Genomic DNA, 115,343 nt, shown 5'->3' with positions numbered 1-115,343 from the left:
GGGTTCCGGATGTTGTCGAGCGTGTTGTAGGTGAAGGTCGCACCCACCAGCGAGGTGATGGTCTTGCCGGCAGCTTCCTTGATCGCGACCGACGCCTCACCGTTGTAGATACAATCCGGATAGGGGCCGGTGAAACCGTAGATTGGATACCAGCAGTCGTTGAACGGATCGTCGTAGGTGTTCGGCACCTTGAGGTTCGACTGATAGAGCGAATAGCGCAGCGTAACAGTCGTGTCCTCGGTGATGGGCAGGCCCAAGCGGAGCTGACCGCCCGTCACGCGGTTGGTGTAGCGCGAGTAGTTGGTGTTGTCCGTGTATTTCGAGAACAGATCGAAGCCGGCCGCCATGCGCTGGCCGAGGAAATAGGGCTCGGTGAAGGAGAAGTCGACGCCCTGCGAACGCTGCCCCCACGACCCCGCGAGGCGGACGTACTGGCCCCGGCCGAGGAAGTTCGACTCCGACACCGCGACCTCACCGATGAGGCCGTCCGATGTCGAGTAACCGCCCGACACGGAGAACTGACCGGTGGCCTGATCCTCGACATCGACGTTCACGATGACACGATCGGGGCTGGAGCCCGGCTCGTTGGTGATACGAACCGACTTGAAGTAGCCGAGATTGTTGAGGCGACGGAGCGCGCGGTCGATCAACACCTTGTTGAACGCGTCACCCTCGCCGATGTCGAACTCGCGGCGCACCACATAGTCGCGCGTGCGCGTGTTACCGCGGATGTTGATGCGCTCGATATAGACGCGCGGGCCTTCCTCGACGACGTAGTCGATGCCGATCGTATGCGTATCGGCATCACGCACGCCGGCGGGGCGCACCTGCGTGAAGGCATAGCCGCGGCGGCCGAGCTCGGTCGTCAGCCTGTCGAGGGACTTCTCCACCGCTTCGGCGTTGTAGGTATCACCGGCCGAGGTGGTCACGATGCCCTGCAACTGCTCGGACGACACGTCCGGTATCTGGGATTCAACGCGAACGCCGCTGACCTTGTAGGGCTGCCCCTCGTCCACCGTGATGGTGACGATATAGCCGCCCCTGGCCTCGTCGAACTGGACGTCCGTCGAGACGATGCGGAAGTCGGCGTAGCCGTTCTTCAGATAGTAGCGGCGGATAAGCTCCTCGTCGGAGGCGATCCGGTCGGGGTCATAGACGTCCGACGTCTTGAGAAACGACAGGAAATTCATCTCCGTCGTCGTCATCAAGTTACGCAGCTTCGAGCCCGAATAGGCCTTGTTGCCGACGAAATTGATTTCCTTGACGCCCGTCTTGTCACCCTCATCGATGGTGAAAACCACGTCGATGCGACCATTGGGCAGATCGACCGTGCGCGCCGTCACCGAGGCAAGGCCTCGCCCGGACTGGCGATAGATTTCACGAATACGGGCAATGTCGGCGTCAACGGTCGCCTGACTGTAAGGCTGGCGCGCCTTCGTCTGCACCTCGGAACCGAGGATGTCCTTGTTGAGCTTCTTGTTGCCCTCGAAGGCGACCCGATTGATGAGGTCGTTTTCGGAGACGGTCACGACGAGGTCACTTCCGCGCCGCGCAACGCTTACGTTGGTGAACATGCCGGTCGCCATCAACTCGCGACGGATTTCAGCCGGCGAGTTGGATGGGCTCGTGATGTAAGACCGGACCGTGTCGGCCTCGACCCGCCGATTGCCCTGAACGACAATCGATTGAGCCAAGGCGCCTCCGGCGACCACCACCGTCAGCGGGAGCGCCACCAGTCCAGAACGAAGCCCTTTTACCAAGTGCCGGCCTCTTTTGGTCGTCAGCGTCATCAGATGCCGCCTCATTGTTCTTTTCTCTGCCGGAAAACCGGCCATATCAATCCCATAGGCGAATAACGCTTCTACAGAGTTTACTCGTCCATGCAAACGTACAAACACCGTTAACAAATTTTTCCCCGGGGACCGTGACCTCCGGGTCACGTGCCCCGCTGGCTCAGCGCCAGGCCGAGATGGGTCAGGTCATTCCATGTCACGAACAACATCAGCATCACCACGATGGCAAGGCCGATCCTGAAGCCGATCTCCTGGGCAGCCTCGCTCAATGGCCGGCCGCGCAGGGCTTCAATGGCGTAGAAAAGTAAATGCCCACCATCCAGCAATGGGATCGGCACAAGATTGATGAGACCGATCGAAACCGAGAGAATCGCCGCCAGATTGATGAGCGAGAAGATGCCCCCCATCGACGCGACCTTGCCCGAGACCTCCGCGATGCGGATGGGTCCCGACAACTGGTCCGTGGACTCCCGCCCGGTGACAAGCTTGCCGACATAGTCATAGGTGCGGGTGACGATGAACCATGTTTCGCTCAGCCCAACCCCTACGGCTTCGATCACGCCGAAACGCTGGACATGCCAATTGGCCGGATCGTTCGACGCCGCCTGGAGGCCGAGCACGCCGAGGCGCTGCTTGCCGAAAGGCGTGGTGATGTCCCTCAGCTCGGGCGTCGCCGTCAAGCTGGTCTCGCGGCCGGCCCGATCAACGCGGAAGGTCAGTTGCTCCTCGGCGCGGCCGCTGACGATACGCTGCATGTCGCCGAACGACGTGATCGGCTGGCCGTCGATGGCGAGCACCACGTCGCCAGCCTGGAAGCCTGCGCGCGCGGCCGCGCTGTTCTCCTGAACCGCGGCCACCTTCGGCACGAGGACCTGGCGGCCGTTGAAATAGGCGGCGCCGCCAAAAATGGCGATGGCGAGGAGGAAATTGGCGATCGGCCCAGCAGCGACGATCGCCGCCCGCCGTCCGACAGACTTGTGGAAAAAGCTGAATCGACGTTCCTCGGGCGTCAGGCTGTCGAGCGCTTCCCGATCCGGCATGCTGGCGGCGTTCGCATCACCGGCGAATTTCACATAGCCGCCGAGAGGAATGGCAGACAGCCTCCAGCGCGTCCCATGCCGGTCGGTCCAGCCGATGAGCTCCTTGCCAAAGCCGATCGAGAAAGCCTTTACCCCGACACCGCACCAGCGTCCGACGAGGAAATGCCCGAGCTCGTGGATGAACACCACAATGGTGAGCACGAAGAGGAACGGCACGATGTAGCCGACCAAGGAGGTCGCCGTCGCGCCCATGGCGTTTATGAATTCCATGAAGCTGAGTCTCGGGTCATCGGGATATCCGCCGCTGCGGCATGGTCGCCATCCATAGTCACGTTAGACGGACCGTCAAGCGTTGTCTATGCTTCACGAATCCGCAAAATGCAGCAATATCAAAATGTTCTCTGATATCTCTCATGCGCCGCATTGAATATTGGGCCTTCCTGCGTCCCCGGATGGCTCACACATCCACTGAAGGACATACAGGGGCAATCATGGCAAGATAGAGACCACATCTCAACGACAGCTGCCACCGTACCGCCCAAACCTGCTGCCAGCCGCCATCATTGCGGCCGACGAACGGCGGTTGAGACACTCAAAGCGGCCAAAACAATCAAGTTCATGCACGCCATGATTGCAGACCGTCGAAACACGCGCTCAGCGCGCGCATCACGTTAGCTCCACAGAGCGCGAAACACCAGCGCACACCCCACGAAAACTGAAACGGCCCAGAAGGAATCAAGGCGATCCATCAAGCCGCCGTGGCCTGGAATGATATGTCCGGAATCCTTGACGCCAAGATAGCGCTTCAAAATCGATTCTCCGAGATCGCCCGCCTGGGAGATCATGGCAGCGACGCATGACAGGGCGATCATTCCCGCGACAGGGAGGGGCGCAGGCCCTCCGGTCAGCGTTGCGGCGAGCACGATCCAGCCGATGATCGTGCCGGCGATGACACCGCCTATGAATCCCGACCATGTCTTCTTGGGGCTTACCCTGGGCCATAGCTTTGGGCCACCCAGGAGCCGGCCGCAGGCATAGGCGAGGACGTCCGTGCCCCAGACCACCCCGAACATCCACAGCACGGTCATGAGCCCGAACGGCGTTTCGCGGGCGGCGACCGGCACCACGGCGATCACCGCCGCGTAGACGAGTCCCCCTGCCCGCAGGCTGAGCCGCGCTCCCCTGCGATCCACAAGCACGAGAACGACGAGCGCGGTGACCACAAGGAGGACGGCAAGCCCGACACCTCCCCAATGCAGCGCGAAGGCCGAGGCGGCGATCAGCGCGCTGAGGATGACGCGTCGCGTCCGCCGTTCCGCCGGATCTTCCTCGGTAAGCGCGAGCCATTCGTAAGCCACCCCGCCGCCGGCAATAGCCCAGATCACGGTGAAGGGCAGCCCGCCCCAGAGCGTGGCCGCGAGCACCACCGAAGCCAGGACGAATCCGGACGCGATCCTGAGCGTCAGTTCGGATGTCGCCCGTGCCGGGTGCCCGCGCTCGAAGGGGGCAGTTCCGTTGTTTCTGCTCATCCGATCGCGCTGCTCAGTCCGCCGAAGCGGCGCTCGCGGCGTTGATACTCCGACAGCGCCTCCTCAAAGGCGCCTCGGTCGAAGTCCGGCCAGAGCACTGGCGTAAAGACGAGCTCCGCATAGGCGGCCTGCCACAGCAGGAAATTCGACATCCGTTGCTCGCCGGACGTGCGAATGACGAGATCGGGGTCGGGAATATCAGCCGTATCCAGCGCCTTGGCGAAACGCTCGACGGAAATGTCGTCCACCGCCAAACGCCCTGCCGCCACATCCGCCGCCAGGCGGCGCGCCGCCCGCGCCATCTCCTGGCGTGCCCCGTAATTGAAAGCCACCACCAGCGTCAAGGCGGTATTGTCGCGCGTCAGATTCTCCGCCTCGGCCAGAAGCCCGACGAGATCGGGCGCCAGCCCCTCATCCGTCCCGATAATGCGGACGCGCACGTTGTTGCGGTGAAGATCGGCGAGGTCGCGGCGCACGAAATGGCGCAGCAACCCCATCAGGTCGGCGATTTCCGCGGCCGGCCGGCTCCAGTTCTCGGACGAAAAGCCATAGACCGTGAGATAGTCAATGCCGAGGTCGCCGGCGATCCGCACGACATTGCGCAGCGCTTCCATGCCGCGGCGATGCCCCTCGAAGCGCGGCAGGCCCCGGCGCGCCGCCCAACGGCCATTGCCATCCATGATGATGGCCACATGCCGCGGCACGGGAGGCGCCGCCTCTGCCGGATTATGGGCCGGCTTCTCTGGCGATGCGCTCATGCCATCCTCCGCCGCGGCACGGACACGATGCCGGATGGGCTCGCCTGAAATCGCTCATCCCTGCTAACGCCCACAGGCTGGCACTCCTGCTATCGCCGCAGCACGCCACGCGCGTGCCTGCGAAATTCGTATCATTCCGGGGCGCGCTTCCAAACCCATTTTGCCATGCCCGCCGAGCGCAGGCCTATAGCTTTCCCGCATGCGGCGCGAGCATGGAGCCGATGATAGAAACTTCAGAGGCCCCGCGCCAGCCGGCGGCACGGCCCGATCCGCAGTCGACAGCATAGAAGCGGCCTCCCCCAAGCGCAGCTTCGAAACGCACCATCAGGGCGCCCCTCCAAGGTGCGCCTCAGCGGGTTCCACGTCAGACCTGCATGATTTCCTTTTCCTTGGCGACGAGAAGCTGGTCGATCTCGGTGATCGTCTGGTCGGTCGCCTTCTGCACCTGATCGGCCTGGCGGGTCTGTTCATCCTCACTCAGGTTGCCGTCCTTGACGAGCTTCTTCAGCACATCAAGACCGTCACGCCGCACATGACGCGCCGCGACGCGTGCCTCCTCCGCATATTTATGCGCGACCTTGACCATTTCCTTGCGACGCTGCTCATTCATCTCAGGGATGCGCAGCCGGATCACCTGACCCTCGGTCTGCGGGTTGAGGCCGAGATCGGAGTCGCGAATGGCCTTCTCGACCGCGGACACCATGCCGCGATCCCAGACCTGCACGCTGATGAGGCGCGGTTCCGGTATGCTGACCGTGGCGACCTGGTTGATCGGCATGAGCGCGCCATAAGCGTCGATCTGCAACGGGTCGAGCAGCGTCGCTGATGCGCGTCCGGTCCTGAGGCTGCCCAGATCGTGGCGAAAGGCTTGTACGGCACCCTGCATGCGCCGCTTGACGTCTGAAATGTCGAAAGACGTGGCAGTCATCTCGGATTTGCCCTCTTGTTCAATGTTTGCGCGACCTTGAGCGCCTGTGGCCCTCAAGGTCAAGCGCAACACAGGCTCCCGCCGAACAGCGGCGGATAGCCGACCGATAGGCCCCAGAGGATTGTCCTGAGGATGTCCTGCCGGGGAAACAAGCTTGGGGGCTTAGAGCATGACGGCCGGGAGTGGAAGACCGTTTTGCGGCGGAACGCATCGATTCAACGGGAATGAAGCGCCTGGCGGCCCCTCGACACGACCCGCCGCGCCGGTCGCCGCCGCGTGAGGCTCCGGGGCATCACGCCTGGCTTGCGAAAAATCTCCGCGACAGCACGAATCAAAGCGCCGTATTCAAAGGCGTCGCGTGCTGCCGCTAACGCCTCATCAGGGCGCGACGATCGTCGCACGGCCATTGCCTTCGAGCACCTGGCCGATGGCGCCGGCGTCGAGAATGGAAAACACGACGATCGGCAGGCCGGCCTCGCGCGCCAAGGCGAAAGCAGCCGTGTCCATGACCTTGAGGTTGCGGGCGATCGCCTCGTCATGGGTCAGGCTGTCGAAGCGCGTCGCGGCCGGATCCTTCTTCGGGTCCGCCGTATAGACGCCGTCCACATTGGTCGCCTTGAGGAGCGCCTCGCAATCGAGTTCCGCTGCCCGCAACACGGCCGGCGTGTCCGTGGTGAAATAGGGATTGCCCAATCCGCCGCCCAGCACGACGACCTTGCCATGGGCGAGATGATCGAGCGCGCGACGGCGCGCATAGCTCTCGCACAGCGACGGCATCGGCACGGCCGACATGGCGCGGGCGGGAACACCGGCTGCCTCGATCGCATGTTCCAGCGCCAGCGCGTTCATCACCGTGCCGAGCATGCCGATGGAATCCGCCGTCGGCCGGTCCAGCCCCTTGTTCAACCCCTGGACGCCGCGGAAGAAATTGCCGCCGCCAACCACGATCGCGATCTCATGGCCCTTCTTGGCCGCTGTCGCGATATCGGCGGCGATCTGGGTCAATGTCTCGCCGTTCAGTCCGGCACCGGCAGTCCCGGCCAAAACCTCGCCCGACAGTTTGATGAGCGCCCGTTTGATCCGCATGCTGGTGCCTCCGCCGCTGTTTCTGCCAATCCATCCCCATAGCGGGGCGTGGGGATCGCTGTCACCGTGCGGGCGCATGCCTTGCACAGATCTTCGCACAGGTCTTCACATGAAAACGGCGCCTTTCGGCGCCGTTGTCGTTAGCTGTCAGCCTTGGCTTCCCGCCGCCGCCGCCACTTCGGCGGCGAAATCGGCTTCATCCTTCTCGATCCCCTCGCCCAGACCGTAGCGGACGAAGCCCTCGAGCTTCACGGGAGCGCCGAGACGCCCCTCGGCTTCCTTGAGGACCTGCGCGATCGTCTTGGACTGGTCGTGGATGAAGGGCTGATCAAGGAGCGTGACTTCCTTGAAATAGGTCTTCATGCCGCTGTCGACGATCTTCTCGATGACATTGGCGGGCTTGCCCGCATGCTTGTCGGCAAGGATCGCCTTCTCGCGCGCGACCGTCTCGGCCGGCACGCCGCTGGCGTCCAGCGCCACCGGATTGGTCGCCGCGACATGCATGGCGATCTGGCGGCCGAGGGTCGCGAGCTCATCCTTGTTGCCGGTCGAGGCGAGTGCGACGAGCACGCCGATGCGGCCGAGGCCTTCGCCCGAGGTATTGTGCAGATAGGCCGAGACCACGCCATCAGCCACTTCAAGGCTCGCCGCACGGCGAGGGGTCATGTTTTCGCCGATGGTGGCGATGGCGCTCGACAGGGCATCCTGAATCGTGCCGCCGCCGGGATAAGCCGCGGCCTTCAGGGCCTCGATATCGGTGCCGGTGTCGAGAGCCGTCTTCGCGATGGTGCGTGCCAGCTGCTGGAACTGCTCGTTGCGCGCCACGAAATCGGTCTCGGAATTGATCTCGACGACGACGCCCTTGTTGCCGGCGAGCGCCACCGCGACGAGACCTTCCGCCGCCACGCGGCCGGACTTCTTGGCGGCCTTCGAAAGCCCCTTCTTGCGCAGCCAATCCACGGCCGCCTCGACGTCGCCGCCCGTCTCGGTGAGCGCCGTCTTGCAATCCATCATGCCCGCGCCGGTCTTGTCGCGGAGCTCTTTCACCATCGCCGCGCTAATGCTGGCCATCGTCTTCCTCTCGATCGTAAAGAGCCGCGACCTCACAAAGTCATTGCGAGGCGCGGCCAGACGTCAATCGTCAATCAACACATCGGACGAGCCGCCAGGTCCGGCCGGCGGCGATCCTGCTACCGAAACGGGATCTTCATATGGCACGTCCATGACGCTTCCATATAAACATCCCGGGGCCGATGATAACGCCGGTCCCAGCGACCGGCGTCCCTTCGATCAGCTCGCGGCGTCGGTCAGGGTGCGCGCCTGGGCGACCCAGCCATCACGGTCGATACGGCCATGGAGCTTGAGCTCGGCGTCAAGGGCTGCGATGTCGGCCGGAGCAAGGGCTGCAATCTGCCAGTAGTGGAAGATGCCAGCCTCGTTGAGGTTCTTCTCGAGCTCGGGGCCGACGCCGTTCAGGTTGGTGAGGTCGTCGGGCGCGCCGCGCGGCGCGCCGAGACGCTCGAACACCTCGTCCGCAGCGACTTCGGCTGCCGGCAGATCCTCGATGATCGGGGCTTCCTGCTCGCCCATATCGATGCCGATGTCGCCGTGGCCGCGAGAGATGCCGTCGATCGCCGCGCGGGCGACGAGGTCGCAATAGAGCGCAATGGCGCGGCCGGCATCGTCATTGGCCGGCACCGGGTACGTGATTCCGTCGGGATCGCAGTTGGTGTCGATGATCGCCGCGACCGGAATACCGAGGCGTTGCGCTTCCTTGATCGCCAGCTGTTCCTTGTTCGTGTCGATGACGAACAGGAGATCGGGAAGGCCGCCCATGTCCTTGATGCCGCCGAGGGCGCGCTCAAGCTTCTCGCGCTCGCGCGACAGCATCAGGCGCTCCTTCTTGGTGAGGCCGGTAGCGCCACCGTTCAGCGTCTCGTCGACCTTGCGCAGGCGCTGGATCGAACCGGAAATGGTCTTCCAGTTGGTCAGCATGCCGCCGAGCCAGCGGGAATTCACATAGTACTGCGCCGAACGCCTGGCTGCATCAGCGACCGCATCGGACGCCTGACGCTTCGTGCCGACGAAGAGCACGCGGCCGCCCGCCGCCACCGTGTCGGAAATCGCCTGCAGCGCGCGATAGAACGCGGGCACGGTCTGGGCGAGATCGATGATGTGAATGTTGTTGCGGGTGCCGAAGATGTACTGGTCCATCTTCGGGTTCCAGCGATGAGACTGGTGGCCGAAATGGGCGCCGGCTTCGAGCAGCTGCCGCATGGAGAAATCAGGAAGCGCCATAGTCAATTAACTCCGGTTATGATGCCGCCGCGGGGCCTTGGGCCGGACGATCCGGCCACCGGATGGCTCGTGAGAAACCTCATGAAGGCCCTTGTGATAGGACCTTCGCGAGCGAAACCCCGCGTGTGGAATGCGCGCGCTTATAAGGGCGCCAGCGTTGAGATGCAAGAGATGGCGTGCGGAAAGAAGGCATTCCGTCCGTCAGGATCCCGTTTAGCGGGCGATCGCTCGATCAAAGGCATCCCAGCTCCACGCTTCGCTGCACGGCAAGGCGGTCAAGAAACCTCTTGTCGTGGCTTACGACGAGGAGCGCGCCGTCAAAGGCGCACAGCGCCAATTCCAGCGCCTCCATTCCATCGAGATCAAGATGATTGGTCGGCTCATCCAGAATGAGAAGCGCGGGCGGGACGGGCCGCCCCAGGGTGCAGGCAAGCCCGGCGCGCAATCGTTCACCACCACTGAGAGCGCCCACACGCTGATGCGCATCCTCAGCACGGAAACGAAAACGCGCCAGGGCCGCGCGACAGTGGTTCTCATCCGTATGCGGGTTCAAATGCAGGAAGTTCTCGCGCAACGAGAGATCAGGAACGAGCAAGCTCAAATCCTGGTCAAGAAAAGCCAGGGGCACCAACCGATCAATAGTTCCGCTCTGCGGCTCGAGCTTGCCGGCGATGAGCGCCAGCAACGTGGACTTGCCGCTGCCGTTTGGGCCGGTGATAGCGACCCGCTCGGGACCGGTCAGGGTCAGAGACAGATCGCGAATGACGGGCCGCTCGCTCGCATATCCCCCCGTCACGTCTGTAAGACGAAGGGCGGTCTTGCCAGGCGGCATGTCCGTGGTGAGCATCTCCATGCGCAAGGGCTGCAGCACTTCGATTCTCTCGCGCGCGCTGGAGAGGGCGTCCTCCGCCATCTCGATCCGCGCGTCGCGAAGGCGGGCATTTGCGCCGCCGGATGTCTCGGCGCGGCCTCGCGCCGCATCCATCAGGATTTTCGGCTGATCGCCTTTGGCGCGTCGCTTCCGTCCATTGCTATCGCTTCTCGCTTTGCGTTCGAGCGCCTGCTGTGCGCGACGCCTGGTCTCCGCGCGGTTCCTTTCGGCGGTTGCGAGATCGTGGCGAGCAGCCTCGAGTTCCGTGGATTTTCGCGCACGAAAGGCACCATAGCTCCCGCCGTAGCGTGTAGCGCCAAGCGCTGTCAGTTCCACGATGGCATCCATCGTATCAAGCAGCTCCCGATCATGACTGACGATGATGGAGCTACCGCGCCATCCGCCGATGAAGTCCAGCACTGCCCGACGTCCTTCACGGTCCATATTGTTGGTCGGTTCATCAAGCAGGAGGACGTCGGGCTCAGCGAAAATTAACGCCGCGAGGGCTGCGCGGCTGCGCTGCCCGCCGGAGAGCGCAGCCAGAGGCACATCAGGCTCCAGGGACAGACCGCACCGCGCAAGGGCAGCGTCGATCCTGGCCGGTAGGGTCCAGTCAGCTCCGGCCAGTTCATCAGGCTCGGCAAGGCCCCTTTCAGCGCGGTCGAGCACTGCCAAGGCCGATCCCGCGTCAAAAAGGTCCGCGAGCGTGCCGGCATTCGCGTGTCCATCCTGCCGCATGATGCCAAGGGCGCCGGAGGCTTGGATGGAACCAGACGTCGGGCGTAGCTCGCCGGCGATCAGCCGCAACAGCGTGGTCTTGCCGGTGCCGTTTCGCCCGACGATGCCAGTACGCTCGGGACCGAAGCTCAGATTGAGATCGGAGAAGAGCGGCGTTCCCTCAGGAGTATGCCACGATAGATCGAACAGGGTGATGGAAGGAGGCAAGGAAGCAGGCATGGGACAGGATTTCTCGCGGCATGATCGACTGAACGACGGCGGCGAGAGACAAATCCATGTCGAAGCGACTCCAAATTCCTGCTGGATGCCCTTTTAAGGTAGGGCTAAGGCTCGCCCTTCACAAGCTCCGCCGGTGAAAATCCGCGGACATTCCGCAATGGAGCGCGTGACTGCGTCCGTTTTGCCCCGTGACAGACCTCCGCTATGGGCCGCGGAGGCATGTGGGCCTTGCCTCAGCGAAGCCAGCAGAACCTCCGTCGTCATGCCACGGCGGACTGCAGGCGCGGGGCCTGACGTGAAATCGGTGCTCCGCCAAGGCCAAGGGTGCCAACTCCTCACCGCTACAGCATCTCCACATGGACGACGCCGGGAATGGCACGGATGGCGCTCGCCATCTGTGGCGTCGTCGGGAAGCGGCCCTTCAGCTTCACCTCGACCTCCTGCTTCTCTTCCAGCATCAGCACGAGCGAGACGTCGCCGTCACCGCGATCCCTGAGACGCTCGGCGACGATGGGCAGCGGCGCCTCGTCGCGCAGGAAAATGCGCAGGCTCTTGTGATGCTTCGAGACGGCCGAATCGAGCGGCTCGACGGACTGGATACGCGCCCTCACCTCCTCGCCCTCGGCGGAGGCCTGGACCAGCAGGATAACGGCCTTGCCGGGCTCCAGCAGGTCGCGGAAATGCGACAGTCCCTCGGCGAAGATGATGGCCTCGAAATGCCCGCTCTGGTCGGACAGATTGACGATGCCCATCTTCGAGCCGCTTTTCGTGCGCCGTTCCGTGCGGTCAAGGACGGTGGCCGCGAGCCGCCCCATATTCACGCCGCCGCGCACCGCCTTGGCAAAATCCGCCCAGCGCTGCACACGCAGCTTCTCGAGCAGCGCGCCATATTCGTCGAGCGGGTGGCCCGTAAGGAAGAACCCGGCCGCGTCATACTCGCGTTGCAGGCGCTCCGCCGGCAGCCACGGCACATACTGCGGTATGCGCAGCTGCTCCGGCGCGGCCGCCGGTCCACCGAAAAAGTCGTTCTGGCCGTCGGCCGCCGCGGCAACCGTGCGCGCGGCGATCGCCGTGATGGCGTCGATGGCTGCAAAACTGCGCGCCCGGTCCGGCTCGAGCTCATCGAAGGCACCGGCCGAGATCAGCGCTTCGAGCGTGCGCTTGTTGACGAGCTTCGGATTGAAGCGCCGGGCGAAATCGCTGAGGTCGCGGAAGGGCGTGTCACCGCGGGCGGCCACCAGCGCCTCCACCGCCTGCCGGCCCACCCCCTTCAGCGCGGCGAGCGCGTAGCGGATCGAGCCGCGCGCCTCGACGTCATAATGCACCTCGAAGACCACCCCGGAGCGGTTGATCGACGGCGGCTCGACCTTGATGCCGAGCCGCTCCGCCTCGCGCCGGAATTCCGACAGCTTGTCGGTATTGTCGAGTTCGAGCGTCATCGACGCCGCCATGAACTCGACCGGGTGGTTCGCCTTGAGATAGCCCGTGTGGTAGGACACGAGCGCATAGGCGGCCGCATGGCTCTTGTTGAAGCCGTAGTCGGCGAATTTGGCGAGCAGGTCGAAGATTTCGTCGGCCAGCGCCTTGGTCAGGCCGCGCTCGATCGCGCCACTGACGAAGCGCTCGCGCTGCGCGTCCATCTCGGCTTTGATCTTCTTGCCCATGGCGCGGCGCAGCAGATCGGCTTCGCCGAGCGAATAGCCCGACAGCGACTGCGCCACCTGCATCACCTGTTCCTGATAGATGATGATGCCGAAGGTCTCGTTGAGGATCGGCCTGAGCTTCTCGTGGAGGTACCACTCCTCCTCCGGCTCGCCGTCCCCGTGCTTGCGCGCGCAATAGACGGGAATATTGGCCATCGGGCCCGGGCGATAGAGCGCCACGAGGGCGATCAGGTCCTCCAGACGGTCGGCGCGCATCTCGACGAGCGCCTTGCGCATGCCCGCGCTTTCCACCTGGAACACGCCGACCGTTTCGCCGCGGCCGAGATATTCGTAAGTTTTCCTGTCATCGAGGGGGATGGTCGAGAGATCGATATCCTCGCCCTTCTTCTTGATGAGATCGACTGCCGTGCGCAGCACGGTCAGCGTCTTCAAGCCGAGGAAGTCGAATTTGACGAGGCCCGCCTGCTCCACCCATTTCATATTGAGCTGGCTGACGCGCATGCCCGAACGCGGATCGCGATAGAGCGGCACGAGCTCTTCGAGCGGCCGGTCGCCGATGACGATGCCGGCGGCGTGGGTCGAGGCGTGGCGGTGCAACCCCTCGAGCTTCTGGGCGATGCCGAGCATGCGCCCGACGACCGGCTCCTCCTTCGCCGCACTCTGGAGCTTCGGCTCGTCCTCGATCGCCTTCTTGAGCGTGACGGGATTGGCCGGGTTCTGCGGCACGAGCTTCGTCAGCTTGTCGACCTGCCCATAGGGCATTTCCAGCACGCGGCCGACGTCGCGCATCACCCCGCGGGCCTGCAGCGTGCCGAAGGTGATGATCTGCGCCACCCTGTCCTCGCCATAGCGCTGCTGCACATAGGCGATGACCTCTTCGCGCCGGTCCTGGCAGAAGTCGATGTCGAAATCCGGCATCGACACGCGATCCGGGTTGAGGAAGCGCTCGAACAGGAGACCGAACCGCAACGGATCGAGGTCGGTGATGGTGAGCGAATAGGCAACGAGCGAGCCCGCCCCCGAACCACGGCCCGGACCGACCGGAATGTCGTGCGCCTTCGCCCATTTGATAAAGTCCGCGACGATCAGGAAGTAGCCGGGAAACCGCATGCGCTCGATGATCGACAGCTCGAACGCGAGGCGCTGGCGATAGTCGGCTTCCGTCAAACCCGGCGCCGGTGGATGCGTGGCGAGGCGGGCAGCCAGTCCCGCTTCCGCCTGCCTCCTGAGCTCGGCCGCCTCATCGGCCTCGTCACCGCTGAAGCGCGGCAACATCGGCTTGCGCGTGCGCGGCCGGTAGGCTGAGCGCATCGCGATCTCGACCGTCGACTGCAACGCTTCGGGCAGATCCTCGAACAGCTTGACCATCGCCGCGCGCGACTTGAAGTCATGCTCGCTCGTCAACCGGCGGCGATTGTCGTCCGTGACGAGACGTCCTTCGGCAATGGCGAGCAGCGCATCATGCGCCTCATAGTCGCCGGCCTTGGCGAAATAGGGCTCGTTGGCGGCGACGAGCGGCACGCCGTCACGGTAGGCGAGACGCAGGAGTTCCGCCTCCACGGCGCGCTCCTCATCCGTGCCGTGGCGCTGCAGCTCCACATAGAGCCGGTCTCCGAACACCTTTTGCAGACGCTTGAAGCGATCCGATGCCAGATCAGCCTGTCCGTCCCGCAAGGCCCTGTCGAGCGGCCCGCCCGGCCCGCCGGTCAGCGCGATCAGGCCCTCGCTGTGGGCTGCCAGTCGCGCGAAGGGCACATGCGTCACCTCCCCGGCCGTCGAATCGAGGAACGCGCGGCTCGTGAGCTGCATCAGATTGCCATAGCCAGCCTCGCTGGTCGCAAGCAGCACGACATGCGGCAAACTCCGCATCACCGTCTGGCGCACGGTGGGATCCGGCGGCTCGAACTCAACCGTGAGCTGCAGGCCGGCGATCGGCTGGATGCCTGAGCCGGCAAGCTTCTCGGAAAACTCCAGGGCACCGAAGAGATTGTTGGTATCGGTCAGCGCCAGGGCCGGCATGGCGTCGGCGATCGCCATTTTCGTCAGCGCCGCGATGGTCAGCGCGCCCTCCAGCAGCGAAAACGAGGAATGGACGTGCAGATGCACGAAGCCGATGTCCTTGTAGATCTCTGTCGCCGAAACGCTCATTCAACCACCCGATACCAAACCTGTCCGGAGCGGACTCAACGCCCGTCCTGCCCCGAGCATAAGGCGCCCGTCGCCGGGGCCGAACCCCATTCCCCGGATTACCGGTGGATCGCTCTTGTCATGTCTGCGTGCAGGCAAGCGGCTCCGCATTCTCGCCCTTCGTCAGGTCATAGAGATCAGCCGTCTTGCCCTTGGTCCACCAGATGTAACGGCCGCCGGCATATTTGGCGCCCGAGGCGGCCAGCACATTGGCGGCGACCACGAATTCGCCGGTCCATGACAGGGAAACGAGGGAGACTTCGCCGGCGTTGAAATAGGTGGCATCAACGATCCGGTCACCGCAGGCATAGTCCACCTTGACGGTCCGGACCGCGGCGGTCGACGGGACCTCGATGGTGATCGCCGCGCTCTGACGAACCCGCGCCAACAGCAACAACGGCTTGCCGCCATCGTCGCGCAGAACGAGCTTGCCGTCGCTGTCGACCGCCCAGCTTCGCACGCCCTGCAGCGTGCGAAGGAATTTCTGCTCCTGGCCCATGACCGCCGGCGGGCAGGCCATGCGCATGGTCGCGAGAAGACCGAACCGCAGGGTATCGCCGGTCATCTTCACCTTGCCCGTGAAACGATTGCAGCCGCCCGAGCCGTTCACCTTGCCGTCGCCGGTGAAGGTGACGGTCATCCGGACCCGGTCGACGACACCGCCGCCGCCAATGTCTTCGACCAGCCACTCGCCGACAAGAGCGTCGGCGCCGGCAGCCAGCGCACCCCCCACGGATCCAGCGGGGATGAAGGCCAGCACCACACCGATGAGGGCAGGAATCAGCCGCTTCCGCAGGAGACGTCCCCCCGGGAGAGCCGTCTGAAAGAGCTCCTCGTTTCGAACGATCGCGTGCATCGACATGGACTCCCCGCGGACTCCCCGCGCGACGTGCGCCTCTGTGCGCCATTCAAGTCGGATCTGCTCTAACTCACCCGCCCATGCTCGGCCAGGAAGTCAAGCAGCGCCCTCACCCGCGTCGGCACAGGTCCGCCCTGCCCGACATAGATGGCATGGAAGGCCTCCCGGTCCCCCGGATTGCAGTCTTCCATTACCGTCTGCAGCCGCCCGGCGGCAATATCATCGCGTATCGTAAAGGCGGCAAGTCGTGCAAGGCCCGCTCCACCTATCGCCAGATGACGGAGCGCCTCGCCGTCACTGGCTTGCACCCGGCCGATGGCCGGGACGATCTGAGGCGCGTCGGGCGGCGCCATCCCGTCGCTCAGGGGCCAGCCGTCCACAAGCCGGGTATAGCTGAAGCCGAGCCGGTTGTGCCGGGCGAGATCCGGAGCTGTCTTCGGCGTGCCGAAGCGCGCGAGATAGGCAGGTGCGGCAACGATGAGCATCGGCGTCTCACCAAGCTTGCGGGCCACCAGGCTCGAGCTTTTCAAGGGGCCCGCGCGCACGGCCACATCCGTGCGTTCGGCCAAGAGGTCGATCACCACGTCCGTCTGCGCGATGTCGAGCTGGACGTCGGGATAGCGTGCCAGGAAAGCCCCGACGAGCGGCGCCAGCACATGATTGCCGTAGGAGGCGCTGGTATTCAGCCTGATGCGCCCGACCGGACGCTCGCCGGAGAAAGCGCTGCGCTCCGCCTCGTCGATATCGGCAAGGATGCGCTTGACGCTGTCGTAGAAGGCGGAGCCCTCGGGTGTGAGCTGGAAGCGGCGCGTCGACCGGTTGACGAGCCGCGCCCCAAGACGGCTTTCAAGCCGCGCGATCAGCTTGCTCACGGCGGACGGTGTCATGCGGCGGGCGCGGGCGGCGGCGGAGAAGCCTCCCTGTTCCACCACATCAGCGAAGACTTCCATCTCGCCGGAGCGATTGACCTCGACACGCGCCATGTGACCTCAACTCATTATGTGAATTCAACTCACAGATGATTTTCTTTCAGGCAGTCTATCTCATAAGAGAGCCCAACCCTAGATGGCGTGAGACCCCGCGTTGTCCGATATGACGGATCATTGCCATGCCCCTTGCTCTCTATGCGCTGACCGCCGGCGCTTTCGGAATAGGCGTTACCGAATTCGTGATCATGGGCCTCCTCATCGAGGTCAGTACCGAACTCGGCGTTTCGATCGCCTCTGCCGGCCTCCTGATCTCCGGCTACGCGCTCGGCGTCGTCGTTGGTGCACCGCTCCTCACCGCCATGACCGCGCGGCTGCCGCGCAAGCATGTGCTGATCGGCCTGATGACGATCTTCACCATCGGCAATGCGGCCTGTGCACTTGCGCCCGACTACACCAGCCTGATGGTCGCCCGCGTTGTCACGGCGCTCGCGCATGGCACCTTCTTCGGTGTCGGCTCGGTCGTCGCGACCGGGCTCGTTGCCCGCGACAGGCAGGCCTCCGCCATCGCCATCATGTTCACGGGGCTGACCGTCGCCAATATCCTCGGCGTCCCCTTCGGCACGTGGCTCGGCCAGCAGTTCGGCTGGCGCGCCACCTTCTGGGCGGTCGCCCTCGTCGGCCTTGCAGCGCTCGGCGTGATCGCCGCGCTGGTCCCACGGGACGGTGCTCCTGTCGATGCTGCGGACTGGAGGGCGGACCTGCGTGCCATCCTGCGCCGCCCCGTCCTGCTCGGCCTCACCACCACCGTCTTCGGTTATGCCGGTGTCTTCGCGGTCTTCACCTATATCGCCCCCGCCCTGACGGACATCACCGGCCTTCCGGCCAGCGCCGTCTCGCCGATCCTGCTCGTCTTCGGCGGGGGCCTGGTCGTTGGCAATCTCATCGGCGGCAGACTGGCCGATCGCTGGCTGGTGCCGACCGTCCTCGGCACGATGGCGGCCCTTGCGCTGGTGCTCATGGCCATGACGCTGGCGCTCCATCAGCCGCTCGCGGCGATCATCGCGGTCGGGCTGCTCGGGGCGGCCGGTTTTGCCACCGTGGCGCCCCTGCAGATGTGGGTGCTGAGCAAGGCCGAAGGGGCCGGCCAGAGCCTTGCGTCCAGCTTCAATATCGCGGCCTTCAATCTGGGGAATGCCATCGGCGCCTGGGCGGGCGCGGCGGTGATCGACCATGGACCGGGCCTCGGCATGGTGCCGCTGGCGGCCGCACTGTTCCCCCTGGCGGCCATCGGAACGGCCTTGCTTGCGCTGCGCAGCGAGAAAAAGGCGTTTCCGGAGCCTGCGGCCGAGACCGTCGGCTGCGGCAACTGACCCTGTGCTGATCAGCGCATAAAAAAAGCGGCCCTCGCCGAATCGGGGCCGCTTCACGTCATCGAAGGCCGATAACAGGGGCCTTCTCAGAACCCCAGGTTCAGCGCCGGCTTGCCGCCCCGGAAACTCGGGCGAATGCCGGGGCCGCCCTCCTCCGTGCCCTGGGGCGCCAGGTCCTCGTAGCTCGGCTGGCGGAACTGCTGCACGGCGGGACGCTGCACGCGACCGGATGATTGCGGCTTCGCCGTCCTGGCGGCCCGCGCCGGCTTCGCCTTACCGGGCTTCGCGAGGGATTGGCCCTGCTGCGGCAGTTCAAGCGGTGCGTTCTGCGCCGCCGCCGGTGTGACCGCGGCTACCCCGAGGAGCAGCGCGACAGCAGCGGAACCGCCGACGAGGCCGAATGCGAGACGCCTGCCCACCGCACGCGGCCCAAACGTCATGGGCGCTGTCGTGCCCTTCGTCGGGGTCATGGCTGTCCTCATCTCCGGCTGCTCCGTTGCATGGTCTCACACCCTCGCGGGGCCCTGTCACAGGAATGGGGCCGCGTCATGACCTCCCGGCGGGCGCTTGACCCGTTATCCGGGGCGGCGGTCAGGCCCTGGCGTCGGCCATGAGGGAACCGCATCGGAGACCGGTGATTTCCTCTCTATACAAATAGACAGGGCCAGCGTCATGGATAGGGGTAAAGTTTCAGCATGGTGGTCAACTTATGCGGATTCTGATCGGGAGTCAGCGGAAGCCGCGCGCCAGCCATTCCTGTGCAAACCATTCCTGTGCAAACCATTCCTGTGCCAGCCATTCCTGTGGCTGTCGTTACGCGCATCGGAGCCGCCGGTGCCCGGGTCACCGCTGCCCGGTCCCTTTCCACGGCCACCGACGGTCGATCCCTCGGACCCTTTGAGACCGGTCCTTCCCCCTGTCGAGGAGCCCGAGCCTGACGATCCGGACAACGACCGGCCGCAGCCGAATCCCGACGAAAGAGAACCGGAAAAGCGCATGCTGATCGCCTGAACCGGCTGTCAACAAAGCTGACTGCGACCAAGCCGACTGCAACCAAGCTCGCTTTCGACGAAGAGCGATGTCACATCGCCTGCCGGCGTGCCACCTCATCGATCTCGGCCTGCTCTCTTTCGGCTGCCGCCGACAGCGTGGCGTGCATTCGTCCGCGCACATAGCCGCGCGAAATCAACCTCTCCGCCTTGGCAAGCCGCCGCTCCTTTTCCGCGAGATCGGCAAGCGCATCCCTGATAGCTGCGTTCAGGGCGGCAAGAGCATCCCCTTCAGCCTTCAGATAGGCTGCAACGATTTCGTCCACTGTCGTGCTCATTGCCGGGACCTGCGAAATCTGATCGTTGTTTTCAATCGCGTCAGGATAGCTGAACATGAACGAAAAAAGAACAAAAAAGAACAAACCGGCAATATCGCAGTGGGAAACCCGATTGACCCTTGTTTGCAGATCGTTAGACGGCGCGCGACGCCGTCCCCAGCCCTTCGCCAGCCGCGTGCCGGCGAAGCCCATGCGCTCCGGCCCGGCCCTGTCGCGGCCCCCGCGTGCGGCCTCTAGACCCGGCACGAACGATCGAGTAGGCAGGCATCAATAGCCGATGGCAGGGGAGCGACCGAATGAGCGGCAATCAGGGGTCAGAAGCCGGTCGTCCTCGCCTCATCGCGCTTGACTGGGGAACCTCGAGCCTGCGCGGTTTCCTTATGGGCAAGGACGCCGGGATTATCGACCAGCGCGCCAGCAGCCACGGCATCCAGAATTTACCGGAGCCCGGCATTCCAGGCTTCGAGAAGGCATTCGCGGCGCTGTGCGGCCCATGGCTCGCCCGGTGGCCGGACCTGCCGGTGGTGGCGGGCGGCATGGTGGGCAGCGCCCAGGGCTGGGTCGAGGCGCCCTATGTCCCCTGCCCCGCCGACGTCGCGGAGCTTGCACGCCATGCCGGCCGGGTGACGACCGCCGACGGCCGCACCATCCTGATCGCGCCGGGGGTCATCGACGATCCGGCTGATGCCCCGCCGGACGTGATGCGCGGGGAGGAGATCCAGATTGCCGGGGCCCTCGCCGACAACCCATCCCTGGCCGAGCGGGCGTCGATCATCATGCCGGGCACTCACTCGAAATGGGTATCCATCGCGGCAAGCCGCATCACCCATTTCGATACCTACATGACCGGCGAGGTCTTCGCGGTGATGACGACCCACTCGATTCTCGGCCGCCTGATGACGTCCCCGGCCGAGGGGACGACCGCCGACCCTGCCGCGGCGGACGCCGCCTTCTGCCAGGGCGTCCTGGCGGCGCGCGAGAGCCGGGCCGGCGACCTTCTCAACCAGCTCTTTTCGGTGCGGACGCTCGGTCTCACCAAGCGCCTCTCCGGCCTGGTGCTGAGGGACTATCTCTCCGGCCTTCTGATCGGGCAGGAATTGACCTCGGGCCTGGCGCGCCTGAAGCAATCCTCGGCCACGCTGCCCCCCATCGTGCTGATCGGCGACGACCGGCTGTGCAGCAGCTACCGCCGCGCGATGGCTCTGTTCGACATCACGCCGGCCGCCCTTCTCGGCAATACGGCTCCGTCGGGCCTCTTCCGCTTTGCGGCTGCGACAGGCATGCTTCAAAGGGCATGACCGGAATGTTGCCTGACCATCTGAAACAAGGAGTGGGACCATGAACCGGCCGAGCCGCGCGACGCGTCTGGAAGAGGCTTTCGCCGCGTTACCGCTGATCGCCATCCTCAGGGGGCTGAAGCCTGAGGAGGTGGGCGGCGTCGCCCCGGTGCTCTATGAGGCGGGCTTCCGCTTTATTGAAGTGCCACTGAATTCGCCGGACCCGTTCGACAGCATCCGCCTCATCCGAGACTTGCTGCCGGCCGATACGCTCGTGGGCGCGGGCACGGTCACGCGGCCGGCCGAGGTGGAGCGGCTCGTCGGGCTTGATGCCGACCTCGTGGTCATGCCGCATGCCGACACGGCCGTGATCCGCGCTGCGGCCGATGCCGGCCTCGTCTGCATGCCTGGTATTGCGACGCCGACGGAAGCCTTTGCCGCGCTCGCGGCAGGCGCGGCCGCCCTCAAGATCTTCCCGGCCGAGATGGTCGGGCCGCCGGTCATCAAGGCCATGCGCGCGGTGCTGCCGGCAGGGACGCGGCTGTTGCCGGTCGGCGGGATCACGCCCGCCACGATGGACCCCTTCCTCGCGGCCGGCGTTGCGGGCTTCGGCCTGGGTTCGGCCCTCTACAAGCCCGGCATGGATGTGGACGCGGTTGCGGCCAACGCGCAAGCTTTCGTCGATGCATGGAAGGCACGGCAGAGGCCGTGAAAGGGCGCGCTCCGGAGGGGGCAGTCCGCTTTTACTCAGCAGGCTCCGGATCCCCACTACAGGAAATCTGATCTCCCACGTCTCTGATAACAGAAAAACTTATCTGGCAGTGGACAACTATCCCTGCAGCACTACCCATACAGCGCGCCTAAACTACCATTAACCCATTGATTCGCTTGGGGGTGGCTGGCAATGGATGAGGAGAGGCTGCAAGGAAGGCTGCAAGGAAGACTGCAAGAGTTGATCCTGGCCATGTCGCTCGAACGACAAGAGGCCATCGCGCATCGCACCGATGAACTGCTGACTGCTTGGCAAGCATTCGAGCCGGCGCCCCTTGCGCCGTTCACCCCATCGATGGCGGCACTGTCCTGGCTTACCCTGGCACGCGGTGCCGTGCAGGACATCCGCCGGTCCGACGCGCTTCCGCAAGAAGATCCTTTGCAAGAGGATTCTTCGCCAGAGGATTCTCCGCTAGCGGATTCTTCGCCAGAGGATTCTCCGCAAGGCGAAGCGATTTCCCCCGAGGCACCCGGCGCGCCCTCGTCGGACGTGGTCCTGCTCGCGGATGACGTCCAGTTCACGGCACAAGCAGAAAGCACGGCCGATACGGCATCGGCCGGTCAGGCCGTGCCTCCGACCGCGGGTGAGGCGGATGTCGTGACCATCGACGGCGAGATTGTCATGGTTGCATTGCTGTCCGGCGGTACCGCCGACGATGAACCGGCTCCGGCGATGGCCGGCGCCGGTCAGCCCGGTGCAGCCGCGGCCGAGATGGACGACGGCGTGTCTGCCGTCGTCTTCACGGAAGCGATCAACTTCAATAATGACGACCTGTCGTTCCCGATGATATCGCCCTTCGAAGGCGATGACGCATCAGCGGCACTTGCGCGCGCCGTCAGCGAGGGCCTTGCCTTGCGAACCGAGCACAAGCCGAAAGCCAGAGACAAAAACGGGGCCATACCCATCACCGTTCATCCCGGCTCCATCCCCGCTCACATGGGGCCGCCGACTTCCGGAACGAGGCTGTCATCGCCGTAGCGATCGTCTTCCGGGAAAGGGGAAACGGCGTTGTCGAGCTGGTCTTCAACATAGTCCGGAGGACCGGACCGGCTGAAACCGCCCCCACGCGGGTTGGTGGATTGGCAGGCTGTGGCAGCGATACTGATCGCTACGATAAGGGCCAGTCGGTTCAGATGCATAAAGGCCTCTATAAAAATTGTTGGCGCATTCGATATGAGAGCGGCGTCCCATGCAAGCACCATTCATCGATTGCCCTGCGCAATCTGCAATCGTGCTTAAGAGTGACCGCATGCGGCCGCGCATGTGGCGACCGTGTGAGATGAAGCCTGCCTTCCCATACCCGCGTGACCGCACGAGACCCATACAGTCCATACTGTCGTTCCCAGCAGAGAGTTTTCACATGGCTCCCTCTCCCATCAACGCCATCCTGTCCAGCCGCGTTACAGAAGGTCTCGCGCGTATTCTCTTTACATTTCCCTTCTGGGGAAGCGGCTTGGCCAAACTGATCGATTTCCGCGGCGGTGTCGCCGAGATGGAGATGTTCGGCCTCTATCCCGGCTGGCTGTTCAACATGGCCACGATCATCGTGCAGCTCGGGGGCTCCGCGCTGATCATCACGCGACGGCACACCTGGCTCGGCGCCGGCGCCCTCGGGATCTTCACGGCGCTGACCATCCCCATCGTTCACCATTTCTGGTCACTCGAGGGGGAGCGCGCGCTCGTCGCCTTCCATACCGCCACCGAGCATATCGGTATGATCGGCGCCCTCATCCTGGTGTCCATCCTGGAGCAAGTCCGTCTGTTGCGGACGTGCTCCGATCCAAAGTAAACGAGCAAATTAACCGCCGTGGATGGAATCGTCCGATACCATCCACGGCGGATTTGCTCTGGCGCGGCGTCCGGCGCCGGCGCGTTGGCCGCATCGCTCGCGCAGGTCGCGCCGCCATCAGGCGATCGGGTTGGCCGCGAGATTGAGCGGGGCATGCATCTCCGGCGGCAGCGCGGACAACTGCACGCTCGCAGAGCGTTGGCCAAGGCTCGCCATCTGCTGTGAGAGAAGGCCTGCCGCCGCGTCGATCCCATAGGCTTCGTTCCCGACGCAGATGAAGCTGTTGCCTGTGTTCGCCGAGTGCAGCGCGATATTCAGCTTGCCGCCGACCGTCGCGATGCCGCAGGTCAAGGTCTCCGATGAATCGCGCGAGACCGTGAGGACGAGTCTATCGGCGGATTCATTGGCGAAATCGAAGGCGAGCAAATGGCCGGCTCTGGCGCGATCACGCCCATCAACGACGTCGAGCTCGCCGCTGTCGGTGCTGCCGAGACGAAAGACAGCATTGGCCGTGCCGAGATCGATGCTCTTGTGACCCCCTCCGGTCACCGCTGCGATCTCGATAAACCCGGCGGTCTGTTGCGACGCCGAGATCCGATCGTCACCGTCATTCAGTTCAACGCGCAGGGACGCGTCGCCGGCGACGCTCACGCTGTCGTCGCCTGGGCCAGCCACCACGACGACACCCTCCACCCGCGGACCGCCGGCATCCCCCGAACCTATAGTGATGCTGTCGTTACCGGCCTCTGCCGAGATGGTGACATTGCTCGCCCGCGACGTAATCACATCGTCGCCCGCGGCCGTGTCGACGGCCTGAATATCGAGGATTGCAGGGGCGCTGCCCGCGGCATCGAGCGCGAGTGCGACGCGGTCCGCGGCGGCGGTGAGCCACACGCCCTCGACGCCTAAAAGATGCGACACGGGGGCTTCGCCCGGCTTGGCAGCGCTCAAGGCAAGCGTCGCTTCGCCTGGGGCGGCGGATGCCGTCAGGGAAACCGCCTCCTTTACGGCGTCGGTGAGAAAGACGGCGTCTTGGCCGGCACCGCCAGTCACCCTCGAGCCGATCTCAGTCAGAAACGCCAGATCGTCGCCATCGCCGAGATCGAGCTGGCTAGCCCCTCCGGCAACAGCCTGATCATTACCGGCACCGAGGGTGATCTGGTCGTTACCGCCACCACTCCGGTAGATGTCTGCGCCTGCCGTGCCCATGACGATGTCGTCATAGGACGAGCCGGTGTAGAACTCGATGCCCTTTCCTTGCAGCGTGAATTTCTGGCCATTGCCGCTCGCCGCGAAGCGAACCTCATCTTTTCCCCCGACCCGGTCATCGATGTCATAATCGGTGCCATTGGCGACCTGGTAGACGTCGTTACTGTCGCCAGTCGAGGTGACCCGGCTGTTCGCAGCCTGCACCACAACAAGATTGTCGCCGCCGCGATCGAGCTCGACCGCCGGTCCTGCCGCGACCGCAGCGCGCGGCGTGTCCCCGTCGCCGACAGCCTGGTCGGCTGGACGCGCCGCAGACGGGTCGAAATTGGCTTGAATAAGAACTATGTGATCGACGACGTCGTCCTTCACGGCTGCATCGCCCCCGATTGCGACGGCGGCCCCGCGGACGGTCCTATCCTTCGCCGTATCGTGACCATTCTTGTCAAAGACGGCGACCGCGGTACCAAACAGGCTGCGCTCCTGTCCGAGCCAGTTGAAATCCGCGCGATTGTAGCTGATGTCGATCAGTTCCGCGGCACCGGTCTTGGACCGCAGCGCCTTCAGCGCCTCGGCATGGTCTGTGCCCTCGCGGATAACGGAGGCGGCCCGCTCGTCGAAGGCGCTCCAATACCATTCGGTATTCATCGAAGACCGCATGTCGCCCTGGATTTTCGGCGTGTAGACCCCGCTGAACCAGTTGACCATAGGGGTGGCATCCAGGGCCGCGATCGTGTGCAGGGCTTTGAGCACGTCCCATTCGTGGTGGAGCCCCTGCGCCCAGAAATCATCCTTGAGGGACTGGAGATCAATGGCGCGGCCGATGGCCCCGAAATCGGGCAGGAGAACTGTCAGCAGGGCCGCAGGCGGACAAACGACCGCTGCCACACCAGCGAAAACGGCGGCGCCGATCTGTATTGCGGAATTGGCGACGGCCCATTTTGCGGCGCCGGAGGTCGGGTTGTTCTGGAGATCGCGGATCGCACCGGCGAGGCCCACGGCCCCGGTGACGACACCCAGGGCGCATCCGGCAATGCCGAGCTTCGTCGCGACCTGCGTAGCCTTCGTGGTCGTAGCCAGTGCCCTGACCAGATCGCTCGACACATATGCCGCCGTTGCGGCAAGACTTGTACTGCTCTGCGCGATGAGGATCGGATCGCTGCTTGTGGCAATGCGCGTAGCGTCGCTCGCGACGCTGCCCAGCCCGGCGAAGAGGGAAATTCCGGCCGCTGCCTTCAAGGCTGCGCTCGACGCCCCGGGGCTTGCGGCGGTCCGGGCGGTCGACGACGGCATGGCGTGGAGAACGCCGGGATCCACACCTGCCGCGTAGCGGGTGGCGAAGGTCTTCAGAATCTCGCGCGGGCTCATACCCGTCGCCGCATCGATCGCGACGCCGCCAGCGATCTGGAGAAGCGTGCTGCCTTGTCGACATATATCCGCGATGGCGCGCGCCTTCGCCGCATCGCTGGCGTTGGGATCATCGATGATGGCGGCATTGCCCACGATGCCCAACACATCCCTTGTGCCGGCCAAGATGCGCCACGTAGTCGCCGTGACCGTGGATAGATCGCCGAGCAACGCCTGGCGTTGCGTCAGCCCGGTCTTGTCGAGAAGCGCGCTCGTCAGCCGGCCTTTCAGGGCCTCCGGCGACAGCTCGCCACGCAGGGCGGCGGGAGACGTGCCCGACGCGTAGCGGCTGGTGAGGGTCGCTTTGCTCGTTTCCTGCCAGAGCTCCTGGCGCAGGCCACGCCAGGCAACCGCCTGGGCGTCATCGCTGGTTGCGAAATCGGCGTTGAACGTGCTGCTCAGCGTCTTCTCGATCTCACGGACATAGCCGCGATACAGGAGCGAATCATGGACTGGATCCCCGTTGAGCTGCAGGCGCACGGATTGGATGCCAAGGCGCTGCTGCGCCGGTAATGACAGGACATTCTCGCCCGGTGCGGCGATCAGGAGATTGGGGTTCGAGCGAGTGGCCGAATCCACACCCTTTGTGATATCGGCAATGGTGTTGTCGAGGTTGAGCCTCAATCCCGACAGACCGGCCGACGCCACGATCGCGGTCGCAGCGCCCGTGGTCAGAGAATTGCGGCCGGGGAATGCGGAGGCGGCAGTGCCTGCCACCGCGCCGATCTGCGCCGCCGTCCATTCGAGTTCGTCCTTGATCGGCAGATCGATTACGGACGAGCTCAATGAACGCAGGATGTCGGCGATCGCCGCGGTCTCGCGCGCGGATTCCGCCCCAACGTCCGTGGTCAGGGAATTGGGGTTGGGGAACGTGGAGGCGGCGGTGCCTGCAACAGCGCCGGCCTGCTGTGCCATCCATTCGAACTCGCGCTTGACCTGCGGATCGCTTATGAGATCGCGAAGCGCACGCAGGATCTCGGCTGTCGTGAGTGGGGATGTGGACGTTTCCATCTCGGCCATGGTGCTTGGGTCTCCCGCAATCAATTCGGAAACACGCAAATAGTGGCGGAGCGCAGGGAGCAAGCCGTGCCGGCGCCCGCGAGATAATCTCGTTTTCGTCAATCACCCATGAATAGGTCCGCCGAACGTAGACCGGTCGCAAAATGCCGGCGCGTCGCAAATCGCGGACGAGATCATTTAGCCTGATCACCTGTCCTGTGCATGGCAAACCACGCTTTAGGAATGTGGATTCCGGCCGCGTCGCGCCACCGGCTGATTGGGGGCAGGCTTCGCCCGATGACCGCGGCTCCCGCCGCGGCCGGTCCACGGGTAGGATCGATAAGCTATCGCTCGCGGCCTGCCTCGGAGACGGCCTTGATGACGGGGGACAAAAGGAAATCGATGACGCGGCGTTCGCCTGTCTTGATCTCGACGGTTGCGCGCATGCCCGCCGTCAGCTTGACCTCGCGGCCATCCACGACGATCGTCTCCTTCTTCAACCGCACACGCGCCGCGAAAACGAACCCCAGCCGTTGATCGCTCACCGCGTCGCGCGAGACCGAGACGACCTCGCCGGGAAGCGTGCCGTAGCGCGTGAAGGGAAAGGCCTCCAGCTTGACCATCGCCGTCTGCCCGTCCCGCACGAAGCCGATGTCGCGGTTCAACACCTGCGCTTCGATCTCGATGTAGTCGTCACGCGGCACAATGACCATCAACGCCTGTGCCGGCTGGACGACGCCACCGCGGGTATGCACGGCGAGCTGCTGCACCACCCCGTCGACAGGCGCCGTGAGATGCTGCAGATCCTTGCGCTGTTCCGCCTTTGTCAGCTCCTGCGTCAGCTCGGCCACCGTCGCCTCGGCAGCGGTCAGGTCGGTGAGAAACTTGCGCCTGGTCTCCGCCATCGCCATTGCGCGCCGGCGCGTCACGCCGGCGACGGCCGCGTCTGCGGCCAGGCGCTGCGCTGCCAGGCCGTCGCGATCGCGCTTCATGGCGACCACCTGCTGGCGCAGCTCCAGCACCTGATAGCGCGGCGTCAGGCCCTTCTCCAGCAAAGCCTCACGCGCCTTCACGCGTTCCTCCAGCAAGGGCAGGCTCTGGTCGAGCTTGGCTATGCCAGCTTCCAGGGCCTTGGCCCCGGCCTGTTCCCGATCAAGCTCGCGATTAAGCGTCGCGAGGCGTTCCTGCTGCTCACGCGCCTCATTGCGCGCGAGTTCCCGTGCCCGAGCGACCTCCTCCTCCGTCGCTCCGAGCGCGTTGGCATCGGCTGTTGAGAGACCGCCTCCGGGGCGGCCGAGCAGTGTTTCGAGGCGCAGAACATCGAGCCGTGCCGTGGCCAGTCTGCCCGCAACCCGGCTGCGCTCGGCGCCGCTCGCCGTCGTGTCGAGCTCAACGAGAACATCGCCCGCACGCACAACGGACCCATCCGCAATGAGAATGCGGCGGATCACCCCGGCTTCGAAGGGTTGGATGGTCTTGGAGCGGTCCGAGGGAACGATGCGGCCCTCGGCGACCGCCACCATGTCGATCGCGCTCAGGCAAGCCCAGAGCACCGCCGAGCCGAGGAAGGCCGAGACCGCGATGGCGATCACGCGCGCCAAAGGAGACGGAGGCCTCTCCAGGATCTCGAGAGCGGCCGGGAGAAACTCCACCTCGTCGCGACGGTTGAGCTCGCGCTCCCAATCCCCGTCCCGCATCACGGCATAGTCCTCTGGCCTTGCTGGTATTGCAACAGACTGGCGAAGTGGCCGCCACGGGTGGCGAGCTCCGCGGGTGTGCCATCTTCAACCAGCCTGCCGTCCTCGATCGTCAGGATCCGGTCCGCCATCTGGACGGCCGACAGGCGATGGGCGATGATGATCGCGGTACGCCCCTTGGCCATCGCCTTCATATTGTCCTGGATGACACGCTCGGATTCATAGTCGAGCGCGCTGGTGGCTTCGTCGAAGATCAGGATCGCCGGCTTCATGATGAGGGCGCGCGCTATGGCGATGCGCTGCCGCTGGCCGCCGGACAGGGACGCGCCGCGTTCGGCGAGGATCGTGTTGTAACCGTGCGGAAGCTTGGCGATGAAATCATGCGCTCCAGCGAGCTGGGCCGCTTCGACGACCGTTTCGATCGGCAGCCCCGGATCGGCGATGGCGATATTCTCGCGCACCGTACCGGTGAAAAGCATGTTCTCCTGCAGCACGACGCCGAGCTGGCGCCTGAGCCAGGAAGGGTCCATCAGGCTGAGGTCCATGCCGTCGATGAGCACACGCCCGCGTTCCGGCACATAGAGACGCTGGATGAGCTTCGCGAGCGTGCTCTTGCCCGATCCGGAAGCCCCGACAATTCCAACGATCTGTCCGGCGGGAATGTCGACGCTGATGTCGGAGAGGATCTCCGGTCCCGTCGGATCATAACGGAACGAGGCATATTGGAAGCTGATCTGCCCGACGATCGCGGGCGTGGTGTGGCCGACCGCATAGGTTGGCTCGGCGCGCGCATTCAGGATGTCGCCAAGGCGCGCCACCGAAATGCGCACCTGCTGGAAGTCCTGCCACATCTGCGCCAGACGCAAGACCGGCCCATGGACCTGTCCAGCCAACATGTTGAAGGCGACGAGTTCGCCGACCGTCATCTCGTGCGCCAGCACGATGCGTGCGCCGCCGTATAAGATCAGGATCACCGTCAGCTTGTTGATGGCGCGCGCGATCTGTCCCGACCAGTTGGCGAGGCGAGCGACCCGGAAGGACGCCGCCGCGTAGCCGGCAATCTGGTCCTCCCAGCGGCGCTGCATAAGCTTCTCGATCGCGGTTGCCTTGACTGTCTCTATGCCGCTGACGGTCTCGACCAGAAAGGACTGGTTCTCGGCGCTGCGGTTGAATTTTTCCTCGAGCCGCCTGCGAAAGAGCGGCGTGACGACGAGCGACAGAATGGCGTAGAGCGGGACGGAGCCGGCGACGATGAGCGTCAGCAAGGGGCTGTAGACATACATCACCACGAAGAACAGGCTGGTGAACACCAGATCCATCGCGAGCGTCAGCGCCGACCCTGTCAGAAAGGCCCGGATATTCTCCAGTTCGCGCACGCGGGCCACGGAATCCCCCACATGCCGCGCCTCGAAATAGGCAAGGGGCAAAGCCGCGAGATGCTCGAACAACCGCGCCCCGAGCTCGACGTCGATACGGCTCGTCGTATGGCTGAAGAGATAGGTGCGCAATCCACCGAGCAGGATCTCGAACAGGGCCATGCCAGCCAGCCCGATCACCAGCACATCGAGCGTCGACAGGCTCTCATGCACAAGCACCTTGTCGATCACCACCTGGAAGAACAGGGGTGTCAGCAGCCCGAAGACCTGGAGAAAGAAGGAGCAGACGAGAACCTCTGCCAGCACCCGCCTGTATTTGCCGACGGCCTGCAGAAACCAGCCAAACCCGAAGTGACGGTCCGCCACGCCGGCCCCGCCGCGGCGCGCAAGCAGGAGGATGCGGCCGTTCCACCGTTTGCCGAAAGTCTCGGCGTCTATCAGACTGTTGCCTCTCTGCTGCGGTTCATAGACGAGCGCGCGATCGTCGATATATTTGGCGATGATGAAGTAGTCGCCATCCCTGGCCTGCGCGACCGCCGGCAGCGGCAGACGGTCAAGCCGCGACGGGCTGGCGCTGACCCAGCGCGCCTTCAGCCCGATCCGGCGGCTGAGCCGCAGGAGATCGGCCGGTTTCAGTTGGCCGCTCGGCAGGCCGAGGTTGTGGCGAAGCTGCTCGACGCCGACCGAAATCCCGAGGAAGCGCAGGACGAGCGCAAAACAGAGAAGGCCGCTCCCGTCCGGGGAATTCGCGTCCGCCGGCTCTGTATCGGAAAGACGATCAGCCACGCCCACACATCCTGCCGAGGCTTCGCACGGTAAGTCGGTGCCGGTCAGAACGCAGCGGCCTGGTCAACAAACGATCTGATCAACCACAAAAATATCGAACGAATTGAAAGCAATAGGTTTTATTGTAGGGGGTGGACACGGCGAATTCTTCGCAGATCGCGCAGTTCAAGTCGCGCGAGACAGCCCTCCTGGGCGTTAGAAGGCATCGCGGCCAGACGCCGGCACGGCAATGCGGCAGCGGCGGAGCGCGCCGCCACGGGCGTCGGTGGCGGTCGCCGCATCCGGAACACCGGCTGTGAGGGAAAGGGGCGCCGCGGGATCACGGAGGATCGACGGCGCCGTCCATGCCGGGCGGGATTTGCTCTCCGGCACGGCCTTCTGTCGCGGATAGGCTCCGCTCAGAAGCACAATATGCGCGCCAAATCCATCGGCTTGGATCGTGTCAGAGCTTGGATGATGCCAGAGATGCCCATCCAAGCCGGATCTGCTCTACCGGCTCATCTGACTGTCAATTGGTGACGCGCCGGAAAATCAGCGATGCGTTGGTGCCGCCGAAGCCGAAGGAGTTCGACAAGGCGACATCGACCGTCATCGTCTTCGCCTTGTGCGGAACGAGATCGATCGGCGTCTCGACGGAAGGATTGTCGAGATTGAGCGTCGGCGGGACCACACCGTCGCGGATCGCCAGCACCGAGAAAATGGCCTCGATCGCCCCGGCCGCGCCGAGGAGATGACCGACCGCCGATTTCGTCGATGACATCGTCAGTCGGCCGGCCGCATTGCCGGCCAGGCGCTCCACCGCCCTGAGTTCGATTTCGTCGCCGAGCGGCGTCGAGGTGCCATGGGCATTGACATAGTCGACATCGGCCAGCGTCATGCCGGCGCGCTTCAGTGCCATTTGCATGCAGCGGTAGGCGCCGTCACCGTCCTCGGACGGCGAGGTGATGTGATAGGCATCCCCCGACAGCCCGTAGCCGATGACCTCCGCGTAGATCTTGGCGCCGCGCGCCCTGGCATGCTCGAGCTCCTCCAGCACAACCACGCCCGCGCCCTCGCCCATGACAAAGCCGTCGCGGTCCTTGTCATAGGGACGCGACGCCCGCGTGGGCTCGTCGTTGAAGCTGGTCGAGAGCGCGCGACAGGCCGCAAAGCCGGCGAGCGACAGGCGATTGAGCGGCGATTCCGTACCGCCGGCAACCATCACCTCGGCATCGCCGAGCGCGATGAGGCGGGCAGCGTCGCCAATCGCATGTGCGCCCGTGGAGCAGGCGGTCACCACCGCATGGTTGGGCCCCTTGAGGCCATGCGCGATGGAAACATAGCCGGAGGCGAGATTGATCAGCCGACCGGGAATGAAGAACGGGGACAGGCGTCGCGGCCCCTTCTCGGCGAGCGTGAGGGAAGCCTCGTAGATCCCCCCGATGCCGCCGATGCCCGAGCCGATCAGTACGCCTGAAGCATACTGATCGTCCGCAGTTTCTGGATGCCAGTCCGCATCATCCAGCGCCTGCCTGGCAGCCGCCATGGCGAATACGATGAATGGATCCACCTTACGCTGATCGCGCGGATCCATCCATTGATCGGGATCGAAAGTCCCATCCGAACCGTCGCCGCGCTTGATGGAGCAAGCGATGCGACAAGCGATGTCGGACACGTCGAAGGCCTCGATGCGCGCCGCACCGCTCTCGCCTGCAACGATCCGCTTCCAGGTCGTCTCGACGCCACAGCCAAGCGGTGACACCAAGCCAAGACCCGTTAGGACGACACGTCTCATGTAATATTCACCGCGATGCCGCTGACGGACCCGCCAGCACGCGCGGATGGGCCGAAAAGCGCCGAACGGCCGAAGCCATCACGCCGAGGCATTCTTCTCGAGGAACTTGATGGCATCGCCAACAGTCACGATGGTCTCGGCCGCATCGTCCGGAATCTCGACGTTGAATTCTTCCTCGAAGGCCATCACGAGTTCGACGGTATCAAGGCTGTCAGCGCCGAGGTCGTCGATGAAATGGGCGCCTTCGACCACTTTCTCCGCGTCAACGCCCAGATGCTCGACGACAATCTTCTTCACGCGCTCGGCGATATCACTCATCGTTTCGTCCTCGTTCCACTCGCAAAAGGCCTGTGATCGTTAAGCCTGCGATTTCCAAGACCTGTTATTCAAGACATGCAGCAGGCAGACTTGCGCCAACTCGTGCAGCCCTCGGGTGAGTTCCATCAAAGTCGGTCCTGGCCTGGACGACCTCGTATCCGGCCGATTTCCAACCGAATGGCAAAGGTGCCCTGCCCCCACCGAACCCCGAACTTCTCAAAGGCTTGTTAACACACTCGCTTTCGGATGGCGAGAGCTTGGAACAGCCACGCTGGCGGCTACGCACAACTCCCGCAACACATTCAAATCATTGCCATTCCACCGTTGACGTGGAGGGTTTGTCCGGTCACGTAGCCTGCCTCGCGTGACGCCAGATAGACCGCAGCGGCTGCACAGTCGTCTCCGCTGCCGAGACGGCCTGCGGGAACATTGGCAAGAATTGATTCTCTCTGCTTCTCGTTCAGCGCATCGGTCATCGGCGACGTGATGAATCCGGGGGCAATGCAATTGACGGTGATGCCGCGGCTCGCGACCTCCGCCGCCAGCGCCTTCGACATGCCGATGAGGCCTGCCTTCGACGCGGCATAGTTGCCCTGGCCGGCATTCCCGGTGACGCCGACGATGGAGGTGATGTTGACGATGCGCCCGAACCGCCGGCGCATCATGCCCCTGACGGCCGCACGCGAGAGACGGAAGGCCGCGGTCAGGTTCACGGCCAGCACCGTGTCCCATTCCTCGTCCTTCATGCGCATGAAGAGATTGTCGCGGGTGATGCCGGCGTTGTTGATGAGCACGTCGAGCCCGCCGAGCTTCTCTTCCGCCGCCGGAATCAGCGCCTCAACCGCGTCCTTGTCGCCGAGATTGACCGGCAGCACATGCGTGCGCGCGCCGAGCTCGCCCGCCAAGGCCTCAAGGGCGTCGAGGCGCGTGCCGGACAGAACCACCTCGCCACCCTGCGCGTGCAAGGCCCTGGCCATCGCCCCGCCGATACCGCCGGTCGCGCCGGTGACAACAATCTTCATGCCGCTGAGATCGAACATCAGACCTGTTCCTTCCGCTTCTGCCGCGAAGCCGGCCTTGTCCCATCAGCCGGCGCGGGCGGCCGTGATGGCCGCCGTGATTGCCGCCGTGATTGCCGCGATGTCGGCCGGCGTGCCGATGGCGGTCGCGGTTGCCCCGGAAGCGATCCGCTTCGCGAGGCCTGTCAGGACCTTACCGGCACCGAGCTCATAAAACGAATCAACGCCCTGGGCCGCCATCCAGGCCACGCTTTCACGCCAGCGGACCGTGCCCGTGACCTGTTCGACGAGGCTCCCGCGGATGACCGCGGGATCGGAGACCGCCGACGCCAGCACATTGGCGACAAGCGGCACTTGTGGTGCCAGCAGGGTCACGGAGGCCAGCGCCTCGCGCATCGCATCGGCTGCCGGCTGCATGAGGGCGCAATGGAAGGGCGCGGACACGGGCAGGATGATGGCGCGCTTGGCGCCGCGGGCCTGGGCGAGCAAAACCGCGCGCTCGACGGCCGCCTTGTGTCCGGAGACAACCACCTGGCCGGGGCCGTTGTCATTGGCGGCGGCACAAACCTCGCCTTCGGCGGCCTCGGCGGCGATCGCCGCCGCTTCCGGGTAATCGAGCCCGAGGAGCGCCGCCATGGCCCCGACGCCGACCGGCACGGCCTTCTGCATGGCGTCGCCGCGAATGCGCAGGAGACGCGCCGTGTCAGCAATCGACAGACTGCCAGCGGCCGCCAGGGCCGTATATTCCCCCAGCGAATGCCCGGCCACGAAAGCGGCGTCCCTGGCGAGATCAAAGCCCGCCTCGGCTTCCAGCACCCGGAGCACCGCCATGCTGACGGCCATCAGGGCAGGCTGGGCATTGGCCGTGAGCGTGAGTTCTTCCGCCGGTCCTTCGAAGACGAGCTCCGACAGGTTCTGCGACAGCGCGTCATCGACTTCCGCGAAGATGGCGCGGGCAGGCGCGAAGGCTTCGGCGAGCGCTTTGCCCATGCCAACAGCCTGGCTCCCCTGACCCGGGAAGGTAAGTGCGAGCGACATCCTGGCTCCGTGGGCTCATGTCCGTAACAGGCGGGCCCTCTCGCATCGCCTCATCGGCCTGTCAAGCGGCACGTTCCCGGCACGGCCGATTTAACAGAAAAATGCAGGGGGCTGCTCGTTTCCTTCCGACCGCGCAGCGGGACCGGTCCGCCATGCGCCCGACCGCCCCTGTTCTACCTTGAATTTCAGGACCCAACAGCCCGGCTTCGACCGCAAAACTTGATTTCCGCAAGCTGCCATGGTCCGCCTTGCAAGGCCAGAGAATCCCATGTCCCTGCGAGGGAGGCCACTTTGACCGTCAAGACGAGAATCAACGAGGTCTTCAATCAGGCGCCACCCTTCGTCGGGGTCAATCTGGTCGCGCTGGATCAGCCCCTGCTCGATGCCCTGGGGCAGAATGGCGCCGATGCCATCAGCGGAGGCTTCCTGTCCTACGGCGAGGCCTGGGGCACGGCAGAGCGCTTCGACATGGCGCGTCTCGCCAATATCCATCCTCCCGTCCTCCATACCCATGATTCATCGGGACGGCGCTCCGACACGGTCGAATTCCACCCGGCCTATCACTGGCTGATGGAGGCAAGCGTCGAGAATGGCCTGCAGGCCTCGACCTGGGACACGCTCAGCGCCGCACCGCGCGACAACGGCCTCGGCGAGCCCGCGCAGCGCATGCCTCAGGTGGAGCGCGCCGCCCGCCTCTTCGTGGCCGCGCAGGTCGAAAGCGGACATGTCTGCCCGATGACGATGACCCATGCCTCCGTCGCAACCCTGCAGGCCGCGCCCGATCGCCTGCGGGACTGGCTGCCCCTTATCCGGTCGCGGGCCTATGACCCGCGTTTCCTGCCGTTCTGGGAAAAGCGCGGCGTCACGCTCGGTATGGGAATGACCGAGAAGCAGGGCGGCACGGATGTGCGCGCCAACACGACCGTCGCGGTGCCGACGAGTGGCGACGAATATCAGCTGACCGGCCATAAATGGTTCTTCTCGGCGCCGATGAGCGACGGCTTCCTCGTGCTCGCCAAGGTCGGCAAGGAACCGACGGCCTTTCTCGTGCCGCGTTTCCGGCCCGACGGCAATGTCAATGCGCTCCATTTCCAGCGGCTCAAGGACAAGCTCGGCAACCGCTCGAATGCCTCGGCGGAAGTCGAGTTCAAGGATGCCTTCGCCTGGCGCATCGGCGAGGAGGACAAGGGGATCGCCACGATCCTCAAGATGGTGCAGTTCACCCGCCTCGATTGTGCGGTCGCCTCGGCCGGGCTCCTGCGCATGGGGACGGCGCTTGCCATCCATCACGCCCAGCACCGCTCGGTCTTTCAGCGCAAACTGGCGGATCAGCCGGCGATGCGTGCGGTGCTCGCCGATCTCGCCCTCGAGCAGGAGGCTGCCACGGCGGTCGCGCTGCGGCTCGCCGCGAGCTTCGACCGGGCCGAGAAGAGCCCGCACGAGGCGGCACGGGCGCGCGTGCTCACCCCTGTCGTGAAATTCGCCCTGTGCAAGGCCGCGCCAGGTTTTCTCTTCGAGGCCATGGAATGTCTGGGCGGTAACGGCTATATCGAGGACAGTCCGATGCCGCGCCTCTATCGCGAGGCGCCCGTCAATGCGATCTGGGAGGGTGCCGGCAACGTTATGGCGCTGGATCTCATGCGCGCCGCGGGCAAGGAAGCCGAGGTCGTCGCCGCCACACTCGTCACCCTGGGCGAGGAGACGCGTGGATTGCCTGGCGCCGCCGAAGCTGCCCGGGACGTCGAGGAGGCGCTCAAGGATCCGCAGGCGGAAGCGCGGGCGCGTTTTGCGGTGACGCGGCTCGCGGCGCTTGCAGCCACGGCGGCTCTTGTCGGATCGGCTCCCGCGGAGATCGCGGAGGCCTATGCCCGCACCCGGCTCGCCAGGGCGCCATGGCCCTTGGGGGCGAATGATCTCGGGACTGTCACCGACCGCCTGATCGGCCGGGCATTGCCCCTGATCTAAGTTTTAACCGCGAGACCTCAAGGGCCTCGCACCTGTGTCAGTTCGCGATTCAGTCTGGACAACATCGTGCCGAAACACCGTAAGACGACTGAAGTCCGCAAGCCACAGGCAGCGCCCGGCAGCGCCGACAGCAATCTTCCCAGCAAGGAAGCCGTCATGGCCTTTCTGGCCGAAGCCAAAGGCAAGGTCGGCAAGCGCGAGATTGCGCGGGCCTTCGGCATCGGCGGCGGACAGCGGATCTGGCTGAAGCGCATGCTGCGGGAGCTCGAGGACGAGGGCCATGTCAGCCGGCGCGGCAAGCGCCTGGCGCGCGCCGAGGTGCTGCCGCCGGTGGTGCTCGCCGACATCATCGGCCGTGACCGGGATGGCGAACTCCTTGCCGAACCCGTCGAATGGAACGCGGAAGACCATGGCGAGGCGCCGCAGATCCTGCTGCAGATGCCGCGGCGTCCGCGTCCCGGCCAGAAGCCTCCCGGCGTCGGCGATCGCGCCGTCGTCCGCGTCGAGGAGAGCGGCGAGGACGAGGGGCCCCCGTATCTCGGCCGCGTCATCAAGGTCATCGAGAAAGCCAAGTCGCAGGTTCTCGGCATCTTCAGATCCATGGCCGGTGGCGGTGGGCGTCTCGTTGCCGTCGACAAGCGCAGCCTCGGCCGTGAGCTCTCTATTGCCCCCGAGGATACGGCGGAGGCGGAGGATGGCGACCTCGTCGCGGTTTCCGTGGCGCGGCATGGGCGCTTCGGCGCGCCCTCGGCCAAGGTGCGCGAGCGGCTGGGCTCGATCCGCTCCGAACGCGCGATCAGCCTCATCGCCATCCATACCCACGGCATTCCGGACACGTTTTCCCCCGGCGCTCTCAGGGAAGCCGAACTCGCCCAACCGGTGAGCCTGCGCGGCCGTGAGGACTGGCGCGACCTGCCGCTTGTCACCATCGACCCGGTGGATGCGAAGGACCACGACGACGCCGTCCATGCCGCGCCGGACGATGATCCCGACAATCCCGGCGGCTTCGTGCTGACGGTCGCCATCGCCGATGTCGCCCATTACGTGACGCCCGGATCGGCGCTCGATAAGGATGCCCTGCAGCGCGGCAATTCGGTCTATTTTCCCGACCGGGTGGTGCCGATGCTGCCGGAGCGGATCTCGAACGATCTGTGCTCCCTCAAGCCGCATGAAGACCGGCCAGCCCTTGCCGTCCGCATCATCATTGATGCGCAAGGCCGCAAGAAACGCCATACCTTCCACCGCATCCTGATGCGCTCGGCCGCCAAGCTTGCCTATCAGCAGGCGCAGGCGGCGATCGACGGCCATGCCGAGCCCGACGATCCGGCCGCCGTCCTGCTGGAGCCGGTGCTGAGGCCGCTCTGGGCCGCCTATGGCACGCTCGCCAAAGCGCGCGAACAGCGCGGCCCGCTGGCGCTTGAACTGCCGGAGCGCAAGCTCGTCCTCAAGCAAGATGGCACGATCGATCGGATCGTGACGCCGCCTCGCCTCGACGCGCACCGGCTGATCGAGGAATTCATGATCCTCGCCAATGTCTGCGCCGCGGAGGCGCTCGAGGCGACCCACTCGCCGCTGATCTACCGGGTGCACGACGAGCCGTCGCTGGAGAAAATGCGGGCGCTCGGCGAGGTTCTCGGCTCCATCGGCCTCAAATTGCCGAAGGCCGGCGCGCTGCAACCCGCGCTCTTCAACCGCATTCTCGCCGCGGTGGAGGAGACCGAACATAACGCTTTCGTCAACGAGGTGGTCCTGCGCACCCAGGCCCAGGCCGAATACTCCGCGGAGAATTACGGCCATTTCGGACTGAACCTGCGCCGCTACGCGCATTTCACCTCGCCGATCCGCCGCTACGCCGACCTCGTCGTCCACCGCGCGCTGATCAAGGCGGGCCGCCTCGGGCCCGATGGCCTGCCGGCGAGCACCACGCCGGAGCAACTCGCCGAGGTGTCCGCTTTGATCTCAGCGGCCGAGCGGCGGGCGATGGCGGCCGAGCGCGAGACCATCGAGCGGCTCATCGCCCATCACCTCGCCGACCGCATCGGCGCCACGTTCAGCGGCCAGATCTCCGGCGTGACCAAGGCGGGGCTCTTCGTGAAGCTCGATGAAACCGGCGCGGACGGCTTCATCCCTGCGGCGACCCTCGGCGCGGATTATTTTCGCTACGAGGAAGGGCGTCACGCGCTCGTCGGCAGCCGCACCGGCGAGACCCATCGTCTCGGCGACCGGGTGGAGGTGCGCCTCCTTGAGGCGGCGCCGGTCGCGGGGGCGTTGCGTTTCGAACTTTTGTCCGAGGGGCGACGCGGGGCCGCGTTGCGCGGCAAGCAGCGTGGGTTCAAAGAGAAACGCGGCAAGACGGGAACGAAGGCCCCGCGAGAGCGGTCGGCCGGGACCAAGACGTTGAATGCGGGCAAGGTGAAATCGACATGGCATCCGGCGGAGGATTGATGTTCGGCGACGAGAGCCTGCCCCGGCCGTGGTGGCCGGCCGCGCGGAACGGTCTGCGCTGCCGCTGCCCAGCCTGTGGCGAAGGGCGGCTGTTCACAGGCTTCCTGAAGGTGGTGCCGTCCTGCGCCCATTGCGGCGAGGATCTTCGGGCCCAGCGGTCGGACGATCTGCCCCCTTATATCGTCATCACCATTGTCGGGCATATCGTCGGCGGCGCCATTCTCCTGGCCGAGACCTACTCGGAATTGCCCTTGTGGATGCATGCGGTGGTCTGGCCGCTGTTGACGATCGCGCTCTGTTTCGCCTTGATGCAACCTGTCAAAGGGATGGTCGTGGCGCATCAATGGGCCTTGCGCATGCAAGGGTTCGGCGGGCATGGTTTTGGCGGGAATGGCTTTGACGGGCATGACCCTTCCGAAGCGCCTGCCGACAGGCCCCCTGGCGCAAGTGAGCATCGTCCGTGACCGAACCCCACACATTGGTGGCCGAGCCGCCCAAAGCCCAGGTGATGCGGCCGCGCGATGCGGCCACCCTCATCATTCTCGACAGCAATCGCCGCAAGCCTCGCTTCCTCATGGGCCGCCGCCACAGCCGGCAGGTCTTCATGGCGGACCTGTTCGTCTTTCCCGGCGGAGCCTTCGAGGCCGATGATCGCCGGATGAGCGCGGTCGGCACGCTCGACCGGATGATGGAGGCGCGCCTCCTCGAGCGCAGTCAACGCCGGGCGGCAGACCATCCTCGGGCGCTGGCGCTCACCGCCATTCGCGAAACCTTCGAGGAAACGGGCCTCCTCATCGGCTCAAAGGACTATGGCGCGCCGGACAACGCGCCACCTGCCTGGGGCGCATTTGCCAGCAACGGCGTGATTCCAGAGCTGGAGGGCTTGCATTTCGTGGCCCGTGCGATCACGCCGCCCGGCCGTTCGCGCCGCTTCGACACACGGTTTTTCGCCGTGCGCGACACCGCGATCGCGCAGGAAGTGCCGGGCTTCGTCGGTCCCGATGCTGAATTTGTCGAGGTGACCTGGGTGACCTTCGCGGAAGCCGAGAAGCTCGCCCTGCCGGAGATCACGCGGATCATCCTCAACGAACTCGCGCTGCGCCTGAAGGCCGGATTGCCGCATGCGGCACCCGTGCCCATGTTCTATCAGTCGAGAGGCAAGCGCCTCCGCGATGAACTCGTCGCCCTTCCAGCCTTTCCCTGAGGCTGGGGTCGGCGTCTGCCCCGTTCCGCCGCCGTCCTCACGAGAAGGTGCGTGCGGTATGGCCTGCCGCGAGGCCGAAAACCGCGGCATGGCCCGATCGCGCCCTTGCATCCGGCGATGGCCCGGTGTAGTCAGCGCGATCAAACTGATTTGTCAGACTTGCCATAGAAGGAGGCGCTCATGGCTCGCGTCACCGTCGAGGATTGCATCGACAAGGTCGAGAATCGCTTCGAGCTCGTCCTCCTCGCCAGCCACCGCGCGCGGCTGATTTCCGCCGGTGCACCGCTTACCGTCGATCGCGACAGGGACAAAAACCCGGTCGTGGCGCTGCGCGAGATCGCCGATTCCAAACTCACGCCGGAAGATCTGAAGGAAGATCTGATCCACTCCATGCAGAAATATGTGGAAGTGGACGAGCCCGAGGCCGATGCCGTGCCTCTGCTCGCTCCGTCCGCGGGGTCTGCCGGGAGCGATGATCCCGATATTGCTTTCGACCGGATGAGCGAGGAAGACCTGCTGCGGGGTCTCGAAGGCCTTGTCCCACCGGCCGGCAGCGACGACGACGAATAACATCTGCGTCGCTCGCGTTAACCCTGTTGCGAAAAGCCCGGCATTGTCCGGGCTTTTTTTATGCATCGGATGCCGCACGTCTCCCGTGTGACGCTTGTCCTCGGCTCGATTAGAGCCGATATTTCAATGAAATGGCTGGACGTGTTCAGCCAGCCCGGAATGTTCAGTCGATGATGCGGCAATATGAATTGGTCGAGCGCGTCAAGCGTTACGACCCGAATGCGGACGAGGCGCTGCTCGATCGCGCCTATGTTTATGCCATGCGCGCCCATGGCTCGCAGAAGCGCGCCTCCGGCGATCTGTTCTTCTCGCATCCGCTCGAAGTCGCCGCGATTCTCACGGATCTGAAACTGGACGACGCCACCATCGTCGCCGCTGTCCTCCACGACACTATCGAGGATACGGACGCCACGCGCGAGGAGATCGACCGTCTGTTCGGGGCGGAGATCGGGGCGCTCGTCGACGGGCTCACCAAGATCAAGAAGCTCGACTTCGTGTCCAAGAAGGCCACGCAGGGCGAGAATTTCCGCAAGCTCCTGCTGGCGATTGCCGCCGACGTGCGCGTGCTGCTCGTCAAGCTTGCCGATCGCCTGCACAACATGCGGACGCTGCATTTCATGCAGCCCGCCAAGCGCGTGCGCATCGCCGAGGAAACCTTGGAGATCTATGCGCCGCTCGCCGGCCGCATGGGTATCCAATGGATGCGCGACGAACTGGAAGACATCGCCTTCCGCACGCTCAAGCCCGAGGCGTTCGAAACGATCAACAAGCGTCTGGAGGAGGTGACCCGCAATAACGGACAGCTGATCGAGGCGATCGAGAACGACCTGACCGCGCGGCTCGCCGATCGCAATATTCCGGCTGTCGTCACCGGCCGCCGCAAGCGCCCCTATTCCATCTGGCGGAAAATGGAGCGCAAGTCCGTCGCCTTCGAGCAATTGTCCGATATCTTTGCCTTCCGCATCATCGTCAAGACTATCGACGACTGCTACCGCGCGCTCGGCGTCGTGCATACGACCTGGCCGATGGTGCCCGGGCGCTACAAAGACTATGTCTCGACGCCCAAGCAGAACGATTATCGGTCCATCCACACCACGGTGATCGGGCCCGGCCATCAGCGCGTCGAGCTGCAATTGCGCACCGAGGAAATGGACGCGATCGCGGAATACGGCATTGCCGCCCATTCCGCCTACAAGGAAGGCGCCACTGGCGCGACGCAGGGCGCCGGCGAAAGCCGCGCCTACCAGTGGCTGCGGCGCACCGTGGACCTTCTGGCGGAGGGCGACAACCCGGAGGAGTTTCTGGAGCACACCAAGCTCGAGCTGTTCCACGACCAGGTGTTCTGCTTCACCCCGAAGGGCCGCCTGATCGCCTTGCCGCGGCGGGCGACGCCGATCGATTTCGCCTATGCCGTGCATACCGACGTCGGCAATACGGCGGTCGGCTGCAAGATCAACGGGCGCATCGCGCCGCTTCTCTCGGAGCTGCAGAACGGCGATGAGGTCGAGATCATCCGCGCGCAGGAGCAGGTGCCCCCGGCAGCCTGGGAATCCCTCGTCACGACGGGCAAGGCGCGCGCCGCCATCCGGCGGGCGACACGCACCGCCGTGCGCCGCCAGTATGCCGGCCTCGGCCGCCAGATCATCGAGCGCGCCTTCGAGCGCGCCGGCAAGGCCTTCGGCGAGGACAAGCTGAAGGCCGCGCTTCCGCGCCTCGCCCGCATGTCCGTGGAGGATGTCCTTGCCTCCGTCGGTCGCGGCGAGATGTTCTCCGGCGACGTGGTGAAGGCCGTTTATCCCGAATACAAGGACGAGCGCCGGCCGACCGTGGACGGTGCCATCGGGCACGGCTGGTTCGGCCTGAAAAGCGATACATCCTTCAAATTCAAGGTCCCCGGCGGTCCCGAGACTGCCGGGGAAGGCCATGCCATTCCAATCCGGGGCATCGCGAGCGACCTGCCCGTGCGCTTCGCGCCGGACGGTGGCGCCGTGCCCGGCGATCGCATCGTCGGCATCCTGACCGCCGGGGAAGGCGTGACCATCTACCCCATCCAGTCGCCGGCGCTCGCCGATGTCGAGAACGAGCCGGATCGCTGGCTCGACGTCAGATGGGATATCGATGAGCACAATGCGCAGCGCTTCCCGGCGCGTATCAAGCTCAACTCGATCAACGAGCCGGGATCACTGGCGCAGATCGCGCAGGTGATCGCCGAGCACGACGGCAATATCGAGAACATCGCCATGAGCCGCCGAACGCCCGATTTCACCGATCTTGTCATTGACCTATCGGTGTGGGACCTCAAGCATCTCAATGCGATCATCAGCGAGCTCAGGGCCAAGCCCGTCGTCAGCAAGATCGAGCGGAGCGTCGGCTGATTTATCCCCCACAAAACCCGGGGAGACGGTGTATGCTCCGCGAGGCTGGCATATAGTGCCTCAGCTGCCGCGTTTGACGCCGACGAATTGCTCGCTGATATTTGTGAAACGGGGTTTTCTCGGTCCGCGCTCACCCCCCCGCTCCCACCCACAGGCCGAAACGTCCGAGAGCCCTGGGCTCCCGCTCAGGTTCTTTCGTGAGGCAAGGCTATTATTATGGGTCAGGTGACCACGCGGGCGAGGATCCGTTCAGAGTAGAGGTGTACGCTTTTATAGTTAATGGCATCAGCCATGCGAAGCGCCAGCGTAAGGGGGATCCCGCGGATGTCGCCGCCGCTGGACATTTCTGGACGGTGGGGCAAAATGCGCTTGTCATTTCTATCGCAACTGTGCGACAGCAACTGTTGAATGCCCGTAGCACGTTTGGTGATACTGATACATTTTTCACGATGCCGTCTACGGACGACAGGTTCGACTCTGTAAAACGCCTAATCGAGAAAAAATCAATGACAAGCCCGCAACGTCTCGCGTTATTTATCGATGGGGCGAACCTCTATGCGACGACAAAGACATTAGGCTTTGACATCGACTACAAGCGTCTTTTGAAAGAATTCAAGGGGCGCGGGAATCTGGTGCGCGCCTTCTACTACACAGCCCTGATCGAAGATCAGGAATATTCTTCTATTAGACCTCTGATCGACTGGCTGGATTATAACGGCTATCGCGTCGTGACCAAGCCCACCAAGGAGTTCGTCGATTCCGCCGGCCGCCGCAAGGTCAAGGGCAACATGGACATTGAGCTCGCGATCGATGCGCTGGAGCTCGCGCCCTATATCGACGAAATGATCCTGTTTTCAGGCGACGGGGATTTTCGCTCGCTCGTGGAAGCGATGCAGCGACGGGGCGTGCGGGTCTCGGTGATCTCGACCATTTCGACCCAGCCGCCGATGATAGCCGACGAATTGCGCCGCCAGGCGGACGAGTTCATCGAAATCATGCAGCTCGCCTCGCGCATCGGCCGCGATCCGACCGAGCGTTCGGACAGGCAGCGGCCGCTGGGCTTCGAGGACAAGGCCGATACCGTCCGCGCGCGCTACGCCGTCGAGAAACGCTACGGGATCCGGCAGCCCAACCTCGGCGACGAAGACGGCGTCGAGTCCCCTTGAGGGCCGCTTCGAGGGCCGCTTCGCAGCGCGCTGTGCAGCACCAGACGGAACAACCGGGCCGTGACTGCCCGCTTTGCCCGCGGTTGGTGGCCTTTCGCGAAGAGTGGCGGGCGCGCGAGCCGGAATGGCACAACGCGCCGGTCGCCGCTTTCGGCCCGTCCAACGCGCGGCTGATGATTGTCGGGCTCGCGCCCGGCCTGCGCGGCGCCAACCGGACCGGCCGTCCCTTTACGGGCGACTATGCCGGCGATCTCCTCTATGCGACCTTGACCGAGTTTGGCTTCGCGCACGGCCAGTATGCGGCGACGCCGGACGACGGCCTCACGCTTGATGACGGTATGATCGTCAATGCCGTGCGCTGCGTACCACCACAGAACAAGCCGACGGGCGTCGAGATCGCCACCTGCCGCCCGTTCCTCGCCGGCCAGATCGGCGCGATGCCACAGCTATCGGCCGTCGTCGCGCTCGGCCGCATTGCCCATGAAAGCGTCGTCCGCGCCTTCGGAGAAAGGCTTGGCCGCATCCCCTTCGCCCATGGCGCCGAACACGCGATCGGACCCGTCCGGCTGTTCGACAGCTATCACTGCTCGCGCTACAACACGAATACGCGTGTGCTCACCCCCGACATGTTCAGGGCCGTGTTCCAGCGCGTGCGCGCCTACCTCGATGGGCGGCCGTGACGGTGCCGCCGTGAACCGCTGCGCGAAGGGATCAGCCCTTCTCGCGCATCAAGCGTGAGCGCTCGCGATCCCAATCGCGCTTCTTCTCGGTCTCGCGCTTATCCCCGAGGTTCTTGCCGCGCGCCAGGGCGATCTCCACTTTCGCGCGCCCTTTGGGATTGAAATAGATCCTGAGCGGCACGACGGTGAAGCCCTGACGCTGGGTAGCGCCGATCAGCTTGTTGATCTGGCGTTTATGCAGGAGCAGCTTCCGCGGGCGCCGGGTCTCATGGTTGAAGCGGTTGGCCTGCAGATATTCCGGGATATAGGCGTTGAACAGCAGGAATTCCTCGCCCGAGGGACCGGCATAGGCTTCCGCGATGGTCGCCTTGCCTTCCCTGAGCGATTTGACTTCCGTGCCGGTCAAGGCAATTCCGGCCTCGATCTTCTCGACGATCTCATAGTTGAAGCGCGCCTTCCGGTTCTCGGCAACGTTCCGCGTCGTTTCCTTACCGGCCGACATTAGACCTCACCCATTGATCAGCCCGGCATGCACCAGGGCTTCGTGGAGCGCGTGGCGCGTCGCGTCGGAGACCGGAACCATCGGCAGCCGCGTATCCGGCGCCATGCGCCCAAGCAGCGCAAGAGCCGCCTTCGCCGGCGAGGGATTGGTCTCGATGAAGAGCGCCGTGTGCAACGGCATCAGCCGATCCTGGATGGCAAGCGCGGCCGCGTAGTCGCCCCTGAGGCAAGCCTCCTGGAACTCCGCGCAGAGCTTCGGCGCGACATTGGCGCTGACGGAAATGCAGCCGTCGCCGCCGTGCGCCATGAATCCGAGCGCCGTCGCATCTTCGCCAGAAAGTTGATTAAACTGCGGACCCATGGCCGCGCGTTGCAGGCTCACGCGCGCGACATTGGCGGTTGCGTCCTTGACCCCCGCGATGTTCGGAAGCTCGAAGAGCCGCTTCATGGTGTCGACGGACATGTCGATCACGGACCGCGAGGGGATGTTGTAGATCAGGATAGGGATGCCGATGGCATCGTTGATGGCCTTGAAGTGCTGATAGAGCCCTTCCTGGCCGGGCTTGTTGTAATAGGGGGTCACGACCAGCACGCCCTGGGCGCCGGCCTCCTCCGCATGGCGCGCGAGATCCACGGCTTCGGCCGTGTTGTTGGAGCCGGCACCGGCAATCACGGGAACACGCCCGCCCGCGGCGGCGACGCACCATTCGACCACCTGTTTGTGTTCGGCATGGGAGAGCGTCGGGCTTTCCCCCGTCGTGCCGACCGGAACAAGCCCATGGGTGCCGTTCTCGATCTGCCAGTCGACATGGGCGCGAAAAGCGGCCTCGTCGAGGGCACCATCGCGGAAGGGCGTAACGAGCGCAGTGATCGATCCCTTGAAGGGAGAGCGTGAAGTCATTGGTGTGGTTTTCCCGCGAGGGGAATCTCCCATGCAGCGTTTTTTCGTGCGGCGGTTGGCCACCAGCACGCGGAGGAAGTCATAGCCTCTTCACGGTGATGGCGCAAAAGGCCAGCATAGTAAAGGTGTGATACGGGTGATTTGGAATTCGTTAAGATCCAGGAGCGACAACTTTCTTAACGTGGGTATCGTGTGTCCGCGCTCGAGTTCGGGAGTGACCGGATGAAGCCGAGAGCACGCCTTCTGGCGGGAATCGCGGTTGCCGTTCTGTCGATCGCTGTCGTGTGGCCGGATAGGCTGCCGACACGGATGACGGCGCCTGGGCATGACATCAAGGTAGAGATGCCTTCGGCCGCGCTGCGGCTCCCTCTCCCGCCCCCTGCCCCGGCAACCGGGATTGCCACCGAAAGGCCTCGCCGCTCGGCGGCAGAGGCCATTGCGGAAGCGGACCCAATGGGGTCTCAAGCCGCGGAGGAGGCGTCTGCGCCAACCGGTACGGAGGGCACGACCCTCGCTTATGCCAGCCCCAACGAGATGTCCAGCGGCGACACCAAGCCGCCGTATGCCCCGCCGCTGCATGCCCCCTCGGTCGCGCGCCCCGATCTCGATGCCGTCACCGTCGAAGCGGATGCGGTCACGAAGATCATCGATCTCTACCGCAACGGCGACATTGCCGGCGGCGATGCCCTTGCCGCCGGTCTCTCAGGTGGAGCAGCGCGTACGCTCGTCGAATGGATCGCCATCAGACACAATGGCTCGCATCTCGGCTACAGCCGCCTGTCGTCTTTTCTCGCCGAACACGCCGACTGGCCGCAGCGTGACATCACGCAACGCCATACCGAACGGGCGATGTGGCGGCAGAAGGTGTCTCCGGCGACGATCCTGTCGTTCTTCGCCGGACGCCAGCCGGAAAGCGCCGATGGCAAGTTCGCGCTGGCGCTCGCCTACCAGCAGTCGGCGACTGACAAGAGCGGCGGACAAGGTGACGCGACGCTGGACAAAAAGGCCTTCGCGCTTGTCCAGGACGCCTGGCGCAACGATCCCGTTGATCGCGACCTCGAGCGCGCCATTCGCGAGAGTTTTCCGACCGTCCTGACCGCGGCCAACAATCGCGCCCGGTTGGAGCGCCTGGCCTTCCGCAAGGACTGGACCTCGGCGCAGCGGCTGGCGGCCGACATCGGCCCCCGCGAGGTCAAGCTTCTGAAGGCGCGGATGACCATCGAGCGTGGCGGCAATCTCAAGCCGGCGCTCAATGGCCTCAGCGCTGCGGAGCGGGCGGATCCGCTGATCCAGTTCGTCGAAGCCCAGGAACTGCGCCGCCAGGGCAAGCGCGCGGAAGCCGCGGCGATCATGCTGAAGGCCCCGACAAAGCCGGAGGCAGTCGTCGAGGGCGACCAATGGGCGAAGGAGCGCCAACGCCTGGCGCGAGGCCTCATCGAGGCAGGCGAGCCGCAGATGGCCTATGACATCATCAAGCCGAATGTGGCCGTCAGCGAGACGGACACGATCGAGACAGAGATGCTCGCGGGCTGGATTGCCCTGCGGTTTCTCGACAAGCCGGACATCGCAGCCAAGCATTTCGCCGCCGCAGAGCCGCATGCCGACCTGCCGATCTCGGTCGCGCGCGTAACCTATTGGCGCGGACGGGCCGCCGAGGCCGCGAAGGATGCGGCGGGCGCGAACGCCTTCTACGAAGCTGCCGCCCAACATGTCACGACGTACTACGGGCAGCTTGCCCGCGCCCGGCTCGGCAAGACGGACCTGCCCGTGAGCCCGCCGCCGAAGGGCGATATCCTGGCGCGCGCGACGCTGGAAAAGAGCGATATCGTCCAGGCCATCCGCCTGCTCTATCATCTGGATGAGCGGCGCATCGCCATCCTCCTCATCGACGAGCTCGCGCGCAACGTCGAGGGCGCCGACGCGATGACCGCGGTCGCCCATATCGCCGGCTCGCTGGGGGATACGCGCGCGGAACTGGTGGTCGGCAAGCGCGCGCTCTACCGCGGCTTTCCTCTCGACCGGACCGCCTTTCCGACGAACGGCATTCCGTCCTTCGAGGCGGCCGGCGACAGCGTCGAGCGGTCGATGACCTATGCCATCGCGCGGCAGGAGAGTGCCTTCGCGGCCGATGCCGTATCCTCGGCGGGCGCCCGCGGGCTCATGCAGCTCATGCCCGCGACGGCGAAAGCCACCGCGCAGAGGGCGGGCCTTCCCTTCGACGTCGACCGCCTGACGAATGATCCGGCTTATAACGCGACCCTCGGAACCGCCCATCTCGGCGAGCTCGTCGGCTATTGGCGGGGGTCCTATATCCTGACCTTTGCCGCCTACAATGCCGGGCCCGGCAATGTGCGCAAGTGGATCACGGCCTACGGCGACCCGCGCGACAACGGCGTCGACACGGTGGATTGGGTCGAGCGCATTCCCTTTCCGGAAACACGCAATTATGTGCAACGTGTTATGGAGAATCTTCAGGTCTACCGGCATATTCTGGGCGACCGGACGGCCTTGTTCATCGAGCGCGATCTCCGGCGAGGGGCGTTTCAATAGGCGAGCCTTGCCCGTGATCCGTCGGCAATCGGCCCCGGCATTCCCCTGCCGGGGCCATGTTTTTTTGGCGCTGTTGTCCTGCGCTAGTTGGGTGAGCGATGACTGTGAACGACGGCTACCGCGATGAGTTCATGAGTGCCAGCGATGGCCTTAGGCTCCATGTCAGAATCTACGGCAATCGCCCCAGCGGCCATCTGCCCGTCGTCTGCCTGCCGGGGCTTGCCCGCACGGCGGCCGATTTCCACGAGCTCTCGATCGCGTTGGCCTCGGATTCCCGCCGGCCGCGCCGTGTCATAGCCGTCGATTATCGCGGCCGCGGCCTTTCCGAATGGGACAAGGACTGGACCCACTACGATCCGCAGGTCGAGGTCGACGACCTGATCCAGGTCCTGACAGCGCTTGGTGTGCCGCAGGCCATCTTCGTCGGCACATCGCGGGGCGGCCTTCTTATCATGGCGCTTGCCGTGGCGCGGGCCGGTATCATCCAGGGAGCCGTTCTCAATGACGTGGGGCCGGTGCTCGATCCGCGCGGGCTGATCCGTATCCGCGGCTATATCGGCAAATTGCCGACGCCGGCGGATTTTCGCGAGGCGGTCGGCATTCTCAAACTTCTGTCGAATGCCCAGTTCCCGACGCTCGGCGACGCGGACTGGGATCTTCTCGCCCGACGCACCTGGGTGGAGGAGAAGGGCAAGCTCATTCCGGCCTATGATCCAGCCCTCGTCCGGACCCTGGAGAGCGTCGATCTCGAGGAGCCTCTGCCGGACCTGTGGAACTACTGCGATCTCCTGCGCCATGTCCCGCTGCTGACCATTCGCGGCGCCAATTCGGATATCCTGTCCGAGGCGACGCTGTCCGCCATGCAGGCCCGCTACCCGAAGATGGAAGCCCTGACCATTCCGGATCAGGGCCACACGCCCTTGACCTGGGAGCCGGCGGTGATGAAGGCTATCCTGCGGTTCGTCCAGAGCATCGATACGCAGGAGGCGTGATCGGATTAGAGCGCGTTTCGATCTGATCCAATCAGATCGGCGCTCTAGAACTCCTTGTTGAAACGCAGGCGCGCGTCGATCTTGCCGTCCAGCGTCATGTCCTTGAAGCCGACGCGCCTGTGCACGAATTCGCCGGTGCGCGCATAGAGCACCTCGAGGCCGAGATCCACACCATCGACTGGCGACCAGGTCAGCCGTGTACCGCTCCCGATCGTCAGCATCGCCTTGTCGTCCCCATGGCCGCGCAGAGCGGCGCGCGGAGGCTCCTGCCAGGCGAGACTTGTGAAGAAGGCGTGCCTGAGGTTCGGCAACCAGTGATAGAGAAGCCCCGCTGACAGGAACCATCCGTCCGGCTGCAGGCCGGCCTGTGGCCGTTCGGCTTGGCTCGCCCGGGGTTGGGGCTGCAAGGTCGCGAGGTTGTCCCTCAGGTCGGCTTCAGCAAAGGCGGCCTGGAACCACAAGAGATCTGCCGGGGATACGGTCTTCGCGCCGAGGCGGCTGACAATCTCGATGCCGAAGCGTGTTTCGCCTGCGGGGGTCGGCTGAACCTCCATCGCTTCGAACGAGAGATCCTCCACGCTGTCCATCGACTCCACCGCCGCAATGGTATCGCTGAGCCGCGCTTCTCCCCCACAGATCGCGGCGGTATCCGCAATGGTGCTGAGACGGCTGGCGCAGGCCGCCGATGCGGCGGTCGGCGCGATAGAGACGATGAGAAAAGACAGCCCGAGCCAGAGCGAGCCCGGCAGCCGCATGGCAGGCGAGTTCCTCTCAGCTCCATCGGACTTGGGAGTCCGGAATGGCCTGTCGCACCGCATGTCCGTCCATGTCTCGACCAAAACACGCTGGAGCTGTATACGCCAACGCGGTACAATCAATGATGGGCGAATGGAGCCTCGCGGCAATGCAGCCTGTGCAGACGGCCTCGCGGTGGGGGCAAGTCGGACGTTATCTCAACAGTTTACGAACAAAAGCATCGCCATCAGCCGGCAAAGCGGCCTTGCGCATCAGTGGAGGTCTATGCGGCCACTGGACGCCGGCGCTTCGTGCCGCGCAGAGGCGCGGCGGCGCCTTGAACGATCGCGATGCCTGATTGTTCGGCCGCAGCGCCGCGCGGTGCGATATCCGCTCAGTTGGCAATCGTGATCGACAGCCCGTCGTAAGCCGGCGCGACCGATACCGGCAACTCACCGGCGAGCTTGGCATAGTCGAGATCGTTGTGGAGATTCGTCAGGAAGGCGCGCCGGGGCGTGACGCGCGCGATGAGGGCGAGCGCCTCCGGAACACTGAAATGCGTGGGGTGCGGTGTATAGCGCAGCGCGTCCAGGATAAGGACGTCGAGCCCCATGACATAGGGAAGGCTCGCCTCGGGCATATGGTTGATGTCGGTCGCATAGGCGAAGTCACCGATGCGAAAGCCGTAGGCTTCGAGACGGCCGTGCTGCATGGCGAAGGGCATGGCCGTGATGGGGCCGCCCGCCCCCGCGATGACCGTAGCCCGTCCCGCCTCGAGCGAATGCTCGATCAGGAAAGGCGGATATTCACTGTCGAGCGGCGTCGCGAAACAATAGCCGAAGGTCTCGCGCAGGAAATCACCCGTCGCGCGGTTGGCATAGACGTCGATCGGCCGGCGCATGCGCAGCGACAGCGGCCTCAAGTCGTCGATGCCGTGGGTATGATCCGCGTGCTGGTGCGTATACAGCACGCCATCGAGATGGTCGACATTCGCGGACAGGAGCTGCTCCCGCAGATCCGGCGAGGTGTCGATGAGGACGCGGGTCACGCCCGCGCTGCCGCGTCGCTCGACCAGGACGGAACAGCGCCTGCGCCGGTTGCGCGGTTCGTCGGGGTCGCAGGCGCCCCAGCCGCCTCCCATGCCGCCGCCCACGCGCGGCACGCCGCCCGACGATCCACAGCCGAGCACAGTGACGGTCATGGTCACGCGGCGCTTCCTTCCGGATTGGCGATGAGTTCGTCCCGGCCGACCTTCGCGAAAAGGCGTTCGAAATTGGCGGTCGTCGCCTCAATCAGGGCAGCCTCCGCGATCCCCTTCACCGCGGCCAGAACGCGCGCGGTCAGGCCCACATGCGCCGGTTCGTTGCGTTTGCCGCGGAACGGCTCCGGGGCGAGATAGGGCGCATCCGTCTCCACCAGAAGCCGCTCCAGCGGCACGATCGCGGCAATCGCCCTGAGATCCTCGGACCGGCGGAAGGTCAGGATGCCGGAGAAGGAGAGATAGAGCCCAAGCTCCAACCCGACTTCGGCGAGTTCCCGGCCCGACGAGAAGCAATGCAGCACCGCCGTGAAGGCGCCTGCACGCATCTCGTCCCGCAGGATCGCGATCATGTCCTCGTCGGCCGACCGCGCATGGATGACGAGCGGCAGCCCGCTCTCGCGCGCCGCCGCGATATGGGTGCGGAAGACCGCCTGCTGCAGGTCGCGCGGGTTGCGGTCGTAGAAATAGTCGAGACCGGCCTCCCCGATGGCGATGCAGCGCGGATGGGCCGAGAGCGCGACGAGGCGCGCGGCGGGCACGTCGGGCTCCTCGCCGACCTGATGGGGATGCGTCCCCACCGAGAAGAACACGCCCGGGTTGCGCTCGGCCAGGTCGCGATAGGTGTCGAAATGAGCGACCCGGGTCGAGATCGTCACGAGGCGCCCGACGCCGGCCGCCTGGGCACGCGCCAGGATCGCCGCGCGATCGGTCTCGTAATAGTCGAGGTGACAATGGCTATCGACGAGCTTGACCGTCACGCGTTTTGACCCTCGCTTGCCGCCTCCGGCTCGATATAGCGCGGGAAGATCGGCGCGGGCGCCGGCAAGGCGCCGCCCTGCGCGAGACGGCCGACGGGTCCGAGCGCCGTGAAGGCGCGCGCCTCGGCGGGCACCGCGAGCAGGTCGAGCAGCTTGGCGGCTGCATGCGGTGTGACAGGCTGCGCCAGGATAGCCACCTGCCGCAAGACTTCGGCCGTCACATAGAGCACCGTTGCCATGCGGGCAGGATCGGTCTTGCGCAGTATCCACGGCTCCTGGGAGGCGAAATAGCGGTTGGCCTCCGCCACCACGGCCCAGGTTTCCGCCAGGAGGCTGTGCAGCGCAAAATCCGTCATGGCCGCTCGCGCCTTCGCCAACAGCCCGTCGACATCAGCCAGAAGCGCCTCGTCCGCCGGCGTGAAGGCCGAAGGTGCCGGCACCTTGCCCTCGCAGTTCTTGGCGATCATCGACAGCGAACGCTGGGCGAGATTGCCGAGATCATTGGCGAGATCGGCATTGGTGCGATTGACGATGGCCTCATGGCTGTAGCTGCCGTCCTGACCGAAGGGCACGTCCCGCAGGAAGAAATAGCGCACCTGGTCAAGACCGTAGCGTTCCACCAGTGCGAAGGGGTCGATCACATTGCCGACCGACTTCGACATCTTCTCGCCGCGGTTGAACAGGAAGCCATGCGCGAAGACACGCTTCGGCGGCTCGACGCCGGCCGCCATCAGGAAGGCCGGCCAATAGACCGCGTGAAAGCGCAGGATATCCTTGCCGATGATATGCGCGTTCGCAGGCCAGTACCGCCATTTCGGCGCCGCCTTGTCGGGATAGCCGGCCGCCGTGATGTAGTTGGTCAGGGCGTCCACCCACACATACATGACGTGTTTGGGATCGTCGGGCACTGGCACGCCCCAGTCGAAGGTGGTGCGGGACACCGAGAGGTCGCGCAGGCCCGATTTAACGAAGCTGATGACCTCGTTGCGGCGCTCGGTGGGGCCGATGAAGTCCGGATGAGCTTCGTAGAAGGCGAGCAGGCGATCCTGATAGGCGGACAGGCGGAAGAAATAGCTTTCCTCCTCGTTCCACTCCACCGGGGAGCCGAGCGGCTCGCGCCGCACGCCGTCCTCGCCGAGTGTGGTCTCACCCTCCTCGAAATAGGCTTCCTGGCGCACGGAATACCAGCCGGCGTAGCGATCGAGATAGATGTCGCCATTGGCGGCCATCGCCTTCCAGATCGCCTGGCAGGATTCATAATGGCGCGGCTCGGTGGTGCGGATGAAATCGTCGTTGGAGCAGTCGAGGTGCTTCAGCAGAGACTGGAAGACCGCCGAGTTGCGGTCGGCGAGCGCCCTCGCCGTCACGCCTTCCTTCTCCGCGGTCTGCTGCATCTTCAGCCCGTGCTCGTCGGTGCCGGACAGGAACAGGACGTCCTTGCCGTCGAGCCGCTGGAAGCGCGCCAGCGCGTCGGTCGCAATTACCGTATAGGCGTGACCGATATGCGGCGCACCATTCGGGTAGAAGATCGGGGTCGTGATGTAGAAAGTCTCGGCCATGCGCCAACCATCCGAGGCGACACCATCATGGCTCACGCGGCGCTGGAGCGCCGAACGGCCTCCGCGAGGTCGCCGAAAAGGGAGAATACGAACGGGCGACGATCGAGATTCAGAACCTGGACGTCGCGCGCCGCGCGGAGGCCTTTGTCCCATACCTCCACGAGTGGCGCAAGGCGTGAGGCACCGCCCGCCGCCTCGCTGTGTACGCGCCCGCCGATCCATTCGCCGACCGTTGTCAGGAAGGTCGCGAATCGCTCCTCGTCCGCACGCCCGGAAAGCTGTTCGGCGAGGCTGTAGAGTTCGGCGACGTCTTCCTCGGGCAAACGGGCGAGCATGCGCCGGACCCGCTCGACGAGCGCGATGACGTCCGGGTCGATCAGCCTGAGCGCCGTGCGCACGGAACCACCAGCCATGACTGCCGCCTGGCGCACGGCCGCCGCATCGGCTTCGCCATCCAGCTTTGTCAGGACGGTTGCCACATCGTCGGCGGCCAGCGGCCGCATGGTCATCTTGCGGCAGCGCGAGCGCAAGGTTGCCATCGTGCGTCCCGGGGCATGGGCAACGATGAGGAACACGGAACGCGGCGGCGGCTCTTCCACGACCTTGAGCAACGCATTGGCACTGGCCGCATTGAGATCTTCAACGCTGTCGACGATCGCCACGCGGTAGCCGCCGGCGCCGGCGGTCGTTCCGAAGACGGCGAGCGCCCGCCGCACGGCATCGATCGGGATGAAGGCGGACGGTCCCTTCTTGTCCGTGCCGGGCGTGCGCCGCAGCACCACGAGATCGGGATGCGAAAGGGCGGCCACCCGGCGCGCCGCGGGATGGTCCGGATCCACGCCAAGATCCGTGGCGCGCGCGACGGCTGGCGCGGAGGGATCCGGGTTCGCCAGCAGAAAACGCGCCGCGCGATAGGCGAAGGTCGCCTTGCCGATGCCCTGTGGCCCGCCGATCAGCCAGGCATGGTGCAGGCGCCCGCTCCGGAAGGCGTCGAGAAAGGCGGTTTCCGACGCCGCATGACCGACGAGGTCGGTCTGCTCGCGCGGATGGGGGCAATCCAGATAGCGATCGGCCTCGATTCCATCAGGTTGTGACACGCCGCCCCCGCTCTCCGTCGTCGTTGTGCGCCACCTTGGCCGGCGCCGCGTCCGGGACATCAAGGCGTTCGACCACCGCGCTCCAGATCGCCGTCTCGACCGCCTCTTCGTCGCCCGTGGCGTCGATGACGACACAGCGCTTCGGCTCGGCGGCAGCGATGGCCAGAAAAGCCGCGCGCAATGTCTCGTGGAAGGCAAGCCCCTCGGCCTCGAAACGGTCGCTGGCGCTATCGGCGCCGGCCCGCGCGCCGGCGCGCGCCAGCCCGACCTCCGGCGGCAGATCGAGGATGAAGGTCAGGTCCGGCATGATATCGCCCGCCACGACCCGCTCGAGGATTGCGATCTGCCGGGGATCGACGTCGCCCGACGCGCCCTGGTAGACCCGCGTCGAATCGATGAAGCGGTCGCACAGCACCCAGGTGCCCCGCGCCAGAGCCGGCGCGATCAGGGTATCGATATGGTCGATGCGCGCTGCAGAGAACAGGACGGCCTCCGCGAGGGTGCCGAACCGTTTGGCAGCCCCCGACAGCAGCAACGCCCGAATGCGCTCGGCCTTCGGGGAGCCGCCAGGTTCCCGTGTCATCACGGCATCGATGCCAAGCGTCTGGAGATGGGCCGCCAATCGCCGGATCTGCGTGGACTTGCCGGCTCCCTCCCCGCCTTCGAAGGTGATGAAGGGTGCCTTCGCCATGCGCTCCGCTGCCTGCTGTACCAAAAAGGGTCCGGATCTATAGCTTCTTGAACGCGTCGCGGATGAAGCCGGTCGACAATTCGAACATCGCACTGAATGCCCGCTGGGAAACGCTCCCCTTCTCGACCGCCCGCGCCGTGACGAGCGGGATATCGAGGACCTCGACGTCGCCGCGCGTCACCTTGAAGCGTGCCACTTCCTTACCCGCAGCGACCGGCGGCATCAATGGTCCGGTATAGACGATCTTCCCCACAAGCTTGTCGGCCGAGCCACGCGGGATGAGAATCTCGATCGGATTGACGGATACCAGGCCGACGCTGCCTTCTGCGCCGCCATAGACATCCGCCTCGCCCACCTCCACATTGGCGCCGAACAGGCGGCGCGTCTCGAAGGAGCGGAACCCCCAGTCGAGCAAGCGCCGTGCATCGTCCGCCCGGTCCTTCGCCGTCTTCAGGCCGTTGACGACGACGATGAGCCGGCGCCCGCCACTGACCGCCGACCCGATGACCCCGTAGCCGGCGTCCTTGAGATAGCCCGTCTTGACGCCATCGGCGCCAATGCTCATGGCGATCAGCGGGTTGCGATTGAGCTGCCGGATCTTGTTCCAGGTGAATTCCGGTTTCCCGAAATAGGCATAGAGATCGGGGTAAGTCCGGATGATATGGGCGGTCAGCAAGGCGAGGTCGCGGGCGGTGGTGCGCTGGTCGGGATCATCGAGGCCGGTCGCGTTCATAAAGGTGGAGCGCGAAAGGCCGAGTTCACGGGCGCGATCGGTCATCATCCGCGCGAAATTGGCCTCGTTGCCGGCGATGCCCTCAGCAATGACGATCGCCGCGTCATTGCCGGACTGGATCGCGAGCCCCTGCATCAGATCGATAACCTTTACCGAGCTGCCGAGCTCCGCATACATCGCAGAACCGCCGGACGGCGCGCCGCCGCGGCGCCAGGCATTCTCCGACACCACGAACTCGGTATCGAACGTGATGCGCCCTTCCTTGATCTCGCGGAAAAGCAGTTCGGCGGTCATGACTTTGGCCATGCTGGCCGGAATCATGAGCGTGTCGGCCGCCTTCTCGTAAAGAATCGTGCCCGATCCATAGTCCATGAGCAGGGCGAAGGGGGCGGCCGTCCGGAGATCCTGGGCGGCGGCCATGCCCGTCATGACCAGGACCAAGCCTGCGATGCGCGCCGCATGGCCGACGGTTGCACCAATCGCCTGCGTCACTCGGCCTCCGCGAAGGGGCCTTCCGGAGGACGGGCAAGGAACCGTCGCACGGATCCCGCGCGATGCGTGATGTCTCAGCTTCGAGCGCCAGCTGTTCGATACGCACGACATAGCCGCACTCCCCCCATCACCATGCAACGCCCGGAATCTTGCTCCGGGCGTTCCCTGAAATCAACAGGAGGGGGGAAACTTACTCGACCGAACTTGATTTGAAGGAAACAAACCTTTGCGAGGTTGTTTCGGTAAATCCGCCGGTTGCGCGAAAAACGTTCGGCAACGGCTCGGCCTCGGCGAAGAACAGCGCGGCCGCCCTGGTCGGACGGGTGGACTGGTTCACAGCCTGGCGCTGAGGCCCTGCGGGGGTGGCGCGGGTCGCCCGGCCAAGGTCAAACGGCCGCTCGGGCGGAAGCGGGATATTCGTGACAACGCGTCCCTGGCTCGGCACAGGAGCCGTCGCGAAGGACTGCACCGCTGCCGCGGCGGGAGCAGGCGTGGCGACCGGCGCGGCATAGGCCACCCGCTCGATGCGTGGTGCGGCCGGCGGTGGCTCCTGCCGCGGATTGAAAGCGAGCGCCTGGGGCCTCGCCGGCTCGGCGCGGGCGACCATCACCGGCGCGGTCGAGCCACCCGGAAGGCGGGCCGGCCCTTGATCCGTCAAGGTCGCAATCAGCTTGCGATCGTCGCTGCCTGCGAGCCCCGCGCGGCCGATATAGTCGACCTGCACGCGCGCGGTGCCGGCGCGTTTGAAGCCCAGCGCGTCAGCGGCGCGCGACGACACGTCGATCAGACGATTGCCATGGAACGGGCCGCGATCATTGACGCGCACGACCATCGATTTGTTGTTGGTGAGATTGGTCACCCGCACATAGCTCGGAAGCGGGAGGGTCGGATGCGCGGCGGCAATCGAGAGCTTGTCGAAGACCTCGCCATTGGCCGTCCTGCGGCCATGGAAGGCATCGCCATACCAGGAGGCCAGGCCGACGCGGGAGTATCGGGCGTCTTCACGCGGATGGTAGACCTTGCCGGCGATGGTATAGGGCTTCCCCACGTGATCGCGGCCGCCGCCCTTCGGGATAGGGCCACTGGCTACAACACGCGGGCTCGGTGATACGCCATATTTCGGATCGATCTTGGAGCCCTGCTGCTGCGGCGCGCTGCAATTGGCGAGAAGGAGGGCCGTCGCCGAAGCGGCTGCCCCTTTCAGCAGGGGCCGGGACAGAACCTTCAACCGGAAAAAACGTTCGGAAACATCGGGATAGGCATCGGCGACATCGTCACAGCTGCTCGTTCTCGGCGTTTTCTCGAAGACCGGCATTGGCCCATCCTGTGTCGTTGCGGTCTGGCCGATTTACAGGCCTCCAGGCAATGGCGCAACCCACCTTGCCCGGAAAGCCATAAAATGCAGCCGTTCCGACAGTTCTACCTCACCAGGCGGATAACAAGCCCTTGAAGCGTCCATCCACATTCGACGCAGAATCAAATGCATTTACGCAAGACGCACCTATCAGGAGCACGTCCAAATACGGCGAAAGGATGACACGACGACCTCCAGCCGGCTAGCAAATTTAGGCTGATCCATCATCCGGATGTCATCAATCCTTCTGCGGAACCGAACGGTTGGACAGGGGCTTCCCGGCGCCGCGGGAGCGCCGTCGTGTGAGCCACAGGATGCCGGCAGCCACGGCGATCACTGCGAGCGCGAGCGCACTCGCCCGCCAGGGGCCGATCTGGTGGAGGATCGCGGCGACATGGCCCATATGGCGGCCGAACAGGATGGCGCCCCCACCCCAGGCGAGAACCCACAGCCCCGCACCGATGACGTTGAAGATGAGAAAGCGTTCCCATCGCATGCCCGCCACGCCCGCGACAACGCCGTTCAATTGCCTGAGAATATTGAAGAATCGCGCGAACATGACGGCGATCGGGCCATAGCGCGCAAAGACCTCCTCGATGCGCGCGAAACGGTCCTCGGTGAGGCCGACGCGCCCACCGTAACGCAGCAGAACCCGGCGCCCGACCAGACGGCCAATGAGATAGCCTGCATTGTCGCCGAGGACCGATCCGACCCACGCATAGAGGAACAACCCGACCGGGGACAGGTCGCCGCGCGCCGCCAGAATGCCGGCTGCGACCAGCAGGGACTCGCCCGGCAGTGGTAACCCAAGGGATTCGAAGAACAGGACAAGGCCGACGACCGGCGTGCCGTGCGCGCGCAAAAATGGTTCAAACGAGGCAAAAAAATGATCCACGCGTCAGATCTCGCAGCGATATCGATAAGTGGCGGCCCTGGGGCACCGCGTTCCGAAGCCCATTCCGGCGCCACATCCGAGGCCTGGCTCGATCATTCGGTCTCCATCCCGGACAGATATCCTGACGTCAAAAGGCCGGCGAGGCGAGAGGAGAGAACAGATCCGGCTCAGCGGGCTCATTCGCGACCTGCACATTCTCGGCCTGCTCATTCTCGGCCTGCACATTCTCGACCTGCTCGGGCATCTCGATCGCCTGTATCAGCGCGGCATCGTCATTCGCCGGGGTATTCACCCGGCGTGATACCGGCCAGAGGGTCATGTCGCCGGCCGGATAGGGGCGCAGCATGTCACGCGGATCAGCCTCCTGCGGCGACAGCCATCGGTCATAGCCATCCGGGCCGATAATCACCGGCATGCGATCGTGGATTGCCTTGAGACAGGCATTGGCCTGCGTTGTCAGGATACAGAAGGTCCGCACCCAGCTATGCGTCGGATGCCGCCAGTTCTCCCAGATCCCCGCCAGCGCGAAGGGGGCCGCATGGCGCATGGCGATCACGTAGGGCTGCCTGGCCCGCGCGCCCGATAGGGCCTGCCACTCGAAGAAGCCATCGACGGGTACGAGACAACGCCGATGGGCAAAGGCCTGGCGGAAACTCGCCAGGCTGTGGACTGTCTCCGCCTTCGCGTTGATCGGCCGGCGCCCGCCTGTCTGCCCTTGCGACCACGACGGGATAAGGCCCCAACGCAGGAGGCCAAGCCTGCATTCACCGGTCTGAGGATGCTCGCGCAGCACCCATAACGGCTGGCCGGGCGCGCCGTTGTAGCGGGCCTTGAAGCGCGGCGACATCGGTTCGACAACGGCCCGCACAATGCCGAGGGCGAGACGTTCCGGCTCGCTGGCCTGAATGATGCGACCGCACATGGTCGGCGACTAGTGGTTCGCTTTCAACATTTGCATCCCATTGGTATCGACCTCGATGGCAAATGTTGAAAACAGGAGGACCACTCGTGTCCCCGATCCGCAATTCGTCTGATGTCCGGGAGGCGTCGTTGGAATTTCGAATTCGATGAGGACACGAGCAAGGTCATGATTCTCGTGCGGTTTTCGGATCTGAAATGCGTTCATCGCCGTCGATCCATTCCGTGACGAATTTCAAATCCACCACAGGAGGATGTTTATGATTCCCGTGGAATTTTCGAATTTGACATGCGATCACGCGATCGACATCGAGCGGGTACCGCCTATCAAATTCAATCAAATAGAGCATGTCCGGAAGCGGCAATCCAGCACCAACCCGCGTCACGCGGCGATGTCCGTCCGGTTCATCACAGGGTTCATTTGAATAGGCTTATCCGCGCGCGACGCGATGGTTTCCCGCACGCGTGCGGTCATAGCGCGGCTGGGCCGCAGCCCTCCTCCCGGCGTCTGGGCAGCCGGCGTGATGCCGGTCCCGATCGTCACGAATTTTTTCCAACGCTTTGAATTTCTTTTATTTTCACCCAAGCGCCGATCGGGCCTCGTCAGCCATCTTGCCAAAAGACGCATTTCCGCTTACATATGATGCACGATGTTGACCGGACGATGGGCCGGATGGATGCACTTATTCGCTTTCGCCAAGCTGCGTGCTCCTTCAGACTACCTCTCCAAATCGACAGAGTTCGACGGTCAGCGGATGTGGCTGCCGGCGTTTACCCATGGCCGAAAGGACTTTCTATGGCGACAGGTACTGTAAAGTGGTTCAACGATCAGAAGGGTTACGGCTTCATTCAGCCTGACGCCGGCGGGAAGGACGTTTTCGTTCACATCTCCGCTGTGCAGCGTTCAGGGCTCGTCGGGCTCGTGGAAGGCCAGAAGATCTCCTACGAGGTCGAGGCTGACCGCCGCACCGGCAAGGAAGCTGCCGTCAACCTTCAGGCCTCCTGAGCCGACTTGCGGATCTCGGGCGGCCCGGAACTGACGGGCCGTCCAGCCTGACGTGTCTATCCATCCAGGTGGCAACACCGGAAAGGATGGAGTTCGTCCAAGGTTTTGATTTTAGAGCAAGGCTACCAAAAGCAGCCATCGCCGGCCCCAGCCGGATTGCTCATCTCAACGACCGGTCGGCAAGACCCAATAACAAAGGATAATGTTATGAACTTTATATTCGCGCCTAGGCGCATTGCGAGTCGCCGTGTTGGCGAAAGCTTCACCGTCGAAAAGCTCTGGACCGACATGTCCGGGCGTCGGCAGGATCTCAGTCACCTTATCGATCGCAGCTACCGCTATCGCTCGCCCCGCGAGCTCCGTTGGCATCTGGCTGATCGCTTCGGGCTGAAGCCCGATCAATGCGCTCTGCAACCCGCATGAAACGAGGCGGCGCCAGGGTGTGATGCCCTCGACCCGCTCGATCGAGATTGCAGATGAGGTGAAGCACCAATGATCGCGTGCTCGCCTGTGTATCATGGCCCTGTCAGCGACGGGGCCATTTGCATGTGAGGGGACCGCTCAGAGATCGACGTTGTTGACGATAACGCTCACAACGATAAAGACAACGACCGACACCGCCGTCGTGACGAGGATCTTGCGGAGCAGCATCGGATGTTGCGGTGCGCCCGGCTCGGTTCCGGCGGGTATCTCATGGTTCGCCTGATCCTCGGCCTGGCTGCGGACCCAGAACGGCAGGATGGCGAAAAGTGTCGTCCACCAGATGATGAAGAACAGCGCCAACGATCCGGTGATCGTCGACATCGGCAGATAATCGTCCAACATTCCGGCCCAGGTCCCTTCGATCATCCGTCGCGCAGGCGCGGGGCTTCGCCATGATGACCGACCGGACGATCATGGCCACCTCCTGACGCGGACTGGCCCGCGCCTTCCCTGTCTATACGGCAAGAACATGCACGTGGCAGGTGGGCTTCTTGCCCCAGGCGTGCTGGATCTCCGAGCGGATTGCGCGCTCGATGGCCTTCGCGACACTGTCCGGATCGCGACGCTTGGCCCGCGGCAGGCCATCGAGGACGTCAGCGATCGCATCGCCGATCAGTTCGACTGTGCTATCGGCGCCGAAGGCCCCCGGCAACCCGCTGAAGGACACATGCGGATCCGTCGCCAGATCTCCCTTGGCGTCCAGGGCGAGCGACACGGTGACGACCCCGCTGAAGGACAGGCGGCGGCGCTCCGGCACGACAGGTTCGCCACTGTCGACGAGCACGGTTCCATCCTTGTAGACCCGGCCCACCGGCAGTTCATCGACCACCGACGGCTTGCCGGGCGCCAGTTGCACCACCTCGCCATTCATCGGCCGCAGGACCTCCGGCACGCCCATGGCGCGCGCGAAATCCCTATGCTCGGTCAGATGCAACGCCTCGCCATGCGCTGGAATGGCGATCGCCGGCTTCAGCCAGCTATAGAGCGCTTCCATCTCGCCGCGCCTGGGATGCCCGGAGACATGGACGAGATGATTGCGATCGGTGATGATCTCGATGCCCCGCTGGGCGAGACTGTTGATGATGCGGTTGACCGAACGCTCGTTGCCGGGAATCGTCCGCGACGAGAAGATCACGCGGTCGCCGGGAGCAAGCGTCATGTCGGGATGGCTGTCCGTCGCCACCCGTGCCAGCGCGGCGCGCGGCTCGCCCTGACTGCCCGTCAGGAGGGCGACCACCTTGTCGCGCGGCAGATAGCCATAGACGTCCGGCGAGCGAAACGCCGGCAAGCCCTCGAGATAGCCGCAATCCCCCGCCACATCGAGCGCGCGCTCCATCGCCCGGCCGAAGACGACGACCTCCCGCTCGGCCAAGGCTGCCGCCCGCGCGACGGAATGCAGGCGCGCGACATTCGAGGCGAAGGTCGTGACGGCGACGCGCGCCGGCGAGGCCTTGATGATCTCGGCAAGCGTGACGGCGACGTCCGCCTCGCTCGGGCTCGCCCCCTCGCGCAGAACATTGGTGGAGTCGCAGATCAGCGCGAGAACGCCTTCTTCGCCGAGTTCCCGCAGGCGGGCCTCGTCGGTCGGCAGGCCGATCGGCGGCGTCGGATCAATCTTCCAATCCCCGGAATGGACAACGAGACCGAGCGGCGTGCGGATGGCGAGCGCGCAGGCTTCCGGAATCGAATGGGCGACGGGGATGAATTCGCAATCGAAGGGCGGCAGGACGACACGCCCGCCCTGTGGGACGACATGGATCTCCACCTTGGGCGCACCAGGCTCGGAGAGGCGGCGCGCTTCCAGAAGGCCCGCCGCAAAGGGCGTGGCGTAGACCGGAACGCGCAGGCGCGGCCACAGATCGGCGATTGCGCCGATGTGATCCTCATGGGCATGGGTTATGACGATGCCGACGAGGTTCTTGCGCTCCTCCTCGATGAAACGGATGTCCGGCAGCACCAGATCGATCCCGGGCACGTCCTCGCCCGCGAAGCTCACGCCGCAATCGACCATCAGCCATTGGCGACGGTTCTCGGGACCGAAGCCATAGAGGCTCAGGTTCATGCCGATCTCACCGAGCCCGCCGAGGGCTGCGAAGACCAAACTGTCGGTGCGGGGCGCCATACCCTCCTGTCCTTCCTCAAAAACGACTAAAGCATCGGGCCAAAGCACTTGCCCTTATTAAAGCACTGGCCCTTGTTCCGGAGCCTCTACGACGTCAGGGCAAATCCGATGCATGAACATAGAGATAGAGCGGCCGCCTCCGGTCTCCGAGGGCGTCCGTCGCTCTGGCAATCCGCGACAGGGCTGTCCCGAAGCCGGTCCACCCCACAATGGCCGAAAACGGGCTGCGGATAGTCCAGGTCAGACCGCGCGGCAGGAACGTCGCGCATCCGCACGGTGCAACGGAATACGAGCGAAGCGCGCATGCGCTCGCCCTTCGGTCGGCCGCCAATATCGGGGAGATGGATCGAGACGTTGAGACCAAATGCAGTGCTGTGTTCCTGTTACACCCTGGCAGTTGCCGCAGCCCCGAAATGGACATCGCCGGCGGCGACCGCCACCGTGCCCCCCTCCGTCCTTCGTATGACGAGTTGGCCTGAGTCGTCGATGGTCTCGAAGGTGCCCCGCACGATTTCCCGCCCGATATGCACCGCTACGTCAGCGCCAAGGCCTGCCGCGCGCTTCAGCCAGCGGCTGCGAATAGCGCCTACGCCCCTGCCCTCGTCCCAGAGTGCCACGCCCTCGACCCAACTGTCCGTCAGCGCGGAAAACACGTCCTCCGCTGTCACGGGGGCGCCGAGCGACGACAGCGAGGCTACCTTATACGGCATTCCCTCCGGCGCCGCTGCGACATTGACGCCGATACCGACAACGACGATGCGCCGGCCATCGGCCAGTTGCTCGCTTTCGAGGAGGATGCCCGCGAGCTTCGCTCCATCGCCCATGACGTCATTCGGCCATTTCAAGAGCAGACGATGCCCGCCCGCCGCCCCGCTGTCGAAATAGGGAGCGATGGCGGCAATCGCGTCCGTCAGCGCGAGCCCCGCAACGAAACCGAGCGTCGCCGCCACCGCTGGTGTCACAGTGGTCACCATGACGAGCGAGGCCGCGAGATTGCCCGAACCATTGGCCCAGGCATTGCCGCGCCGGCCGCGACCTGCCGTCTGGCGCGCGGTGACCACCCATGTCGGCCGCGTCAGGCCAGCCTTGCCGATGGCCATCGCCTCGGCGTTGGTCGATCCGAGGCTCTCGAAGGCGGCGAGCGCGAAGCCGGCCGTGCGGGCCGCTTGCCCGAGACTGAACACCATTCTCAGAAGAGCGATTTCGCTGCGGCGGAGGCAGCCGCCACGATCGACGCCGGCGCCAGCCAGAACAGAATGACGACAACGCTCGATACACCGAGCACAAAGCGCACTTCCGGCGCCATGGGCTGGTAGGCGCCGGCCTTCGGCTCGTCGAAATACATGAGCTTGATGATGCGCAGGTAGTAGAAGGCGCCCACCACGCTCGCCAGCACGCCGATGACGGCCAACCCGTAGAGCTTCGCCTCGATGGCTGCACCAAACACGTAGAGCTTGGCGAAGAAGCCCGCCAGAGGCGGAATACCTGCGAGCGAGAAGAGCAGCATCGCAAACAGGAACGCCAGCACCGGCTGGCTGTTCGACAGGCCGGCCAGATCGTCGATGGTCTCGACCTGCCCGCTCTCGCGGCGCATGGCGATGATGCAGGCGAAGGTGCCGAGCGTCATGGCGAGATAGAGCGCGAGATAGATAAGGACGCCCTGAACACCGTTCGCGGTTCCCGCAGCCAGCCCCACCAGCGCATAGCCCATATGGCTGATGGACGAATAGGCCATCAGCCTCTTGATGTTGCGCTGGCCGATGGCGGCGAAGGCGCCGAGCACCATGGAGGCGATCGCCACGAAGACGATGATCTGGCGCCACTGGCCGATGATATCCGGAAAGGCGCCGACGAAGACCCGCACCAAGAGCGCCATGGCAGCGGCCTTCGGTGCGCTCGCCATGAAGGCGGTGACGGGCGAAGGCGCGCCTTCGTAGACGTCCGGGGTCCACATGTGGAACGGCACGGCGGAAATTTTGAAGGCGAGTCCGGCGGCAATGAACACAAGCCCGAAGATGAGGCCTGTACCGCCATGGCCGCCCGCGACCGCCGCCGCGATCCCGGGAAAGGCGACCGTGCCGGTGAAGCCGTAGACGAGCGACGAGCCGTACAGCAGCATGCCCGAGGAGAGCGCACCGAGGACGAAATATTTCAGACCGGCTTCCGAGGAACGCGCGTTGTCGCGGTCGAAGGCGGCGATGACATAGATCGCGAGGCTCTGCAGCTCGAGACCCAGATAGAGCGCGATGAGATCATTCGCCGAGATCATCATCATCATGCCGAGCGTCGCAAGCACGACGAGGATCGGGTATTCGAACCGGTCGAGCTTGGCGCGCTGGAAGAAGTCGCGCGCCAGAAGAAGTGCCGCGGCCGAACCGATGAGCGCCAGCATCTTCATGAAGCGCGCGAAATTGTCGACGACGAAGGACCCGCCGAAGGCCTCCGCACGCTCGCCGCCCTGGAAGGCCACCGCGATGCCCGCCGCCGCAATCAAAGCCACCGCGAGGGCCGAGACGAGGCCGTTGGAGCGCTCGCCGCGGATGGCGCCGATCAGGACGAGCACAAGCGCGCCCGCCGCCAGAATGAATTCCGGCAGGACCACACTGAAGGCTGGGAAGAGCGGTGCCATCGGTTCTATGCCTTAATGCGAAAGGAAGGCGGCGGTCTTGACGCCGGCGAGCGCAGCCTCGGTGCTGCGCAGGAGGTTGTCCGTCGACGCGGCGAAGGCCTCCAGAATGCCGTGCGGCTGCACGCCATACCAGATGATGAGCAGAACGAGGGGAACGAATATGACGACTTCGCGCGTGTCGAGATCGGTGATTGCCTTCAGGCTCGGCTTCTCGAGCTTGCCGAACACGACCCGGCGATAGAGCCACAGGGCATAGGCCGCCGAGAGGATCACGCCCGTCGCCGCGATCATGGCCACATAGGGATTGGCCCGGAAGGTACCCATCAAGGTGAGGAACTCGCCGACGAAGCCGGAGGTGCCGGGCAGCCCGACATTCGCCATGGTGAGGATCATGAAGACGAGCGCGTAGCGCGGCATACGCTCCACCAGCCCGCCATAGGCATCGATACGCAACGTGTGCGTGCGGTCATAGACGACGCCGACCGCAAGGAACAGCGCACCCGACACGAGGCCATGGCTGACCATCTGGTACATTGCGCCCTGGATGCCCTGCTCCGTCATGCTGAACAGGCCCATGGTCACGAAGCCCATATGGGCGACCGAGGAATAGGCGATCAGCTTCTTGATGTTCTCCTGCATCAAGGCGACGAGGGAGGTGTAGACGATGGCGATGACCGACAAGGCGAAGACGAGCGGCGCGAAATAGGCCGAGGCATCCGGGAACATCGGCAGCGAGAAGCGGATGAAGCCGTAGCCACCCATCTTCAGGAGAATGCCCGCCAGGATGACCGAGCCCGCCGTCGGCGCCTCCACATGCGCGTCCGGCAGCCAGGTATGCACCGGCCACATCGGCATCTTCACCGCGAGCGACGAGAAGAAGGCGAGCCACAGCCAGGTCTGCATCGAGACCGGGAACTTGTGGGTCAGGAGCGTCGCGATATCGGTGGTGCCGGCATCCCAGTACATGGCCAGCACGGCCAGCAGCATCAGCACCGAGCCGAGCAGGGTGTAGAGGAAGAACTTGAAGCTCGCATAGATGCGGCGATCGTGCCCCCAGATGCCGATGATCAGGAACATCGGGATCAGGCCGGCTTCGAAGAACAGGTAGAAGAGGATGAGGTCGGCCGAAGCGAAGACCGCGATCATCGTCGTCTCGAGCACCAGGAAGGCGACGAAATATTCCTTCACCCGATGATGGACCGAATGCCAGGACGCCAGCATGCAGAACGGCATCAGGAAGGCGGTCAGCACCACGAAGGGCATCGAGAAGCCGTCGACGCCAAGCTTGAAGGCGATCGAATCCGACAGCCAGCGATGCGTCTCGACCAGCTGGAAGGCCGGGTTCGCCGCGTCGAACTGGCTCCAGGCAAAGAGCGACAGCAGGAATGTGATGACCGTCGTGATCAGCGCGCCCCAGCGCGCGTTGGAGGCAACCGCCTCCTCGTCACCGCGCAAGACCAGGATGAAGGCTGCGCCAAGGAGCGGCAGGATGAGCAGGCCGGAGAGAATGCCGAAGCCGAACATCAATGCGCTCCCCCGACCAGATACCACGTTACGAAGGCAGCGACCCCGATGAGCATGGCAAAGGCGTAGTGATAGACATAACCGGTCTGCAGCCGCACGACCCGATTGGTGACATCGACGACCCGCGCCGACACGCCGTCCGGCCCGAAGCCGTCGATCAGCCAGCCATCGCCCTTCTTCCACAGGAAGGTGCCAAGCCACTTGGCAGGGCGGACGAAGAGGAAGTCGTAGATCTCGTCGAAGTACCACTTATTGAGCAGGAAGCGGTACAGGATCGGGTTGGACTGCGCGAGGCTGACGGGGATGCGCGGGTTGATGATGTAGAACCACAGCGCCAGCACGAAGCCGAGCACCATCATCACGAAAGGCGACCACACGACCCAGGTCGGCACGTCGTGCATCTCATGCAGGATGTGGTTCTCCGGCCCTGCGAACAGCGCGCCCCGCCAGAAGGCGTCGTAGTTCTCGCCGATGAAGAAGGACTTGAACAGACCGCCGGCGAACAAGGCGCCGACCGCCAGTACGGCCAGCGGAATGAGCATGACCAGCGGGCTCTCATGCGGCTTCAGGTCGTGGCCATGGCCATGGCCATGATCGTCATGCGCGTGATCATCCTGTGCGTGATCGTCATGGCCGTGCGCATGGCCATGGGCGTCATGGCCGTGCGCATGGCTCGCCTCCGCATGCTCACCCCAGCGCGGCTTGGCCTCGAAGGTCAGGAAATAGAGGCGCCAGGAGTAGAAGGATGTCATCAGCGCCGCGATCACGGTGGCGATGAAGGCAAAGCCGGCGGCGGGATTATGCGAGGCATAGGCCGCTTCGATGATCGCATCCTTCGAGAAATAGCCTGCCGTGAAGGGGAACCCCGTCAGGGCGAGATTGCCGACGGTCATCATCGCCGCGGTAAACGGGATGTAGCGCCGGAGCCCACCCATGTGGCGCATGTCCTGCTCGTGGTGCATCGCGTGGATGACCGAGCCTGCGCTGAGGAACAGCAAGGCCTTGAAGAAGGCGTGGGTGAAGAGGTGGAAGACACCCGCCGAATAGGCGCCGACGCCGAGCGCCACGAACATGTAGCCGAGCTGCGAGCAGGTCGAATAGGCGATCACGCGCTTGATGTCGTTCTGCACGAGGCCGACCGTTGCCGCGAAGAAGGCCGTGATGCCGCCGATCACCGTGACGAAGGTAAGCGCGGCCGGCGCATATTCGAAGACCGGTGACATGCGCGCCACCATGAACACGCCCGCCGTCACCATGGTCGCGGCATGGATCAGCGCCGACACCGGGGTCGGGCCTTCCATGGCGTCAGGCAGCCAGGTGTGCAGCAGGAACTGCGCGGACTTGCCCATGGCGCCCATGAACAGGAGGAACGCGGCCACCGTCAGCGCATGGTAATCATGGCCGAAGATATGGAATTTTGCGTCCGCCAGTTCCCCGACGCGCGGGAAGAGCTCATCGAAGGAGGCGGTGCCGAACAAGACGAAGAGCAGGAAGATGCCGAGCAGGAAGCCGAAATCGCCGACGCGGTTGACGACGAAGGCCTTGATGGCCGCCGCGTTGGCCGACGGCTTCTCATACCAGAAGCCGATGAGCAGATAGCTCGCCAGGCCGACGCCTTCCCAGCCGAAGAACATCTGCAGCAGGTTGTCGGCCGTCACCAGCATGAGCATGGCGAAGGTGAACAGCGAGAGATAGGCGAAGAACCGCGGCCGGGCCGGATCCTCATGCATGTAACCGATCGAGTAGAGGTGCACGAGCATCGAGACGGTCGTCACGACGATCAGCATGACCGCCGTCAGCGTGTCGATGCGGAAGGCCCAGTCGACGCTGAAGCTGCCGGAGACGATCCAGCTCGCGATCTTCACCTGCGCGTCCTCGCCGTAGAAGCCGACGCGGACGAAGGCGACCCAGGACAGCGCACAGGCGACAGCGAGCAGCGACGTCGTGACGACCTCGCTGGCGCGCGCGCCGATCTTATTGCCGAAGATGCCGGCGATCAGAAAACCCACCAGCGGCAGGAAGACGATTGCGTGGTACATCGCGCCGTCAGCCCTTCATCATGTTGATGTCTTCAACCGCGATCGTGCCGCGGTTGCGGAAATAGACGACGAGAATGGCAAGACCGATGGCCGCTTCCGCCGCAGCCACCGTCAGAACGAAGAGCGCGAAGACCTGCCCGACGATATCGCCCATATGCGTCGAGAACGCCACGAAGTTGATGTTCACCGCGAGCAGGATGAGCTCGATGGACATCAGGATGACGATGACGTTCTTGCGGTTCAGAAAGATGCCGAACACGCCCAGGGTGAACAGGACGGCCGCGACCGTGAGATAGTGAACAAGCCCGATGGTCATTGCCCCGTCCCCTTATACGCCCTGCCGCGACGGCACTTTGCGGACTTCCATCGCCGAGGCCTTGTTGCGGGCCACCTGCGCGGCGACGTCCTGACGCTTCACATTCGGCTTGTGGCGGAGCGTCAGCACGATGGCGCCGATCATGGCGACGAGCAGGATGAAGCCGGCCGCCTGGAAGAAGAAGAAATAGCGCGTGTAAAGCACCTGGCCGATGGCCTGGATGTTGGACACGTCCGTGGCCGTGGCGACCACCGCCGGCCTGACGCTCGCCGGATCAACCGAAAAGAGGCCGATGACGAGGACGAGCTCGACCAGGAAGATCACCCCGATTAAGGCCCCTATCGGCAGATAGCTCAGGAAGCCCTCGCGCAATTCCGCGAAGTCGACATCGAGCATCATGACCACAAAGAGGAACAGCACCGCGACCGCGCCGACGTAGACGACCACCAGGATCAGCGCCAGGAATTCCGCGCCCATCAGCATGAAGAGCCCGGCGGCGTTGACGAAGGCCAGGATGAGGAACAGCACCGCATGCACGGGATTGCGCGAGGCGATCACCATGAAGGCGGAGGCGATGCACACCCCGGCGAAGAGATAGAAGAAGAAAGCTTGCCCCGTCATAGGCACTGCCCCGTGCGGTGGTCCGTCGCTCCGTCATCGGGCCTCGCCGGTTGAGACCGGCAGCCCCCCGATGATGAAGATCGGCGGGAAAAACAATCAGCGATAGGGAGCGTCGCTGGCGATATTGCGCGCGATATCACGCTCCCAGCGGGCCCCGTTATCCAGGAGCCGCTCCTTGTCGTAGTAGAGCTCCTCGCGGGTCTCCACGGCGAATTCGAAATTCGGCCCCTCGACGATGGCATCCACCGGGCAGGCCTCCTGGCAGAAGCCGCAGTAGATGCATTTCACCATGTCGATGTCATAACGCGTCGTGCGGCGGGTCCCGTCGTTGCGGCGCGGGCCGGCCTCGATGGTGATGGCCTGCGCCGGGCAGATCGCCTCGCACAGCTTGCACGCGATGCAGCGCTCCTCGCCATTGGGATAGCGACGCAGCGCGTGCTCGCCGCGAAAGCGTGGCGAGAGCTCTCCCTTCTCGAAGGGATAGTTCAAGGTTGCCTTGGGCTTGAAGAAATAGCGCATCGACAGGAAGAATGCCGATACGAACTCCTTCAAGAACAGCGACCTTGCGGCCTGATCGAGCCCCATGACTGGCTCCATTCTCCAAACGGCGCGACAATCGCGCGAAACGCGTTACGATCAATCGATGGCTTCGCCCAGGGCGTAGCCGACGATTGGAAACACCACCAGCGACTTGGCGACCAGAAACCTGCGGAACCGCCGGGTCCTGGCCGCGAAGGTCGCCCTCTCCTCGTCCGTCGGCGACGCATCGTCGACAGCCTGCACGTATTGTTGGACCATCCTGAGGATGATCCACCGGTTCAATGCGCCCACCGCCAAACCGATGAGAGCGCCAGCTAATCCCGCGTCCGACAGCACCACCGCCTCACGGCGTCGGCGCCCATCCCGTCAGCTGCAGCACCGCCGCCACGATCACGACCATGGCCAGCGAAATCGGCAGGAAGACCTTCCAGCCGAGCCGCATGAGCTGGTCGTAGCGATAGCGCGGCACGAAGGCCTTCACCATGGCGAACATGAAGAAGACGAGGCAGACCTTCAGGATGAACCAGATGACCCCGGGAACCCAGGTGAACGGCGGCAGCGCGATCGGCGGCGACCAGCCACCGAAGAACAGGATGGTCGTCATCGCGCACATCAGCACGATCGACACATATTCGCCGAGCATGAACAGGAGATACGGGGTCGAGGAATATTCGACCATGAAACCGGCGACGAGCTCCGATTCCGCCTCTGCCAAATCGAAGGGCGGACGGTTCGTCTCAGCGAGCGCCGAGATAAAGAAGATCACCAGCATCGGCAGGAGCGGCAGCCAGTACCAGTTGAGGAACGTGAGCCACGGCACGCCGAGCATCGTCGCGAGGCCACGCGTCTCCTGCGCCTGCACGACCGCCGTGAGGTTGAGCGAGCCGACGCACAAAAGAACCGTGATCACGACGAAGCCGATGGAGACTTCATAGCTCACCATCTGCGCCGCGGAACGGAGCGCCGACAGGAAGGGGTATTTCGAGTTCGACGCCCAGCCGCCGATGATGATGCCGTAGACGCCGAGCGAGGAGATCGCGAGCAGATAGAGCACGCCGAGGTTGAGATCGGCGATCGCCCAGCCTTGCGCTAGCGGAATGACGGCCCAGCCGGCAAGCGAGAGGACGCAGGTCAGGAGCGGCGCCAGCAGGAAGAGCGCCTTGTCGGAGCCTGCCGGCACCACCGGCTCCTTGAAGACGAATTTCAGGAGGTCGGCGAAGGACTGGAACAGGCCGAAGGGGCCGACGACATTCGGGCCGCGCCGCAGCTGCACCGCCGCCCAGACCTTGCGGTCGGCCAAAAGGATATAGGCGATGAAGATCAGCAGCGCGACGAGCAGCAGGAGGCTCTTGCCGACGATGAGCGCGATCGTGAGGAGAAGGTCCATCAATCGAGCCCCTTATTCGGCGGCCTGCCGCACGACACCGAGAGCAAGGGCCGAACATTCGGCCATCACCGTCGACGCACGGGCGATCGGGTTGGTCAGGTAGAAGTCGTTGACCGCGGAGACGAAGGCCGCCTCGCTGACGGCACCGCCCGCGGCGGCAACGGCCGCGAGCCCGGCGGGGTCACCGACGAGCACGCTGTCGATATCGGCAAATTCCGGATAAGTGGCATAGAGCGTCTGGCGCAACTGGCTCAGGCTGTCGAACGGCAGTCGCTGGCCGATGACGTCGGAGAGCGCACGCAGGATCGCCCAGTCCTCGCGGGCATCGCCCGGCGGGAAGGCCGCGCGATTGGCGAGCTGGACGCGCCCTTCGGTATTGACGTAGGTGCCGGACTTCTCGGTATAGGCAGCACCTGGCAGGATGACGTCGGCGCGGTGGGCGCCGTTGTCGCCGTGGGTGCCCTGGTAGACCACGAAGGCGCCGGGGGCGACCTCGGCTTCGTCGGCGCCGAGAAGGAACAGCACGTCGAGCGCGTCCGCGCCGGCCATGGCCCGGGCATCGAGCCCGCCCTCGCCCGGCACGAGGCCAAGCTCGAGCGATCCGACGCGCGAGGCGGCCGTATGCAGCACGGAAAAGCCGTTCCAGCCGTCTTTCACCGCACCGACGGCAAGCGCGAGCTTGGCGGCCAGTGCCTGGACGGCAGCGCCGTCCGCACGCGTCAGCGCGCCCTGCCCCAGGATGATCAGCGGCCGCTTGGCCTCGGCGAGCACCTTCGTGAAGCTGTGGTCGCCGTTGACGAGGTCGGTCAGCGTCGCCGGCCCCGCGCCGAGATACTCATAGGGATAGGTCAGATCGACCGCTTCGCCGATCAGCCCGATCGATACCGGGCCGCTGCGCCAACGCTTGCGGATGCGCGCGTTCAGCACCGAACCTTCGATGCGCGGGTTGGAGCCGACGATCAGGATGGCATCGGCATCGTCGATGCCGGCGATGGTCGCATTGAAGAGATAGCTGGCGCGCCCGCCCTTTGGATCGAGCGCGGTGCCATCACCGCGTCCGTCGATATTCGCGGAGCCGAGCTTCTCCATGAGAAGCTTGAGGGCGAAGCTGTCTTCGACGGAGGCGAGATCACCGACGATCGCGCCGATCCGCTCGGGCTTCGCTGCCTTGACCTTCATCGCGATGGCCGCAAAGGCCTCGTTCCATGAGGCCGGGCGCAGCTTGCCGTTCTCGCGCAGGTAGGGTCGGTCGAGACGCTGGCGGCGCAGGCCGTCCCAGATGAAGCGGGTCTTGTCCGAGATCCACTCTTCGTTGACGGCGTCATTGGTGCGCGGGAGGATGCGCATCACCTCACGACCGCGCGCGTCGACCCGGATGGCCGACCCCAGCCCGTCCATGACGTCGATCGACTCGGTCTTCGTCAGCTCCCACGGCCGCGCCTGGAAGGCGTAAGGCTTCGAGGTCAGCGCACCGACCGGGCAGAGGTCGATGACATTGCCCTGCAGCTCCGAGCGCATGGCATGCTCGAGATAGGTCGTGATCTCCATGTCCTCGCCGCGGCCGATGGCGCCGAGATCCGGCACGCCGGCGACCTCCGTCGTGAAGCGGATGCAGCGCGTGCAATGGATGCAGCGGTTCATCGACGTCTTGACGAGCGGACCGATGTATTTGTCCTCGACGGCCCGCTTGTTCTCGGCGTAGCGGCTCGTGTCGACGCCGTAGGCCATCGCCTGGTCCTGCAGGTCGCATTCACCGCCCTGATCGCAGATCGGGCAGTCGAGCGGGTGGTTGATGAGGAGGAATTCCATCACCCCTTCGCGCGCGCGCTTCACCATCGGTGAGCGCGTGAACACTACCGGCGGCTCGCCGTTCGGCCCCGGCCGGAGGTCGCGCACGCCCATGGCGCAGGAGGCCACCGGCTTCGGCGGCCCGCCCTTCACCTCGACAAGGCACATGCGGCAATTGCCGGCAATCGACAGACGCTCGTGATAGCAGAAGCGCGGAATCTCGGCGCCCGCTTCCTCGCAGGCCTGGAGGAGCGTGAACTCCGCCGGGACGTCGATCTCCTTGCCGTCGACGATGATCTTCGCCATCTCGTCTTACTCCGCCGCCTGCAGGACAGGCTCGCTATGCGGATTGGCCGCATATTGGTCGATCCGCCGCTCGATCTCGGGGCGGAAATGCCGGATGAGGCCCTGGACCGGCCAGGCGGCCGCGTCGCCCAGGGCGCAAATGGTGTGGCCCTCGATCCGGGTGGTCACATCGAGGAGCGCATCGATCTCGCGCTTCTGCGCACGGCCCTCGGCCATGCGGTTCAGCACGCGCCACATCCAGCCCGTGCCTTCGCGGCAGGGCGTGCACTGGCCGCAGCTCTCATGCTTGAAGAAGTAGGAGATGCGCGCGATCGCCCGGACGATGTCGGTGGACTTGTCCATGACGAGCACGCCGGCCGTGCCGAAGCTCGACTTCACGGCGCGGGTGCCGTCGAAGTCCATGATCAGGTCCATGCACTGCTCGGCCGGAATGACCGGGCAGGACGCGCCGCCGGGGATGATGGCGAGCAGGTTGTCCCAGCCGCCACGGATGCCGCCGCCGTGCTTCTCGATGAGCTCCTTGAAGGGGATGCTCATCGCGTCCTCGACGACGCAGGGCGTGTTCACATGGCCGGAGATGCCATAGAGCTTGGTGCCGACGTTGTTCGGCCGGCCGAAGCTTGCAAACCACGCCGCACCGCGCCGCAAGATGGTGCCGGCGACCGCGATGGACTCGACGTTGTTGACCGTCGTCGGGCAGCCGTAGAGCCCCATATTGGCGGGGAATGGCGGCTTCAGCCGCGGCATGCCCTTCTTGCCTTCGAGGCTTTCCAACAGCGCCGTCTCTTCGCCGCAGATATAGGCGCCGGCGCCGTGATGCACATAGAGATCAAAGGGATAGCCGTGGACGTTGTCCTTGCCGATGAGCTTCGCCTCATAGGCCTCATCGACCGCGCGCTGCAGGGCGTCGCGCTCGGCGATATACTCGCCGCGAATGTAGATATAGGCGGCATGCGCGCCCATGGCGAAGGACGCGATCAGGCAGCCCTCGACCAGGAGATGCGGATCATGCCGCATGATCTCGCGGTCCTTGCAGGTGCCGGGCTCCGATTCGTCCGCATTGACGACGAGATAATGCGGGCGCCCGTCCGACTGCTTCGGCATGAAGGACCACTTCATGCCGGTCGGGAAGCCGGCGCCGCCGCGGCCGCGCAGGCCCGACTTCTTCATCTCGTCGATGATCCAGTCACGGCCCTGTTCCAGCAGGAACTTCGTCCCGTCCCAGTTGCCGCGCATCCGCGCGGCGTCCAGGCCCGGGCTCTGCAGCCCGTAGAGATTCGTGAAGATGCGGTCCCTGTCATGAAGCATGGCCGCTCACCCCTTCGCCTTGTCGTCGGGATCGGACGGCTTTCCCCCAACCGTCGGCACTGCACCCTTGTCCTTCGCCCGCTCGTGTTCCTCGGGCGGATTGGTGGGAGCAGCCTTCGTCTTGTCTTCGGCCGACACCGGCGCCTTGCCTTCCGCGACGCGCTCGGCGGGTGTATCGGCCGCCTGCTGCTCGGGCCGCGTGCCGGCGGATTTCGCCGGCTCCTTGACCTCGGCCGCCTCTGCTGCGGCTGCGGCGGCCTCGGCTTTCGCCTTTTCCTCGGCGGCGGCCTTGGCCTTGGCCTCTTCTTCCTCGAAACGCTTCTTCCAGGTGCCGATGACGGAACCGTCGTAAAGCGCGGGATCCGTCAGCGAGGTCAGGCCGCCCGCGGGCTCGGACGAGGTACGCCCGTTCTGCGGGCCGATCTTCACCGGCTTGCCGGCCGCCAGATCGTCGAGCAACGTGTTGAGGCTCTCCGGCGTCAGGTCTTCGTAATAATCGTTGTTGATCTGCACCATCGGCGCGTTGGCGCAGGCACCGAGGCATTCGACTTCGAGCCAGCAGAAGTTGCCGTCCGCCGAGACGTGGTGCTGGTCGCCGAACCGGGCCTGCAACGCATCGCGCAGCGCACCGGCGCCACGCACCATGCAGGGGGTCGTTCCGCAGAGCTGGACGAAATATTTGCCGACCGGCTCGAGGTTGAACATCGTGTAGAAGGTCGCGACCTCCAGAACACGGATATAGGCCATGCCGAGCAGCTCGGCGACGTTGCGGATGGCGGCTTCCGGCAGCCAGCCGCCGCATTGTTCCTGCGCCTTCCACAGGAGCGAAATGACGGCAGAGGCCTGGCGACCCTCGGGATATTTAGCGATCTGCTCGCCGGCCCAAACGGCATTCTCCGCCGTGAAGGCGAAGGACGACGGCTGGACCTCGGCAGGGGCAAGGCGGCGGACGGCCATATCAGCAGCTCCTCAGCATCATGGTCACCGGTCAACCTCCCCGAACACGATGTCGAGCGACCCGAGGATCGCCGAGACGTCCGCCAGCATGTGCCCGCGGCAGATGAAATCCATCGCCTGGAGATGTGCGAAGCCCGGCGCCTTGATCTTGCAGCGGTAGGGCTTGTTGGTGCCATCCGAGACGAGATACACGCCAAACTCGCCCTTGGGCGCCTCGACCGCGGCGTAAACATCGCCAGCCGGCACGTGGTAGCCCTCGGTATAGAGTTTGAAGTGATGGATGAGCGCCTCCATCGAGCGCTTCATCTCGCCCCGCTTCGGCGGAACGATCTTGTTGTCGACGGTCGAATGCGGCCCCTGCCCTGACGGCGAGCGCAACAACTCGCAACATTGCTTCATCAGGCGGGTGGACTGCCGCATCTCCTCCATGCGGATGCAGTAACGGTCGTAGCAGTCGCCGTTCTTGCCGACGGGGATGTCGAAATCGAGCTCCTCGTAGCACTCATAGGGCTGCGCCTTGCGCAGGTCCCAGGCCGCGCCCGAGCCGCGCACCATCACGCCGGAGAAGCCCCAGGCCCAGCATTCGTCTAGGGTGACCACGCCGATATCGACGTTGCGCTGCTTGAAGATGCGGTTCTCCGTGAGGAGGTCCTCGAGATCGTCGCAAACCTTCAGGAACGGGTCGCAGAAGGCATAAATGTCGTCGACGAGCTTCGGCGGCAGGTCCTGATGCACGCCGCCCGGCCGGAAATAGGCCGCATGCATGCGCGCGCCGGAAGCCCGCTCATAGAACACCATGAGCTTCTCGCGCTCCTCGAAGCCCCAGAGCGGCGGGGTCAGCGCGCCCACGTCCATGGCCTGCGTGGTGACGTTGAGGAGATGCGACAGAAGCCGGCCGATCTCCGAATACAGCACGCGGATCAACTGGCCGCGCCGCGGCACCGTGATGTCGAGGAGGCGCTCGACGGCCAGCGCAAAGGCGTGTTCCTGGTTCATCGGCGCGACATAGTCGAGCCGATCGAAATAGGGCACGGCCTGCAGATAGGTCTTGGCCTCGATCAGCTTCTCGGTGCCGCGATGCAGCAGCCCGATATGCGGATCGACGCGTTCGACAACCTCGCCGTCGAGCTCCAGCACCAGGCGCAGCACGCCGTGGGCCGCCGGATGCTGAGGCCCGAAGTTGATCGAGAAATTGCGGATCTCGTGCTCGCTCATTCTGATCCCGCCTGTTGTGCGGCGAATTCGGCCATGATCTCGGCACCGGTCTTGCGCGAGCGATCCCCCGCGAAACCATAGAGATCCGGCTTTTCGTCGATAAAGATCTCTTCGGCGAAGACGAATGACGACGTGTCGTCGAAGCTATGCATCGAAACCTCGACATGGCCGCCTTCACCGCCGCGCAAGCGCCAGACCAGGCTCGATCCGCAGGTCTTGCAGAACAGGCGCTCGCCCCATTCGGACGACGGATAGACCCCCAGCGCGCTCTCGTCGGCGAAGGTGATCTCGGTGCAGGGCACGGCCATGAAGACGCCGCTGCTCCATCGCCGGCACATGCCGCAATGGCAGACGTTCATCTCGTGCTTGGCCGGCACGGCCGAGAAACGGACCGCGCCGCACAGACAGCCCCCGGGGATGGCCGATGATGCTTGCGAAGCCATCGCGCTCAGTTCCCCTTCGCTTTTTCGTCGCCGGGCAAAATGTACTCAGTGCCCTCCCACGGCGACAGGAAGTCGAAGTTGCGGAACTCCTGGTTCAGTCGCACCGGCTCGTAGACGACGCGCTTCTCGCTGTCGTTGTAGCGAACCTCAACGAAGCCGGTCAGCGGGAAATCCTTGCGCAGCGGATGCCCCTCGAAACCATAGTCGGTCAGGATGCGCCGGAGGTCCGGATGACCGGAGAAGATGACGCCGTAGAGATCGTAGACCTCGCGCTCGAACCAGTCCGCCGCGGGAAATACCCCGACCGCGCTCGGCACACGGGTCGCCTCGTCGGCCTGGACCTTCACCCGAATGCGCCGGTTAAACGATGGCGACAGGAGGTGATAGACGACATCGAAGCGCATCGGCCGCGCGGGATAATCGACGCCGCAGATGTCGGTGAAATTCACGAAACGGCAGGCCGGATCGTCGCGGAGGAACGTCAGAACCCGGACGATGTCGCTGGCAGGGGCGAGAATGGCGAGTTCGCCGAAGGCGATGACCGATACGATGCCCTCACCGAGTGCGCCGGCAATATGTAAGGCCAGCGCCTCGAGCTCACCAAGCGGGGCCGGCGCCTCATGGGTCTCGTCCTTGGCGGCGTTGGGGTCGATATCCGTCGTCATGCGATCACCCGCAATCAGCGTTCAATGGTGCCGGTACGGCGGATCTTCTTCTGGAGAAGGAGAACGCCGTAGAGCAGCGCTTCCGCCGTCGGCGGGCAGCCAGGAACATAGATGTCGACGGGCACGACGCGATCGCAGCCGCGCACCACCGAATAGGAATAGTGATAGTAGCCGCCGCCGTTGGCGCAGGAGCCCATCGAGATCACGTAGCGCGGCTCCGGCATCTGGTCGTAGACCTTGCGCAGCGCGGGTGCCATCTTGTTGGTCAGCGTGCCGGCGACGATCATCACGTCGGACTGGCGCGGCGAGGCGCGCGGTGCGAATCCGAAGCGCTCGACGTCGTAGCGCGGCATCGACACCTGCATCATCTCGACGGCGCAGCACGCGAGACCGAAGGTCATCCACATCAACGAGCCGGTACGGGCCCATGTGATGAGCTCATCCGTCGACGTGACCAGAAAGCCCTTGTCGGCAAGCTCGTCGTTCAGGCCGGTGAAAAATGAATCGTGACGCGCCGGCTGCGCTCCACCCTGCGGCAGGATGAGACCACCACCCGCCGGCGCCACGCCCGGCTGCTTGGCGTCAGTGATCAATCCCATTCCAGGGCTCCCTTTCTCCACTCGTAGATGAAGCCGATGGTGAGAACGCCCAAGAAGAGCATCATCGACCAGAAGCCGGCCCAGCCGAGCCCACCGAAGACGGTTGCCCACGGGAACAGGAAGGCCACTTCAAGATCAAAGATAATGAAGAGGATCGCCACAAGGTAGAAGCGCACATCGAATTTCATGCGCGCATCGTCAAAGGCATTAAAGCCGCATTCGTAGGCAGACAGCTTTTCGGGATCCGGCCGCGAATAGGCCACGATGAAAGGCGATATCAAGAGCGCAAGCCCGATGACGAGCGATACGCCGATGAAAATCACGAGCGGCAGATAGTCGGCCAGGAGGCTTTGCATCCGGAACTCGCAGGCAGGGCCCGCAAAGCGCGGGCGAAAAACGACTCAATGTGAGCGATGTGACCCTCACGGCGCCCAGTCTATCCACGAAGCCAAAGCCCCGCTTGGAGAATTTGCGCCTTTAGAGTGGTTCGCATCTGCGGGGGAGGCTTATTCCATTGGGCCTCATCACGCAAGTGCTGCGCTGCCGCATTGGCTATCGCAGTTGCGTTATCGGGGCCTTAAAGGCCGAAGAAATGCGGAGCTTGGCTAATCGATTGTCCCGTCGCCCTTGCGCCGGTTGACGAAAACGCCGTTGCCGAGGCCTGTGCCGATCGTGAGGATGCCCCATCTCTCCACATCAGCCATGAAAGGCACCTCACTCAGCCCCTGCACGACGGCATCGTTGTGGATGAGCACCGCGGTCTCGTGGTCACCGATGACCGGAATCGCCTGCTGGAGTTCACGCGCCAGATTGAAGCGGCTGCCTTCCCAGTTTCCCGGCAGGTTTTGCGCGCCCTTGGTGATGCAGCCGTCGCCGGCGATCTCACCCGGGCAGCCGATGCCGATGAACGGCGCAAGGACAAGCTCGGCCTCGACCGACTTTTCGATGAGACCTTCCACCATGCCCACCAGCCTCTCGACGGCCTCCCGGCGCGTCGGCTTCTCGTCCCGATGGCGCCAGATCTCGGTCTCCCAGACCGAGGCCTTGCCGAGATCGGGGTCCTTCTTGTGCTTGAGGTGGACGACGCCGGCACGGATATTCGTCCCGCCGATATCGATCGCCAGAATACTGTCATGGCCGGCGAACATCCAGGATGGGGCGAGATGCACGGCCCCGATGAGACCGGCCTCGTCGGGATGGTTGCGGATCAACGCCAGTTCGACGCCATGACCGTCCTGCTTGAGAAGAACGGACGCCCGGCCGATGGCGAGTTCCCCGACACGGCTGTCGCGAAAGCCGCCTCCAAACACGATACGCTCCACACTGGACCACGACTTCTGCCGCCGGAAGCGGCGGATGACCGCCGTCAATTCCTGCGCGTAGTCCTCGATGGCACTCATCACCAATGCGGCGGCGGCCGAGTCGCCCTTGGCGAGGATGGCCTCCAGCTTGCTGCGCTTGATGGCGTCCGTGTCCGCCTCGCCGAGCGGATCATCGCCGTATTCCCGCAGCGTCTTGCGCAGATTGTCGAGAATCTCCGTGAAGGCGCCCTTGGCCGCACGGTCGCCAACAAAGCCCTCGTCATCCCGCAGTTCCGCGTTGTAGGTCTCGACGATCACGGACGGAAGGACATCGGCTCCGTGGACTCCCACGGCCGGCGGAGGGACCTCCGCGGTGTCGGGCGCGTTTCTGTCAGTGCCGCCCCCGCTCCTCACTTTGCCTGTCGGTTTGTTCGCGGGGGCAGGCTTCCTGGCGGGCTCCTTGGCAAGCTCCTTGGCAGGCCCTTTGGCGGGCTCCTTGGCGGGGGACTTCGCGGGGGTCTCGGAGAGTGTCTTGGCGGGGGACTCGGGGAGTGTCTTGGCGGGCTTCTTGGGGAGTGTCTTGGCGGGCTTCTTGGCCGGATCATTTGCCGAATTTGTCATCTGGGCCTTTGACGCGCGTGAGCGGGAGCCGTGAGGCTTGGGCTTGGGTTTGGGCTTGGGCTTGCCTGTCATCTCCCAACCCGCGACACCCCGCCATGGTTCCGATGACGCGGATCGCGGAAGGAGGCACCGGGCGAACCCATCCCGTCTTTGATCGTTCTCCTCTCGCTAACCCCATCACAGGAAGGAGGCTTGCATGCACGCCGAACTCAACAAGCCTGCGCGGTTGCAATATTGGTCGGCCAATCGCGAAGCCAGCGAACGCGACGCCATCGACTTCGAGACGCTCGACGATGCCGTGGCCTTCGCGATGACGCAGAAGCCGGGCAACAAGGATATCGCCTGGGTCCGGACGGAAAGCGGCGAGACGCTGACGCCCGAGAAACTGGCGGCGCTCTGGGAAATCACCCGCATGCGCCAGTAAAGTCCATGCATGCGGATTATGGCGGATCCGCATGCATCGCTGGCCTTGGCAAGGCAACTTTGCAAGCGCTGGCTTGGCAGAGCCAGCGCGCTCGGCACCTTGTCGTGCGCGATGACGATCCTCTATGGTCGGCGCGATGGAGGAGCGCACGCTGCGGCGGCAACAGGACGTCGCTTCTCCGTCTTTGAGCATCGCATTCGGCGGGTGCTCTCGGGAGGCGGCGATGCGGGATCAAGTCCATCAGGCGGGAACAGCCGACGCAGAGGAGCAAGCCTCCGCCCGCGGCTCGACCGCGCAGCCGCCGAATCTCATCGACACCCATCTCCATCTCATCGAACCGCACCGCTTCGCCTATCCCTGGATAGCGCATGAGCCGGGGCTCCAGCGCGCCTTCACGCTCGACAGCTATTGGCACGAGGCGCAAGCCCTTGGAATCACCGCGGCGCTGCATATGGAGGTGGATGTGGCGCCCGATCAGGCCGCGGCGGAAGCGGCCTATACGACGGGTCTCGGCGCCCCCGTCGTCGGGGCGATAGCGGGATGCCGGCCGGACCTGCCGGGTTTTGCCGAACACACTGAGCGGCTCGCGGCGAACCCTCTGGTCAAGGGCCTCCGCCATGTCTTCCAGGGCAAGCCGGAGATCTACGAAAACCCTTTGCTCGTGGAAAACCTGCGGCGATTGGCACCTCTCGGCCTCACCTTCGACCTTTGCGTCCTCGGCCACGAGCTGCCGCTGGCGACGGCGCTCGCCGCCCGCTGCCCGGACGTTACGTTCGTGCTGGATCATTGCGGCAAACCGGGCGCCGGGCCGCCTGATGCATGGAAGGCTGACATGGCGGCACTCGCCCGCCTGCCCAGCGTGACCTGCAAGTTCTCGGGGCTGATCTCCTATGCCGCCCCCACCGAGTGGACGGTGGAGGACCTGCGGCCCGCCGCCGCGCATGTTATCGACGTCTTCGGTTGGGACCGGCTCGTCTGGGGCAGTGACTGGCCGGTCTGCACGCTGACCGGCAGCCTGACCCGCTGGGTCGAGGCCACCCATGCGCTGATCAGGGGGAGTTCGCCGACCGAGCAGAGCCAGCTTTTCGCCACCAATGCCGCGCGGATCTATCGGCTGGCTTGAGGTCACCCCGCCGGCGAGAGGGAACGGCGGCCCCTCCGTGTCATCCCCGGCGTTGCGCAGCGACGCGAAGGGGATCCATGGAGCGGATCACGATGATGGATTCCCTTCCCGGGCTGCTGCGCAGCCCGCCGGGAATGACACCGCCCGTTATGCAAGAGCGCGCACCGTCACCGGCGCGGCTCGTTGCCGCCTTTCAGGCCGGCGCGGCGCAGGGCCTCGGCCAGCGCACCGCCTGTGTCCGTCTTGGCGGGCTGCTGACGCTGCGGCGGCCGACTGGCCTGCTGGCCCGGACGCGGTTGAGGCCTCTCCGGTCCCCCGCGGCGCGGTTCCCGCGCGACATCGTCGTCGAGGCGCATGGTCAAGGCGATGCGCTTGCGCGCCTGATCCACCTCCAGCACCTTGACGCGCACGATATCGCCGGGCTTCGCCACAGCGCGCGGGTCCTTCACGAAGGTCGAGGCCATCGCCGAGATGTGAACGAGCCCATCCTGGTGCACGCCGATATCGACGAAAGCGCCGAAGGCCGCGACATTGGTCACGACGCCTTCGAGCACCATGCCGGGCTCGAGATCGCTCAATTTCTCCACGCCCTCGCGGAAGGTCGCCGTCTTGAAGGCCGGGCGCGGGTCACGGCCGGGCTTTTCCAGCTCCTTCAGGATGTCGGTGACGGTCGGCAGGCCAAAGGTCTCGTCGGTGAAGCGCACGGGCTGGAGGCCGCGCAGCACCGTCGCATTGCCGATCAAGCCGCGGATATCGCTCCTGGTCGCCTCCAGGATGCGGCGCACCACCGGATAGGCTTCCGGATGGACGCTGGAGGCATCGAGCGGATCATCGCCCTTCGGGATGCGCAGGAAGCCGGCCGCCTGCTCGAAGGCCTTCGGCCCGAGCCGCGCAACCTTCTTCAAGTCGCTGCGCTTGCGGAAGGGGCCGTTCTCGTCGCGGTGCAGCACGATGTTCTGGGCAAGCCCCTCCCCGACGCCGGAGACGCGCGCCAGCAGCGGTGCCGAAGCCGTGTTCACGTCGACGCCGACCGCGTTCACGCAATCCTCGACGACGGCATCGAGCGAGCGTGAGAGTTTCGATTCGGCGAGGTCATGCTGATACTGGCCGACGCCGATCGATTTCGGATCGATCTTTACGAGCTCCGCCAGCGGGTCCTGCAGGCGCCGCGCGATCGACACCGCGCCGCGCAACGAGACGTCGAGATCCGGCAGTTCCTGCGAGGCATAGGCCGAGGCGGAATAGACCGAGGCGCCCGCCTCCGACACCATGATCTTGGTGAGCTTGAGCTCGGGATAGCGCTGGATGAGCTCGGCGGCGAGCTTGTCGGTTTCGCGCGAGGCCGTGCCGTTGCCGATCGCCACGAGCTCGACCTTGTGCCGTGCCGCAAGCGCCGCCAGCGTGGCGATGGCCTCGTCCCAACGCCGCTGCGGCTCGTGCGGATAGATGGTCGCGGTCGCGACGACGCGCGAGGTCGCATCCACCACCGCCACCTTCACGCCGGTGCGGAAGCCGGGGTCGAGGCCCATGGTGGCGCGGGTGCCGGCGGGTGCGGCCAGCAGCAGATCCCTGAGGTTGCCGGCGAAGACCTTCACCGCCTCATCCTCGGCGGCCTGCCAGAGCCGGCCGCGCAGGTCCACGCTGATATGCACGAGGATCTTGGTGCGCCAGGCCCAGCGTACGGTCTCGGCGAGCCATTTGTCGCCCGGCCTGCCCTGGTCGATGATGCCGAAGCGATGCGCGATGCGCCGCTCGTAGGTGCCGGGCTGCGGAGACGCTGTCTTTGCCGCCGCAGGCGGCGCCTCGGGCTCCGGCTCGATCCGGATGTCGAGAAATTCCTCCTTCTCGCCGCGGTAGAGCGCGAGAATGCGATGCGACGGCAGCTTCACCAGGGGCTCGCTGAAATCGAAATAATCCGCGAATTTGGCGCCGGCCGTCTCCTTGCCCTCGCGCACCTTGGAGGTGACCTTGCCGCGGGTCCAGACCTCTTCGCGCAAGGCGCCGATGAGATCGGCATCCTCCGAGAAGCGCTCGACCAGGATCGACCGGGCACCGTCGAGGGCGGCCTGCACATCTCCGACGCCCTTGTCGGCATTGACGAAGGCCGCCGCCTGCGCGGCCGGGTCAAGCGCGGGCTTGGTCAGCAGCGCTTCGGCGAGCGGCCCGAGCCCCGCCTCGCGGGCGATCTGCGCCTTGGTGCGGCGCTTCGGCTTGAAGGGCAGGTAGATGTCTTCGAGCCGCGCCTTGGTATCGGCGGCCTTGATCGCCGCCTCCAGCGCCGCGTCGAGCTTGCCCTGTTCGGCGATGCTGGCGAGCACGGCCGCACGGCGCTCCTCGAGATCACGCAGATAGCGAAGCCGCTCGTCGAGCGTGCGCAGTTGCGCGTCGTCGAGGGCACCGGTCGCCTCCTTGCGATAGCGGGCGACGAAGGGCACGGTCGCCCCGCCGTCCAAGAGGTCCACGGCCGCTGCGACCTGCTTTTCCTGCACGCCCAGCTCGTCGGCGATACGCTGATTGATGGATACCATCGGGCTCCCGCAATTTGCTGTGTCACGGTCGTCATTCCGGAGGCTATGAGGCCAGGCCCCAAAGGCCGCTCATGGTCTCCGATGTCTCTCCATAGCCAAAGGCCGGGCGCGTGGCCATTTCAAGACCTTGACAGGCAATTGCCGGACATCGCTCGCCTGCTTCTGTGGATTGCTTTACAGCGGGCAGAAGCGACAGCACAATTTGCTCCTTTAGTCGACAATGGACATCGCGGCCATGGCGAACTCGAAAACTGCGGCAGCGCCTCATTCTGCTGCCCCCTCGCCCGCCCGCGGCGTCACCCGCCTGACGCATAATCCTGCCGGCCCCGCCGGCCGCCTGACGATTCGCGTCGATCTCGGCAGCCAGGGTGCGCTCGGCCCCGGCAAGGTCCGGCTGATGGAACTGATCGCCGAAACCGGCTCGATCTCGGCGGCCGGGCGCGCCATGGAGATGTCCTATCGGCGCGCCTGGCTCCTGATCGACAGTCTCAACCGCGCCTTCCGGACGCCGGTGGTCGCGACCCAGCATGGCGGATCCCGTGGGGGCGGCGCCGTGCTGACGCCGCTCGGCCAGGACCTCGTCGCGCGCTATCGGCGGCTTGAGCGCAATGCCCACAAAGCGGTCGCGGATGATCTCGACGCCTTCGCCGAAGCCCTGGCCGCTGACTGAGCACTGCGGGTCAATCCGCGGCGTCTGCTGCGGAGCCCTCCCGCTTGCCGGGCTCTTCGGGAAGGAACGAGACCGCCTTGACCACGGCAAAGACCGTCCTGCCCGGCGCGAGCCCCAGGCGATCCAGCGACAGGCGTGTCAGCCGCGCGACGAGCGGCACGCCCTGGCAGTCCAGGCGGATCTCGACCGCCGCGCCCACAGGCGACCCGATTTCCGCAATGACGCCGGCGATGATGTTGAGCGCGCTCAACCCTTCCGGCCGCCGATCCGCCAGCATGACGTCCCGCGCCCGGATATGCAGGCGGACGGGCGCCCCGACCGGTTTCGCGACCGACGGAATGCGGAGCTCGCCCGCCGGGGTCGCCACGAGCGTCAGGCCGTAGCGTTCGTCCTGCGCGGCGACGGTCCCATCGATCACCGCCCCGGTACCCTCCGGACCCGTGAGAGGCGAGAGATCGAGGCGCTGCATCACCTCCGCCGCCGGCCCGGCCGCCGCCACCTCGCCGGCATTCAGCACGACCAGTGTGGTGGCGAGCCGCGCCACCTCGGCGACGGAATGGCTGACATAGACGATCGGCAGGCGCATCTCGTCACGCAGGCGCTCGATATAGGGCAGGATTTCGCCCTTGCGGCTCTCGTCGAGGGCAGCCAGCGGCTCGTCCATCAAGAGGAGCCGGGGACTGGCGAGGAGCGCCCGCCCGATCGCCACGCGCTGCTTCTCGCCGCCGGAGAGCCCGGCCGGCCGCCTCTCGAGCAGGTGACCGATGCCGAGCATGGCGACGATCGGCTCCACGGCGACGCGCTCGCCGGCCGGTACGAAGCCGCGTCCGTAGAGAAGATTGCGCCGCACGCTCATATGCGGAAAGAGCCGCGCCTCCTGGAAGACGTAGCCAAGGCGCCGACGATGTTTCGGCACGAAGATCCCACGGTCGGTATCGACGAGCGTGACCCCGTCGATCACCACGCGCCCCCGGTCCGGCCGCAGCAGGCCGCCGATGATATTGATGAGCGAGGTCTTGCCCGAGCCCGAGCGGCCGAACAGCGCGGTCACGCCGGCCCCGCCGGTGAAGCGGGCGGCGAGACGGAAGGCCCCGAACCGGTGGGTGACGTCGATGTCGATGCTCATGGATTGTAGGTCATGGATTGCAGGTCATGGATTGCTGTTCATGACGTCATCGATCATGCGGCCGCGATGCGGCGGGCGACGCCGCGCGCCAGGACTTCGGACAGGAGGAGCGCGGCCATGGCGATGACGACCGCGACGATCGTCAGCCGCATGGCGCCGGCGTCGCCGCCCGGCACTTGCGTGAAGGTGTAGATCGCCGCCGACAGGGTCTGCGTCTCGCCGGGGATATTCGACACAAAGGTGATCGTCGCGCCGAACTCGCCCATGGCCTTGGCGAAGGCGATGACCATGCCGGCGATGATGCCCGGCAGGATCAGCGGCAGCGTCACCGTCACGAACACCCAGACGGGATTGGCGCCGAGCGTGCCGGCTGCCACCTCGAGCCGCGTATCGACCGCCTCGATGGACAGGCGGATGGAACGGACCATGAGCGGAAACGCCATCACCGCGCAGGCGAGCGCCGCGCCCGTCCAGCGGAAGGAGAAGACGATGCCGAAATACTGGTCGAGGAAGGCGCCGATAGGCCCGCGCCGCCCGAACAGGATGAGCAGGAGGAAGCCGGTGACGACCGGCGGCAGCACGAGCGGCAGATGCACGATGCCGTTGAGCAGAGAATGCCCCCAGAAGCGGCCGCGCGCGAGCAGCAACGCGACGATGATGCCGAACGGCAGGCTGGCGAGCATCGCCCAGAACGACACCTTCAGGCTGAGATGGACAGCCGTCCATTCCGCGGGGCTGAGCTCAAGCCAGGACATTCATCGACGCCATGTTGGGTGCGGACAGGTGGAAAGAGCAATGGACATGATCTGGAGGGCTGCGTCCACTACCCATCCGCGGCCGTCATCCCCGGCCTTGTGCCGGGGATCCCGATGGGCAAAGTCGATGCCTCACCGTTCGGGATGGCCGGGACGAGCCCGGCCATGACGGTTTGGGCGAGAAACGTAGCGTGTCGTTCCCGGCGCGGGCTTAAAGCCCGCGGGAAGGGAACCCATGAACACAGTCCAACCTTGCCGGCGACCGACAATGTTCATGGATTCCGGGCCCGTCCTTCGGACGTCCCGGAATGACCCTTGACCATGGTGGGTTACGTCAACCCTTTTACTGCGTCACAGGCTTGCTCAGAACCGTGAACCCCTCCTTCTCGAAGAGCGGCCTGGCCTTTCCCGACTGCAGGTAAGCAAGGAACGCGGTCGCGTCCGGATGGCTCGAGTCCTTTGTCAGCGCAATCGGATAAAGAATTGGCGGATGTGAATTTTCCGGGAAGGTTCCGACGATCTTGACCTGCGGATCGGCGGCGGCGTCGGTGGCATAGACGATGCCGAGCGGCGCCTCCCCGCGTGAAACGAGCAGCAGAGCGGCGCGCACGCTCTCCGCCTGCGCGATCTTCTTCTCGACGCCGGCCCAGGCCCCGAGCTTCTCAAGCGCTGCCTTGCCATATTTGCCGGCCGGCACGGCCGACGTGTCGCCCATGGCGAGCCGCCCGTCGCCCAGTGCCTTGGCGAGATCGAAGCCCGGCCCGATGTCGATCTTGACGGGACTGTCCTTGGGCGCAATCAGCACGATGCGGTTGCCGAGAAGCGTTACGCGGCTGTCCGGCTTGATGAGGTCCTTCTTGGCCAGATAGTCCATCCAGTCGAGATCGGCTGAGATGAAGATGTCGGCCGGCGCCCCGGATTCGATCTGCTTGGCGAGCGCCGAGCTCGCCGCATAGGAGACGGTCGCCTGCTTCGCGGTCTCTGCCTTCCACTGGGCATTGATGGCGTCGAGGGCGTTCTTGAGGCTCGCCGCCGCGAAAACGACGGGATCCTTGGCCTCCGCCGCGGCCATGCCGCCGAAACTGATAAGCGCCGCGACGGCGATCGCGCCGGCCGCGCGCGTCATCTGCGCCAGCCGGCCCCGGATATTAGATTGATCGACCACCATCGGCTCCCCTGCCCCGCCATCGAAATATCTCAATGGATATATCGTTAGCCGATCGCGACGCGATTGGGGAGAGAGAAAGAGCGGAATTCCTCTCGTTAAGACCAGGAGAAGGCACATCGGGGTCGGCGCGTCATCCCCTTCGCGGCCGGCTTCACCGGCCGCCGGTCGTGATACGTCACCAATCGTTGGCGCCCCTGACCCCGCGCCCTCAGGCCTTCAGATGCAGCGTCACCAGCACCGTGACCGCCGCGCCGTCTGGCAGGTCGGCGGCGACGCGCAGCCACGTGCCGAAGCGCTCGACACGGGCGAAGCCTATGCCGTCCTTCTCGGTCGGCAGGTCGAATTCGGTGCCTTCGGGCGCCCAGCGCATACCGTCCGGCGAGATCTCGATGCGTGCGCGGCCCGGCTTGCCAGTCACGGGCTTCAAGGCCCGCACGAAGACGACGGCCTCGCTCGCCCAGCCAGCCTCGTAGGGCTCGGTGGCGCTCTTGCCGGTCCAGGTTTCGTTGCGCGCCACGATGGCGGCGAAGCTCTCACGCAGCATCAGAAGTCTCCCGACAGGCAGACACTGTCGACATAGAGGAAAGCCCGCTTGTCGGTGTCCGTCTCGGCGAAGAAGCCGAGATTGAGCATGCACCACAGGTTCTTCATGGCCGGGATGCGAATGGGCTCGTAGGTCGAGACATCAAACACCCGGTCATTGCAGCGGAAACCGGTGCATTGCATCGTCGCCAGATCAAAATCGAGGCACAGATACGTCCAGTTCACCTTGGTCGGGATCTCGTTGTAGCAAAGGCGCTGCTCGCCCCCAGGCAGGTCGACCCAGCCCTCCGGCGCCAGGTGATAATGGCTGACGGTCTTGTCGTCGTGGCCGATCGGCTTGAAGGATGTCGTCTGCGGCTTGAACTGCCAGCGCTGGATGTGCTCGCCGTCGAGCGCGTTGAGGAAGCGCATATGCGGCATCACCCGCTGGCCGCCATCGCCCGCCCCATCGCCGACCTGCAGATCATAGAGGAAGCCGAAGGAGCGCACGTCAGCTTCCGACAGCTTGAGTTCGCTCGCCTCGGGCTTGAAGGTGACATAGGCCTCGATGCGGATGGGACCGGCATGGCGGAACGTGAGGCGCTTGATCGCCACGTTCTGCGCGCCGCGCTTCGGCCGGGTGGCGATCTTGAGGGCATAGCTGCCGTCGAAGGACCCGTGCGAGCCCGCGTCCCAGTGGGGCAACGTCGACAGCATCGGCGACAGATGCTGCGCATAGCCGGGCAACATGCTGTCGAGGTCCTCCTCGTAATTGCCGACGAGCTGCGTCCACCCGCTGAAACCCCGGTCGAAATCATCGAAGGTGATGATCCGGGGCAAGGGATCGAAGCGGCTGAGCGACGGATTGGCCATTTGCATGGCTCGTCTGAGGTCGTTCCCGGCGATATCGGTCATGGATGTGATCCTTCGGACATTGTTTCCTCTGGGTTCCTGATGAGGCGTTGCCGCGATCTAGTGGAGCGAATTTGACATTTGAGTCCCGCCTGACATGGGGCTCCAGATCAAATGTCAAATTCAAAAGCTCCAATAAAACCAATAACTTGCTAGTTGCTCTCGTGACTCCGACATTTGCTCCGAGGCCCGTATCAGGCGGATGCAAATGTCGGAGCAGAACCACTAGCCTTTCGTCGATCCCGCCGTCAGGCCGGCGACGAGATGTTTCTGGGCGAGCACGACAAAGATGAGGACGGGGAGGAGTTGCACCGTCGAGGCCGCGAACAGGACGCCCCATTCGACGCCCTCGACCGCGCCGATCATCTCCGAGAGCACGAGCGGTGCCGTCTTGGCGCGCGTCGTGGTGAAGATGAAGGCGAACAGGAACTCGTTCCAGGCGTAGACGATGACGAAGACCGCGACCGCGACCATGCCCTGGGCGGACAGGGGCAGGATGAGCTTGTAGAGCACCTGCAGCCGGCTCGCGCCGTCGAGATGGGCCGCCTCGTCGATCTCCTTCGGGATCTGGTCGATGAAGGTGCGCATGACGAGTGTCCCCAGCGACACGAAGAAGGTGGCGTAGAGGATGATCAGGATGAAATGGGTGTCGTTCAGCCCGAGCCAGTTCACCGCCGGGAACAGCGGCAGGGTGATGACGATGGGCGGGATCAGGCGGATGAAAATGAGAAAGAAGGCCGAGCCCGCCAGCACCTTGTGGCGGAAGCGCGAATAGGCGTAGCCGGCCACCGCGCTCGCCAGCACGGCGACGATCGTCGCACCGGCGGTGACAATGAGGCTGTTGAGAAGACCGTGGAAGAAATCCCCCCAACGCTCCCATAAGGCTACATAATTCGTCCATGTCGGCTGGAAGGCAAGGCGTGGCGGCACGGCGAAGATGTCGCGATCCGTCTTGAACGACGACAGCATGATCATCGCGATCGGGATGAGCGACCAGGCGAGAACCACCAGGATGGCGAGGCCCTTGAGGGCGATGAGGAGCGGGTTACGGCGCATAGGTCGCAAACATCTCCTTGTAGAGGCGCCGGAGATACCAGAGCGCCAGGACGAGCGATGCCACGACGAGCAGCCAGCCGGTTGCGGCCGCATCACCGAAGGCGTTGTAGCGGAAGGCCTCGAGATAGAGATAGACGGCGAGCACCTCGGTCTGGCGCGCCGGGCCGCCGCCGGTCAGAAGCCACACCTCCGAGAACAGACGGAACGCGAAGATGTAGCGGAAGAGCATGGCGATCAGCATCGCCGGCACGAGCAGCGGCAGGGTCACCCGGCGGAAGCGCGCGAAATGGCTTGCGCCATCCATCTGCGCAGCCTCGTAGAGTTCGCCGGGAATGGCGAGCCGCGCTGCATAGAGGATCACGAAGGTGAACGGCAGGTGCAGCCAGATGCTGAGCATCGAGACGAGCAGCAGCCCCTGCCAGGGCACCACGGCCCATTCGAGGGGCGGCAGGCCGAGCGCCGCCAGCGCCTGCGTGGCGAAGCCGACCTCCGGATCGAAGAGGAAGCGCCACATCACGACCGCCGAGACCTCGCTGACCGCATAGGGGGCGAGCACGGCGGCCAGGAGCAGAGGCCGGAAAGGCACGCCGCTCGCGAACAGGAGCGCCATGCCGAGCCCGAGCAGAAGCTCCACATGCACGACGATCAGGACGACGATGACCGTGTTGGCGAGCGCCTTCCAGAAATAGGCGTCCGCCAGGACGCGGCCGTAATTGGCGAGCCCGACGAAGACCGGCGCCTGGCCGAAGGACGATTCGGTCAGGCTGAGCCAGAACACATAGAGCGCCGGAATGAAGATGATGATACCGACGAAGAGTTGGACAGGCGCGATGAAGCCGAGGGCGGGAAGAAGCGGCGAGCGTTGTTCCATCAGGCCCTCAAGCGATACGGTGGCGGGCGAGGACGTCGTAGTCGAGGGCGACGCCTAATCCCGGCCCCTGCGGAATGGCGACGCCACCGTCGATGATCTGACTATGCCCGCCGACGACAGGCGCGCAGAGTTCATCCCGCAAGGGATTATCATAGACCATGCATTCGAAGGTTCGAGTCGTCTCGGCCGCCGCGGCAAGTTGCAGGCTCGCGGCGACGCAGATCGCGCCGGACCAGCCGACGTGTGGCGCATAGGCGGTGTGATAAGCCGCGGCGAGTTCGGTGATCCGCCAGGTCTCGGTGATGCCGCCGGAGCGCGTCACATCGGGCTGGATGAGGCCGAGCGAGCGATCTTCCAGGAGTTGCAGCGCCTCGCTGCCGACATAGTCGCTCTCCCCCGCCGCCAGCCGTATCGGCAGATGCTGCGCGAGCCGCCGATAGCCGGCGCGGTCATGCGGCGCGATCGGCTCCTCGAACAGATCATAGCCGAGATCGGCGAGCGCCCGGCCGACGCGCATGGCATCGTCGACGTCATAGGCCCAGTTGGCATCGACATAGAGGGCGATGTCATCGCCGGCGAGGCGTCGCGCGAGCTTCGCCCGGGCGATGGCGGCCGGGACAGGCCGGCCGAGTTTGACCTTGATTTCGCGGAAACCTGATGCCAGCGCCGAGGCGATCTCGGCCTCGACGGTCGCGTCGTCCAGCCAGTTGATGGACGAGGCGTAAGCCGGCACATGGCTGCGTCCCATGCCGCCGAGCAGGCGATGGATCGGCTCGCCCGCCCGCTTGCCGGCGAGATCCCAAAGTGCGATGTCGATGGCGGCGAGCGCCTCGACCAGCTGGCCGCCGGGGCGTCCGGTGAGGGCATTGCGCATGCGCTGCCACAACGCGCGGCGATGGCTCGAATCCTGTCCCAGGAGGCGCGGCGTGAGCGCTTCATCGACCAGCGCGGCATAGCCCTTGGCGCCACGGCGCGCGAGCCCCTCGCCGATGCCGATGAGACCGTCGGCGGTCTCCACCTCGACGACCAGGATTTCCACGGCGGGATAGTCGCCCTGGGAGGTGCGCTGGGCCTTCGGCAGGATTGCCCGCAGCGGATGAGCCGTCACGCGTTGGATCACGGCACCCGCGTTGTGCATCTCCGCCTCGGCCACAGCCCGGCTGGCAGATGACACGCGTTCTTGATCAGTCACGCATTCCTCCCTGTCCGATATTTGCCTAGCAACTTATCTGCTAAGTTGGATAGTTGCAATGCCACATCACCTTTGTCATAGTCATTCGGCTGGCCGTAGCGATTTCTGCCGCGGAGGCACGCCGAAAGTGCCGCATGGCCGTTCGGCCGAAGACAGCATGCCAAAGGGAGCCGGCGTGAACGGAGCACTCGACATCGACCCGCTCGATGCCTTGCTGGGCGCTGAGGATGTCGCGCCGGTACGGCTCGGCGAAGCGGTCATCGAGAAGCTGACCCAGGCGATCCTCGACGGGCGTCTGAAGCCGGGCGATGCGCTGCCTTCCGAGGGGCGGATCGCCGCATCCTTCGGCGTCAGCAAGCAGGTGGCGCGCGAAGCCATCCGCGAGCTGGCGGCGATGGGGGTCGTGCATATCCAGCAAGGCAAGGTCACGCGTATCCGTGACCTCGATGCCGAGCCGCTGGGCCGCTTCTTCCGCTTCGCCGTGCGGGGCAGCGCAACCGGCATCAACGAGGCGATCGAGCTCCGGCGAATCCTCGAGCCGCCAACGTCGAAGCTCGCTGCAACCGCGCGCAGCGACGCCGAACTCGCCCATCTCGGCGCTATCCTGGCACGGATGGAGGCGAGCCTGGGGGACGTGCCGTCGTGGATCGAGGCGGATCTCGATTTTCACGAGACAATCGGCACGATGTCCGGCAACCGCCTGCTGAAGTTCCAGATCCGCGCGCTCCGGCCCATCATCTCGGAAATCATGGAGATCTTCAATTCGCGCGGAAACCGGGGACCTGTGGAATGGCGCGAGACCTATGAGCGCCACGTCCGCATCTTCAACGCCATCAAGGCGGGGGATGCGCATGCGGCCTTCGGCGCCATGAGCCAGCATTTCGAGGCCGCGGATGCAGCCGTGAAGGAACTGTTCTCCGGCGAATAGGCCGCTCCGGCGCCTTTGAGTCAGTGCGTCTGCTGCGGACCTGCTTCGCCTGGAAAGGGACGAGCACATTCATCAACTTGGATGGCCTCAGGCGATTCCATCGAAGCCGGATTGGCTCCAAAGGCGCGGATAGGCCCGACAGCACGATCGATCCCACAGCGCAGAAGCGCCGGGGGTCACCCAGAACATGTCGCAAGAACATGTCCCAAGACCATGTCCATTGTGGAGGAAACCGATGTCCCACATCCGTCCATCCCGGCGGGCGCTCCTGGCGTTCGGCGCGGGCGCCCTGCCCTTCGCGGCCGGCCTTGGCCCTGCCGTCGCGCAATCAAAATCGCTCAACATCATCGGCCATCGCGTCCACCGGACGGCGCTCACCGGCGACGCCGGCGGCAAGGGTGGCGACATCCTCGGCGAATGGGGCAAGGCCAACGGGGTCGCCCTGAACTGGTCGACGTTTGACGTCGGCCCGCTGCACGAGCGCCTGCTGCGGGAGGCGAGCCTCGGCGAAACCTCCTTCGACGTCGGCTTCCTGCTGAACACCAATGCCGTGCCGCGCAGCTTGCAACTGATGGCGCCGATCAACGCCTTCGCGGCAAGCGACCCGATCGAGGACTGGCAGGAGGTCTCGCCGGGAATGGTCAAGGCCGTCACGGTCGACAGCGAGACCTTCGCCGTGCCCTTCCGCCATGCCACCACCGGCCTTCACTACAACGAAGCCTTCTTCACGGAACGCGGCCTCTCCGGCCCGCCGCGCACCATCGAGGACATGATCGCCTTTGCCGAGAAGACCACCTTCCGACGCGACGGCGATGTGCCGGTGAACGGATTTGCGATGGAGGGCGTGAGCTATGTCAACATGGTCACGCTGTCGCTCGCCTATCAGGCCCCCTTCATCGATGAGACGCTGAAGGTCGTCCCCAACACGGCGGGGATGGTGAAGACCTTCGAGGTCTTCCGCGACCTTTTCGCCAAGCAGATCCTGCCGCGAAACTTTGCGGCGCTGCGGCAGGACGAGGTCATCACCATGATGCAGACCGGGCGCCTGGCCATGTGCCACTTCGCCTTCGGCCGCTATCTCGCCTTCAACGATCCCCAGAAATCGAACTACGCCGGCAAGATCAAGGTCGTCTCGCCGCCGGCCGCTGCGGGGTCCCCCGGCGGCGACATCGTCGGCACCACCGAGTTCTGGTCCTTCGTCATCCCGCGCAACAGCCGCAACAAGGAACTCGCGTGGCAGATGGTGAAGGCGATGACCGCCAAGGAGGCGGTCATCCGCGCCGCGCTCAACGGCAACGGGCCGATCCGCCCGTCCGCCTACGACGACCCGCGTGTCAAGGCGGCCGTGCCCTATGCCGCCGAGGAGGCCCGCGCCCTCGCCGTCGCCAAGCCGCCGCTACCCGCCTTCGACAAGGCGACCGAGGCCGGCGACATCCTCGCCCAAACCGTTCAGGCAGTCGCTCTCGGCCAGATGAAGCCCGAGGACGCCGTCGCCCAGTTGAAACAACGCGTTGAACCGCTTGTGAGGTCTTAAATGTCTGCGATTGTTCCCGGCCCGATTGCCCCCGGTCAAAGCGTCATCGGATTCATCGGCATCGGCACCATGGGCCTGCCCATGGCGCTCAATGTGGTGAGGGCCGGCTATACGCTGAAGGTCTTCGATCTCAGCGAGAAAGCGCTTGCCGAGGCCAAGGCGGCGGGCGCCACGCCCGTGTCCTCGGTGGCCGAACTCGCCCGCACCTCAGACGTCATCATCACCATGCTGCCGGATGCGCCGGATGTGGAAAAGATCGCGCTCGGCGAGGACGGCATCGAATCCGCGGCGAGACCGGGCACGCTCTATGTCGACATGAGCACCATCGATCCCGGCACCAGCCGCCGCGTCGCGGCCCAGCTCGCCGGGCGTGGCATCCGGATGATCGACAGCCCGGTGGCGCGTGGGGTGGAGAACGCGCGCGCCGGCACGCTCGCGCTGATGATCGGCGGCGACAAGGCAACCGTTGACGAGGCCATGCCGCTGCTCAGCACCATGGCCGACACGATCACCTATTGCGGCCCGCTCGGCAACGGCGTCGCCATGAAGCTCGTCAACAACTTCCTGTCCGCCGGCATCGTCTCGACGGTCGCCGAGGCCTGCGCCATCGGGCTCAAGGCCGGGCTGCCGCTCGACATGATCGTGGCGATCAGCGGCGCGACCGGCACCAACAATGCCTGGATGCACAAGCTGATGCCGTCGAAGGCCTTCCTCGGGGACTTCAGCCCCGGCTTCATGACGCCGCTTGCCCGCAAGGACCAGCGGCTGGCCTTGTCCTTCGCCGAGGACATGGGCGTGCCGCTGACCCTTGGCAAAGCCGTCTTCGACCTGCTGACCCAGACGGCGGAAGTCTATCCGCGCGAAGATTTCACGAGCATCCTGCGCGTCGTCGGTGATGGCGCGGGGGTCAAGATCAGGTTGGCCGAAGCGGACAAGCCGGCGGCCTGAGACGAGAACGGGAGGGGCCACGAGAGCCCACACCCCATTTGAGGGAGGAAATAGGATGTCAGGCCATCGACGTAGTCCCACACGCCGGGAGATATTAGCCCTTGCAGGTGCCGCGGGCGCCACGCTCGCGCTGCCGGGCCGCGGTTTCGCCCAGGCCAAGAAACTGACCGTCCTGTCTCACCGCGTCCATCATGCGGCGGCGACGGCGGGCCCCGGCGGCGACGCGACCGCCGCATGGCGAGCCGCGACCGGCACCGACGTCGACTGGGTGACGCTCGGCGACGTCAACGCCATCATGGAGCGCCTGCTGCGCGAGGCCTCCCTGTCGGAGACCTCCATCGACGTCGGCTATCTCCTCAACGGCCGTGCGGTGCCGCGCAATCTGAAGCTGTTCGAGCCGCTCGACGCGCGGCAGGCAAGCGCGCCGATCGAGGCCTTCGACGACTTTGCCCCCGGCCTCGTCGAACCCATGAAGCTCGACGGCGCGCTCTATGGCGTGCCGGTGCGTCACGCCACCAATGCCCTCATCTACAACGAGGCGCTGTTCGCGGAACGCGGCGTCGCCCTGCCGAAGACCTTCGAGGAACTGGTCGAGGCCGCGCGCAAGCTCACCTACAAGCGCGCCGACGGCACATCGGTCTATGGGCTCGCCTTCACCAGCGTCTTCGCGTCCAACTTCCTGACGCTGGCACGGGCGCTGGGCGGCGACTACATGACCGCCGACGGCAGAATCGTCTGTACCGAACCCGGCATGGTGAAGACGCTCGGCATCCTGGCCGATCTCTACAAGGCGGGCGTGATGCCGCGCAATTTCACCAATCTCAACAATGAGGAGGTGACGACCTGGATGCAGCAGGGCCGTGCTGCCATCACCGTCAATCCCTTTGCCCGGCTCGTCAGCTACAACGATCCGTCGAAGTCGCAATATCCCGGCAAGTTCAAGGCACTGACGGTCCCGGTCGCAGCCGACCTCCAGGGCAAGATCACCTATGCCCCGACCGTCGAGTTCTGGGCGCTCGTCATCCCGAAGGCGGCGCAGCAGAAGGATGCGTCATGGGGGCTCATCAGCGCCCTGTCGTCGAAGGCGGGCACCCTCGCCATGGCGCTCAACGGCAACGGCCCGACGCGCCTGTCGACCTATGACGATCCGAAGCTCAAGGCGGCCCTGCCCTATGCCGCCGATGAGGCCGCGGCGCTGAAGACGGCGCGCATCCATCTGCCGGCCTTTGACGAGCAGGCCCGCGCGCATGATATCTTCGTGCAGGCCAGCCAGGCCGCGGTGATCGGGAGCATGACGCCCGAGGCGGCGATGGCCGATGCCGCCGCGCGGGTGAAGCCGCTGCTGCCATCATGAACGACACGGGGGAGAACGGGGTGATTGACAGACAAGTCGCACTGGTCACCGGCTCGACGCGCGGCATAGGCCACGCGATCGCCGGGCGGTTGGCCGCCATGGGGGCCAGGGTCGCCGTCCATGGCCGCGATTCGAGCGAGCCGGCGGATGATCTGCCGCCGGGCGCCCGCCTGTTCACGGCCGACCTCGCGGACCGGGCGGCGACAGCCGGCCTGGTGCGCGATGTCGAAGCGGCGCTTGGCCCGCCCGACATCCTCGTGCTCAATGCCTCGATCGAGTTCCGCCAGACCTGGCAGAGCCTGACCGAGGAGGCGATGGCGGCGCAGGCCGAGGTCAATCTCTTTTCGACCATGCGCCTGCTGCAATCCGTCCTCCCCGGCATGATCGCGCGCGGTCGCGGGCGCATCATCGCCATCGGCACCGTGCAGGAGTACCGGCCGAACGACGTGCACCTGTTCTATGCCGGCACCAAGGCGGCGCAGACCAACATCATCCTCAACCTGGCGCGCAACACGCGCGTGCCCGGCCTGACCTTCAACGTCGTCCAGCCCGGCGCGATCCTCACCGACCGCAACCGCGCCGTGCTCGCCGATGCCGATTTCCGCCGGGGCGTCGAGGCCAAGATCCCGCTCGGGCGGATCGGCGAGGCCAGCGACTGCGCCGGTATCGTCGCCTTCCTCGCATCCCCTGAGGCGGCCTATATCAATGGGGCCGTGCTGTCCGTCGACGGCGGCATGCGTCTGTAGAGCCGAACTTTCGCAGGAGGGACATGGTTCCCTTACGCGCATTCGGGCGCCAGGCGTGATGACGCACGCCCGCCTGCCGCCTCAGCCGCTGGCGGATCGGGCGAAGACCTCGGGATAGGCGAGCCTCACCCGCTCCGACAGCTCAATCCGATTGCGCCCGTTCCGCTTGGCCATGTAAAGGGCCTCATCGGCTTCGGAATAGACCGTGTCGAAGGAAATCGACGGGTCGCGAATGGCGATACCTGCAGAGATCGACACATTCGCCACATTGTCGGCGGCAATGATCGCGGTTTTGGTCACAGTCTCGCGCAGATTGATCAGCGCCAGAACGATATCTTCCACCCGCGCATTCGTCGCGATCAGCGCGAATTCGTCGCCGCCCATGCGCCCCACGAGGCCGAACTGCGAAAGATGGCTCGCCATGATCTGCCCGATGGCGCGAATGACCGCATCCCCGGCACGATGACCGATGGTGTCGTTGATCGTCTTGAAGCGATCGACATCGGCGATGACGAGGACCATGGCGTCGAAGTCGGCCTGTTCGCTGGCTTCCATCAAGGCACGGCGATTCGGCAATCCGGTGAGTTGGTCTGTCCGGCTCAATTGCTCGAGTTCGCGATGGGCAAGGAGAAGGGCCTGCTGGGACCGCCCGAAGGTGAAACTCACCGGGATCGCGATGATGAACACGATGACGACCGTCAAGAGCCACGAGCGCAGGGCCGTCGGCCAGTCGGCGAAGAAGACGAGTTGGCTCGTGACATCAACCCCGAGCGCAATCACGAGACTGATCCCAGTCACGAGGATGACATAACGCGCGAGGCTTCTGGTCGTTGATATCAGCGGATGTGTGAGCAACCGGATCAAACTTCTGGGACGGAACAAGGCCGGCGCTCCGAAAGACGCAAATGGGGGTGTACCGATAACGCAACGCCTTGGTACATCAAACGTATTGATCTATCAATATAGTGGAATATGACGGCTCCGGCTGCCGTCGCAAGATGCGTCACACCGCCACGACACTGACAATTGGACTGCAACCCATGGTTACATTGAGAGTGGCCACGCTTTAGATCGCAAGACCAACAGTTTTTACTGTTCAAGCCATTGACATGTGCGCTCCGGCGCCTGCCACCATGGAGGCCCGGATGGGCGCCATGATACCCGGCACGCGAGCAAACCCGACTTGAACGGAAGCGTCTGATGCCATGCGAAATCGAATTGTCTCGACGGCTTTCGAGCAGGGCGAGGCCGCGGAAGACGCACTTGCTCAAAGCCGCGGGAGAGGGAACGCCGGATTGGCCTGGCTCGTCCGGCAGCGACGTGGACGGCCCGGCATGCTTCGAGGAACGGCTGCAAGCGTCCGTTCCGCACGCTCGGCGCGCCGTCCAACGGTCAATCCCCGCTCATTCCCCTGTGGATGCCTTGCCATTGCCCCCCGCCGGACAAGCACAAGGGGCTTGCCTCCCCGATCAGCTTCATCTAGAAGGCATCGCGAGCGCGATTTCTACCGATCACGCTCGGAACTTTGGAGACGGGCCTGAAAGGCCCACGTCTCCATTCCCTTGGTGGGGGATAGTTTAACGGTAGATTATCGTTACTCCCGCATCATCCCCTTGAAATCGCTAGGAAATTTGCACTCGGGTTTTTTCAACCTGGGCGCTTTGGAGCGATAAATATCTACGTTTTCCGACGGATTGAAAAAAACTATCCGCATTCGCCTATGCCTCCCCTCAGTCTCTCGTGCTCACTGTCGGTCGTTTACGGGTCTTTGCCTCCGACCACCTCCCGCGCCAACATCCCAGCTGGGACGCTCGGCGGGTCTGGCGAAGTCACGCGGTCAGTTAGGCGTGCGCTGCATGGCTCGTCACTGTATCGGCTTCACGTCATCGTCCTGGCGGCGCGCCGGGTGGGCGGGTCGGAAACGCAAAAAAGAACCCCGCGAGTCAAACGCCTCACGGGGGTAGTACCTTGATCGTGGCCAATCTTCTTCGGGCTGCCTAGCGGAGCGCCCTACCAGTCAAAGCCGCTTCAACGCGCTCCCGAATTTGGCCAAGGGTCTCTGACCTGAGCGCCTCGCCGCTCTCCCAGACGGGCTGCAGAAGGTTGAGGCGGCTGCCGAGATCTGCGAGTTTCACTGAGGTGAGCCGCCCGTCTTCCAATATGACCGCCTGCCGGCCGGCCAACGAGCGCTTCCTAGGATCAGTCGCGGGCGACTTGAAGGTGTCCCGCCAGATCCCGTCAGCCTCCTGGATGGCGTTCGCCTTCATGGCGAAGCTGTAGGTGTCACGGCTCATGTACTGGAGCAGCTGTCCTCCCATGCCAAAGGCGATGTTGTCGGCAGAGAAGCCTGCTGCCTCCAGGTTGGCGAGGATCTGAGAGATCGAGCCTTCATTAATCCCGTCGCCCTGGATGACGCGGACGCTCGGATGCAGCACCCTGTAGCCCTTACTATTGACGCTGAAGCCGAACGTCTCTGCCAGCGCCTTGACCGTTTCGACCGGGATCACGGTTGGGTCTCCTGAATCAGGCCGAACCACGAGCGTGGCGCCGGAGGCGATCACTTCGTCACGAAGCGCCTCGCCCCAGATGTTCCGCACAGCGTTCTCGAGATCGTAGCTATCCGACACCACTGCGAAGATCGCCCCCGGTTTGCCGAACTGCCGGACCATGTTGCGGAACGCCTCCGCCTCATTTTGCTCCCCCCAGCTCGTGATCGTGGAGTGCTCGGCTGCCGGGATCGAGAACCCTGCCATGGCCTCATGATACCGACGCCTGGCGTAAATGAGCGCTTGGACCGTGTCAGTGCCTCGGAATACGGCAAGGTGGGCGCACCCGCCGAGGGCCGCGGTGGCCGGCGTGGAGACGCCCCGAGAACCGAAGTCGTGGAGCTTGAACAACTCAGCCCCAGCCGCCTCATCCGACGTGCGTTCCATATACCGCCGGATCAACTTGCGGATCTGGAATGCGCGGGTCGCCACCGTCGAGGGATACCAAACGCGCAGGATCGCCGTCTCGAGGTAGGTCGTGAGCCAGGCCATCTGGGGATCTGTATTCACGACCTGGACCATCGGCACGCCCTCGGGGACAAGCATGCCCTCCGGGAGCGCCTCAACGCGTACCGGCAGGCTTCCGCCGTGCACGTCGACGATGCGCTGGAAGCCCTCGATGTTGAGAGGCAGACCGTGCGCTTCGAGCGTGCGCATCTCGTCAACGTCGTCCTGCGTAACGCGCTGCAGGCAATCCGCTAGAAGCCCTTGAAGCCCGAAGAAGATGGTCTCGCCCTTGCGCGCTGAGATGTAAGCCGACAGGCGTCTTATGCCAGGCGGATATTGAAGGAAGTGGCTGAGCTTATAGCTGTCGGTGTCGGCGAGAATGTTATAGGTCATGATCTGATCTCCTCAGATGCGGTGCAGCTGCAAACCCCTTGCAGCTGATAGGCGTCTAGATCCCCAGCATGCGCCGGAGGATGTCGTAGTGATCGGAGTAGAAGTCCGCCGGGTCGAGATTGCCCAGCGCGTACCAGGCAGCGTGCTGGGCATCGTCTGAGCCATACACCTTCGAGAGTTCGGTGCGCTCAGGGAGCCTGAACAGGAACGCGTGTGTGACGATCCGCGCGCGCTCGTCGCGATTGGGTTGATCGAAGATCGTGGTCTTGTCGTCCTCGATGTAGGAACGCAGCACGCCTGCCGGGATCTCCCCACGAGCGTCCGAGATGCGCGTTTCTTCCTTTAGCTCGCGCACAGCGGCCTCCATGATCAGCTCGTCACAGTTCACGAACCCGCCGGGTAGCGCCAAGCGCCCTCGCCCAGGTCGCGCGCCGCGTCTGATCAGAAGGACGTGGCCTGACTGCACGACGACCGCGTCGGCCGTGACAAAGGGCCCCCGGCCCCACTGTGCGCGATAAGCGCGGACCGCCTCGACGTCTCCGACGAGCTCCGCATAGTCTGGAGACAGACGGAAATCCCTCATGAAATCGACAACGTTCTCTGGACAGTTGTCCCGCGGAAGGACGCCGACGCGGCTGAAGTAAGCCTCGCGGACGTCGGACGAGTTGAAGAGGCCGTACTGGCTCTTGGCTGCCACGCTATCCCACTCGGGGAATTTCTTCAGGTAGAAGGAGGTCCCGTCTTTGGCAAAGCCAATCAGGCCAATCCTGAAGTCCTTAGTCCCATGGACGTGGAAGCCGCCTCCATTGCCGAGATGGAGCACCTTGTCCGACACGATGCGCTGCACCTCAGCGATCCATGCATCGTCGTTGTACTGGTTGTCCGTGATGGCTTCGATGATCAGGCGGTTGTTCTCGACCTCCCATTGATAATTGCCAGCTATCATCCCCCGCCGTTCCTCATAGGTGAAGGGATTCCGCGGCGTGCGGGGGCTGTCGGCCGAGCCAACGATCACGATCACACGGTCACTGTTCTCCAGCGCGGTGTCGAGAATATGCTTGTGACCGATGTGAAAGGGCTGGAATCGCCCAATGAACACGAGGAAATCGTGTTTTCTCATCCCGAGTCTCCCTCGGATAAACGTCTCCTCGACCCCCGAGGAGACTTGACGATCCTATAGCTCTCCCGAATCGTCGGTCAAGCCACCACGAACGCAGTCCAGAGACGCAAAAAAGGCCGCCCCCATCCCGAAGGACAGGGGCGGCGAGTCTAGGGAGGAAACGCCCAAGGAGGGCTGCCCCTCGCGGGGCTACGGATGGCGGCGCGCGCTCCGCCAAAACAGTTACGGCAGCCGCGATGGCAGCCTGGTCAGGATCTCGTCCACTTTCGTCTCAACCCGCACTACACGTTCGACGGTGGCCTGTTGGCGATCTACGAGCTTATCCAGAATGGTGTCAGTCTTGGCTCGTATGTCTTTCAGCTCGGCACGAACTGCTGAATCGTAAACTTTGATGTCGGAAAGGATCTGCGCATCCGTAGCTTTGAGCGCGACGATTTGCTCATTCTGCTTGCGGTCGTTCGCCTGCATCTCGGCCCAGCCATAGATGAGCGCGCAGACCAGAGCCGCGAGGTTGATGATGTTGCCAACCCCGATCTTCAGATCCAGCCATGATGGTTTGCTCATAGCGCTCCTCCCTTCACGCCGAAGCCGGCACGAACGGCTTCGTAGCTGTCGACGGCCAATGAGCGGCGGCTTTCGCAGACCGCAAGGGCGAGGCGATGTTGGACGGCCGCAACCTTTGGATCGCGATCCATCCCCGGATCATGGCATGGCATTGCCGCCTCGCTATCGAGCGGTGGGATCGGCACGCGCCCCGATCGGGATGTCTGATTGCAGCCGGCGGCGCTGATCATCAGTGAAGCCGCAACGACAAGCCGGAGGGGCCTTGCTCGCCTCGCGGCGTAATTCGTCCTCAAGGGCATCGGCCCGCTCCTGGAGTTTGGTCGCTTCCGCGCGGGTCGCGGCGGCCTTCTCGGCCATGCCGGCTTGAATGGAGATTGAGACCTGCTGCTGCCGCTCGGCTTCAGCCTTCTCGTCTTTCAGCCGGGCGATCTCGGCCGTCAGGGCGACGGCATTGCTGCGCTCGCGCTCGACGCTGGCGCCGGTGGCATAGGCGGCGATGACCGAGGCTGCGAAGGCCGCGATGATCGCGCCCGGCCGGCCGAGAAAATTCCAGGCCGCCACGACGGCGACGATGCCGGCAACGGCCCACACCCACAGCGGCAGGAAGGAGAGAAGCCACGTCACTTCAGGCTCTCCAGGCACAGCTCGAGCTCACCCAGCCGGGTGGCATCACCGTACTCGCGCCGGTTCTTCAGCCCAGCGATGACCTTGCCGCCGGCCCGGTTGAACCAGGTCATGGCGTGGCAGGAGCCGTGGAAGTCACCAGCCCGCGCGCGCTTTGCTGCAGTCGACGAGCAAGCCGCACCGACGCCGATGTTGTAGGCTTCATCGAGCATGGCGCCTTGCCAGCCGAGCGGGGCCTTGTCGAAGCCCGGAATGCAGCGGGTGAGCGGCTTGTGGAAGTCATTCTCTAGCCGGGACAGGAGCATCGCCTTGCACTCGGCATCGGTTTTCACCATGCCAGGCTTCACATTCAACGTTTCGCCCGTGCAGATGGTCCAGACCTGCCCGAGCCTGTCCCAGTAGGCTTTGTTGACAGTGCCTTCCCACGGTTCGGTCAAATAGGTGGCTGTCATGGCGAGGAGGCCGAGCACGGCCCCCGCCGCCAGAGCCTTGCGGGCGCGAGCGCTCATTGCTTCTCTCCTGACACGGAAGTTTGCGCGACGATGCGAGCGACGAAGGCGCCGCAGACCGTCAGCGCCGACAGCCCGGCGAAGACGCCGCGATGGATGGGAAGGATCTCCTGCAGGAGCGGCAGCGCGACCTCGGCGCCCGACAGTGCGCCGGCAAGGATGAGCAGCCTGATGCTCCAGGCGTAGCGCAGGACCTCGCGCCAGTTGGCGACGAGCTTCACCGGTCTTCGCCTTCGACGACATATTTCGTGCCATAGGCCACACCAGCCCAGTCGGTCTTGTCGCGAGACGCGCAGGCGCTCACGGCTGCGGCGACGAGCGCCGCAAGCAGCAGAATTTTCATTGGCTATCTCCGGAGGTCAGTCTTCGATGGGCGCGAAGATCATTTCCGCTTCCAGAAGCGCGTAAGGCAGCTCGAGCAGATAGGCGATCATGTCAGGCACATAGGCCTGATAGTCCGGGTCATCGACGATGCGCTTCGGCGCTGCGAACTTGCCCGTCAAGGAGACGTCATCGCCGACCGCGAAGCCGACCGCATCCGGGTTCAGATTTGTTGCTGTGCCAGGATCGGCAGCGTCGATGGCGCGGGGATTGATCGAGGCGTTGGGATCGTTCATGGCCATCAGGTCGTCGCGCTGACCGGCCGTCATGATGAAGAAATGCGCGGCCATCAGGAGTTTCCGATCGCTTGCATGAAGGTGTTGAGGGCGGAAAAGAGAGCGGTCTCTTTGCCCGTGAGCGAACCGGCTACTGCGGCAAAGCTCACGCGCTGGCCCGCGAAGGTCGACGGGCTGCGACCGCCGATGCGAAACTCGCCACTTGGGCGCCCGACAGATGCGGCCGAGCCCGACGCGATCTGCACGCCGTTCTTCCACAGCCGCTCATCCGAGGCACCTCGACGCTGAATTCCGGTCAGGCCGATCGACGATGACGTTGCGGCCGAGAGCGTCGTGCCCGTGCGGTTAAGCAAGCCCTCGGCATTGCCGGAGGCATTGCGCGGCACGACGGCGCCGACAAAGCCCGTGCCCGCTCCAACGGCCGGGACGGATTCCTGCATTTCCTCGCAGGTCCACACCCAGATGGATCCATCATCGACAGCCCAGCTTCCGCCGTCCGTTGCCGGGAAAAACCCACTGCCGAGATAGCTCGTCGCCCCGTCGCCCTTCCATCCCCGATCGACGAGGAAATTCGGGGAGTTGAACGGCGTGAGCATGAACTGGGAAGGGTCCTTCCAGTTGAGGCGCGAGGCCTGATTGGCGTGAGCGCCGGGCATCCACATTGCTCTCAGGCCGTTTCCGTCCCAGAGATCCCATCGTCTCAGCGTGTCGATGAGCGTGTTGATCGCCGCGACGCGCGCGGCGCTCGGCTCGTCGGTCATGGCCTGGAACAGAAGCTGCGCGGCCGGATCGAGTGCGCCGGGCACAGGCGCGCTGACAGGCGACACGGCGAAGTTGCGCAGCATCGGCCGGGCATTCGTCACCTTGTTGATGCTGAGGTAGCCCCCGCGAAACGTCGTATCGGTCAGGACGGCCGACTGCACAACCATGTCGTCAGCATCCAGCTTCTCGCCAATGATCTGGGTGGAGTTGACGCGCACCCGGCATTTCGTCGCCGTCACGCCATCGGTGGCGAAGGCCGGGCCGTCCGTGAACACGTTGATCGTCGCCGCTTCGTTGCGGCGGTAGATCTGGATGCGGCCGTTTTGCCGGAACAGAAGGAAATAGCCTTTCTGTCCGGTGGCGCCGGTGTCCGTGTAGATCTGGTCGCGCATGGTGGCATCGGCGATCCAGACGCCGAACCAGTCCGTGCCGGCCCCCACCGCATGAAACCGCGCCTCGAAATCGATGCTGAAATCGTTGGCGTCGTCGTGGCCGTTGATCGGGCAAGCCCAGCCCTGGAGGCAGCCGGCGACGCCGACATAGTCCGGCCATCCCCACCAACCGTCTTCCGCGAATGTGCCGCGGTTCTGATACCCCAGCATGCCGGGCATCCAGCGGAGCGTTGCCCAGCCGTCACGGGTCGCGATGGGCTTGTCGCCGCTGGTGTATTCCGCATCGTCGGAATAGAGGCCGCGCACGCCAAGGGCGAGATACCGGTCCCGGTCCTTCCGCCGCTCAAGGGTATAGACCAGGACGTTGAAGCCCTGCGTGACATATTGTTGGATCAGCGCGTCTGTTTCGCTGACCGCCATCAGCACCCAGCGAAAGCCCTCGCCCCAGAGCGCGGCCATGTCGGTGGCACCCGTGGCGACGACGGCGGTGGCATATCCGGCATTGAGCGCAATGCGTGCCGTCGTGAGTTGGAAGGACGATAGGACATACTGATCCTTGCGGGCACCGATCGCGGTGAGGCGATTGACTATCGCCGTCATGGCATCGGCGTCCTTGCCCTCGATATGGAACGCGACCCTGCCGTTGAATTTGTCGATCACGTCGAAGGCAAGCGGCGGGTGAAGCGTGCCGTAATCGCCGCCAAACCAGGAAGCATAGTCGACGGTGAGCGCCTGGAAGGCGGCGGCATTCACGGCAGAGGCGTTGCCCGTCCCGTCCGTGGTCCGATCGACCGTCGCGTCGTGCATGACGCCAACGGTGCCATCCGCGAGGATGCGCCCGTCGATCTCGAGCTGCCGCAGCCCGGCGGCATAAGCCCATTCATGTGACTTGTCGGAATACTCCGGGTACATGGAGCCTGAGCAGCGATGCGCGATGATGAGCGGGGCGGATTGGTTGATCGTGGGCGACGGTCCGCTGAGCCGTCGCGACAATCCCAGCCTGAGGTCGAGCGAAAGCCCAGCCATCAGACGAGCGCTTTCACCGCGACCTTGTGCCCCTCGGGGAGGAGCACATCCATTGAGCTGTTCGCCAAAAGGACGCGACGCAGGTTCGCATTGTCGACGTTGGGGGTCGGCCCGAACGCCAACCAGCAATCGGCATCAACGGTGATGCGGACCACGTTGAATCCGCGGGACTGAGCTTTGCCTGCCGCGTTGGTGGAGACCGCCGCGGATGACGAGATGGAGAGCGCTTCGGTGACGCGCGGCACGGCATCGTGAAGCGGCGGGGCGCTGCGTACCGCAGTCCCGAACTCGATGTATGCTTTCGGCATGGGATTTTTCCGCTGGTTGGTTCGGCCTGGGCGCGTCCCTCAACACGCCCAGGCCCGCCGGCAAGCCGGCGACCCGCCGTCCCCAGGCGAGTTCTGGCAAACGGTTGGACTATTCGATGCTCTCGTCGCCGCCGGCGTCTTTGTCCGCCTTGTCTCGCGTGCACTCGACTTCCGTGCGCCAGCCAGACTGATCGAGCACCTGCTCGACCCGCTCGACAGACCATTGCCCATCAGCGTTGGGACAAATGCCCACGACGTTGAGTTTCATCTCAGCGGCGATATCGCCTCGGCCGTGGAGCGTTAGCGTGAGCGTGTTGCCCTCGGTTTCGAGTTCGCGTGCGCGAGCGCCGGCTGCACGCTCCGCCTCATCCTTGGTCGAGAAGGGATGCCGAATGAAGAAATCCGGGCCGCCGTCTCCGAACTCTTTCGTGTAGAGCTTTTCCAGGCCTGTGCCGCGATCCATATAGGTCGTCTGCACCTTCCCGAACCGGGGCCGGTCCTTCACAGCGCAGCGCAGATATATAATGTCGGTCAGCACGACCGTTGCACTGCCGAGTGACGTACCGGTGGCCCCCTGCCCCGAGCCTTTGCGCGTGAAGAGAAGTCGCCGATCCTTCACAGCCGCAACGGCACCCAGTCGCCGCGCCAGGCGAGAGAGCAAGTGCATATCCGATTCCTCGGACTGCCCCAGGTAGTCCAGCTCAACCGACGCGAGATCCTGCCCAACGGCTGGCGTCAGGCTATTGCGCTGAGCGAGCTTGTTCACAAGCGCGCCGACGGTCGTTTTCTGGTGGTCCTCGGTCCTGTGCTGCTTGATCGTTTCGCGCAGATCGGCCGATTTTCCTTCGACACTCAGGGTGAAGGGCTGCTCGCCGCCCCCTTCGATCACGCTCGACTCGACGATATACTCGCCATCGACGTCATGGCTTCCATTCCAGCCGATCGCGGCATACATCAACGCGCCGCGGCGGGGCGCGACCAACTCCCGATCCTTATTGTCGAGCAGAATCGTGACGCAGTCGCTTTCCCGCCCGCTCGCATCGGTCATCCGCAGCTCCACCAGCCGCGAGACGAAGTTCGCCGAGACGTCTGTCCCGTCGACCAGCACGAAGAATGTAGGGATCATCAGTCGTAAAGCCTGACCCGACGAACCGGTGACGGCTTGATCTCCGGGAGAGCGATGGTCACACCAGCGGGAAGGGGATGGTTGAGCCCCGCGAGACCGCGGTTAAGCTCCAAGGTCTTCTCGACAACGCGATCCCGCGTATGGCCGAATCGCCTATGGCAGATGAGGTCGACCATATCGCCCGGCTTCGTCACATAGATTTCTGCCATCACGCGGTTCCGTAGCGCGAAGAGCCCTTTACGAGCAGCAGCGAAAACTCGACACGGCGAGGCAGACCGCCCCGATTAAAGCGCGCTTCTGAGCTCTCCACGCCAAGGATGATCCAGTTGCCGAACACATCGCCCAAGTTGGAGGCGAAGCTGTAGAGCGAGCCTGCCGCCGCGCTTCCACGCAACGCTGACAGCTCGTCATACCCTGACATCCACTCGGGGAAGATGAGCCCTTGAAGAGAGAGCTCATGGTCGTCCGGCCCCAGGAACTGATAGATCGGCTGCGCGCCGATCACCTTGTTGGCGGGCCAGCGAGCGGTGATCCGGTTCTTCAGATCTTGATAATTCGCAGCAGCCAGACCGAATCGGTGGGGCCCAAGACCCATCAGAATAGTGCTCATGCGAACGATCCACCGTTCAGACCATCATTGAGCCGGCGCGTGCGCCCCTCGACTGCGGCCACGATCTTGCGCGCGATGTTGTCCGCTCCCTCCCCGCGCGCATCGACCGTGACATTGATGGTCGTGTTGTTATCGATGGACTCGCGCCTCACGGGTTCGACATTGGTCGCTGCGGGTGCCTGCCCCGGGTCGAAAGCCAACGAACTTTGTGGCCGGCTCGCGGGGGCGGGGACTGTCAGCGTCGGCGCTGCTGGGCGCTCGACCGTGAGGTTCGGCGCGGGGACCGCTGGGAGCGGGATCTTCGGCACAACCGTCTGCACGGTCGGGGGAGGCGGTTTCGGAACAACCGCTGTCACATCGGGTAGATCGACCTCCGGCGCTCTCACGGTCACGGACGGGGGCGCGATGGATAGGCTGGGAGGCTTGATCTGCGGGACCGCCATCGCCAGAGCGAGCGTAGGTGCCGGCACAGGCGCCTGGCCAAGCGTAGTCGGCAGCGCCGGAAGAGCTCCCTGTTTGCCAGGTGGTGCGTCAGAGTCCGGCGCTCCCAAGACCCGCGGCTTCGATCGAAATATCCCAGCGGGATCGTTTTGGGGGGCGGTTTTCGGCGGTTCGCTATTCGGGGTGGCCGGCGTCGCGCTGAACGTGATGTTCGAGAACACGTTTTTGATTGAGGCCGCGAGACCCTTGGCCCAATCGAGGAGCGCCGCGCCGGCTTTTTTCATACCGGTCCAAAGGCTGTTGATCAGGGCAGCACCCAGGGCGCTGAGGTCGATCGAGAAGACTGACCGGATTTGCGCGATCACGCTCGCGCCCCAGGAAGCAATTTTGGCCTCGATGGCGTCCAGCTTGCCTGACAGATCCTCGATACCGAAGAGCTGGCCCGTCCAATCCGTCATCTGGCGCACGACCGTCGCGACACTCTGGTCGATCTTCGAGAAAATCCCGGTGTCGCTCTGCCAGATAGCGGCCAGCTTCTCCCAATTGGTCACCACCGCTGCAATAGCGGTGGCGACTAGCATGAACTTGCCCGCCAGCAAGGCGAATTTCCCAAGACCCGCGAGGAGACCGCCCGCCGTGAGCGTGTTCAGAGTGGCAACGCCCTGCAACGCAGCCCCTGCCCCCAGGACGCCGAGTGCCGCAGCGAGCTTGGAGACGCCAAGAGCCATGATGACGAGACCGGCGCCCATCTGGATGCCTGAGCTCAAGATCGGGAGAGCCAGGAGCGTGACCAGCACGGCCCGCCACCCACCAACCGCGTCGACCAAGGGGCTTTTGGCGACCCGGTCGAGCATCCCGTAGAGCTGGTTGAACGCTCCATAAACCTCCATGACGACATCACGGATCTGGCGGAGCGACTTGACGATTTCGTCGGATACCGTCTGCGCCAGCTTCTGCGCACCGGTCGCCTCACTCTGATAGCCGGAAGACATGGTCCCGGAGACCATCGGAAAAGAAGACGGGCCCTGCCGAGGCTGGAATGTCGGTGTGTCCTCTGGTTTCACGTTGTCCGGCTGCCAGGGCATCTTCTTGTTGAGGCTCCATTGCGGAGCCCCGATTTGCAGCGGCGCGGTCACTTGCTTGTTGAGATCATCCCACAGGTCGAGAATACTCTGGAGCTGGCGCTTGATCTCATCGCCCACGCCCGCCTCGACGATCATCTGCTTGAAGCGGGTCCAGGTGTCCGAGAGGTTCGACAGAATCCCGCCTAGAGTGCGGGACATCTTATCCATCGAGCCGGCGAACTTGCTGTCGAAGATGTCCAACAGCGCCTTTTTGATCGCGTTCCTGTCGCTCGCTTTAACCGATCGCGTGACCTGCTTTCCAAGCGCATCCGTGAAGGTGAAGGCAACCTTGCTGCCCTCTTTGTTCGCCAGGATGCCAAATTCCTTGAGGCGCTCATTTTGCCCGGTCTGGGCGTCCGACATTGCCTCGACCGCCTGCTCATAGGTCTTGCCCATGGCGGCAGCGGTATCACCGAGGACGCGCATCGTCTTGATCGCATCCTCCATGTTGGAGACATTCACGACGCCGTAAGACGACAGGCGCACAAAAGCGTCAGTGACCTCGCCCAGCTCATAGGGAGTGCGCGCGGCGAAGTCTGACATGGCCTGGAGGGCCGTCTTGGCCTTCTCGGGCGATTTCGTGACGGCTTCCAGAACAGCGCCGTATTTCTCGAACTCGACCTGGGTATCCATGAGCTGGGTTTTGACGAACGCCACAGCACCAGCCACTTTGCCGAGATAGATCGTCGTCCCGATCGCCCCGGCTCGCAGCGCTCCACCCGCGAGCTGCCGCGTTCCCGCCGATAGCGATGTCAAGCCGCTCTTCAGCATCCGAGCCGAGATGCCGCTCTCGCGGAGAGCCTGCGCCATCCTGCGCGCTGAAGCGGTCACCCGATCGAACTGACGGGCGAGCAGCGTGAGGCCATTAAGCCCCGATTGCACGGGCGTCGCTGCGGCTTGACGCAAGGCCCGCCCGAGCTCCAATGCCGGCCGGATAGCCGCCGAGAGACGGTCTCGCAGCCGCTGCAAGGGCCCGGTGGCCTTCTGGACGCCGTTAGCGCTGTCAGTGACGCCCTTCAAGGCGTTGGCGACTTGCTTCGCCGGCTTTGTGACCTCATCGATCAGACGAATGAGGATTTCAGCGACGTTGCTCAAAAGACTCTCCGGGCGGTGATCTTCAGACGCTCTATGCCCAGCTTATGCAGACGCAGGAGCTCATCGATCGAGAGGTCTCGGACGTCCCCGAAACCGCCCCCGAACGCGAACGCGACATCGGCCATCACGTCGTCGAGGTTTCCTGGGGCAGCTGCAACAAAGGGAGGATGCTCTGGGACAACTGCAGGAAGTCTCGCCCATCGAGTTCCAGCAAGAGATCCTTGGGCCGTTCGGTGAGATCGACCAGCAGGTTCAAAACTTTCTGGGATTCCGTGACGCCGGGACGATCCATTTTGATGAGATCGCGCCCCTTCGGGCGGCGGTAGGTCAGGACGGTGATGTTCTCACCGTTGAACGTAATGGGCTCAAGGAGCGTGTAGGTTTCCATGAGGGAACTCCAAAAACGAAAAGCCCGCCGTGTGGCGGGCCTTGTGGTTGGGGACGTGGTGGACGATTACCAGGGCGCTACCATCGCGCTCGGTAGTTTTAGTCGCTCCGCGAGATCGAGAATGGCTTGGCCGGCCGCCGGCATTTTCGCCTTCCCGCCTGATGCCACGAAACCGCGGAGCTCGAAGCCATTCGCTGGGTCTAGGGCGAGCAGTTCCGCGCGTGTGAACCCGGACCAGGAAGTCCAGCTCACTGAGCCGCCAGCCGATGCGGTCCTCCGCAACTCACCCTCGCGCAAGTCTGCAAGAATGAGTGTTTCTCGGGTGCCCGATTTGAAGGAAAAGCCAAGGACATCACAGGGGCGCCGGGCAAGCTCCTGAACCAGTTTGACCTGCGCGTCAGATCCGAAGCTTGATTTAGCGCCCAACTTCCGAAAGCACGGCTCTGCCGACAGCGCCGAGCTGAGGCTGAAGAAAAAACAACCTGCCGCGACCAGATATTTGCGCATTCCTCCCCCCTCCGTTTCGTGGAGAGGATGCCGGAACGGCGGTCACAAATAAAGGCGATCCTTCATCCACTGGGTCTGATCGATGCCGTCCGTCTTGATGGTGCCGAGCAACACATCAATC

The 115,343-nt window shown here is 64.6% G+C and carries 109 protein-coding genes (2 of these 109 running past the window's edge); 25 read left to right on the top strand and 84 right to left on the bottom strand.

Translation table 11 applies throughout. The features are described from left to right. From bamA to C7450_RS08765, 12 genes are all read right to left on the bottom strand, one after another. Positions 1-1,793 carry the 5' portion of an outer membrane protein assembly factor BamA gene (gene bamA / locus C7450_RS08820; protein WP_425351169.1) on the bottom strand. It extends 649 nt beyond the left edge of the window, so only the first 1,793 of its 2,442 coding nucleotides appear in the window; its start codon is at positions 1,791-1,793; its stop codon lies off the left edge, out of view. 143 nt (positions 1,794-1,936) lie between these two features. Beyond that, complete coding sequence (gene rseP, locus C7450_RS08815) at positions 1,937-3,103, bottom strand: RIP metalloprotease RseP (RefSeq protein ID WP_110374067.1); 1,167 nt, start codon at positions 3,101-3,103, stop codon at positions 1,937-1,939. Between the two features lie 401 nt (positions 3,104-3,504). Further along, positions 3,505-4,362, bottom strand: a complete 858-nt coding sequence (locus C7450_RS08810) for a phosphatidate cytidylyltransferase (protein WP_110374066.1) — start codon at positions 4,360-4,362, stop codon at positions 3,505-3,507. Continuing rightward, positions 4,359-5,120 carry an isoprenyl transferase gene (locus C7450_RS08805; RefSeq protein WP_110374065.1) on the bottom strand — a complete coding sequence of 254 codons (762 nt, stop codon included), beginning with the start codon at positions 5,118-5,120 and terminating at the stop codon, positions 4,359-4,361. The genes C7450_RS08810 and C7450_RS08805 overlap by 4 nt, the downstream gene beginning before the upstream one ends. 364 nt (positions 5,121-5,484) lie before the next feature. Further along, entirely contained in the window at positions 5,485-6,048 is a 564-nt protein-coding gene (gene frr, locus C7450_RS08800; protein ID WP_110374064.1) for a ribosome recycling factor, read from the bottom strand. A gap of 378 nt (positions 6,049-6,426) precedes the next feature. Continuing rightward, positions 6,427-7,134: a UMP kinase gene (gene pyrH, locus C7450_RS08795; protein ID WP_110374063.1), complete on the bottom strand. Its 708-nt coding sequence runs from the start codon at positions 7,132-7,134 to the stop codon at positions 6,427-6,429. Positions 7,135-7,281: 147 nt separating this feature from the next. Next, on the bottom strand, positions 7,282-8,205 hold the full coding sequence (gene tsf / locus C7450_RS08790) for a translation elongation factor Ts (protein ID WP_110374062.1): 924 nt from the start codon (positions 8,203-8,205) through the stop codon (positions 7,282-7,284). A 219-nt stretch (positions 8,206-8,424) separates the two neighbouring features. Next, positions 8,425-9,432 carry a 30S ribosomal protein S2 gene (locus C7450_RS08785; RefSeq protein WP_110374061.1) on the bottom strand — a complete coding sequence of 336 codons (1,008 nt, stop codon included), beginning with the start codon at positions 9,430-9,432 and terminating at the stop codon, positions 8,425-8,427. Between the two features lie 232 nt (positions 9,433-9,664). Beyond that, entirely contained in the window at positions 9,665-11,248 is a 1,584-nt protein-coding gene (locus C7450_RS08780) for an ABC-F family ATP-binding cassette domain-containing protein (RefSeq protein WP_110374290.1), read from the bottom strand. 353 nt (positions 11,249-11,601) lie between these two features. After that, positions 11,602-15,072: a DNA polymerase III subunit alpha gene (gene dnaE, locus C7450_RS08775; RefSeq protein ID WP_110374060.1), complete on the bottom strand. Its 3,471-nt coding sequence runs from the start codon at positions 15,070-15,072 to the stop codon at positions 11,602-11,604. 118 nt (positions 15,073-15,190) lie between these two features. Continuing rightward, entirely contained in the window at positions 15,191-15,967 is a 777-nt protein-coding gene (locus C7450_RS34465) for an META domain-containing protein (protein ID WP_245449547.1), read from the bottom strand. Positions 15,968-16,035: 68 nt separating this feature from the next. Further along, on the bottom strand, positions 16,036-16,953 hold the full coding sequence (locus tag C7450_RS08765; RefSeq protein WP_110374058.1) for a LysR family transcriptional regulator: 918 nt from the start codon (positions 16,951-16,953) through the stop codon (positions 16,036-16,038). A gap of 125 nt (positions 16,954-17,078) precedes the next feature. Between C7450_RS08765 and C7450_RS08760 the strand changes: the two genes are divergently transcribed. Then, the gene (locus C7450_RS08760; protein WP_110374057.1) at positions 17,079-18,269 is read left to right on the top strand and encodes an MFS transporter; all 1,191 of its coding nucleotides are present in this window, start codon (positions 17,079-17,081) and stop codon (positions 18,267-18,269) included. Positions 18,270-18,355: 86 nt separating this feature from the next. Here C7450_RS08760 and C7450_RS08755 read toward each other — a convergent pair whose 3' ends face one another. Continuing rightward, the gene (locus tag C7450_RS08755; protein WP_110374056.1) at positions 18,356-18,739 is read right to left on the bottom strand and encodes a hypothetical protein; all 384 of its coding nucleotides are present in this window, start codon (positions 18,737-18,739) and stop codon (positions 18,356-18,358) included. A 611-nt stretch (positions 18,740-19,350) separates the two neighbouring features. After that, entirely contained in the window at positions 19,351-19,788 is a 438-nt protein-coding gene (locus tag C7450_RS08750; protein ID WP_110374055.1) for a hypothetical protein, read from the bottom strand. 104 nt (positions 19,789-19,892) lie between these two features. Here C7450_RS08750 and C7450_RS08745 point away from each other — a divergent pair, with 104 nt between their 5' ends. The 4 genes from C7450_RS08745 (at position 19,893) to C7450_RS08730 (ending at position 23,434) form a co-directional block, all read left to right on the top strand. Next, positions 19,893-20,894: a 2-dehydro-3-deoxygalactonokinase gene (locus C7450_RS08745; RefSeq protein ID WP_110374054.1), complete on the top strand. Its 1,002-nt coding sequence runs from the start codon at positions 19,893-19,895 to the stop codon at positions 20,892-20,894. 40 nt (positions 20,895-20,934) lie between these two features. Next, a complete protein-coding gene (locus C7450_RS08740) occupies positions 20,935-21,585 on the top strand; it encodes a 2-dehydro-3-deoxy-6-phosphogalactonate aldolase (RefSeq protein ID WP_110374053.1) in 651 nt (216 codons plus the stop codon). 192 nt (positions 21,586-21,777) lie between these two features. Next, the gene (locus C7450_RS08735) at positions 21,778-22,623 is read left to right on the top strand and encodes a hypothetical protein (RefSeq protein WP_146227301.1); all 846 of its coding nucleotides are present in this window, start codon (positions 21,778-21,780) and stop codon (positions 22,621-22,623) included. Positions 22,624-23,005: 382 nt separating this feature from the next. After that, on the top strand, positions 23,006-23,434 hold the full coding sequence (locus C7450_RS08730) for a DoxX family protein (protein WP_110374051.1): 429 nt from the start codon (positions 23,006-23,008) through the stop codon (positions 23,432-23,434). Between the two features lie 117 nt (positions 23,435-23,551). Here the strand turns inward: C7450_RS08730 and C7450_RS08725 are convergent, their stop codons facing one another. The 8 genes from C7450_RS08725 to fabD form a co-directional block, all read right to left on the bottom strand. Then, the gene (locus C7450_RS08725) at positions 23,552-27,067 is read right to left on the bottom strand and encodes a calcium-binding protein (RefSeq protein ID WP_110374050.1); all 3,516 of its coding nucleotides are present in this window, start codon (positions 27,065-27,067) and stop codon (positions 23,552-23,554) included. 323 nt (positions 27,068-27,390) lie between these two features. Next, entirely contained in the window at positions 27,391-28,743 is a 1,353-nt protein-coding gene (locus tag C7450_RS08720) for an HlyD family type I secretion periplasmic adaptor subunit (RefSeq protein ID WP_110374049.1), read from the bottom strand. After that, positions 28,743-30,905, bottom strand: a complete 2,163-nt coding sequence (locus C7450_RS08715; protein WP_110374048.1) for a type I secretion system permease/ATPase — start codon at positions 30,903-30,905, stop codon at positions 28,743-28,745. Before C7450_RS08715 ends, C7450_RS08720 begins: the two co-directional genes overlap by 1 nt. Before the next feature lie 195 nt (positions 30,906-31,100). After that, positions 31,101-31,313: a hypothetical protein gene (locus tag C7450_RS34285; RefSeq protein ID WP_210206404.1), complete on the bottom strand. Its 213-nt coding sequence runs from the start codon at positions 31,311-31,313 to the stop codon at positions 31,101-31,103. Between the two features lie 100 nt (positions 31,314-31,413). Further along, a complete protein-coding gene (fabF, locus tag C7450_RS08705; protein ID WP_110374046.1) occupies positions 31,414-32,679 on the bottom strand; it encodes a beta-ketoacyl-ACP synthase II in 1,266 nt (421 codons plus the stop codon). A gap of 78 nt (positions 32,680-32,757) precedes the next feature. Then, on the bottom strand, positions 32,758-32,997 hold the full coding sequence (locus tag C7450_RS08700; RefSeq protein WP_110374045.1) for an acyl carrier protein: 240 nt from the start codon (positions 32,995-32,997) through the stop codon (positions 32,758-32,760). A gap of 302 nt (positions 32,998-33,299) precedes the next feature. Continuing rightward, a complete protein-coding gene (gene fabG, locus C7450_RS08695) occupies positions 33,300-34,037 on the bottom strand; it encodes a 3-oxoacyl-[acyl-carrier-protein] reductase (RefSeq protein ID WP_110374044.1) in 738 nt (245 codons plus the stop codon). A 45-nt stretch (positions 34,038-34,082) separates the two neighbouring features. Beyond that, a complete protein-coding gene (gene fabD, locus C7450_RS08690; RefSeq protein ID WP_110374043.1) occupies positions 34,083-35,054 on the bottom strand; it encodes an ACP S-malonyltransferase in 972 nt (323 codons plus the stop codon). Between the two features lie 291 nt (positions 35,055-35,345). Between fabD and C7450_RS08685 the strand changes: the two genes are divergently transcribed. The 8 genes from C7450_RS08685 (at position 35,346) to C7450_RS08650 (ending at position 45,459) form a co-directional block, all read left to right on the top strand. After that, positions 35,346-37,019: an acyl-CoA dehydrogenase family protein gene (locus tag C7450_RS08685; RefSeq protein WP_110374042.1), complete on the top strand. Its 1,674-nt coding sequence runs from the start codon at positions 35,346-35,348 to the stop codon at positions 37,017-37,019. 66 nt (positions 37,020-37,085) lie between these two features. Continuing rightward, the gene (gene rnr / locus C7450_RS08680; RefSeq protein ID WP_281064266.1) at positions 37,086-39,464 is read left to right on the top strand and encodes a ribonuclease R; all 2,379 of its coding nucleotides are present in this window, start codon (positions 37,086-37,088) and stop codon (positions 39,462-39,464) included. Further along, positions 39,443-39,928 carry a DUF983 domain-containing protein gene (locus C7450_RS08675; protein WP_110374040.1) on the top strand — a complete coding sequence of 162 codons (486 nt, stop codon included), beginning with the start codon at positions 39,443-39,445 and terminating at the stop codon, positions 39,926-39,928. Before rnr ends, C7450_RS08675 begins: the two co-directional genes overlap by 22 nt. After that, the gene (locus C7450_RS08670; protein WP_110374039.1) at positions 39,925-40,668 is read left to right on the top strand and encodes an NUDIX hydrolase; all 744 of its coding nucleotides are present in this window, start codon (positions 39,925-39,927) and stop codon (positions 40,666-40,668) included. The genes C7450_RS08675 and C7450_RS08670 overlap by 4 nt, the downstream gene beginning before the upstream one ends. A gap of 180 nt (positions 40,669-40,848) precedes the next feature. After that, entirely contained in the window at positions 40,849-41,238 is a 390-nt protein-coding gene (gene rpoZ / locus C7450_RS08665) for a DNA-directed RNA polymerase subunit omega (RefSeq protein ID WP_110374038.1), read from the top strand. Between the two features lie 170 nt (positions 41,239-41,408). Further along, positions 41,409-43,613, top strand: a complete 2,205-nt coding sequence (locus C7450_RS08660; protein ID WP_110374037.1) for a RelA/SpoT family protein — start codon at positions 41,409-41,411, stop codon at positions 43,611-43,613. A 506-nt stretch (positions 43,614-44,119) separates the two neighbouring features. Further along, the gene (locus tag C7450_RS08655; RefSeq protein WP_110374036.1) at positions 44,120-44,779 is read left to right on the top strand and encodes a LabA-like NYN domain-containing protein; all 660 of its coding nucleotides are present in this window, start codon (positions 44,120-44,122) and stop codon (positions 44,777-44,779) included. Next, the gene (locus C7450_RS08650) at positions 44,776-45,459 is read left to right on the top strand and encodes a uracil-DNA glycosylase (protein WP_110374035.1); all 684 of its coding nucleotides are present in this window, start codon (positions 44,776-44,778) and stop codon (positions 45,457-45,459) included. The genes C7450_RS08655 and C7450_RS08650 overlap by 4 nt, the downstream gene beginning before the upstream one ends. 31 nt (positions 45,460-45,490) lie before the next feature. Here the strand turns inward: C7450_RS08650 and smpB are convergent, their stop codons facing one another. Then, positions 45,491-45,961 carry an SsrA-binding protein SmpB gene (gene smpB, locus C7450_RS08645; protein WP_110374034.1) on the bottom strand — a complete coding sequence of 157 codons (471 nt, stop codon included), beginning with the start codon at positions 45,959-45,961 and terminating at the stop codon, positions 45,491-45,493. A 6-nt stretch (positions 45,962-45,967) separates the two neighbouring features. After that, on the bottom strand, positions 45,968-46,861 hold the full coding sequence (gene dapA, locus C7450_RS08640; RefSeq protein WP_110374033.1) for a 4-hydroxy-tetrahydrodipicolinate synthase: 894 nt from the start codon (positions 46,859-46,861) through the stop codon (positions 45,968-45,970). A 222-nt stretch (positions 46,862-47,083) separates the two neighbouring features. On the opposite strand from dapA, the gene C7450_RS08635 reads away from it, so the two are divergent. Further along, complete coding sequence (locus tag C7450_RS08635) at positions 47,084-49,411, top strand: lytic transglycosylase domain-containing protein (protein WP_110374032.1); 2,328 nt, start codon at positions 47,084-47,086, stop codon at positions 49,409-49,411. A 98-nt stretch (positions 49,412-49,509) separates the two neighbouring features. After that, a complete protein-coding gene (locus tag C7450_RS08630; RefSeq protein WP_110374031.1) occupies positions 49,510-50,403 on the top strand; it encodes an alpha/beta fold hydrolase in 894 nt (297 codons plus the stop codon). 44 nt (positions 50,404-50,447) lie between these two features. Here C7450_RS08630 and C7450_RS08625 read toward each other — a convergent pair whose 3' ends face one another. The 12 genes from C7450_RS08625 to C7450_RS33500 form a co-directional block, all read right to left on the bottom strand. Continuing rightward, positions 50,448-51,158: a hypothetical protein gene (locus C7450_RS08625; protein WP_110374030.1), complete on the bottom strand. Its 711-nt coding sequence runs from the start codon at positions 51,156-51,158 to the stop codon at positions 50,448-50,450. A gap of 374 nt (positions 51,159-51,532) precedes the next feature. Beyond that, positions 51,533-52,345, bottom strand: coding sequence for an MBL fold metallo-hydrolase (locus C7450_RS08620; protein ID WP_110374029.1), 813 nt, complete (start codon positions 52,343-52,345; stop codon positions 51,533-51,535). Further along, positions 52,342-53,157, bottom strand: a complete 816-nt coding sequence (locus C7450_RS08615; protein ID WP_110374028.1) for a TatD family hydrolase — start codon at positions 53,155-53,157, stop codon at positions 52,342-52,344. Before C7450_RS08615 ends, C7450_RS08620 begins: the two co-directional genes overlap by 4 nt. Further along, positions 53,154-54,716 carry a methionine--tRNA ligase gene (metG, locus tag C7450_RS08610; RefSeq protein ID WP_110374027.1) on the bottom strand — a complete coding sequence of 521 codons (1,563 nt, stop codon included), beginning with the start codon at positions 54,714-54,716 and terminating at the stop codon, positions 53,154-53,156. The genes C7450_RS08615 and metG overlap by 4 nt, the downstream gene beginning before the upstream one ends. A gap of 32 nt (positions 54,717-54,748) precedes the next feature. Further along, complete coding sequence (locus C7450_RS08605) at positions 54,749-55,813, bottom strand: DNA polymerase III subunit delta' (RefSeq protein WP_245449545.1); 1,065 nt, start codon at positions 55,811-55,813, stop codon at positions 54,749-54,751. Continuing rightward, on the bottom strand, positions 55,800-56,504 hold the full coding sequence (tmk, locus tag C7450_RS08600; RefSeq protein WP_110374025.1) for a dTMP kinase: 705 nt from the start codon (positions 56,502-56,504) through the stop codon (positions 55,800-55,802). Before tmk ends, C7450_RS08605 begins: the two co-directional genes overlap by 14 nt. A 37-nt stretch (positions 56,505-56,541) precedes the next feature. Continuing rightward, complete coding sequence (locus tag C7450_RS08595) at positions 56,542-57,729, bottom strand: D-alanyl-D-alanine carboxypeptidase family protein (protein WP_245449543.1); 1,188 nt, start codon at positions 57,727-57,729, stop codon at positions 56,542-56,544. A 190-nt stretch (positions 57,730-57,919) separates the two neighbouring features. Then, positions 57,920-59,044 carry a septal ring lytic transglycosylase RlpA family protein gene (locus C7450_RS08590; RefSeq protein ID WP_110374023.1) on the bottom strand — a complete coding sequence of 375 codons (1,125 nt, stop codon included), beginning with the start codon at positions 59,042-59,044 and terminating at the stop codon, positions 57,920-57,922. 277 nt (positions 59,045-59,321) lie between these two features. Then, entirely contained in the window at positions 59,322-59,978 is a 657-nt protein-coding gene (locus tag C7450_RS08585; RefSeq protein WP_110374022.1) for a DedA family protein, read from the bottom strand. Positions 59,979-60,105: 127 nt separating this feature from the next. Beyond that, entirely contained in the window at positions 60,106-60,900 is a 795-nt protein-coding gene (locus tag C7450_RS08580) for an SOS response-associated peptidase (protein WP_110374021.1), read from the bottom strand. 163 nt (positions 60,901-61,063) lie between these two features. Next, the gene (locus C7450_RS33505; RefSeq protein ID WP_146227300.1) at positions 61,064-61,282 is read right to left on the bottom strand and encodes a hypothetical protein; all 219 of its coding nucleotides are present in this window, start codon (positions 61,280-61,282) and stop codon (positions 61,064-61,066) included. Next, positions 61,279-61,482 carry a hypothetical protein gene (locus C7450_RS33500; protein WP_146227299.1) on the bottom strand — a complete coding sequence of 68 codons (204 nt, stop codon included), beginning with the start codon at positions 61,480-61,482 and terminating at the stop codon, positions 61,279-61,281. The genes C7450_RS33505 and C7450_RS33500 overlap by 4 nt, the downstream gene beginning before the upstream one ends. 210 nt (positions 61,483-61,692) lie before the next feature. Between C7450_RS33500 and C7450_RS08575 the strand changes: the two genes are divergently transcribed. Both C7450_RS08575 and C7450_RS08570 read left to right on the top strand, forming a co-directional pair. Further along, a complete protein-coding gene (locus C7450_RS08575; protein ID WP_110374020.1) occupies positions 61,693-61,902 on the top strand; it encodes a cold-shock protein in 210 nt (69 codons plus the stop codon). Between the two features lie 207 nt (positions 61,903-62,109). Then, positions 62,110-62,325: a hypothetical protein gene (locus C7450_RS08570; protein WP_110374019.1), complete on the top strand. Its 216-nt coding sequence runs from the start codon at positions 62,110-62,112 to the stop codon at positions 62,323-62,325. Between the two features lie 138 nt (positions 62,326-62,463). Here the strand turns inward: C7450_RS08570 and C7450_RS08565 are convergent, their stop codons facing one another. From C7450_RS08565 to C7450_RS08470, 20 genes are all read right to left on the bottom strand, one after another. Continuing rightward, complete coding sequence (locus C7450_RS08565) at positions 62,464-62,727, bottom strand: DUF1467 family protein (protein ID WP_245449541.1); 264 nt, start codon at positions 62,725-62,727, stop codon at positions 62,464-62,466. Positions 62,728-62,839: 112 nt separating this feature from the next. Then, entirely contained in the window at positions 62,840-64,507 is a 1,668-nt protein-coding gene (locus tag C7450_RS08560; RefSeq protein WP_110374018.1) for a ribonuclease J, read from the bottom strand. A 383-nt stretch (positions 64,508-64,890) separates the two neighbouring features. Next, positions 64,891-65,694: a biotin--[acetyl-CoA-carboxylase] ligase gene (locus C7450_RS08555; protein WP_110374017.1), complete on the bottom strand. Its 804-nt coding sequence runs from the start codon at positions 65,692-65,694 to the stop codon at positions 64,891-64,893. Between the two features lie 2 nt (positions 65,695-65,696). Then, complete coding sequence (nuoN, locus tag C7450_RS08550) at positions 65,697-67,136, bottom strand: NADH-quinone oxidoreductase subunit NuoN (RefSeq protein WP_110374016.1); 1,440 nt, start codon at positions 67,134-67,136, stop codon at positions 65,697-65,699. 12 nt (positions 67,137-67,148) lie between these two features. Continuing rightward, entirely contained in the window at positions 67,149-68,660 is a 1,512-nt protein-coding gene (locus tag C7450_RS08545) for an NADH-quinone oxidoreductase subunit M (RefSeq protein ID WP_110374015.1), read from the bottom strand. After that, the gene (nuoL, locus tag C7450_RS08540; RefSeq protein ID WP_110374014.1) at positions 68,660-70,699 is read right to left on the bottom strand and encodes an NADH-quinone oxidoreductase subunit L; all 2,040 of its coding nucleotides are present in this window, start codon (positions 70,697-70,699) and stop codon (positions 68,660-68,662) included. The genes C7450_RS08545 and nuoL overlap by 1 nt, the downstream gene beginning before the upstream one ends. Positions 70,700-70,706: 7 nt before the next feature. Beyond that, positions 70,707-71,015 carry an NADH-quinone oxidoreductase subunit NuoK gene (nuoK, locus tag C7450_RS08535; protein WP_110374013.1) on the bottom strand — a complete coding sequence of 103 codons (309 nt, stop codon included), beginning with the start codon at positions 71,013-71,015 and terminating at the stop codon, positions 70,707-70,709. A gap of 12 nt (positions 71,016-71,027) precedes the next feature. Further along, entirely contained in the window at positions 71,028-71,636 is a 609-nt protein-coding gene (locus C7450_RS08530) for an NADH-quinone oxidoreductase subunit J (protein ID WP_110374012.1), read from the bottom strand. A 96-nt stretch (positions 71,637-71,732) separates the two neighbouring features. Further along, entirely contained in the window at positions 71,733-72,221 is a 489-nt protein-coding gene (gene nuoI, locus C7450_RS08525) for an NADH-quinone oxidoreductase subunit NuoI (RefSeq protein ID WP_110374011.1), read from the bottom strand. Between the two features lie 51 nt (positions 72,222-72,272). Continuing rightward, entirely contained in the window at positions 72,273-72,512 is a 240-nt protein-coding gene (locus tag C7450_RS33895) for a hypothetical protein (RefSeq protein ID WP_110374010.1), read from the bottom strand. A 7-nt stretch (positions 72,513-72,519) separates the two neighbouring features. Beyond that, complete coding sequence (gene nuoH, locus C7450_RS08515) at positions 72,520-73,563, bottom strand: NADH-quinone oxidoreductase subunit NuoH (protein WP_110374009.1); 1,044 nt, start codon at positions 73,561-73,563, stop codon at positions 72,520-72,522. Between the two features lie 12 nt (positions 73,564-73,575). Continuing rightward, positions 73,576-75,657, bottom strand: a complete 2,082-nt coding sequence (gene nuoG, locus C7450_RS08510) for an NADH-quinone oxidoreductase subunit NuoG (protein ID WP_110374008.1) — start codon at positions 75,655-75,657, stop codon at positions 73,576-73,578. A gap of 6 nt (positions 75,658-75,663) precedes the next feature. Further along, the gene (gene nuoF, locus C7450_RS08505; protein ID WP_110374007.1) at positions 75,664-76,965 is read right to left on the bottom strand and encodes an NADH-quinone oxidoreductase subunit NuoF; all 1,302 of its coding nucleotides are present in this window, start codon (positions 76,963-76,965) and stop codon (positions 75,664-75,666) included. A gap of 6 nt (positions 76,966-76,971) precedes the next feature. Continuing rightward, on the bottom strand, positions 76,972-77,922 hold the full coding sequence (gene nuoE / locus C7450_RS08500) for an NADH-quinone oxidoreductase subunit NuoE (RefSeq protein ID WP_110374006.1): 951 nt from the start codon (positions 77,920-77,922) through the stop codon (positions 76,972-76,974). A gap of 24 nt (positions 77,923-77,946) precedes the next feature. Further along, a complete protein-coding gene (locus C7450_RS08495; RefSeq protein ID WP_110374005.1) occupies positions 77,947-79,137 on the bottom strand; it encodes an NADH-quinone oxidoreductase subunit D in 1,191 nt (396 codons plus the stop codon). Continuing rightward, the gene (locus tag C7450_RS08490) at positions 79,134-79,580 is read right to left on the bottom strand and encodes a GFA family protein (protein WP_110374004.1); all 447 of its coding nucleotides are present in this window, start codon (positions 79,578-79,580) and stop codon (positions 79,134-79,136) included. The genes C7450_RS08495 and C7450_RS08490 overlap by 4 nt, the downstream gene beginning before the upstream one ends. 5 nt (positions 79,581-79,585) lie before the next feature. After that, entirely contained in the window at positions 79,586-80,245 is a 660-nt protein-coding gene (locus C7450_RS08485; protein ID WP_110374003.1) for an NADH-quinone oxidoreductase subunit C, read from the bottom strand. Between the two features lie 14 nt (positions 80,246-80,259). Beyond that, positions 80,260-80,844 (bottom strand): NuoB/complex I 20 kDa subunit family protein, encoded by a 585-nt coding sequence (locus C7450_RS08480; RefSeq protein ID WP_110374002.1) that lies wholly within the window; start codon positions 80,842-80,844, stop codon positions 80,260-80,262. After that, on the bottom strand, positions 80,835-81,200 hold the full coding sequence (locus tag C7450_RS08475; RefSeq protein WP_110374001.1) for an NADH-quinone oxidoreductase subunit A: 366 nt from the start codon (positions 81,198-81,200) through the stop codon (positions 80,835-80,837). The genes C7450_RS08480 and C7450_RS08475 overlap by 10 nt, the downstream gene beginning before the upstream one ends. 249 nt (positions 81,201-81,449) lie before the next feature. Beyond that, the gene (locus tag C7450_RS08470) at positions 81,450-82,766 is read right to left on the bottom strand and encodes an ROK family protein (RefSeq protein WP_210206403.1); all 1,317 of its coding nucleotides are present in this window, start codon (positions 82,764-82,766) and stop codon (positions 81,450-81,452) included. A gap of 196 nt (positions 82,767-82,962) precedes the next feature. On the opposite strand from C7450_RS08470, the gene C7450_RS08460 reads away from it, so the two are divergent. After that, positions 82,963-83,190: a hypothetical protein gene (locus C7450_RS08460; RefSeq protein ID WP_110373998.1), complete on the top strand. Its 228-nt coding sequence runs from the start codon at positions 82,963-82,965 to the stop codon at positions 83,188-83,190. Positions 83,191-83,413: 223 nt separating this feature from the next. Beyond that, the gene (locus C7450_RS08455) at positions 83,414-84,313 is read left to right on the top strand and encodes an amidohydrolase family protein (RefSeq protein ID WP_110374288.1); all 900 of its coding nucleotides are present in this window, start codon (positions 83,414-83,416) and stop codon (positions 84,311-84,313) included. Between the two features lie 167 nt (positions 84,314-84,480). Here C7450_RS08455 and C7450_RS08450 read toward each other — a convergent pair whose 3' ends face one another. Then, the gene (locus C7450_RS08450; RefSeq protein ID WP_110373997.1) at positions 84,481-86,841 is read right to left on the bottom strand and encodes a Tex family protein; all 2,361 of its coding nucleotides are present in this window, start codon (positions 86,839-86,841) and stop codon (positions 84,481-84,483) included. 235 nt (positions 86,842-87,076) lie between these two features. Here C7450_RS08450 and C7450_RS08445 point away from each other — a divergent pair, with 235 nt between their 5' ends. After that, positions 87,077-87,511, top strand: coding sequence for a winged helix-turn-helix domain-containing protein (locus C7450_RS08445; protein ID WP_110374287.1), 435 nt, complete (start codon positions 87,077-87,079; stop codon positions 87,509-87,511). 10 nt (positions 87,512-87,521) lie between these two features. Here the strand turns inward: C7450_RS08445 and modC are convergent, their stop codons facing one another. The 8 genes from modC to C7450_RS08405 all read right to left on the bottom strand — a co-directional run bounded on the left by modC (position 87,522) and on the right by C7450_RS08405 (position 95,113). After that, positions 87,522-88,637, bottom strand: a complete 1,116-nt coding sequence (gene modC, locus C7450_RS08440) for a molybdenum ABC transporter ATP-binding protein (RefSeq protein WP_110373996.1) — start codon at positions 88,635-88,637, stop codon at positions 87,522-87,524. A gap of 53 nt (positions 88,638-88,690) precedes the next feature. Beyond that, positions 88,691-89,392 (bottom strand): molybdate ABC transporter permease subunit, encoded by a 702-nt coding sequence (modB, locus tag C7450_RS08435; protein ID WP_110373995.1) that lies wholly within the window; start codon positions 89,390-89,392, stop codon positions 88,691-88,693. Positions 89,393-89,735: 343 nt separating this feature from the next. After that, a complete protein-coding gene (gene modA, locus C7450_RS08430; protein WP_110374286.1) occupies positions 89,736-90,518 on the bottom strand; it encodes a molybdate ABC transporter substrate-binding protein in 783 nt (260 codons plus the stop codon). A gap of 250 nt (positions 90,519-90,768) precedes the next feature. Further along, positions 90,769-91,104 carry a hypothetical protein gene (locus C7450_RS08425; RefSeq protein WP_110373994.1) on the bottom strand — a complete coding sequence of 112 codons (336 nt, stop codon included), beginning with the start codon at positions 91,102-91,104 and terminating at the stop codon, positions 90,769-90,771. After that, a complete protein-coding gene (locus C7450_RS08420) occupies positions 91,104-91,997 on the bottom strand; it encodes a DUF6772 family protein (RefSeq protein WP_110373993.1) in 894 nt (297 codons plus the stop codon). The genes C7450_RS08425 and C7450_RS08420 overlap by 1 nt, the downstream gene beginning before the upstream one ends. 222 nt (positions 91,998-92,219) lie before the next feature. After that, entirely contained in the window at positions 92,220-93,050 is an 831-nt protein-coding gene (locus tag C7450_RS08415; protein ID WP_110373992.1) for a carbohydrate ABC transporter permease, read from the bottom strand. Further along, positions 93,040-93,921, bottom strand: a complete 882-nt coding sequence (locus C7450_RS08410; protein ID WP_110373991.1) for a carbohydrate ABC transporter permease — start codon at positions 93,919-93,921, stop codon at positions 93,040-93,042. The genes C7450_RS08415 and C7450_RS08410 overlap by 11 nt, the downstream gene beginning before the upstream one ends. 7 nt (positions 93,922-93,928) lie before the next feature. Continuing rightward, positions 93,929-95,113, bottom strand: a complete 1,185-nt coding sequence (locus tag C7450_RS08405; protein ID WP_245449539.1) for a mandelate racemase/muconate lactonizing enzyme family protein — start codon at positions 95,111-95,113, stop codon at positions 93,929-93,931. A gap of 175 nt (positions 95,114-95,288) precedes the next feature. On the opposite strand from C7450_RS08405, the gene C7450_RS08400 reads away from it, so the two are divergent. From C7450_RS08400 to C7450_RS08380, 5 genes are all read left to right on the top strand, one after another. Then, a complete protein-coding gene (locus C7450_RS08400; RefSeq protein ID WP_170147146.1) occupies positions 95,289-96,041 on the top strand; it encodes a FadR/GntR family transcriptional regulator in 753 nt (250 codons plus the stop codon). 235 nt (positions 96,042-96,276) lie between these two features. After that, positions 96,277-97,575, top strand: a complete 1,299-nt coding sequence (locus C7450_RS08395) for an extracellular solute-binding protein (RefSeq protein WP_170147145.1) — start codon at positions 96,277-96,279, stop codon at positions 97,573-97,575. Beyond that, complete coding sequence (locus C7450_RS08390; protein WP_110373988.1) at positions 97,576-98,523, top strand: NAD(P)-dependent oxidoreductase; 948 nt, start codon at positions 97,576-97,578, stop codon at positions 98,521-98,523. Positions 98,524-98,578: 55 nt separating this feature from the next. Beyond that, a complete protein-coding gene (locus tag C7450_RS08385; protein WP_110373987.1) occupies positions 98,579-99,877 on the top strand; it encodes an ABC transporter substrate-binding protein in 1,299 nt (432 codons plus the stop codon). A 20-nt stretch (positions 99,878-99,897) separates the two neighbouring features. After that, the gene (locus tag C7450_RS08380; RefSeq protein WP_170147144.1) at positions 99,898-100,623 is read left to right on the top strand and encodes an SDR family NAD(P)-dependent oxidoreductase; all 726 of its coding nucleotides are present in this window, start codon (positions 99,898-99,900) and stop codon (positions 100,621-100,623) included. A gap of 81 nt (positions 100,624-100,704) precedes the next feature. Here the strand turns inward: C7450_RS08380 and C7450_RS08375 are convergent, their stop codons facing one another. The 19 genes from C7450_RS08375 to C7450_RS08295 form a co-directional block, all read right to left on the bottom strand. Continuing rightward, on the bottom strand, positions 100,705-101,421 hold the full coding sequence (locus C7450_RS08375; protein ID WP_210206402.1) for a GGDEF domain-containing protein: 717 nt from the start codon (positions 101,419-101,421) through the stop codon (positions 100,705-100,707). Between the two features lie 1,199 nt (positions 101,422-102,620). Then, positions 102,621-104,009 carry a nicotinate phosphoribosyltransferase gene (locus C7450_RS08370; RefSeq protein WP_110373984.1) on the bottom strand — a complete coding sequence of 463 codons (1,389 nt, stop codon included), beginning with the start codon at positions 104,007-104,009 and terminating at the stop codon, positions 102,621-102,623. A 55-nt stretch (positions 104,010-104,064) separates the two neighbouring features. After that, positions 104,065-105,129, bottom strand: coding sequence for an NUDIX domain-containing protein (locus C7450_RS08365; RefSeq protein ID WP_110373983.1), 1,065 nt, complete (start codon positions 105,127-105,129; stop codon positions 104,065-104,067). A gap of 222 nt (positions 105,130-105,351) precedes the next feature. Continuing rightward, on the bottom strand, positions 105,352-105,693 hold the full coding sequence (locus tag C7450_RS08360) for a hypothetical protein (protein ID WP_110373982.1): 342 nt from the start codon (positions 105,691-105,693) through the stop codon (positions 105,352-105,354). Next, the gene (locus C7450_RS34880; RefSeq protein ID WP_281064265.1) at positions 105,690-105,824 is read right to left on the bottom strand and encodes a hypothetical protein; all 135 of its coding nucleotides are present in this window, start codon (positions 105,822-105,824) and stop codon (positions 105,690-105,692) included. Before C7450_RS34880 ends, C7450_RS08360 begins: the two co-directional genes overlap by 4 nt. A gap of 31 nt (positions 105,825-105,855) precedes the next feature. Then, positions 105,856-106,317, bottom strand: a complete 462-nt coding sequence (locus C7450_RS08355) for a hypothetical protein (RefSeq protein WP_110373981.1) — start codon at positions 106,315-106,317, stop codon at positions 105,856-105,858. Then, positions 106,314-106,826 carry a lysozyme gene (locus C7450_RS08350; RefSeq protein ID WP_110373980.1) on the bottom strand — a complete coding sequence of 171 codons (513 nt, stop codon included), beginning with the start codon at positions 106,824-106,826 and terminating at the stop codon, positions 106,314-106,316. The genes C7450_RS08355 and C7450_RS08350 overlap by 4 nt, the downstream gene beginning before the upstream one ends. Then, positions 106,823-107,047 (bottom strand): DUF7940 domain-containing protein, encoded by a 225-nt coding sequence (locus tag C7450_RS08345; RefSeq protein ID WP_110373979.1) that lies wholly within the window; start codon positions 107,045-107,047, stop codon positions 106,823-106,825. Before C7450_RS08345 ends, C7450_RS08350 begins: the two co-directional genes overlap by 4 nt. Then, positions 107,044-107,169 carry a hypothetical protein gene (locus tag C7450_RS34875; RefSeq protein ID WP_281064264.1) on the bottom strand — a complete coding sequence of 42 codons (126 nt, stop codon included), beginning with the start codon at positions 107,167-107,169 and terminating at the stop codon, positions 107,044-107,046. The genes C7450_RS08345 and C7450_RS34875 overlap by 4 nt, the downstream gene beginning before the upstream one ends. Positions 107,170-107,185: 16 nt before the next feature. Further along, positions 107,186-107,497 (bottom strand): hypothetical protein, encoded by a 312-nt coding sequence (locus C7450_RS08340; RefSeq protein WP_110373978.1) that lies wholly within the window; start codon positions 107,495-107,497, stop codon positions 107,186-107,188. After that, positions 107,497-109,623, bottom strand: a complete 2,127-nt coding sequence (locus C7450_RS08335; protein WP_110373977.1) for a glycerophosphodiester phosphodiesterase — start codon at positions 109,621-109,623, stop codon at positions 107,497-107,499. The genes C7450_RS08340 and C7450_RS08335 overlap by 1 nt, the downstream gene beginning before the upstream one ends. Further along, a complete protein-coding gene (locus tag C7450_RS08330; RefSeq protein WP_110373976.1) occupies positions 109,623-109,931 on the bottom strand; it encodes a hypothetical protein in 309 nt (102 codons plus the stop codon). Before C7450_RS08330 ends, C7450_RS08335 begins: the two co-directional genes overlap by 1 nt. Before the next feature lie 109 nt (positions 109,932-110,040). Then, a complete protein-coding gene (locus C7450_RS08325) occupies positions 110,041-111,039 on the bottom strand; it encodes a contractile injection system protein, VgrG/Pvc8 family (protein WP_170147142.1) in 999 nt (332 codons plus the stop codon). Positions 111,040-111,056: 17 nt separating this feature from the next. Further along, positions 111,057-111,266, bottom strand: coding sequence for a tail protein X (locus C7450_RS08320; RefSeq protein WP_110373974.1), 210 nt, complete (start codon positions 111,264-111,266; stop codon positions 111,057-111,059). Then, positions 111,266-111,667, bottom strand: coding sequence for a phage tail protein (locus tag C7450_RS08315; RefSeq protein ID WP_110373973.1), 402 nt, complete (start codon positions 111,665-111,667; stop codon positions 111,266-111,268). The genes C7450_RS08320 and C7450_RS08315 overlap by 1 nt, the downstream gene beginning before the upstream one ends. Next, positions 111,664-114,327 carry a tape measure protein gene (locus C7450_RS08310; RefSeq protein ID WP_110373972.1) on the bottom strand — a complete coding sequence of 888 codons (2,664 nt, stop codon included), beginning with the start codon at positions 114,325-114,327 and terminating at the stop codon, positions 111,664-111,666. The genes C7450_RS08315 and C7450_RS08310 overlap by 4 nt, the downstream gene beginning before the upstream one ends. A 124-nt stretch (positions 114,328-114,451) precedes the next feature. Next, entirely contained in the window at positions 114,452-114,715 is a 264-nt protein-coding gene (locus C7450_RS08305; protein WP_110373971.1) for a phage tail assembly protein, read from the bottom strand. A 66-nt stretch (positions 114,716-114,781) separates the two neighbouring features. Further along, a complete protein-coding gene (locus tag C7450_RS08300) occupies positions 114,782-115,222 on the bottom strand; it encodes a hypothetical protein (RefSeq protein ID WP_110373970.1) in 441 nt (146 codons plus the stop codon). Positions 115,223-115,264: 42 nt separating this feature from the next. Next, positions 115,265-115,343 carry the 3' end of a phage major tail tube protein gene (locus C7450_RS08295; RefSeq protein ID WP_110373969.1) on the bottom strand. It continues 422 nt past the right edge of the window, so 79 of the gene's 501 nt are visible here — the last part of the coding sequence; its start codon lies beyond the right edge, outside the window — the gene reads right to left on this strand; its stop codon occupies positions 115,265-115,267.

Origin of the sequence: Chelatococcus asaccharovorans (assembly GCF_003201475.1) — a bacterium.
Classification (GTDB): domain Bacteria; phylum Pseudomonadota; class Alphaproteobacteria; order Rhizobiales; family Beijerinckiaceae; genus Chelatococcus; species Chelatococcus asaccharovorans.
The sequence above is the reverse complement of the archived record's forward strand: the minus strand, read 5'-3'. Positions and strand labels throughout refer to the sequence as shown.

What these genes read in the sequence shown, in the direction of transcription:
- C7450_RS08700 (WP_110374045.1), bottom strand. Translation starts at nt 32,997, where the DNA reads ATGAGTGATATCGCCGAGCGCGTGAAGAAGATTGTCGTCGAGCATCTG.
- C7450_RS08385 (WP_110373987.1), top strand. Translation starts at nt 98,579, where the DNA reads ATGTCAGGCCATCGACGTAGTCCCACACGCCGGGAGATATTAGCCCTT.
- C7450_RS08720 (WP_110374049.1), bottom strand. Translation starts at nt 28,743, where the DNA reads ATGCGGGACGGGGATTGGGAGCGCGAGCTCAACCGTCGCGACGAGGTG.
- C7450_RS08560 (WP_110374018.1), bottom strand. Translation starts at nt 64,507, where the DNA reads ATGGCGCCCCGCACCGACAGTTTGGTCTTCGCAGCCCTCGGCGGGCTC.
- C7450_RS08420 (WP_110373993.1), bottom strand. Translation starts at nt 91,997, where the DNA reads ATGACCGATATCGCCGGGAACGACCTCAGACGAGCCATGCAAATGGCC.
- C7450_RS08450 (WP_110373997.1), bottom strand. Translation starts at nt 86,841, where the DNA reads ATGGTATCCATCAATCAGCGTATCGCCGACGAGCTGGGCGTGCAGGAA.
- C7450_RS08460 (WP_110373998.1), top strand. Translation starts at nt 82,963, where the DNA reads ATGCACGCCGAACTCAACAAGCCTGCGCGGTTGCAATATTGGTCGGCC.
- C7450_RS08320 (WP_110373974.1), bottom strand. Translation starts at nt 111,266, where the DNA reads ATGGCAGAAATCTATGTGACGAAGCCGGGCGATATGGTCGACCTCATC.
- C7450_RS08495 (WP_110374005.1), bottom strand. Translation starts at nt 79,137, where the DNA reads ATGAGCGAGCACGAGATCCGCAATTTCTCGATCAACTTCGGGCCTCAG.
- C7450_RS34880 (WP_281064265.1), bottom strand. Translation starts at nt 105,824, where the DNA reads ATGGATCGCGATCCAAAGGTTGCGGCCGTCCAACATCGCCTCGCCCTT.
- C7450_RS08660 (WP_110374037.1), top strand. Translation starts at nt 41,409, where the DNA reads ATGATGCGGCAATATGAATTGGTCGAGCGCGTCAAGCGTTACGACCCG.
- fabG (WP_110374044.1), bottom strand. Translation starts at nt 34,037, where the DNA reads ATGTTCGATCTCAGCGGCATGAAGATTGTTGTCACCGGCGCGACCGGC.
- nuoH (WP_110374009.1), bottom strand. Translation starts at nt 73,563, where the DNA reads ATGGACCTTCTCCTCACGATCGCGCTCATCGTCGGCAAGAGCCTCCTG.
- C7450_RS08395 (WP_170147145.1), top strand. Translation starts at nt 96,277, where the DNA reads ATGTCCCACATCCGTCCATCCCGGCGGGCGCTCCTGGCGTTCGGCGCG.
- C7450_RS08300 (WP_110373970.1), bottom strand. Translation starts at nt 115,222, where the DNA reads ATGCGCAAATATCTGGTCGCGGCAGGTTGTTTTTTCTTCAGCCTCAGC.
- C7450_RS08755 (WP_110374056.1), bottom strand. Translation starts at nt 18,739, where the DNA reads ATGACCCCGACGAAGGGCACGACAGCGCCCATGACGTTTGGGCCGCGT.
- C7450_RS08445 (WP_110374287.1), top strand. Translation starts at nt 87,077, where the DNA reads ATGGCGAACTCGAAAACTGCGGCAGCGCCTCATTCTGCTGCCCCCTCG.
- nuoF (WP_110374007.1), bottom strand. Translation starts at nt 76,965, where the DNA reads ATGCTTCATGACAGGGACCGCATCTTCACGAATCTCTACGGGCTGCAG.
- nuoG (WP_110374008.1), bottom strand. Translation starts at nt 75,657, where the DNA reads ATGGCGAAGATCATCGTCGACGGCAAGGAGATCGACGTCCCGGCGGAG.
- smpB (WP_110374034.1), bottom strand. Translation starts at nt 45,961, where the DNA reads ATGTCGGCCGGTAAGGAAACGACGCGGAACGTTGCCGAGAACCGGAAG.
- C7450_RS08725 (WP_110374050.1), bottom strand. Translation starts at nt 27,067, where the DNA reads ATGGCCGAGATGGAAACGTCCACATCCCCACTCACGACAGCCGAGATC.
- dapA (WP_110374033.1), bottom strand. Translation starts at nt 46,861, where the DNA reads ATGACTTCACGCTCTCCCTTCAAGGGATCGATCACTGCGCTCGTTACG.
- C7450_RS08575 (WP_110374020.1), top strand. Translation starts at nt 61,693, where the DNA reads ATGGCGACAGGTACTGTAAAGTGGTTCAACGATCAGAAGGGTTACGGC.
- C7450_RS08390 (WP_110373988.1), top strand. Translation starts at nt 97,576, where the DNA reads ATGTCTGCGATTGTTCCCGGCCCGATTGCCCCCGGTCAAAGCGTCATC.
- tmk (WP_110374025.1), bottom strand. Translation starts at nt 56,504, where the DNA reads ATGGCGAAGGCACCCTTCATCACCTTCGAAGGCGGGGAGGGAGCCGGC.
- modC (WP_110373996.1), bottom strand. Translation starts at nt 88,637, where the DNA reads ATGAGCATCGACATCGACGTCACCCACCGGTTCGGGGCCTTCCGTCTC.
- C7450_RS08765 (WP_110374058.1), bottom strand. Translation starts at nt 16,953, where the DNA reads ATGGCGCGTGTCGAGGTCAATCGCTCCGGCGAGATGGAAGTCTTCGCT.
- C7450_RS08340 (WP_110373978.1), bottom strand. Translation starts at nt 107,497, where the DNA reads ATGGCCGCGCATTTCTTCATCATGACGGCCGGTCAGCGCGACGACCTG.
- C7450_RS08330 (WP_110373976.1), bottom strand. Translation starts at nt 109,931, where the DNA reads ATGCCGAAAGCATACATCGAGTTCGGGACTGCGGTACGCAGCGCCCCG.
- C7450_RS08530 (WP_110374012.1), bottom strand. Translation starts at nt 71,636, where the DNA reads ATGACGGGGCAAGCTTTCTTCTTCTATCTCTTCGCCGGGGTGTGCATC.
- C7450_RS08675 (WP_110374040.1), top strand. Translation starts at nt 39,443, where the DNA reads ATGGCATCCGGCGGAGGATTGATGTTCGGCGACGAGAGCCTGCCCCGG.
- C7450_RS08750 (WP_110374055.1), bottom strand. Translation starts at nt 19,788, where the DNA reads ATGGGCTTCGCCGGCACGCGGCTGGCGAAGGGCTGGGGACGGCGTCGC.
- C7450_RS08635 (WP_110374032.1), top strand. Translation starts at nt 47,084, where the DNA reads ATGAAGCCGAGAGCACGCCTTCTGGCGGGAATCGCGGTTGCCGTTCTG.
- C7450_RS08475 (WP_110374001.1), bottom strand. Translation starts at nt 81,200, where the DNA reads ATGCAAAGCCTCCTGGCCGACTATCTGCCGCTCGTGATTTTCATCGGC.
- C7450_RS08590 (WP_110374023.1), bottom strand. Translation starts at nt 59,044, where the DNA reads ATGCCGGTCTTCGAGAAAACGCCGAGAACGAGCAGCTGTGACGATGTC.
- C7450_RS08370 (WP_110373984.1), bottom strand. Translation starts at nt 104,009, where the DNA reads ATGACCTATAACATTCTCGCCGACACCGACAGCTATAAGCTCAGCCAC.
- C7450_RS08490 (WP_110374004.1), bottom strand. Translation starts at nt 79,580, where the DNA reads ATGGCTTCGCAAGCATCATCGGCCATCCCCGGGGGCTGTCTGTGCGGC.
- C7450_RS34465 (WP_245449547.1), bottom strand. Translation starts at nt 15,967, where the DNA reads ATGCACGCGATCGTTCGAAACGAGGAGCTCTTTCAGACGGCTCTCCCG.
- C7450_RS08305 (WP_110373971.1), bottom strand. Translation starts at nt 114,715, where the DNA reads ATGGAAACCTACACGCTCCTTGAGCCCATTACGTTCAACGGTGAGAAC.
- C7450_RS08350 (WP_110373980.1), bottom strand. Translation starts at nt 106,826, where the DNA reads ATGAGCGCTCGCGCCCGCAAGGCTCTGGCGGCGGGGGCCGTGCTCGGC.
- C7450_RS08315 (WP_110373973.1), bottom strand. Translation starts at nt 111,667, where the DNA reads ATGAGCACTATTCTGATGGGTCTTGGGCCCCACCGATTCGGTCTGGCT.
- C7450_RS08480 (WP_110374002.1), bottom strand. Translation starts at nt 80,844, where the DNA reads ATGGGATTGATCACTGACGCCAAGCAGCCGGGCGTGGCGCCGGCGGGT.
- C7450_RS08555 (WP_110374017.1), bottom strand. Translation starts at nt 65,694, where the DNA reads ATGGTGTTCAGTCTCGGGCAAGCGGCCCGCACGGCCGGCTTCGCGCTC.
- nuoN (WP_110374016.1), bottom strand. Translation starts at nt 67,136, where the DNA reads ATGGCACCGCTCTTCCCAGCCTTCAGTGTGGTCCTGCCGGAATTCATT.
- C7450_RS08570 (WP_110374019.1), top strand. Translation starts at nt 62,110, where the DNA reads ATGAACTTTATATTCGCGCCTAGGCGCATTGCGAGTCGCCGTGTTGGC.
- C7450_RS08565 (WP_245449541.1), bottom strand. Translation starts at nt 62,727, where the DNA reads ATGTTGGACGATTATCTGCCGATGTCGACGATCACCGGATCGTTGGCG.
- C7450_RS08760 (WP_110374057.1), top strand. Translation starts at nt 17,079, where the DNA reads ATGCCCCTTGCTCTCTATGCGCTGACCGCCGGCGCTTTCGGAATAGGC.
- C7450_RS08335 (WP_110373977.1), bottom strand. Translation starts at nt 109,623, where the DNA reads ATGGCTGGGCTTTCGCTCGACCTCAGGCTGGGATTGTCGCGACGGCTC.
- C7450_RS08410 (WP_110373991.1), bottom strand. Translation starts at nt 93,921, where the DNA reads ATGGAACAACGCTCGCCGCTTCTTCCCGCCCTCGGCTTCATCGCGCCT.
- C7450_RS34875 (WP_281064264.1), bottom strand. Translation starts at nt 107,169, where the DNA reads ATGAAAATTCTGCTGCTTGCGGCGCTCGTCGCCGCAGCCGTGAGCGCC.
- modB (WP_110373995.1), bottom strand. Translation starts at nt 89,392, where the DNA reads ATGTCCTGGCTTGAGCTCAGCCCCGCGGAATGGACGGCTGTCCATCTC.
- C7450_RS08425 (WP_110373994.1), bottom strand. Translation starts at nt 91,104, where the DNA reads ATGCTGCGTGAGAGCTTCGCCGCCATCGTGGCGCGCAACGAAACCTGG.
- C7450_RS08630 (WP_110374031.1), top strand. Translation starts at nt 49,510, where the DNA reads ATGACTGTGAACGACGGCTACCGCGATGAGTTCATGAGTGCCAGCGAT.
- C7450_RS08580 (WP_110374021.1), bottom strand. Translation starts at nt 60,900, where the DNA reads ATGTGCGGTCGCATCATTCAGGCCAGCGAGCCGGAACGTCTCGCCCTC.
- fabF (WP_110374046.1), bottom strand. Translation starts at nt 32,679, where the DNA reads ATGAGACGTGTCGTCCTAACGGGTCTTGGCTTGGTGTCACCGCTTGGC.
- dnaE (WP_110374060.1), bottom strand. Translation starts at nt 15,072, where the DNA reads ATGAGCGTTTCGGCGACAGAGATCTACAAGGACATCGGCTTCGTGCAT.
- C7450_RS08810 (WP_110374066.1), bottom strand. Translation starts at nt 4,362, where the DNA reads ATGAGCAGAAACAACGGAACTGCCCCCTTCGAGCGCGGGCACCCGGCA.
- rpoZ (WP_110374038.1), top strand. Translation starts at nt 40,849, where the DNA reads ATGGCTCGCGTCACCGTCGAGGATTGCATCGACAAGGTCGAGAATCGC.
- C7450_RS08360 (WP_110373982.1), bottom strand. Translation starts at nt 105,693, where the DNA reads ATGAGCAAACCATCATGGCTGGATCTGAAGATCGGGGTTGGCAACATC.
- C7450_RS08545 (WP_110374015.1), bottom strand. Translation starts at nt 68,660, where the DNA reads ATGTTCGGCTTCGGCATTCTCTCCGGCCTGCTCATCCTGCCGCTCCTT.
- nuoL (WP_110374014.1), bottom strand. Translation starts at nt 70,699, where the DNA reads ATGTACCACGCAATCGTCTTCCTGCCGCTGGTGGGTTTTCTGATCGCC.
- C7450_RS08485 (WP_110374003.1), bottom strand. Translation starts at nt 80,245, where the DNA reads ATGACGACGGATATCGACCCCAACGCCGCCAAGGACGAGACCCATGAG.
- C7450_RS08785 (WP_110374061.1), bottom strand. Translation starts at nt 9,432, where the DNA reads ATGGCGCTTCCTGATTTCTCCATGCGGCAGCTGCTCGAAGCCGGCGCC.
- rseP (WP_110374067.1), bottom strand. Translation starts at nt 3,103, where the DNA reads ATGGAATTCATAAACGCCATGGGCGCGACGGCGACCTCCTTGGTCGGC.
- C7450_RS08805 (WP_110374065.1), bottom strand. Translation starts at nt 5,120, where the DNA reads ATGAGCGCATCGCCAGAGAAGCCGGCCCATAATCCGGCAGAGGCGGCG.
- nuoE (WP_110374006.1), bottom strand. Translation starts at nt 77,922, where the DNA reads ATGGCCGTCCGCCGCCTTGCCCCTGCCGAGGTCCAGCCGTCGTCCTTC.
- C7450_RS08365 (WP_110373983.1), bottom strand. Translation starts at nt 105,129, where the DNA reads ATGAGAAAACACGATTTCCTCGTGTTCATTGGGCGATTCCAGCCCTTT.
- fabD (WP_110374043.1), bottom strand. Translation starts at nt 35,054, where the DNA reads ATGTCGCTCGCACTTACCTTCCCGGGTCAGGGGAGCCAGGCTGTTGGC.
- C7450_RS08745 (WP_110374054.1), top strand. Translation starts at nt 19,893, where the DNA reads ATGAGCGGCAATCAGGGGTCAGAAGCCGGTCGTCCTCGCCTCATCGCG.
- C7450_RS08470 (WP_210206403.1), bottom strand. Translation starts at nt 82,766, where the DNA reads ATGACAAATTCGGCAAATGATCCGGCCAAGAAGCCCGCCAAGACACTC.
- frr (WP_110374064.1), bottom strand. Translation starts at nt 6,048, where the DNA reads ATGACTGCCACGTCTTTCGACATTTCAGACGTCAAGCGGCGCATGCAG.
- pyrH (WP_110374063.1), bottom strand. Translation starts at nt 7,134, where the DNA reads ATGCGGATCAAACGGGCGCTCATCAAACTGTCGGGCGAGGTTTTGGCC.
- metG (WP_110374027.1), bottom strand. Translation starts at nt 54,716, where the DNA reads ATGGCCGAGACTTTCTACATCACGACCCCGATCTTCTACCCGAATGGT.
- C7450_RS08655 (WP_110374036.1), top strand. Translation starts at nt 44,120, where the DNA reads ATGACAAGCCCGCAACGTCTCGCGTTATTTATCGATGGGGCGAACCTC.
- C7450_RS08625 (WP_110374030.1), bottom strand. Translation starts at nt 51,158, where the DNA reads ATGCGGCTGCCGGGCTCGCTCTGGCTCGGGCTGTCTTTTCTCATCGTC.
- C7450_RS08730 (WP_110374051.1), top strand. Translation starts at nt 23,006, where the DNA reads ATGGCTCCCTCTCCCATCAACGCCATCCTGTCCAGCCGCGTTACAGAA.
- C7450_RS08740 (WP_110374053.1), top strand. Translation starts at nt 20,935, where the DNA reads ATGAACCGGCCGAGCCGCGCGACGCGTCTGGAAGAGGCTTTCGCCGCG.
- modA (WP_110374286.1), bottom strand. Translation starts at nt 90,518, where the DNA reads ATGACGCGCGCGGCCGGCGCGATCGCCGTCGCGGCGCTTATCAGTTTC.
- tsf (WP_110374062.1), bottom strand. Translation starts at nt 8,205, where the DNA reads ATGGCCAGCATTAGCGCGGCGATGGTGAAAGAGCTCCGCGACAAGACC.
- nuoI (WP_110374011.1), bottom strand. Translation starts at nt 72,221, where the DNA reads ATGGGGCTCGATCAGGCCGCAAGGTCGCTGTTCTTGAAGGAGTTCGTA.
- C7450_RS08735 (WP_146227301.1), top strand. Translation starts at nt 21,778, where the DNA reads ATGGATGAGGAGAGGCTGCAAGGAAGGCTGCAAGGAAGACTGCAAGAG.
- nuoK (WP_110374013.1), bottom strand. Translation starts at nt 71,015, where the DNA reads ATGACCATCGGGCTTGTTCACTATCTCACGGTCGCGGCCGTCCTGTTC.
- C7450_RS08455 (WP_110374288.1), top strand. Translation starts at nt 83,414, where the DNA reads ATGCGGGATCAAGTCCATCAGGCGGGAACAGCCGACGCAGAGGAGCAA.
- C7450_RS08415 (WP_110373992.1), bottom strand. Translation starts at nt 93,050, where the DNA reads ATGCGCCGTAACCCGCTCCTCATCGCCCTCAAGGGCCTCGCCATCCTG.